Raw genomic sequence first — 113085 nt, 5'->3', positions numbered from 1 at the left:
ACTGCGGTACGTCTCACCGCGCGCCGGGTTGCCCCGCACGTGCAGCCGTCCGTTGCGCACGACGACCTCGCCGGCCGGCACTCCGTGCAGCGACGACTCTTCGTCCTCGACGGCCAGTTCGACCGCCTGACGCCGCACCTGGTTGCAGGCGTCGACGACGGCGGAGCCGACACTGGCCATGGTCGACGAGCCGCCGTGCGGGCCGGTCTGCGGATACAGGGAGTCGCCGAGCCGGAAGGTCACCGTACGCATGGTCAGACCGAGCGCGTCGGCGACCACCTGAGTCTGGGAGGTGTAGGTGCCCGGCCCCATGTCAGTGGTGGCCGCCTCGACCACGGCGGTGCCGTCGGCATGGAGGCGGGCACGGGCCTCCGCGGGGAAACGCCCGGGATCGTAGACGCCGGCCGCCATCCCCAGACCGACCAGCCAGTCCCCGTCACGCGTCGAACGGGGCCTGGGGTCACGGCGATCCCAGCCGAACTCCCGGGCACCGACCGTGTAGCACTCGCGCAGCCGCCGGGTCGAGAACGGCAGGTTCTTCGCCTCGTCCTCGGACGGCTCGTTGCGCCGGCGCAACTCGATCGGGTCCACGCCGAGCCTGTGGGCGAGCTCGTCCATCGCAGACTCGATGACGAACGACGCCGACGCGAAGCCGGGGCCGCGCATCCAGATCGGCGTGTTCACATCCAGCGGCACCTGCCGGTACGTCTGGCTGACGTGGGGCGTGCTGTAGAGCATCTGCCCGGGCGCCATGACCCCCTCGGCGAACGTCTCGTACGACGAGGTCTCCGCGTCGATCTCGTGGGTCGCGGCGGTCAGCCGGCCGCGCCGGTCGCTGCCCAGTCGCAGCCGGTACTCGTAGGAGGGCCGGAAACCGGTGCCGAAGTACATCTGACGACGGCCGAGCACGAGCTTGACCGGGCGCTTCGTCTCCCGCGCGGCCATAGCGGCGACGATCGTGTGCGGCCAGCAGCGCAGCCCGCTGCCGAAGCCGCCCCCGACGAAGGGGGAGACGACTCGCACCGCGTCCGCGGGCAGGTCGAACACGGCGGCGATCTCGTCGCGGGTGCCCATCACCCACTGGGTCTTGTTCCAGACGGTGAGCTTGTCGCCGTCCCAGCGGGCGATCGTGGCGTGTGGCTCCATCGGGTTGTGGTGGTTGCGCGCCAACTGGTACGTCACATCCAGGCGTACGGCCGCGTCGCGCAACCCGGCGTCCGCGTCGCCGCGCGCGTAAGTCGTCGGTTTGCCCGGCTCGGCCTCGCGCAGGTCGGTCGAGGGCTTTTCGGCGTCATACTCGACCTTGACCAGGCTCGCGCCGTGCTGTGCGGCCTCCAGAGTGGTGGCGACGACGACGGCGACCGGCTGGCCTTGGAAGAGCACCCGGTCGTCCTGGAACACCTGTCCACCGTCACAGTTCGCCGGGTGCCGTTCACCGTCAGGGACACAGGGCTGGAGGGCGACGTGTCGGCGGCGGCCGCCTCCTCCGGGCCGAGAAGATGTGTCCCCCCGATCACACCGCCTGCAACGACGGAACCGCCGACCACGCCAGTGGCGGCGATGAAGGTGCGCCGACTGGGGGCCGGCGAGGACTCACCGGCTCCGGCGGGGGCGGAACGGCAGACTCGTGGACTTCAGTGGACATGCGTAAGCCTTCGCATCGCGGACGGATCATGCCGCGCACAGCGGCACGGCAGGAGGCGGGACCGTCGTCGCCGCAGGACCTGGACGACCGTGCAGATCACCGCCGCGGCCGGTCCTGCCCGGCAGTCTGGCACCGCCAGTGACGCCCTGGCAGGGAGAGTTTTCCTCCCTCGATCCTTTTCTCCCCCCAAGGCCGAGCCGTGGAGAAGTCACGACGGCGGGGGTGGTGTTGGGGCGAGCAGGACGGGGCTTCGCCACCGAGGACACGCGCGTCACTGAACAGGAGATCTACGCGTCGCACGGCCTGACGAGCCGCGGCCCGCCTTGCGGACCGGGACCCTGGCGCTCTTCCAGTCTCACCCGGCCTTCGCCGCAGGATCCGCGACGTCCTCGCGGACTCGGTCAGGTGTCGGTCCCGGCGTTCGCGCGGTGGCCTGCCGGACGCGGGCCGCGCCAGTCCAGGCACAGCACGGTGGCGTCGTCTTCCGGGTGGCCGTTGCAGGCGTCGGTGACGGTGGTGGCCAGATTGCGCGCGACCTCGCGCGGGTGTTCGGCGGCGGTGTCACGGATCAGGCCGGGGAGGTCGACTTTTTGCGCTTGGCGCTCTTGCATGCCGTCGGTGTAGAGCACGAGGCGGTCACCGGGGCGCAGGTCGAGGTCCTGGACCTTGTAGGGGCCCTTGTACGCGGCGACGCCGAAGGGCAGGTCCACGGCGAGGCGCAGTTCCTCGACCGTGCCGTCGCGCAGTCGTAGGGGCCAGGGGTGGCCCGCGTTGACGAGCCGGGCGCCGGTCCCGTCCAGGGCGATGCGCAGCAGCTGGCCGGTGGCGAAAGTCCGTCTGCCGTGGTCGAGGAGGGCCTGGTGGGTCTGGCGGGCCTGTTCGGCGAGGTCGGTCCCGGCGCGGCGGGCGCCGCGGGAGGCATTGACCAGGAGGGTGGCCATGAGGGCGGCGTCGACGTCGTGCCCCATGGCATCGGTGATGGAAAGGTGCAGGGTGTCTTGGTCGACGGCGTAGTCGTAGGTGTCACCGGCGATGTCGGCGGCCGGGACGAGGGCGCCGGCGAGGGCGAACTCGGCGGCCTCGCACGAAGGCGCCGAAGGCAGCAGCTGACGCTGGATCTCCGCGGCCAGGCTGACCGAGGTGGTGCGGTTGCCCCAGTGGTAGAGGTCGGTGAAGCGGCGGTCGGTGACGATGATGTACGCCAGCGCGTGCGCGGCCTCTTCCACTTGCTCCAGCACATCCTGTGTGACCTGGGGAAGGAGCAGCTCCAGGACACCGACGGCGTCGCCGCGGTTGGTGACGGGGGCGAGCACCCGCTGCCCGCGCTCGCCCTCCGGAGCCTGCACCAGTTCCTGGGCGCGCAGGACCTCGTCGTAGATGCTGTCGTCGAAGGGAACCTGTTCGGCGCGGCGCTCCTGTCGCGTAGTCGTCTCCTCGCTGACCCGCAGCAGGCGCTGGCCGACGACGTCGACGCACAGGAACGACACGTGCCGCGCGCCGAACCGGTCGCGCAGGTTGCGCGCCACGACATCGAGGGAGGCCACCGGTGCGGCGTCCTCCGCCGTTGCCAACACCTCGGCCAGTCCGATCCGATCGCGTGCCACGTCAGCCTCCTTTTGGGTTGCCAACTCGTTTTCCCGCCGACGCGACAGGCACAGCACGGTTGTGACACATGCCTCAGCCTGTAGACGCCGGAACAGGAAGGACCTCAGAGACGTCACCTCTGACTGAGTCCCGACGCCTGATGTGAAGGTTCGGGGGTAAACGGGTCGCAGCACGTTTGGATGCAGGGGGTGGGCCGGCATGGAGCAGACGGCGGGCGGTGAGGGCGGGCAGGCTCGGGTGGAGAACCTCGTATCGGTGTCGGGGGCGTTCGAGGGCAGCGAGGACATTGCCGTCGCCCGCGATCTGGCCCGCCGCTTCCTCACCGATGTCCAGGCCGTACACGGGCTGCCGGTGTCAGGGCGCGCGATGGGCATGGTGCAGCTCGTGGTCAGCGAGCTGGTGACCAACGCCCGCAAGTACGCCCCCGGTCCTTGCCTGCTGACGCTGGAAGTCGACGGCGGCGCGGTGGAGGTGACCGTGTGGGACAGCAACCCGACGCCGCCGGCGATCCTCCCGCCCGACCCGATGCGGATCGGCCGGCACGGGCTGGAGATCGTCATGGCGGTCGGCCAGAGTTTCGCAGTCCACCGCGAACCCGTGGGAAAACGGATCACCACGGCCATCGCGCTGGCCGACGATCCGAACGGGGACGTCACCGGCCGACGACGAGTTGATACGGGGCGGTCGCCGGGTCGTCGGTGAACGCATCGATGCGCTGACCTACGTGGTACGCGGCCTTTGCCCGACCATGCGACTCGCCGTGGAGCGTGGATTGCGGGGCCCGACTCGCTGAAGCACCAAGTCAGGCCATGGAACGGAAGCCATGGAGCCTGGCGCGACAGGTCCTGCTCGCTTCGGATCGATCCCGTTCGCCCCCTTACTGGCTCCACTGCACATTCCTTTGGAAAATGCCAAAGCCTTCACCTGGGCCGAGCACGTTCCGTAGTGTCGTGCTCACGTTCGCGGGAACGACCGTGCAGGGGAGGGGATTCGGCGTGCCCGGAATCGACGAGAGTCTGCTGGAGGCCATGCGGCTGCCCGGTGCGCGAGGGGCGGCGGTGGTCGACTGGATCAGCGGTCTCGCCCTGGGCGCGGTGGGTGACGCACCGGGCGGCGACCTGGAGGCGGCGGCCGCGGAGACCGCCGAACTCGCCCGCCTCGCCACGGAGAGCGGCGTGCTCGCCCCGGCCGGCGGCGACGCGGGCGGAGCGTCCGGCAAGGAACCACCAGTACAGGACCTGATCATCACGAACACCGACGCGTACCACCTGCTCAGGTTCGTCACCACGACCTTCGACAGCACGGTGTTCCTGCATCTGTGGCTCGACCGCGGCGAGGGCAACCTCGCCCTGGCCCGCATCCGGCTGGCCGAGATGGCGGACAGACTGGTGCTCGGATGATCACGCCGACCCGGACCTCACGCACGGACGAACCGGCTTCGGCCCTGCTCGGCACCCTCGCCGCGCAGGGCGCGAGCGGCGCCCTGTCCACCGAGGCGGGGATCGTCTACCTGGCCGCGGGGCGCGTCGTCCATGTCGAGTCCGCCCTCACCCCCGACATCGGCGATCTGCTCACCCACAGCGGAGCGCTTCCCCCGGATGGCTGGTGGGAGGCCATCGACGAGGCCGGCCGCGATTGCCGCGTCGGCCGTCAGCTGGTGGACAGCGGCCACCTCGCCGCCGGCGCGCTCGAACTGTGCCACCTGGGTGCCCTCTTCGACGCGGCGTACTTCGTCCTCGCCCACGACGGACCGGCCCTCCGCTTCCGCCCCGGAGCCACGCACTGGCTCGGCGCGGTCCGTGCCGTGCCGGTGGACAGCGTCCTGCGCGAGTCGAGACGCCGTCGCGAACAGCTGCACCACATATGGCCCGAGCCCGCCATCGACCTCGCCCCGCTCGCCCGCGTGCCCGGCACCGACCCGGCGGACCTGCCGGCCCGCCGCAGCCGCATCCTCGCCCAGGTGGACGGTGTCCGCACCGCCGCCCAGATCGCCACCGCCCTCGCCTGCCGCACCTTCCACACCCTCGTCGAACTCCGCCGCCTGGCCGCCGCCGGGCTGATCGTCCCCGAAGTCCCCGTCCCCGCCCCCGCCCCTGCCTCTGCCCCCGCCCCCGCCCTTGCCCCCGCACCCGTGTCCGCCGAACCGGGCCCCGCCCTTCGTCCCACGGCACCGGACGAGCCCGACACCGCACTGCTGCGACGGCTCCTGCACGCCTTGGAGGCACTGTGATCCGCGCGCGACGACAGCGTGCCGAAAGGAGACTGCTCATGGCCGTCGAGACCGACGTCCTCGACGAACTGCGTCGGCTCCGCACCCGCATACCCCGCCTGACCGGTTCGCTCGCGGCCACCGTCGACGGACTCGTCCTGGCCCACGACGTCCCGGACACCGAACCGGAGGGACTCGCGGCGCTCACCGCCGCCGCCCTCGGCGTCGCCCACCGCATGACCGACACCGCGGCCCGCGGCGACTTCCGCGAACTGCTGGTACGCGGCTCCGGAGGCTATGTCGCCACCTACGCGGCCGGAACGACCGCCGTCCTCACCCTCCTCGCCGAGGACCGCGTCAACGTCGGCCGCCTCCACCTGGAGGGACGGCGCAGCGGCGCCCGGATCGCCGACCTGGTGGCCACGAACGTCGGGCCGGGCACCGGGCGCCACGCCGACCGGCCCGCGCCCGCCGAACACCTCGCGGCGGCGCCCCCGGTCACGGCCCGCCCCATCGGCACCCTCCCGGTACGCACCCCGCAGCGGCCCACCCACCAACCGCACCCGCAGACCGGCATCTGAGCCACCCAGGACCACCTGCCCACCAGAACCGCCTGACCCACTGAAGAACACCGAACGAAAGGAACCGCCCGCATGGCCAACACGGAGACCGCGCTGAAGGAATGCCTGAGCTCCATCGACGGAGCGACGGCCGTGGCACTCGTCGACTACACCAGCGGCATGGCGCTCGGCACCCTCGGCGGCACCAAGGACTTCAACCTGGAAGTCGCCGCCGCCGGCAACACCGATGTCGTACGGGCCAAGCTGCGCACCATGGAACTCCTGGGCCTGAAGGAGGAGATCGAGGACATCCTGATCACCCTGAACTCCCAGTACCACCTCATCCGCCTGCTCAAGGGGCGCGGCGGCAGCGGACTGTTCCTGTACCTCGTGCTCGACGCGAGCCGCGCGAACCTGGCGATGGCCCGCCACCAGCTGCGCCGGATCGAGAACGACCTGGAGGTCTGAGCCGGCACCACCGGACGGGAGCCCTCCGTCGAGGACACGCAGCGGAGGGCCCCGGCACGCCGCACGGCGGCGCCTACGGTTGGTCCCATGACCGCACCCCTGGACGTGCTCGTGGTGGGCGCGGGCCCGACCGGACTCGCACTCGCGACACAGCTCCGCGCGTACGACACCCTGTTCCGGATCGTCGACCGCTCACTGGACCGCGTCAGGGAGTCACGCGCCCCGGCCATCCAGCCCCGCACCCTGGAGATGCTGGCCGGGTTCGGCGTGACGGACGAACTGGTCGACCGGGGGAACGCGTCGGTCCGGCTGCACCTGCATCTGCCCCGCCGCACGCTGCACGTGCCGGTGTTCGACGTCGGCTGCGACGACACGCCGTACCCCTTCCTGCTCTTCCTCCCGCAGTCGGAGACGGAGGCGGTCCTCACGGCCGGCCTCGCCGCACGGGACGTCACCGTCGAGCGGGGCACGGAGCTGGTGAGCGCCGAGCCGGAGGGCGAGTACGTCACCTGCCGCCTGCGCCATGGGAAGGGCGGCGAGGAGACGGTGCGGGCCCGCTACGTCGTCGGCTGCGACGGAGCCCACAGCACCGTGCGCGACCGAGCGGGCATCGCTTTCGAGGGATACGCCTACCCCCAGACGTTCCTGCTGGCCGACCTGGAGGTCGACGGACTGGAGCCGGGCGCCGCGCACACCTACATGACCGCCTCCGGCCTGCTGTTCTTCTTCCCGCTCGGCACCCCGGCCACCTGGCGGATGATCGCCACGCACCCACCGGGCGCCCGGTCCGACGAGGTGACACCGGACCTCCTCCAGCAGATCGCCGACGACTGGACGACCGACCGGCTGACCCTGCGGGACCCGGTCTGGACGACGACCTTCCGCATCCACAACCGCGGCGCCGCCCACTACCGCAAGGGCCCGTTCTCTCCTCGCCGGAGACGCAGCGCACATCCACAGCCCGGCCGGGGGACAGGGCATGAACACCGGCATCCAGGACGCGCTCAACCTGGGCTGGAAACTCGCCCACGTCTGCCGCGGGGCAGCGCCGGAGGAGTTGCTGGAGACCTACGAGGCGGAGCGGGCCCCGGTCGGCCACCGCGTACGGCGCCTCACCGACCGCGCGTTCACCATCGGCACGAGCAGCCACCCGGCCCTGCGGCTGGCGCGGACACGCCTCGCCCCGCTCTTCGCCCCGCTGCTCCTGCGCGCGACCGGACCCCGCGCACGCCTCTTCCGCACGGTGTCCGAACTCGGCATCCACTACCGCCGCGGCCCCCTCTCCACCACCGGACCGGCCCGGCCGGCGCACGGCCCCCGGGCCGGAGACCGGCTCCCCGACGACCCACGCGGCCTCCAGCAGCGCACCGCCGGCCCGGGTCACCACCTCCTGCTCACCGGCTCCTGGCCCGAGATTCCGCCGCCGCACGACCTGGTCGACGTCCACCGCCTCGGCACGGAAAGTCCCTGGCCCGGCACCACCCACGCCCTCGTACGACCCGACGGATACGTGGGATACGTCGCCCGAGACACCGACCTGACCGGCCTGCGCACCTACCTCGACCACTGGCTGCCGAGCGCGAACAATTAGGCCGGGAGACCCTTCAGCCACTCGACCAGCAGCCGGTTGGTCTCGGCGGGACGCTCCTGCTGGAGGAAGTGACCGCAGCCGTCGAGGATGTGAGAGGCCGTCAGTCCGGGCAGGGTCGTCGGGTACGCCTCGATCGCGTCGGACAGCCAGGTCGCGGACGCGTCCAGCCCGCCGCCGATGAACAGCGACGGCTGCGTGACGGGGGCGCCGGCGAAGTCCGCCAGGTCCCGCCAGTCGCGGTCCATGGAGCGGTAGCGGTTCAGCGCGCCGGTCAGGCCCGTGCGTTCGAACTCCCCGGCGTAGACGTCGAGATCGCTCTCGCTCAGCCAGTGCGGCAGCCGGCCCACGGGGAAGCGGTCGCGCAACCGGCCCCCGCGCGCCACGAAATGCGGGTCGGCTTCGGGCATCGTGTCCGGGGACAGGGCCGCGTAGAAGCCCGCGAGCCAGCCGCGCACATCGGGCTCGATCTCCGCCTCGGCCCGGCCGGGCTCCTGGAAGTAGGAGACGTAGAACTCCTCGTCGCCGCCCATCCGCGCGAAGACCTCGCTGGGCCTGGGCCCGCCGGGCGGGGTGTAGGGCACGCTCAGCAGCGCGACCGCGCGGAACACGTCCGGCCGGACCAGCGCGGACGTCGCGGCGATGGTCGCGCCCCAGTCGTGCCCGACGAGCACCGCGGACCGCTCGCCCAGCGCCTCCACGACGGCCACGTTGTCCGTCACCAGTTCGAGCATCCGGTACGCGTCCACCTCCGCGGGCCGGGACGAGCGCCCGTAGCCGCGCACGTCGACGGCCACCGCGCGGTAGCCCGCGGCGGCCAGGGCCGGCAGCTGGTGGCGCCAGGCGTACCAGGACTCGGGGAATCCGTGCAGGAGCACGACCAGCGGGCCCTCACCCTGCTCGACGAGGTGAAGGCGGCCGGCCGGTGAAGGCACCAGGCGATGGGTGTGGTCGACGGCGGACGTCTGCGGCATGGATCCTCCCGCGTTCCGGAAAGCGGCGCTCGGTCCATCGATCATGCAGCGCCCGCCGCGACGCACACGAAGCCTGTTGCCGGTTCGGCAAAAGGCTCAGCCGTGGTACGTGATGTACCCGTTGCCGTCCGGGTCGGAACCGCTCTTGGTGTACGAGTGCACGTCGGCGCGGCTGCCGGACGGCTTGTACACGTAGATCGTGTCCTTGTCGTTGTTCCACATGAAGTTGCAGTTGTCGCGGTACACGACGTTGTTCGCGTCGGAGTCGGATCCGTTGCCGCCGCGCAGCTTCACGTAGTCACCCGGCTGGAGGGTGTGGCTCGCGGTGAAGGTGAACTTGTTCCCCGCGGCGTCCTTCACGACGTACCCCTTGAGGTTCACCGTCGTCGACCGCGAGTAGTTCTTGATGGTCAGGTACTCCTCGTCGGTGTTCCCCGTCGAGCAGCTGTTGGAGTCCCTCCCGGGCGCGTCGTACTGGATACCGCGGATCTTCAGCGCGGAGTCGTACTCGGCGGCCTGAGCCGGAACCGCCGCAAGCGCGGTGAGTGTTCCGGCAGCGACGGCCGTGGCCGCGACAAGGCGTATACGCATGGACGTTCGTCCCCCCCTGCATGGCCCTCTGGTGAAGGCGATGTGATGGTTCGGTGAAGCATCCGGATCGTACACGGTTCAAGCACGCATAAGGGCGGGTCCGGTGGCATTGCCACCGGACCCGCCCTCGGGGTGTCTGTGAGGTCAGGCGCCGCTGGCCCGCAGCATGTCCTCGCGCTCGACGAGCTTCACGCGCTCGCGCCCCTCGGGTGCGCCCAGCGCCTTCTCCGCGGCGTCCAGCTTGTACCAGCCGTCCCAGGTGGTGAAGCGGACGTTCCGCTCGGCGAGGAACGCGTCCACGGCCTCGGGGCCGGGGGTGGCGGGCGTGTGCAGCCGGCCGTTCGCGTAGTCGTCCAGCAGGTTCGCCACCGTCTCGTTCGCGTCGCCCTTGGTGTGACCGATGAGGCCCACCGGGCCGCGCCGGATCCAGCCGGTGACGTACGTGGACTGCAGGTGCTCGCCGGTCTCCTGCATGACCCGGCCGCCCTCGTCGGGGACGGTGCCGGAGTCGAGGTCCCAGGGCAGCTTGGGGAGCTTGTCGGACAGGTAGCCGACGGCACGGTAGACCGCGCCGACGTCCCAGGTCTTGAACGTGCTCGTGCCCTTGACGTTGCCGGTGCCGTCGAGTTCCGTGCGCTCGGTGCGCAGCCCGACGACCTTGCCGTCCTCGCCCAGGATCTCCACCGGCGACTCGAAGAAGTGCAGGAAGAGCTTGTGGGGCCGGTCGCCGACGTCGCGGATGGCCCAGTTCTCCAGGGTCTTGGCGACCATGTCGGCCTGCTTGTTGCCGCGCCGGGTCGCGATCGAGCCCTCGTCGTAGTCGATGTCCTCGGGGTCGACGATGACCTCGATGTTGGGGGAGTGGTCCAGCTCCCGCAGCTCCATCGGGCTGAACTTCGCCTGCGCCGGGCCGCGGCGGCCGAACACGTGGATCTCCTTGGCCCGGTTGGCCTTCAGGCCCTCGTAGACGTTCGGCGGGATCTCCGTCGGGAGCAGCTCGTCCGCGGTCTTGGCCAGGACGCGCGCGATGTCGAGCGCGACGTTGCCGACGCCGAGCACGGCGACCTTCTCCGCCTCCAGCGGCCAGGTGCGCGGCACGTCCGGGTGGCCGTCGTACCAGGACACGAAGTCCGCGGCGCCGTAGGAGCCGTCGAGGTCGATGCCCGGGAGGGACAGCGCCCGGTCGGCCATCGCGCCGGTGGCGAAGATCACGCCGTCGTAGAACGCGCGCAGGTCGTCCAGGCTGATGTCGGTGCCGTAGTCCACGTTGCCGAAGAGCCGGATCTGCGGCTTGTCGAGGACCTGGTGCAGGGCGGTGATGATGCCCTTGATCCGCGGGTGGTCGGGGGCGACGCCGTAACGGATCAGTCCGAACGGCGCCGGCATGCGCTCGAAGATGTCGATGGACACGCCGGGTTCGGCGGCCACCTGGGACTTGAGCAGGGCGTCGGCGGCGTAGATCCCGGCGGGGCCGGATCCGACGATGGCTACCCGCAGGGGGCGGGGCATGGTCAGGTTCCCTTCGAGCGGCGACAAGTGATCTCGCCGTGAAGCCTAAACTGAGGCATGCCTAAGTTGGTACGCGGGTCCGGTCTATGAGCTCATAAGGCGGTTTTATGACCGGTCGTAGGCGGCCTTATGGCCGCTCACGGCAACGGCTGCTCCGCCCAGATCACCTTCCCGGCGGGCAGATAGCGCGTCCCCCAGCGCTCGGCGAGCTGCGCGACCAGGAACAGCCCTCGCCCGCCCTCGTCCGTCATCGTCGCGTACCGCAGACGCGGCGACGTGCTGCTGCTGTCGGACACCTCGCAGATCAGGTTGCGGTCGCGCAGCACCCGCACGTGGATGGGGCCGCCGCCGTACCGGAGCGCGTTGGTGACCAGCTCGCTCAGGATCAGCTCCGTGGTGAACGTCAGCTCGTCCAGTCCCCACTGAGCCAGCTGCCGGGTGACCGCCGCCCGCACCTCGCCCACGGCCGCCGGGTCGGTCGGCACCGGCCACTCGGCGACCCGGTCGGGGGCGAGTGCCCGGGTGCGCGCGACGATCAGGGCGATGTCGTCGCTGGAGCGGGCCGTGAGCCGGGCGTCGAGGACGGTCCGGCAGGTGTCCTCGGGGGACTGACCGGCCCGGCCCAGCGCCTCGCGCAGCATGTCGAGACCGACGTCGATGTCCCGCTCCCGGTCCTCGACCAGCCCGTCGGTGTAGAGGACGAGCCGGCTGCCCTCCGCCAGCTCCAGCTCCGCCGTCTCGAACGGCAGACCGCCGAGCCCGAGCGGGGGACCGGCGGGCACGTCGGGGAACTCGACACTGCCGTCGGGGTGGATCAGCGCCGGCGGGGGGTGCCCGGCCCGGGCGACGGTGCAGCGCCGGGAGACCGGGTCGTACACGGCGTACAGACAGGTCGCGCCGATGACCGGGGCGCTGCCCTCCGCCTCCGTCTCGTCCTGGTCGATGCGGCCGACCAGCTCGTCCAGCAGGGCGATGAGCTCGTCGGGCGGGAGGTCGAGGGCGGAGAAGTTGTGCACGGCGGTGCGCAGCCGCCCCATGGTCGCCGCCGCGTGCAGCCCGTGGCCGACGACGTCCCCGACCACGAGCGCGACCCGGGCCCCCGACAGCGGCAGCACGTCGAACCAGTCGCCGCCCACCCCGGCCTGCGCGGGGAGATACCGGTAGGCGATCTCCAGGGCGTCCTGCTCGGGCAGGTTCCGCGGGAGCAGGCTGCGCTGGAGCGTCACCGCCATGCTGTGCTCGCGGGTGTAGCGGCGCGCGTTGTCGATGGAGACGGCGGCCCGCGCCACCAGCTCCTCCGCCAGGGCCAGCTCGTCCGTGTCGAAGGGCTCCGGCTTCTCGCAGCGCCAGAAGCTGACCACTCCGAGCAGCAGGGACCCGGCCCGCAGCGGCACGGTGATCAGGGAGTGGATGCCGTACTCCACGATCTGCGCGGAACGCTCGAGGTCCTGTGCCTGCCAGCCGGGGGCCTCGCCCAGCCGGGGTTCCAGGACGGGCCGGCCGGTGTCGAGGCTGCGGCCCTGCGGAGAGGACTCGACGAACCTGATGCGCTCGCCGACGGGGTAGAGGGGAGCGTCCTTGCGGACCCCGCTCAGCGCCGCACGGCTGAGCGCGGTCGCCGCGTCCGGCTGCCCGCCGCCCAGCACCGCGTCGAACAGGTCCACGGTGGCGAAGTCGGCGAACCGGGGCACCGCCAGCTCGGTCAGCTCCTCGGCCGTACGGGTCACGTCCAGGCTCGTCCCGATGCCCACCCCGGCGTCGTACAGCATGTTGAGCCGTTCCCGCGCGGTCTCGGCCCGGCCGGACAGGGCGCGCAGCTCGGTGGAGTCGCGGAGCGTGGCGACACTGCCGGGCGGTACGCCCGCACGGTCCGTGGTGCGCTGGTTCACGGCGAGGAGCCGGTCCCCGACGAGGTGCACCTCGTCCGTCGCGACGCGCCCGGAGGCCAGCAGCTCGGCGGTGCCGGGGTCGAGACCCAGGCTGAGCACGTGCCGGCCCTCGGCGTCGGCGGGCAGTCCCAGCAGCCGGTGCGCCTCGTCGTTGGCGAGCAGCAGGGTGCCCCCGTCGTCGACGATGAGCACGCCCTCCCGGACGGCGTGCAGCACGGCGTCGTGGTGTTCGTACATCCGGGTCATCTCGTGCGGCCCGAGCCCGTGCGTCTGGCGCAGCAGCCGTCGGCTCACCAGCGCGGCACCCGCCGTCGCCAGGGCGAGCGCCGCAGCGGCGGCGGACAGCACGAGCGGCAGCTGACGGTCGGCGGTCCCGCCGATGTTCTTGGTCGTGACCCCCGCGGACACCAGCCCCACGACCTGCCCGTCCGCGTCCTTCACCGGCACCACGGCCTGGACGAGGTGGCCGATGGTGCCCTCGATGTCCTCGGTCACCGCCTCTCCGGCCAGCGCGGGCGCGATCGTCCCCACGAACTTCTTCCCGATGCGGTCCGGCTTGGGATGGGTGTAGCGGATCCCGTCGGTGTTCATGACGACGATGAAGTCGACCTTCGACTGCTCACGGGCGGCCTCGGCACGCGGCTGGAGCACCGCCGTGGGGTCGGGGCTGTCCAGCGCCTCGATCGTGCCCGGCGCGTTGGCGAAGGTCTCCGCGACGGCGAGGGAACGGTTGCGGGCCTCCTGGGTCGTGTCGTGCCGCACTTGCAGGACCAGCGCCACGACGGCCGCCACCACCAGCAGCAGCACGATCACCACGACGAGCAGGAACACCTGTCCGGCGACGCTGCGTCCGCCCAGCACCGACCGCAGCCCCGCCATCGGATGCCACCGCGACGGGCTCGCCTCCCGCCGCTGCCGAGCGGACGGCGCAGCGCCGGGCCGCAGGGGCGATCGAGTCCCGGATCGACCCAAGAGTCGGACCATGTGCCATGTCTACACTGCCCGGCCGCGCGAGGCGAGGGGCATCACCCATGGTGACAGGGGGCCCTCACGGTTTCGTCACGACTCCCGGCGCCCGGGCACCGCATACCGTCAGGTGCTCAGGGAACGGGCGAGCTCGGTCGTGGCCCGGGCGATCTCCGTGTCCTCGTCCGCCATCAGCCGGCCGAGCTCGCCGCGCCGGGCCCGGACCGCCTGGCGGGCCGCGCGCTCCCACACCACCGGGTTCTCCCGGCGGTTCAGCAGCTTCGGGTAGGCGGCGGCGGTGCTCTCCCACTGCCGGGCGTCGGCGATGCTCTTGAGCAGCTGGATGATCTGGGCACGGCAGGTCACCTGCGGCAGTTTCGCCAGCTCCCACAGGAAGGGAACCGTGGCGGCCGTCGCCTGCTCCACGACGAAGCCGAACTGGCAGATCCGCCGCCGCAGGTCGGCGAGTGCGGAGCGGGCCGTGTCGGCGTCACCCCAGGCGATGCCGTTGAGCAGGAGGGGAATGGCCGCCGCCGAACCGGTGGAGTCCTGGATGTCGCCCCAGGGCACTCGGTCCAGGGCCGTGAGCGGCGTGGTCGTGGCGACCCCGGACGGGGCGCCGGGGCGCTGTGGGCGCTCGCTGCTCGGGTGTTCCGTCGAAGCGCTGCGCATGGCGAGGGGCCTTTCCGCGGCAGTCGTGTCAGATGGGTGGACAGGTCGACAACCTGGCCCAGACCGTCTTGCCCGCCGGAGGGCAGGGGGTCCAGCCCCACTCCTCGGACAGGGCATCGACGATGCCCAGGCCCCTGCCGTGCTCCGCCAGGGCGGAGCCGGTGGGGGCGTGCAAGGGCGGGTGGTCGTCGGGGTCGGAGACGGTGACCAGCAGGTGCGTGGAGTCCAGGAGGAACCCGAGCCGGATCTCCGGCGCGGCCGGCGCACCGGCCGTGCCCGCCGTCCCCGGCGCCGCGTGCGTCGCGGCGTTGGCGGCGAGTTCGGTGATGACGAGGGTCGTGTCGTCGCAGCGGTGGTCGAGTGACCAGAAGTGCAGCGTGTCGCGGGTGAACGACCGGGCGCGCGCGAACCCTTCCCCGCTGCACTCGACGCGCAGGGCGGCCGAGGCGGACAGGGTCCCGCAGGGCTGCGGCACCGTCTCCGGTATCGGGGGCGGGGTCCCGTACGGCATCGCCTCATGCGTGGTCACCGCGGGCGGGCCGGGCGGGAATCCGGTGCTCGTGGCGGGTGCGGCTGCTTGTGCCGCAGCCCCACTGGGCGGCCGGAGCACCTGGTGCGCAGCTGATGACACGGCATCTCCCCGATGCGAGGTCAGGACGCGGCGCCGACAAAGGGGTTGACGCCGCGGCTATTATCCACGCTGACGGCGGTCGCGTGCAATTGCACGCGAAATTGCGTGACAATCAAGCCGTGTTGGGTACGCAAGCCGGGGGACGTGAACCAGAGCAGCGAGGAGACCGCGGTGCCACCAGTGCAGAACGGAGTGCAGGCAAGCTCGTTGGACGCCTGCTGGATCAAGAGCCGGCACAGCAACGCCGAGGGCAACTGCGTCGAAGTCGCCCCTCTCGTCGACGGCGGGATCGCGATGCGCAACTCCCGTGACCCCGACGGGCCCGCGCTCGTCTACACGGCGGCGGAGGTGGCGGCGTTCCTGGCCGGAGCGAAGGACGGCGAGTTCGACCACTTGCTGTGAAGCCCGCCCGGTGAAGTGGAGCCCAACTCGCCACTTCTGTGGGGTGGCTCCGAGGGATGCGGGCGCGCCCGGCGGAGTGCGATAGTGTAAATCGCCCTTGTGCCGGTCTGCTGGGAGTCAGGATGTCCGCCGCGTCGCATCGCATCTCCCGTCTGGAACCCTACCTGGACAGGCCCGAGCCTGCGCCGACTCTGCTGAAGATGCTGGTCGGCGTACAGCTGGCAGGCTTCCGTGAGGACGCCGGGCTCGCCCAGGACCAGGCGGCGCGCGCTGTCGGCTTCAGTGCCGCGAAGCTGTCCCGCATCGAGTCCGGCAAGGGCCGCCGCCCGCCGACCGAGAACGACGTCCGGGCGCTGCTGCAGCTGTACGGCACCGACGACTACGAGGCCTCGGTGCTGCTCAAGCTGTTGCAGCGCGCCGGCGAGCCGGGCTGGTGGCAGCGGTACGACAAGCGTCTGATGCCCGAGTGGTTCGACCGGCTGGTCGGACTCCAGGAGGCCGCCGCCACCATCCGTACCTTCGAGATCCAGTACGTACCCGGCCTGTTGCAGACACCCGCCTACACCAAGGCCGTGGTGGAGCGGGGCCTGCCGAACGCACCGGCCGGTGAGGTGGAGCGGCGCGTCGAGCTCCGCCGGCACCGGGCGCGGTTGCTGTTCCGGCCGGACGCGCCGCAGCTGTGGGCGGTCATCGACGAGTCCGTGCTGCTGCGCGTCCTGGGCAGCACCGAGGTGATGCGGGAGCAGCTCGCGCACCTCGTCGAGATGGCCGAACGCCCCAACGTGACCTTGCAGATCGTCCCGCTGAACGTCACGAACGCCTCGGCACCGGCCATCCCGGTCACGTATCTGCGCTTCGGCGGCCTCGACCTGCCCGACGTGGTCTACCTGGAGCACATCAAGAGCGCGAACTTCCTCGAGGACCGCGACGAGACGGAGGAGTACCGGATCGCGCTCGACCGCCTCGCGGACGAGGCGCTCAAGCCCCGTGACTCCCTGGAACTGCTGCGCACGACGATGGAACAGCGCTACGCCTGACGCGTGAGTGCCGCGCGCGGGACGACCCGCGTCCCGCGCGCGGCACCTGCGTCACTTCTCCTGGGTCACTTCTCCAGGGGAATCCGCCCCACACCGCCGAACTCGATCCACTCGTGGGTGAGCTGACGGGGCGCCACTTCGGTGTCCGGACGCCACGTGGACACCTCCACCAGCCCCGGCTCCAGGATCTCCAGACCCTCGAAGTACGCGGCGACGTCCTTCTCCTCACGCACACGGCCCCAGTGCCCCTGGGTCGCCTGGTCCATGAAGTTCGTGACGAAGGCACGGACCTCGGGGTCCTCGCTGACCAGCTGGCACATCACCATGAAGCTGCCGGGCGCGAGCCGCTCCCGCACGCGGCGGGCCACCGCGAGCGGCCCGTCGGTGTCGCTGTCCGGGATGCAGTGGAACACCGAGTTGAACAGCACGCACACCGGCTGGGAGAAGTCGATCAACCGCTTGGTGTCGGGGTGGTCGAAGATCAGGTCGGTCTCGCGCATGTCCGCGTGGATGACGCTGGTGCGCTCGTCCTGCTCCAGCAGCGCCCGGCCGTGGACCAGCACCATCGGGTCGTTGTCGACGTACACCACGTGGGTCGTGGGGTCGATGCGCTGGGCGACCTGGTGCACGTTGTCCTGGGTCGGCAGGCCGGATCCGTGGTCGAGGTACTGCCGGATGCCGTAGTCCTCGGACAGGGTCCGCACGACCCGCTGGAGGAAGCGCCGGTTGTTCAGGGCCAGGCGGCGCGTGCTGGGCACGACCTTGTCGAGCTCCTCGCACGCGGCACGGTCGGCCGCGTAGTTGTCCTTGCCGCCCAGGTAGTGGTCGTACATGCGCGCTGCCGTCGGCACGTTCGCGTCGATCTCGGTGGACAACTGCTTCTCGGAGTGCATCGTTCCCCCTGCGTGGTGCCGCGCCAACGGACTGGCTGGACAGGAAGTACATCCTAGGGAGGGGGAGTTGGCCGCTGCCAGCCCAGTGGTGAAGGTACCCACGATCGAACGACCGGGTGATCGCCTCCCGCGACGCTGTGTGCCCTCTGTGGCACGCTTGTGCACTCAGCGTCACCGGAGTTCCCGGGGGCACGGCGGGGTACTCGTCACGGGACGTTCTCCCGTGGGAGGTGGGACCATGGACACCTCGGCCGACCGGATCGCGGATCCCTGGGGTGCGCGCACCCCCTACGCCCCCGGCACGCCCTGGCCGTCCCGGACGGACACGCACCTGCGGGCCGGGATCGCCGAGCAGGACGTGGAGCGGTGGGTGCAGTCCGCCTCGCTGCTGCACTCCAACGGCGACGCGATGGACATCGCGGTGCGCGAGGGCCGCATCGTGGGAGTGCGGGGCAGGACCGCGGACCGGGTGAACCGCGGACGCCTGGGCCCCAAGGACCTCTACGGCTGGCAGGCCAACGCCTCTCCGGACCGGCTCACCAGGCCCCTGGTCCGTGAGCACGGCCGGCTCGTGGAGTCCGACTGGGACACCGCCATGAACCGGATCACCGCCCGGACCCGGGACCTCCTGGACGACAAGGGCCCGGGGTCGATCGGCTTCTACACCACCGGACAGCTCTTCCTGGAGGAGTACTACACCCTGGCCGTCCTCGCCCGCGCCGGCATCCGCACCAACCACCTGGACGGCAACACCCGGCTGTGCACGGCGACCGCCGCCGAGGCGCTCAAGGAGACCTTCGGCTGCGACGGGCAGCCCGGCTCCTACGAGGACATCGACCACGCCGACACCATCGCGCTGTTCGGGCACAACATGGCGGAGACCCAGACCGTCCTCTGGATGCGGCTCCTGGACCGCCTGGAGGGAAGCGACCCGCCCCGGCTCGTGTGCGTGGATCCGCGGTACACGCAGGTCGCCCGGCGCGCCGACGTCCACCTGGCCCCCCGCGCGGGCACGAACGTCGCCCTGCTCAACGCGCTGCTGCACGAGATCATCCGCACCGGCCGCGTCGACCGGGCCTACGTCGACGCCCACACCGTCGGCTTCGAGGAACTCGCGGCCATGGTCGAGGAGTGCACCCCCAGGTGGGCGGCCGGGATCTGTGACGTGCCGGCCGCGCAGATCGAGCGGGCCGCGGAGATCCTCGGCACCGCCGAGCGGCTGCTGTCCACGGTCCTCCAGGGCGTCTACCAGTCCCACCAGGCCACCGCGGCCGCCGTCCAGGTCAACAACCTGCACCTGATCCGCGGCATGCTGGGCCGCCCCGGCCGCGGACTGCTCCAGATGAACGGGCAGCCCAGCGCCGAGAACACCCGCGAATGCGGCGCGGACGGTGACCTGCCGGGCTTCCGTAACTGGCAGAACGACGAGCACGTGGCCGAACTGGCCGCCGTGTGGAACGTGAAGCCCGAGACGATCCCGCACTACGCGCCGCCCACGCACGCCATGCAGATCTTCCGGTACGCCGAACAGGGCTCGGTCCGGATGCTGTGGATCACCGGCACCAACCCGGCCGTGTCCCTGCCCGAGCTGTCCCGCATCCGGTCGATCCTCGCCCAGGAACGGCTGTTCGTGGTCGCGCAGGACCTGTTCCTGACGGAGACCGCGCAGCTCGCCGACGTGGTGCTGCCCGCGGCGACCTGGGGCGAGAAGACCGGCACCCTCACCAACGCCGACCGCACCGTGCACCTGTCGGAGAAGGCGGTCGAACCGCCCGGCGAGGCCAGGGCCGACCTGGACATCTTCCTCGACTTCGCCGCCCGCATGGACTTCCGCGACAAGGACGACGGGCCGCTGATCAGCTGGCACGACCCCGAGTCGGCGTTCGCGGCCTGGCAGCGGTGCAGCGCCGGCCGCCCCTGCGACTACACGGGCCTGAGCTACCAGCGACTGCGCGGCGGCAGCGGCATCCAGTGGCCCTGCACCGAACAGGCCCCCGACGGCACCGCGCGCCTCTACACCGACGGCATCACCTACGCCCACCCCGACACCTGCGAGAGCTACGGCAGGGACATGGTCACCGGGGCGAGCGTGGAGCCCGTGGAGTACCGGTCCCTCAACCCGGACGGCAAGGCCGTCCTCAAGGCCGCGGAGTACCTGCCGCCCCACGAGGACACCTCCGCCGACTACCCCCTCCAGCTGATCACCGGCCGGACCGTGTACCACTTCCACACCCGCACGAAGACCGCGCGCGCCCCCGAGCTGAACGCCGCCGCGCCGGACGTCTGGGCGGAGATCTCGCCCGCCGAGGCGTCGGCCCAGGGGCTCGCCGACGGCGACCTGGTGCAGGTCACGACCCCGCGCGGAGCGGTACGGGCCCGGCTGCGTACCACCGCGATCCGCGACGGCATGGTGTTCCTGCCCTTCCACTACGGCTACTGGGACACCCCGGCCGGCCACCGCCCGCCCGACGACGTCCCGGGCCGCGCCGCCAACGAGACCACCGTCACCGACTGGGACCCGGTCTCCAAACAGCCACTGTTCAAGACCGGCGCAGCCCGGGTCACCCTCGTCGCGCGGCGCGCGAGCGGCACCGGCGCCCGGAACGAGACGGCGGGGAGCAGCACATGACCGGCATCGAAACCACCCTCCGACTCCTCCACGACGGCGAGCGCGACCTGGAGCAGGACCTGCTCGCCGCCGCCGCACGGCACCACACCGACCACGAGTTCCACCACGTCGCCCTCGACGTCGCCCGCTGGTCGCGCGAGCACGCGGCCCGCCTCGCGGACGCGGGCCGCGACCACGGCCTCGACCTGTCAGGACCGCGCGGGAACCCGTCGCCCGGGGCGCTCGCCGCGCTCCGGGAGAAGGCGTCGGAAGCCCTCGGCCGGCGGCCCGCGACCGGCCTGCTCCTCCTGCACGACCTGCGCGATCTGCACCTGGCCGCCGCGCGCAACTCCCTGCACTGGGAGATGCTCGCCCAGGCGGCGCAGGCCACCCGGGACGAGCGGCTCCTGGCGCTGGTCACCGACTGCCATCCGCAGACGCTCCGGCAGCTGCGCTGGACCAACACGCAGATCAAGATCCTCGCACCGCAGATCCTGACCAGCGTCTGACCGGGACCGTCCCAGGTGTCTTCCTGCCGCTCAACGATGCCCCGCTCATGTGGAAATACGAGAATTCATCGGTGATCGAGGGTGCGTCCGCAACCGCTATTCTCACGGCTCCCGGCCGATTTCCCAGGAGAAACCCATGGGCGACTATTACGACCTCGGCCCGCACAGCCGTCCCGTCACCACTTCCTCCGCCGAGGCCCAACTCTGGTTCGACCGCGGCCTGGTGTGGACATACGCCTTCCACCACGAGGAAGCCGTCGCCTGCTTCGAAAAGGCGGCCGAGGCTGATCCCGAGTGCCCGATGGCATATTGGGGCATCGCCTACGCGCTGGGCCCGAACTACAACAAGCCCTGGGAATTCTTCGACGGCGAGGAACTGGTGCGGACGGTGGGGCGTACGCACGCCGCAGTGGAACGGGCCCATGAGAAGGCCGTCCGGGCCACCCCGGTCGAGCAGGCTCTGATCGGCGCGCTGCGGGCCCGCTACCCGCAGCCGGAGGCCGTCGAGGACTGCTCGGTGTGGAACGAGCCGTACGCGGACGCGATGCGCGCGGTGTACGAACTGGCGCCCGACGACCCGGACATCGCCACCCTGTACGCCGACGCCCTGATGAACCTCACCCCCTGGCAGCTGTGGGACCTGACAACCGGTCAGCCCGCCGAGGGAGCACGGACCATGGAAGCCAAGGCCGTGCTGGACGGGGCGCTCGGGACCGACTCGGGTGCACGGCACCCCGGAGTGCTGCACCTCTACATCCATCTGATGGAGATGTCACCGGCACCGGAACAGGCCCTCACCGTCGCCGACCGGCTGCGCGGCCTCGTGCCCGACGCCGGGCACCTGCACCACATGCCCTCGCACCTCGACGTCCTGTGCGGCGACTACCGCCGGGTCGTCGCCGCCAACAGCGACGCGATCGCCGCCGACGAGAAGTACCACCGGCGGGCCGGCGCGATGAACTTCTACACCCTCTACCGGGCGCACAACTACCACTTCAAGATCTACGGGGCCATGTTCCTCGGCCAGGCACAGGTCGCCCTCGACACCGCCGCCCAGCTGGAAACCGCCATCCCGGAAGACCTGCTCCGCGTGCAGAGCCCTCCGATGGCCGACTGGCTCGAGGGCTTCCTCGCCATGCGCGTCCACGTACTGATCCGCTTCGGCCGCTGGGCGGACATCCTCGCCCTGCCCGCTCCCGCCGACCCGGAGCTCCACGCGGTGACCACCGCCATGCGCCACTACGCTCGCGGCGTCGCCCTCTCGGCCACCGGCGAGGTCGGCCGGGCGGAAGCCGAACGCGAGCTCTTCCGGGCGGCGGTGAGCCGGGTGCCCGAGTCGCGGATGCTGTTCAACAACACCTGCCGCGACATCCTCGCCGTCGCGGCGGCCATGCTCGACGGAGAGCTCGAATACCGCAGGGGCAACCACGACCTCGCCTTCGCGGCCCTGGAGCGGTCCATCGAGCTGGACGACGGCCTCCCCTACGACGAGCCCTGGGGCTGGATGCAGCCCACCCGCCACGCCTACGGCGCCCTGCTGCTGGAACAGGGCCGGGTGGCGGAGGCCGAGGCGGTCTACCGCGCGGACCTCGGCCTCGACGACACCCTGCCCCGGCCCCTCCAGCACCCTGGCAACGTCTGGTCCCTGCACGGCTTCCACGAGTGCCTGCTCCGGACGGGCAAGACCGCCGAGGCGGCCCTCGTGGCCCAGCAGCTCAAGATGGCGACCGCGCTGGCCGACGTCCCGATCCAGGCGTCGTGCTTCTGCCGCCTGGACACCGCGCCGCCCGGTCCTCAGCCGGCCGACGGGTGCTGCCACTGAAGGACGACGCCGTACACGACGATCCACGCCACCCGCATCAGCCACCCGGCGAGGCCGAGCAGACCGAGCGGGCCGGTGTGTTCGTGACCGCGCGCCCGTTCCAGCCCGGCCGCTGCGGTCAGAACCAGTGCAGGCAGTGCGGGGGACGTTCGGCGCGGAAGAGGGCGTCGGCGAGGGTGGCCGCATTCGGGTGGTGGGCCAGGACGTGCCCGGCACGCACGAGCGTGCTCGGGGCGGTGCCGCCGAGGTAGATCGAGCCCAGGTCGCGCACGTCCATGGACAGGTCGGGCTCCCGGTCTGTCGGGATGCAGTCGGCCTTGCCTTCCTGGACGGTCAGCAGGTAGCGGCCGGGTTCGCCGAGGAACGGGTCGTCGACGTCGAGGACGAGTTCGCCGTCCGTGAACCAGCCACGTGAGGTCAGGGCATGGGGGATGTCCAGGAGCCGTACGTAGAGCCAGTCCATCTCGTCGCTCACCTGGCCGGCGCGGAAGTCCGCAAGCTGCCAGCGCAGCGGGTGCTCGGGCGGGACGTGCTTGAACACGACCTGAGTGACCAGGTCGTGTCCGAGTGCGAACCGGGCCAGGGCCGTGAAGACGGCGTCGTCGGTGGCGATGGTCTCGTCGACCGTCAAGGTGTGGGGTTCGTCGATCGAGTAGCTGGCGTACCCGTCCGGGACGCCGTCGGCGTCCCGGTGGACGGCGACGTAGCGCGGAGCCGGCGAGATCGGGGGCTGCCCCGCGCGCAGGGCCCACCAGCGGTGCGGCCGGGACAGCGCGCCGGGCTGGGCGCGGCGATACCGCTCGTACACCTCTTCCAGGATCTCGCCGCACTCGGCACGCCGCAGTACCTCGACCGAGTCGTTGTCCGAGCCGGCCACTGGGGCGCCCGCCACGGTGCGGGCCCGGGGAACGGCGAGGGCGGCCCGGTGGCGCGGCACCGTCAGCTGCTGCGTGTAGGTCGCCGGTCCGTAGCCGAACCTGCCGTAGATCGGGGCCTCGGAGGCCAGCAGCACGGAGAGGAATTCTCCTCGGGCCCGCAACTCGGTGAGCTGGTGCCGCATCATCGTGCTGAGCACCCCTCGGCGCCGGTGGGAGGGCAGGACGCCGACGGCGGTCACCCCGGAGGCCGGGACGATGGCCTCACCGGGCAGGGTGAGTTCGAAAGGGTGCGCGGCGGCGGTGCCGACGGGCCGCCCGTCCGCCGTCAGGGCGAGCAGGCAGCGGTCCATTTCGAGCGCCGACCACCAGAGCCCGCCGCCCTCGACCGGGGTTTCCGGGAAGCGCCCGAACGCGGCATGGACTGTGTCGACGAAGACGTCGAGATCCTTGTCGGTCGTGGAACGGATCTCCATTGCTGCCGCTGCCTCCTCGGATACCGGCACCACGACTCGTGATGTCCCGCCACAGTGCAGCGTTGCCCCGAGGCCCGGTCAAACGAATTACGGCTCAGCCCGCGCCCACCGAGGGTGCAGGCAGGCCGGCCCGATCTCGTCGAAGCGGTGGATCACGTCACGGAGGATTGGCAGAATCCCGGATTGTCCAGCGTCCGGGGCGGGACGAGGATGGCCGGTCATGGGTAGAGAGGGTCCGTTACCGAGGGAGGCGCGCAACGCCTCCGAGTTCGTGGCGTGCATGCGCCGGCTGAAGGAACAGGCCGGCCTGACCTACCGCCAGTTGGAGGCGAGCGCGGAACGGCGCGGGGACGTGCTCGCGCGCAGTACCGTGGCCGACGCGCTGCGCCGGGACTCGCTGCCGCGTGCGGAGGTGGTCGCCGCGTTCGTCCGCGCGTGCGGGAGGGGCGAGGACACCGACACGTGGCTGGAGGCCAGAGACCGGCTGGCCGCCGCCGAACCGCCGCCGCGGGCGGAGAAGGGGCCGACTCCAGACGGTGAAGGGCCGAAGCCTGGCGGTGAAGGGCCGACGCCGTCCGGCGAAGGGCCGGCGCCCGAGGGGACGCCGGAACACTCCGCCCTGTCAACAGCCGAGGTCCTGGCCGCGAACCCGGCCCCGGTCGTCGGCCGGGTCCGAAGCCGACGAACTCTCGCCGCCACCGCCACCGCCGGGCTGCTGCTCGCCGCTGTGGGGACCTGGGCGCTGCTGCCCGGCGAGGAGGGCGGCCGGGACGCGGCGGCGCGTGGGGCCGGGATCGCCGCAGGCCTGGCTTCCTCCTCGGCCTCCACCCTGACCGCCGGCGTCGACGGCCCGGAACCAGGCCGATCCAGGATCCGGCCCGCCCTGGCCCCTACGCTGTGCGTCACCGAGGGCCACGACCGCAAGGGGCGCTACCGAAGCCAGGTCGCCGTCCAGCGTCCCTGTGCCGACGCCACACCACCGGACCTCTCACTCGTGTCGGTCGGCAACACGGGCTCGTACTACATCCAGTGGCGCCACCCGGTGTACGGCGACGGCTGTCTCACCGCGCTCGGCAGCGGTCATGTCGTCGAGGGACTGCTCGAACCCTGGCCCTGGGAAAGCTGCTCGGCGGACCGCACCAGCCAGCACTTCTTCTTCGAACCCCTTGACGGGTCCAAGGGTGCCAAGGGGAACGAATACCGGATTCACGTGGTGCAGAACGGGATGTGTCTCGGCGTCAACGGCGCCGACGATCGTGCGGCGGGTGCCGAGATCGCCCAGCAGCGCTGCACGGGGTCACGGGACCAGGAGTTCCTGGTGGGTGCCGTCGGCTGACGAGGGCACCGCCCTCACACAGTCGCCGGCGGTGTCTCCTCCAGAGGAAAGTGGCATGCCGCGCCCTGCACGGGCCCCGGGAGCGGCGGCGCCGGGACCTCCTCGGCGCACAGGTCCCGCACCCGCCGGCACCGGGTCCGGAACCGGCATCCGGACGGCGGGTCGGCCGGTGAGGGGATCTCGCCGGTGAGCAGGATGCGCTGCCGCTTGCGTCCGCCGCCGGCCGCGGGGGCGGGGGCCGCCGACAGCAGCGCCTCCGTGTACGGGTGGCGCGGCCGCTCGTAGACCTCCTCCGTCGGGCCCGTCTCCACGATCTTGCCGAGGTACATCACGGCGACCCGGTCGGCGAGGTGCCGCACCACCGACAGGTCGTGCGAGATGAACACGTAGGACAACCCCAGCTCGTCCCGCAGGTCGCACAGGAGGTTGAGCACCTGCGCCTGCACCGACAGGTCCAGCGCGGAGACGGGTTCGTCGCAGACGATCACCTCCGGCTCCAGCGCCAGGGCGCGGGCGATCCCGATCCGCTGCCGCTGTCCCCCGGAGAACTCGTGCGGATGACGGCTCGCGTCCGACGCGCGCAGGCCGACCATCTCCAGCAGCTCGGCCACGCGGGCCGCCCGCTTCGATGCGGGGACGAGACCGCGGTGGGTCAGCCAGGGCTCGCCGATCAGATCCGCCGCGCACAGACGGGGGTTGAGCGAACCGAACGGGTCCTGGAACACCATCTGCACCTTCCGGCGCCAGGCGAGCAGTTCCGCACCCGACAAGGCGAAGGGGTCGACTCCCGCGTACCGCACCGTGCCCGCGTCGGGCCGCTCCAGCCGCAGGAGGACTCTGGCCAGCGTGGACTTGCCGCAGCCGGACTCGCCGACCAGACCCAGGGTCTCCCCGCGTCCCAGTGTCAGGTCCACCCCGTCCAGGGCCCGCAGCCGGGTGCCGCCTCGTAGGGTTCGCCGGACCGTGAAGCTCTTGGCCAGACCGGTGGCCTCCAGCAGTGCCCCGTTATCAGGCATCGGCCAGTTCCTTCCCGAAGTGGCAGGCGGCGGCCCGGCCGTCACCGGTGCCGGTCAGCGCCGGACGGTGGGTGGCGCAGCGCTCCCGGGCCATGGGACAGCGCGTACGGAAGGCACAGCCGGGCGGCACCGCGCCCGGGTCCGGTGGGCTCCCCGGGATGGAAATCAGGCGGGAGCCCCGGTGCTGCTCGGCCGGTACGGACGCCAACAGGCCCTGTGTGTACGGGTGGTGGGGCTTGCCGAACACCTCGGCGACCGGCCCGGTCTCCACCACCGTCCCGGCGTACATGACGGCGACCCGGTCCGCGTGCTCGGCGGCGAGCCCGAGGTCGTGGGTGATGAGGACGAGCGCCGTCCGCTGTTCGCCGCGCAACTCGCCGAGGAGGTCCATGATCTGCGCCTGCACGGTGACGTCCAGTGCCGTCGTGGGCTCGTCGGCGATCAGGACCCTCGGCCGCAGGGCGACCGCCGTCGCGATCAGCAGGCGCTGACGCATGCCTCCCGAGAACTGGTGCGGATAGGCGTCCGCCCGGGAGCGGGCCTCCGGGATGCCGACGCGTTCCATCAGCTCCACCGCTCTGGCCTTCGCCGCGCGCCGGGACACGCCCTCGTGGATGCGGAACGGTTCGGCGAGCTGGGTGCCGACCGTGAGGACGGGGTTGAGCGCGCTGAGCGCGTCCTGGAAGACCATGGCCACACCGGGGCCGGCCAGCCGGCGCCTGGCCCGGGCGCCGAGCCCGAGCAGGTCCTCGCCGTCGAGGCGCACCTGCCCGCCCACCACCTCCGCGACCGGGTCGAGCAGGCCGGCGACGGCGTGTGCGGTCATGCTCTTGCCGCAGCCCGACTCGCCCAGCAGCGCCAGCGTCTCGCCCGATCGCACGGAGAAGCCGACCCGGCGGACGACGTGGACGGGCCCGGCCGGCGTGTGGACGTCGACCGACAGGCCGTCCACGACCAGGACGTCGGCCGCCGTGGCCTGTGCGGGGCCGATGGGACGGCTGCCGCCGGGGGAAGTGGTCGCGTCCGGCTGGGCGACGGCACTGTCACGAGGTGCCGGGTCAGCGCTCGCCCTGCGCGACCGGCGAGCACGCCACCCGCTCCGCCGTACCCCCTCCCGCCACCGCTGCCCCGGGTCGGTCGTCATCCGGGCCCAGGAGGCGAGAACGGTCGCCGAGACGGTCGTCAGGACGATCGCGAGCCCCGGGAAGAGCGCGATCCACCACGCGCTCTGCAGCTCCTGCCGCCCCTGGGCCACCATCAACCCCCAGCTGACGTCGGGTGGTTGGATGCCGATGCCCAGGAAGCTCAGGGACGACTCGGCCAGCATCACGAAGCAGAAGTCGAGCGCGGCGACGGTGAGCAGGGTCGGCAGCACACTCGGCGCGACATGCCGCCGGATGGCCGCCCAGCCGCCCGTGCCGAAGGTACGGGCCGCGTCCACGAACAGCCGGCTGCGCAACTCCGCCGCCTCGGCCCGGGCCGTGCGCAGGTACACGGGGATGCGGGCGACGGCCAGGACCAGCACGATGCTCGCCGCGCTCGGCGAGAAGACGTACAGCACCACCACGGCCAGCAGCAGGGAGGGGAAGCTGAGGATCACGTCGGCCACCCGCAGCGACACGTTCTCGCGCCAACCGCCGTGATACCCCGCCCACATGCCCCACACCGAGCCGATGACCAGCGAGCACAGCACGGCGGGCACCGCCACGGCCAGTGTCGTCCCGGCGGCGGTCAGCAGCCGCGCGGCGACGGGCCGGCCGAGGGAGTCGCTGCCGAGGACGAAGGCCCAGCCGTGGTCGAGGCTGAAGGGCGGCCGGCCTGGGGCGCGCAGGTTCTGACGGGTCGCCAGATCCTCGGCCAGCAGTGGTCCCAGGACGGCGCACAGCGCGACCATGAGCAGGACGAGGGCCGCCGCGCAGGCGAACCGGTCCCGGAGCAGCAGGGCGAACCACCGGCGGCGTACGGTCGTGCCGTCCGGCTCGGATGTGGCTTTCTGAAGCATGTCCCGTCCTTGGCTCATGCCGCCGCCCGCTGCCGTACCCGCGGGTCGAGAAGCGCGTGGCAGAGGTCCACCAGGATGTTGAGGGCGAAGATCGCCAGAGCGGTCAGGAGCACGGCCGCCTGGAGCACCGCGAAGTCGCGCTGGAGCACCGAGTCGATCATGAGCTTGCCGATGCCGGGCCAGCCGAAGATCGTCTCGACGACGACGGCCCCGTTGACCAGCCCCACGGCCAGATCGCCCGCGACGGTCAGCGCCGGTGCGGCCGCGTTGCGCAGGGCGTGCCCGAAGACCACCCGGGGCTCGGAGGCCCCCTTGGCGCGGGCCACCTTCACGTACGGGGCGGACAGCGCGGAGACCATGGCACCGCGCACCACCTGGACCAGCACGCCGAACGGCCGGATCAGCAGTGTGGCCACGGGCAGCACCCAGGCCGCCGCGCCGCTCGTGCCGGAGGTGGGCAGCCAGCCCAGCGTGACCGCGAAGACCAGCACGCCCATGATGGCGATCCAGAAGTCGGGGACGCTGGCGGCCGTGGAGGACAGGAAGCCGGCGATCCGGTCGGTCGCCGAGTCGGGGCGGTAGGCCGCCAGGCTGCCGATGACCACGGCGCCCACGATGGCGAGCAGCATCGTCCAGCCGGCGAGCTGGAGGGTGGCGGGGAAGGCCCGCAGGACGGCCTCGCCCGCCGGCTGGGCAGTGCGCAGCGACTCGCCGAAGTCGAGGTGGGCGACCTGGGCGAGGTAGTCGCCGAACTGGCTGATCAGCGGGTCGTCCAGGCCGTTGCGGGCGGCGAACTCGGCCCGCATCTCGGGTGTCGCGCTCAGCGGCAGGTACAGGTTGGCGGGGTCGCCGGTGAGGCGGGCCAGGAAGAACACGCCGAGCACCACCACGAGCAGCGGAACGACGCTCGAGACCGCGCGGCGGCGCAGCAGGGTCAGCACGTGAAGTCCTCCCTCAGTCCGCGCGCCGCATGTCGGCGAGCCGCATCTCGTCGTTGGTGGACGGATCGGGCCGGTAGCGGACCTTGGGGGAGAGCGCCAGCAGTCCGGTCATGTTGGCCATGACGGCGTCCCGTACGACCTCGTCGTTCTGGTAGGTGAACGCGTCCGCGAACGCCTTCTGCCGTTTCCCGCCCGAGGCGAGCTCGGCCTGTTCGATGAGCCTGTCGAGCGCCTCTGTGCCGTAGCTGCTCTGGGCGCCCTCGCTGCCGTAGATCTGCGCCATCGTGAACGCGGCGTCCCCCGCCTGGTTGCCGTGCTGTGCCTGGAGCAGGGTGGGGCCGGTGTCGCCGGCGGGGAAGGGGCGCAGCAGGTACTCCAGCCAGGCGTTGACGTCGAGCATCTTGATCCTCACCTTCAACCCGGCCTTGATCAGGCCGTCCTGGACGACCTCCATGGCTTCGGCGGCCTTGGGGTAGATGCCGTTGCGGCCCATGACGGTGAGCGTGGTGTCGGTGCGGACTCCGTCGGCGCGGGCCTCGGCGACGAGCTTCCGGGCGTGTTCCGGGTCGTAGGGCCACGGCCGCAGGCGCGGGTTGTGGCCGGTGACGCCCTTCGCCACGAGCTGCCCGGTGGGCCGGCCGGCGAAGACCGCCGTGACCAGACCCTCCCGGTCGATGGCGTAGTTGACGGCCTGCCGGATCCGGATGTCGTTCAAGGGCGCCTTGGTGGCGTCCATCCGCAGGTAGGAGACCTCGTTGGTGGCGAACTCCACGGCCCGGTCGCCCGCCCCGTCCTCCGGCGCCAGCCCGATCGCCACATCCGCCTCGTCGTTCGTCACCATCGCCGCGCGCACACTGCCCTCGGCGCGCCAGACATAGGTGGCGGCGGCGAAGTCGGGGGTCTTGCCCCAGTAGCCGGGGAAGCGCTTCAGCCGCAGATAGCGGCCCTGGTTCCACTCGTCGATCCGGTAGGGCCCGGTGCCGACCGGGTCGCGCACGCGGGAGTCCGGGTCGGTGCTCGTCGGCACGATCTCGACGAAGGACAGGCGCAGCGGCAGGATCGGGTCGGGCTTCGCCGTGGTGACCCGGAGCGTCGTGTCGTCGACGGGCGTGGCGGTGAGCTCGCTGTCCGCGAAGATGTAGCCGTCGACGTTGCAGTCGATCCCCGAGTCCGTGGCGCGCTTGACGGAGAACGCGGCCGCCGCCGCGGTGAACGGCGAACCGTCGTGGAAGGTGACACCCCTGCGGAGGGTGAAGGTCCACGAAGTGGCCGAATCGCGGGTCCACTTGGTGGCGAGGGCGGGTTCCAGGCGTCCGGTGGACGGTTCGCGCTCGGTGAGCGCTTCCGTGATGTTGGCGCGTGTCACCCGGCCCGTCGCGGTCAGCGAGGCGTCACAGGGTTCGAGCGTCGGCGGTTCCTCGGGCAGGACGATGCGCAGGGTGTCGGGGCCGCCGCCGATGGGGTCGGCACCGGCCACCGAGCAGCCGGAGGCGGCGAGCAGGACGGCGAGGGACGCGACGATCGGACGACTGCGGGATAAGCCTGAACCGGTCACTGCGCCTCCGCGTTCGCTCCCGTACACAACAGAGAACGTCGTTTAGATATGTGGACGATCCGTGGGCGATCATTATTGGGCTGGCGAGGCGGAGTGCGTCAAGGGGTGTGCGCGGGTCTCAACTCGCCGTACCTCTTGACGTGTTGATTGCCGTCCTAAAACATTCGGGAAACTCGATTGGTTCTGCGCGGTTCTGTTCGCTCCCGAAGGGAATTCATGTCCAGCAGACATCGCCTCGCCCGTGCATGGGCGGTCAGCGTCCCCCTGGCACTCGGCGCGGGACTCCTGACCGTGCCTCCTGCCGCTGCCGCTGAACCGCCCGGCAGCGCGGTCACGGTCCGGATCGACCCGTCCTACCGGCAGCAGGAGTTCGAAGGGTGGGGGACGAGCCTCGTCTGGTTCGCCAACATCACCGGCCGCTACCCGGAGCCCATCCGGCAGAAGCTCGCCGACATGCTGTTCGGTGAGGACGGCCTCCGCCTCAACATCGCGCGCTACAACATCGGCGGCGGCAACGCCCCGGACGTCCGCAAGGACTACATGAAGACCGGCGCGACGATGGACGGCTTCTGGAAGGCCCCCGAGGGCACCACCAGGGCGGACACCGACTGGTGGAACCCCGACAACCCCGACCACTGGGACTGGTCCGCCGACCCGGGCCAGCGCTGGTGGGTGGACCGCGTCAAGAAGAAAGTCACCCGCTGGGAGGCGTTCAGCAACTCCCCGCCGTGGTTCCAGACCGTCAGCGGCTACGTCTCGGGCGGCTTCGACGCGGGCACCGACCAGATACGGGCCGACCGCGTCGACGACTTCGCCACCTACCTGGTCAAGGTGACCGAGCAGCTGGAGAAGAAGCACCGCATCAGGTTCGACACCATCGCCCCGCTCAACGAGCCCAACACCAACTACTGGGGCACCCAGATCGGCCCCGACGGACAGCCCACCGGCGGCCGCCAGGAGGGCGCGCACGCCGGCCCGGAACTCCAGCAGAAGGTCGTCCTGGCCCTGCGCCGCGCACTGGAGAAGTCGGGAACCCGCGCGACGATCTCCGCGATGGACGAGACCAACCCCAGCACCTTCGTCCGCAACTGGAACGCCTACGACAGCTCCGCCCGCGCCGCCGTGGACCAGCTCAACGTGCACACGTACGGCACCGGCATGCGCACCAGCGCCCGGGACAGCGCCAAGGCCGCGGACAAGCCGTTCTGGATGAGCGAGATCGAGGGCACCTGGGGGACCGGCACCGACTTCACCGGCATGGAACCGGGGCTCGGCATCGCCACCCGGGTCGTCGAGGACATCCGTGAACTGGAGCCGTCCGCCTGGGTGTTGTGGCAGCCCGTCGAGGACTCCATCCCGCAGGCGCAGGCCGGCAAGAACTGGGGCAGCATCCACATCCCGTTCAACTGCACCGCGAAGGACACCCTGGAGACCTGCCCGATCCGGGCCAACACCAAGTTCCACACCCTGCGCAACTTCACCCATCACATCCGGCCCGGCGACCACTTCGTCAAGGCCGACGACCCCTCCAGCGTCGCCGCCGTCCGCAAGTCCGGCCGCGGGGCGACCGTCGTGCACGTCAACAACGGCACGACCCCGCGTGCCGTGACTCTGGACCTCTCGCGGTTCAAGCGCGTCGCCCCCGGCGCCACCGTCACGCCCGTGGTGACCAGCGCCGGCGGAGCGCTCGTCCGCGGCACACCGGTGCGGGTGAAGGACGACTCCGCCACGGTGACCGTCCCGGCGAAGTCGGTCACCACCCTCCTCGTCGACGGTGTGTCCGGCACCGCCGAGGACGCCGCGCTCGTCCAGCCCGGCCACGTCTACCGTCTCCAGGGAGCCCAGGGCGGCAAGTCCCTGGCCCCGTCCGCCGACGGCAAGGGCGTCGTCGTCCGTACGGCCGACCCCGGTGCCAAGTCCCAGCTGTGGTCGGTGAAGCAGCTGACCCGCGGGGACGGCAACCGGGAGCGCTACGCCCTCGTCAACGCGGAGACCGGCGATCGTCTCGCCGTACGGGACGACGAGGCCGTTCTCGAAGACGCCGACACCTCGGCCGGGCAGTGGATCATGTCGACCACCGGGGACGGCACCTGGACGTTCGTCAACGCCGCCACGGGCCGGCTGCTCGACGTCGTCGGGCAGTCGACGGCGGACGGCGCCCGCGTCTCGGCCCTCCTCCCCACCTCCACCGCGAACCAGCGCTGGGGCGTGACCGACGAGACGGTGCTGCGCACGCAGCCGGCCAAGGCGTTCACCGTCCCCGGCCGCGCGCCCGAGCTGCCCGGCACCGTGACGCCCGTCTTCCGGGACGGCGCCCGGGGCGCCCTCCCCGTGCGGTGGACGCTGCCCTCCGAGGCGCGCTGGAGCAAGCCCGGAACCGTGCGGGTCAAGGGCAAGGCGACCGACGCCCTCGGACGGACCGTCCGCGCCGAGGCGGTCGTCACCGTGGACACCATCGCCGCCACCCTCCCGGCCCGCGCCAAGACGTACACCGGCGGACGGCCCGACCTGCCCGCCACCGTCACCGGCGTCGGACGGCACGGCGGAACCGCCGGCCTCCCGGTCACCTGGGACCCCGCTCCGGACGGCGCGTTCGACAAGGCCGGAGTCGTGACCTTGCGCGGCACCGCCCACGTTCCCGGCGGCACCGAGGCGGCGGCGACCGTACGCGTCCAGGTCACCGCACCCCGGGAGCGGAACGCGGCGCCCGACGAGGGCGTGACGGTCGGCGCCACGTACACCGAGAGCGGCTATTCCGCCGAGGGCCTGCGCAACGGCAACACCACCGAGAAGGCCTGGTCGAACTGGAGGTCCGGCACGAAGAACCCGTCCGACACCATCACCTTCACCCTGCCCGAGGCGCGCGATCTGACCCGGGTCGTGACCCACTTCCACCGCGACGGCACCAACGTCAGCTTCGCGGAGTCCCTCAAGGTGCAGGTGCGCGGGGCCGACGGCACGTGGACCGACGCGAGCGAGACCGTGCCCGTCGGCACGGAGGGCACACCCGTCGTCGACGTCCCGGTGCGCGCCTCCGGCCCGGTGACCGGGGTACGCGTGGTCATGACGGCCCGCCCGGGCGGTTACATCACCCTCGGGGAGATCGAGCTCTTCGCCAGGACACCCGGCGCCTCCGCGGACGCCGCCGCCGCGTCGATCGAGGTGGACGGCGCGGCGATCGGCGGCTTCGACCCGGACCGGACGAGCTACCGCGTGACCACCGACCGCCCGGACCGGGCGAAGGTCACCGCCACGCCGCGCGACCCGTACGCGACCGTGACCGTCCGCGAGGAGACATCACGCGTGACGGTCGTGGACGTGAGCAGCGAGGACGGCTCGCGGACACGGCAGTACAGGATCGAGCTGACCCGCTCCTGACGCATGAGAACGCGGGGCGTGCCAGCCGGACACGCCCCGCGTGGTCCCCAGGGCTCAGACCGCCGGAGCCGGGTACGTCGGGTACTCCACCCCGGACACGTGCTGCACGACACGGATGACCTGGCAGGAGTAGCCGAACTCGTTGTCGTACCAGAGGTAGAGGATGGCGTTGTCGCCCTCGACCTTGGTGGCGCCGGCGTCGACGATCGAGGCGTGGCGCGAGCCGATGAAGTCGCTGGAGACCGCGTCGGGGGCGCTGATGAAGTCGATCTGGCGCTTCAGCGGCGAGGTCAGCGACACCTCGCGCAGGTAGTCGAGCACCTCCTGGCGGGTGGTCTCGCGGGCGAGCTGGAGGTTGAGGATCGCGATGGAGACGTCCGGCACCGGGACCCGGATGGAGCTGCCGGTGATCTTCGCCTTGAGGCCGGGCAGCGCCTTGGCGACGGCGGAGGCGGCACCCGTCTCGGTGATGACCATGTTGAGCGGCGCGCTGCGGCCCCGGCGCTCGGACTTGTGGTAGTTGTCCAGCAGGTTCTGGTCGTTGGTGAACGAGTGGACGGTCTCCACGTGGCCGCGCTGGACCCCGAACTCGTCGTCCATCGCCTTCAGCGGCGGCACGATCGCGTTCGTGGTGCAGGAGGCGCAGGACAGGATCTGCTCGTCCGGCTTGATGGTGTCGTGGTTGACGCCGTGCACGATGTTCGGGACGTCGCCCTTGCCGGGCGCGGTCAGCACGACCTTGTCGATGCCGGGGCGCAGGTGCGTGGACAGGCCCTCGCGGTCACGCCACTTGCCGGTGTTGTCGATGAGGATGGCGTCCTTGATGCCGTACGCCGTGTAGTCGACCTCGGACGGGTCGTTCGCGTAGATGACCTTGATCGCGTTGCCGTTGGCGACGATCGTGCTGGTCGCCTCGTCGACGGTGATCGTGCCCTGGAACTGGCCGTGGATGGAGTCACGGCGCAGCAGCGAGGCGCGCTTGACGATGTCCTGCTCGCCTCCGCCGCGTACGACGATGGCACGCAGCCGCAGACCATTGCCCGAGCCGGCCTTCTCGATCAGCAGCCGGGCCACGAGCCGGCCGATGCGGCCGAACCCGTAGAGGACGACGTCACGCCCCTCGCGGCGCTCGATCTTGTTGGCTCCGGTGGCACCGGCGACGGCCTCGGCGGTGAACTCCGCGACCGACAGACCGCGGTCGTCCTCGCGGTACGTCGCGGCGAGCATGCCGATGTCGATCTGGGACGGCCCGAGGTCGAGCTCGGCCAGGGTCTGCAGGAACGGCAGCGTCTCGGTGACCGAGAGCTCCGCGCCGGCGATCTGCCGGGCGAACCGGTGGGTCTTGAGGATGCTGACCACCGACTTGTTCACCAGGGAGCGGCTGTGCAGCAGGACGGTCACGTCCCGCTCCCGGTGCAGCTTCCCGATGATCGGGATCATCGACTCCGCGATCTCCTCGCGGTTCTTCCAGTTGGTGAACGAGTCGTCGTTGACAGTCACAGATCCATCTTTCGAGCTAGGCGGCGCTCATATGTTAAACCGTCCGATTTCTGGATCATGAACGGGGTACCTCAGGAGTGTTCCGCCCCGCCGGAACGCCGCGCTCCACGAGCCCCTCGCGGCCTCGCCTGGGATGATCGGAACAGAGCCCCACGCGAAAGGGACGCTCATGGACTTCGACGCTGTGGCCGACGAGCTGTACGCCCTGCGGCCGGAGGAGTTCACCGCCGCCCGCTCATCGGCCGTGGCCGCCGCCCGCACGGCCGGCGACCGGGAACTCGCCGAGCGGATCGGCACGTTGCGCAAACCCAGCCTCGCGGCCTGGGCCGGCAACCTCCTGGTCCGCAGCCGGCCCGGCGATGTCGAGCCCCTGCTCCGCCTGGGCGAAGGACTGCGGCAGGCCCACCACTCCCTGGACCGCACCCAACTGCGCGAACTGAGCCGGCAGCAGCACGCGCTCATCCGCGCCCTGTCGGCTCAGGCCCGGCAGCTCACCGCGGAGGCCGGGCATCCGATCGGCGAAGGCGTGCAGCGCGAGGTCGAGAACACCCTGCACGCGGTCCTGGCCGACCCCGAGGCCGCGGAGGCGTGGGCGAGCGGCCGGCTGGCCAAGCCGCTCAGTGCAGCCGTCGGCTTCCCGGCCGCTGAGGCGAGCGCCGTCAAGGAGAGGGCCGTTCCGGACAGCGCCACGACGCAGCGCCGCCCGTCCGCCGCGCCGGCCTCCTCCCGTCCGGACCGGAAGGCCGGCGAGCAACAGCGGCGACGGCTGGCGCAGGCCCGCCGGGAGGCCGAGGCCGCCGACCGGGAGCTGCGGGCGCTGAGGGACGAGGCGGCGGCCGCCGGCCAGGCCGTGGAGGAGGCGACACAGCAGATGGCCCGCCTCCAGCGGCGCGTCGGCGAGCTCACCGAGGAACTGGCCCGCACCAGGGATGAACACCAGCAGGCCCGCTTCGCCGAGCGGTCGGCCCGAGAACGGGCGCGCACGGCCGACCGCCGCGTCCGCGAGGCGGACCGCAAGGCAGCGACGGCCACCGCCCAGCTCGAACGCCTGACCTCGTCGGACGACCGGTAGGCGGGACGGTTCTCAGCCGGGTACCTGGACCGCACCGGACCGCACACGGATGCGGTCCCCGGGCGCGGGCGACGCCGAGAGGGGCGGCACATCGGCCCGGGTGAGCACCGGCGCGTGGCCGGGTTCGCCCCCGCGCGGCACGGTCCGTACGACCTGGCTGGGCGGCAGCGCGCGGCCCTCGGTGAGCCGGGCCCACATCAGGTCGAGTGCCTGCGGGAAGTAGAAGCCGAGCGGGACGTAGCGGTTGTCGTAGCCGGGCGCGGTGCTGTCGCTGTGGTGGGCGTTGGTGATCTCCACGTAGGACAGCGCGCTTCTGCCGTGCTCGGCACGGGAGTTGAGCCCGAGACAGGGCCGGGAGCTGTGGTTGACCGGGACCCGGGTGTCGTCGCGGCCGTGCACGATCAGGGCGGGTTTGCCGTGCAGGTCGCCGTTACGCCGGGTCGCGTCGAGGCCCCGGCCCACCCGGCGCGCCCACGCCCTCTCCCCGGAGTTCGCGGCCTTGCCGGGCAACGCCAGCCGGTAGGCGCACAGCTCGCCGTCGAGGTTGTAGTCGGGTGCGCCGTCCGGCAACGCGAGGTGACGGAACCGGCGAAGGACGGCAGGCCGCCGCCCCGGTCGGCCCGGGCGGCGGCCGCGGGCAGGGCGGAGGCGGCGAGCGACACGGCGAGCAGCGGCGGGAGGAACCGTGAGGGGTGGGCGGGCATGCCGATCCTCCGTCAGAGGGAGAGGGCGCCGGTGAGGACGGCACCGGCGGTCATCACGAGCGTGGTGGCGAAGGCCCAGCGGAAGATGAAGCGCTGGTGCTCGCCGAGCTGGACGCCGCTCATGCCGACCAGGATGAACGTGGCGGCGGTGAGCGGGCTGAGCGGGAAGCCCGTCGTCATCTGGCCGAGGACGGCGGCCCGGGCGACCTCCGCCGGGTCGGTGCCGAAGCCGTGGGCCGTCTCGGCGAGGACGGGCAGGACACCGAAGTAGTAGGCGTCCGGGGTGAAGACCAGACTCAGCGGCATGCCCGTGACGGCCACGAGGACCGGCAGATGGCCGCCGAGGGAGTCCGGTATCACGGACACGAGCGCCTCGGCCATGTCGTCGATCATCCCGGTCCCGGTGAGGACCCCGGTGAACACACCGGCCGCGAAGATCATGGTGGTCACGAGCACGACGTTCTTCGCGTGCCGGTCGAGCAGCGCCTGTTGCTGTTCCCACGTGGGGTGGTTGACCAGCAGAGCCACCGCGAACCCGAGGACGAACAGCACCGGCAGCGGCATGACCTCCAGGATCAGCGCCACGACGAGCACGACGGTCAGCAGCAGGTTGAAGAACGTCAGCCGGCGCGGCGCGGGCGCGGCGACCCGGACGGCACCCGGACCGTCACCGGGCGCGGGTGCTGTCGCGGGAACCGGGGTGTCACCGGATGCGGAGACTTTCGCGGGAACCGGCTCGTCACCGGGCGCGGAGGCCGTCACCGCAACCGGCTCGCCGGCGGCGGCATCCTCGCCCGGCCCGGTGAGAGCGCCGAGCCGCTGCCGCTCCCGACGGCCGATCAGCCAGGACGCCACCAGGACCCACGCGATCCCGAACCCCATCGCGGGCAGCACGGGCGTGAAGACGTCCGAACTCTCCAGCTTCAGCGCCGCCATGGCGCGCACCGTCGGCCCGCCCCAGGGAATCATGTTCATCACGCCCGCCCCCAGGCAGACGACACCGGACAGCACCAGCGGACTCATGCCCAGCTTCCGGTAGACGGGCAGCAGCGCGGAGACGGTGATGAGGAACGTGGACGCCCCGTCGCCGTCCAGGGCCACGCACAGCGTGAGGACGGCCGTGGCGACGGTGACGCGCATGGGATCACCCTTGGCCAGCCGCAGCAGACCGCGGATCAGCGGATCGAACAGACCCGCGTCGACCATGAGGCTGAAGTACAGCACGGCGAAGGCGATCATGATGCCGGTCGGCGCCACCTTCGACAGCCCGTCGAGCACCATGCCGCCCAGCTCGCCCGCGAACCCGCCCGCCAGCGCCGCGAGCACCGGAAGCACCACCAGCGCGACCAGCACCGAGACCCGTTTCGTCATGGTGAGCAACAGGAACAGGGCGATCGTGGCGAAGCCCAGGGCTGCCGGCATGGTGGCGCTCGCTTTCTCGGGTCGCGGTCCCCGTCGGCGGGAGAGCGGGGCGTACGGGGATAGCCGAGAGTGTCCGAGCGCCGGGTGATCCCTGTCCAGCATCAAACCGGCATCTCTCCATGCGATCCCCGCATCAATCGGCTCGCTCTGACGTACGCTTCCCGGCCATGGATGCCACCCTGCGTCAACTCACGGCGTACGCGGCCGTCGCCCGGGCGACGAGTTTCACCGCGGCGGCCGCCCAGTTGGGCGTCTCGCAGTCGTCCCTCAGCCGCGCGGTCGCCGACCTGGAGCGGCAGGTCGGCGCCCAGCTGCTCGAACGCGACACGCGCAACGTGCAGTTGACCGCCGCGGGTGCCGAGGCGCTGCGGATCGCCGAGCAGATCCTCAGTGCCCACCGGGCCGGGATGAGGGAACTGGACCGCTTCCTGCTCGGCGAGTCCGGCACCGTCGCCGTCGCTACCCTGCCCTCCGTCGCCGCGGTGCTGCTTCCGCAGGTCATCTCCGGTTTCCGCACCGACCGGCCGCGCGTGGCCGTACGCCTGCTCGACGGCCTGGAACGGGCCGTGCTGAACCGGGTCCTGTCCGGCGACGCGGACTTCGCGATCACCACGGTCGGCGTGCCGCCCGAGCGGCTGGAGCACCGCCCGCTGGTGCGCGACCGTTTCGTCGCGGTCCTGCGCGAGGACCATCCGCTCGCCGCCCGCGACGAGGTCGGCTGGGCGGACCTGGCCCGCGAGCCGTTCCTCGCCGTCGGACGGGACTCGAGCGTGCGGCGGCTGACGGACGCCGCGTTCGGCCAGGTCGACGCGCACACCGTACCGGCGGCGGAGGCCGGCAGTGTCGCCACCGTGGGCGGACTGGTCGCCGCCGGACTCGGCGTGAGCGCGCTGCCCGCCCTGGTGCTGCCCCTGCTGGGCACCGGGCCCTTCGTGTTCCGGCCGCTCGTCGCCCCCGTGGTCGACCGGCGCCTCGACATCGCCCTGCGGGCCCGCCGCACCCTCCCGCGCGTCACCGAGCGCTTCCTGGAGACGCTCGAGGACTTCCGCGCCCAGGGCAGGGACCTGCCGCCGGGAGTCTCCTGGGCCTGAGCCGCCGTCAAGAGCCTCGATTCATGCGTTGACCGCATGGATTGATGGTCTTCTTTTGCTGGACAGGCATTTCTGCACCTCGGCAGTCTGAAGAACCGATCAGCTGAACCGAGGGGACGCATCCGTGCCGGACAAGGACATGCCGAACGCCACCGGACAGGGGCAGTTGCGCGGACTGAAAGTGGTCGAGTTCGCTCATGTGGTGGCCGGGCCGCTCGCGGGTTCGATGCTCGCCGACCAGGGCGCGGACGTGGTCCACGTCGAACCCCCGGGCGCCGGCGACGCCGCCCGCGCGATGGGGCCCCGGCGCGACGGCGTGCCCTTGTGGTTCAAGGTGGCCGCCCGCAACAAGCGCTCCGTCACGCTCGACCTGCACCACGAGGCGGGCCGCGCGGTCGCCCACCGGCTCGTGGCCTGGGCGGACGTCGTCATCGTGACCCTGCGTGCCGGGCGCCTGCGCCGCTGGGGTCTCGACTGGGAGTCCGTGCACCGGATCAACCCGAAGGCCGTCCTGCTCCAGATCTCCGGCTTCGGCGCCACCTCCAGCCAGGCCGACGCCCCCGGCTTCGGCAAGATGGGAGAGGCCCGCAGCGGCGTCGTCCACCTGACCGGCTCCCCCGACGGGCCGCCCGTCCACACCGGCTTCTCGCACGGCGACGCCGTGACCGGCCTGATGGGTGCCTACGCCGTCCTCGCCGCCCTCCACCGGCGCGACCACGACCCCGGGTTCGACGGCGAGTGGATCGACCTCGCCCTGTTCGAGCCCCTGTTCCGGCTCGTCGAGTGGCAGGTCATCGTCCACGACCAGCTGGGAACCGTGCCGCAGCGCTCCGGCAACCAGCTGGCGGTCGCGCCCGCCGCCGTGATCAACACCTACCGCTCCCGCGACGAGCAGTGGATCACCGTCACCTCCGCGACCCTGCGCTCGGTGCGCAACGTGGCCCGGCTGCTGGGCCTGCCGGAGGAGGAATTCGCCACGTCGGAGCAACAGCACACGCGGCGCGGGGAGTTGGACGACGGACTGCGGGCATGGGTGGCCGACCGCACCGCCGCCGAGTGCCTGGAGGCCTTCGCCCGCGCCGAGGTGGTGGCCTCGCGGGTCTTCGACGCGGCCGACATCGCCGCCGACCCGGTCTACGCCGAGCGCGGCGACATCGTCACCGTGGCCGACCCCGACCTGGGCGATGTCCGCATGCAGGCGGTCATCCCGCACTTCCGGCAACGCCCCGGCCGCGTCTGGCGCACCGGGCCGGCGCTGGGCCAGGACAACGACCTCGTGTACCGGGACTGGCTCGGACTGAGCGACCAGGAACTGGCCGAACTGGAGAAGAATGATGTCGTCTGAGCCCCACAGCGCGACCAGAGCCCGCAGTGCAACGATGCCCCGAACCGCGACCACGCCTCACAGCGCGACCACGCCCGGCACCTCGATCGCCCCCCGGCCCCCGCTCCGCTCCCTCCTCTTCGTCCCCGGCCTCCGTACAGACTGGCTGCCCAAGGCGCGCGCGGCCGGTGCCGACGCCGTCGTGCTCGATCTGGAGGACGCGGTTCCGGCCCCCGAGAAGCCGCTCGCCCGCGCCCGGGTGGCCGAGGCCCTGGCGGAGGCCGCCGCGCAACCGGACGGCGGCATGGCCCTGTTCGTCCGGGTCAACCCGCTCGACGCCTGGGCCGCCGCCGAGGAACTGCGTGCCGTTGTACGCCCCGGACTGGCCGGGGTGGTCCTGCCCAAGGTGCACACCGCCGCCGACGTACGGCTCGCGGACCGTCTCATCGGCTGGTGCGAACACGAGCACGGCCTGCCCGCCGGCACGACGGCCCTCGTCCCGCTGCTGGAGTCGGCCCGCGCCCTGCGCGACGCCTACGACATCGCCGCCGCGGCCCCCCGGGTGGCACACGTCGGCGCCCTGACCGCACCCGGCGGCGACGTGGAACGCGCCGTCGGCTACCGCTGGAGTCCTCAGGGCACCGAGACCCTGGCCCTGCGCTCCCGCGTCCTGCTCGACGTCCGCGCCGCCGGAGCCCCCGGGCCGGTGACCGGGCTGTGGACGGACATCACCGACCTGACGGGCCTGCGCGCCTTCGCCGAGCAGAACCGCGCCCTCGGCTACGAGGGGATGATGGCCATCCACCCGGCCCACGTCCCCGTGATCAACGAGGTCTTCGCACCCACCCGCGAAGAGCTGGACCGCTGCGCGCGCCTCGTCGCAGCCGTGGAAGCGGCCCAGCGCGACGGCGTCGGCGCCCTCACCTTCGAGGGCCGGATGGTCGACGAGGCCATGGCCGAAACCGCACGGGCGGTGCTGGCGCGACACGGACACGGCTGACACCATCCCGCCACCGCACCGAAGCGCGATCATCGGTGCTGTGACCGAGCTCACAGGGTGCCAACTGGGGCGCCACGCCAAGCCGTACCCGCGTCACACCCGGCAGCACCCGCGCGACACCAAAATTGAACCGTTCGTTTTCTTGAATCATTCGTGTTTGTGCGGCTAGGTTGTTCGCCATGACCGCATCCCGGAACCCCACCGCCGCCGACGAACTGCGCGGCGCCGGCCTGAGGGTGACGGCCGCGCGCGTCGCACTGCTCCAGGCCGTGCGGGACGGCGACCATCTCGGCGCCGAGGCGATCGCCTCCGAGGTACGCGGCCGCGTCGGCCACATCTCCGTCCAAGCCGTGTACGAGGGGCTCCACGCACTCACCGCGGCGGGACTCATACGCCGCCTCGACCCACCCGGCAGCCCGGCCCTGTACGAGGGACGGGTCGGCGACAACCACCACCACCTCGTGTGCCGGTCCTGCGGGACCGTCGCCGACGTCGACTGCGCGGTAGGCCACGCCCCCTGCCTGACCGCGTCCGACGACCGCGGCTTCGCCGTCGACGAGGCCGAGGTCATCTACTGGGGCCTGTGCCCCGCCTGCTCCACCGCCCGCAGTTCCTGAGCGATGTGATCCACCCGAGCACCGTGATCCACCCCGTCCGGAAGGATTTCCATGACTGAGAACCACGACGCGATCGTCACCGACGCGAAGCAGGAGGAGACGAGCGGCGGCTGCCCCGTGGCGCACGGCCGCGCCCTGCACCCCACCCAGGGGGGCGGCAACCGTCAGTGGTGGCCGGAGCGCCTCAACCTGAAGATCCTTGCCAAGAACCCCGAGGTGGCCAACCCGCTCGGTGAGGAGTTCGACTACGCCGAGGCGTTCCAGGCCCTCGACCTCGCGGCCGTGAAGCAGGACATCGCCGAGGTGCTGAGCACCTCGCAGGACTGGTGGCCGGCCGACTTCGGCAACTACGGCCCCCTGATGGTCCGTATGGCCTGGCACAGCGCGGGCACCTACCGCATCAGCGACGGCCGCGGCGGCGCCGGCGCCGGCCAGCAGCGCTTCGCCCCGCTCAACAGCTGGCCGGACAACGGCAACCTGGACAAGGCCCGCCGTCTGCTGTGGCCGGTCAAGAAGAAGTACGGCCAGAGCATCTCCTGGGCCGACCTCATGATCCTCACCGGCAACGTCGCCCTGGAGCAGATGGGCTTCGAGACCTTCGGCTTCGCCGGCGGCCGCGAGGACGTCTGGGAGCCCGAGGAGGACGTGTACTGGGGCCCCGAGACCACCTGGCTCGACGACAAGCGCTACACCGGCGACCGCGAGCTGGAGAACCCGCTCGGCGCCGTCCAGATGGGCCTCATCTACGTCAACCCCGAGGGCCCGAACGGCAACCCGGACCCGCTCGCCGCGGCCCGCGACATCCGTGAGACGTTCCGCCGCATGGCGATGAACGACGAGGAGACCGTCGCCCTGATCGCCGGTGGCCACACCTTCGGCAAGACCCACGGCGCCGGCCCGGCCGACCACGTCGGTGCCGACCCCGAGGCCGCCTCCATGGAGGAGCAGGGCCTGGGCTGGCGGAGCACCTACGGCACGGGCAAGGGCGGGGACGCCATCACCTCCGGCCTGGAGGTCACCTGGACCTCGACGCCCACCCAGTGGAGCAACGGCTTCTTCAAGAACCTCTTCGAGTTCGAGTACGAGCTCGAGCAGAGCCCGGCCGGTGCCCACCAGTGGGTGGCGAAGGACGCCCCGGAGATCGTCCCGGACGCGCACGACTCCTCGAAGAAGCACCGCCCGAAGATGCTCACCACGGACCTGGCGCTGCGCTTCGACCCGATCTACGAGCCGATCTCCCGCCGGTTCTACGAGAACCCGGAGGAGTTCGCGGACGCCTTCGCCCGCGCCTGGTTCAAGCTGACCCACCGTGACATGGGCCCGAAGTCGCTGTACCTCGGCCCGGAGGTCCCGGAGGAGACCCTGATCTGGCAGGACCCGCTGCCCGAGGCCGAGGGCGAGCCCATCGACGCCGGGGACATCGCGACCCTCAAGACCAAGCTCCTCGAGTCGGGTCTGTCCGTCTCGCAGCTGGTCACCACCGCGTGGGCCTCTGCTTCCACCTTCCGCGGCAGCGACAAGCGCGGCGGTGCCAACGGCGCCCGCATCCGCCTGGAGCCGCAGCGCGGCTGGGAGGTCAACGAGCCCGACGAGCTGGCCCAGGTGCTGCGCGTCCTGGAGAACGTCCAGCAGGAGTTCAACGCCGGCGCCGGCGCCAAGAAGGTCTCCCTGGCCGACCTGATCGTCCTCGGCGGCACCGCCGCCGTCGAGAAGGCCGCCAAGGAAGCCGGCTTCCAGGTGGAGGTCCCCTTCACACCGGGCCGTGTGGACGCGACGGAGGAGCACACCGACGCCGAGTCCTTCGAGGCGCTCGAGCCGACCGCCGACGGGTTCCGCAACTACCACGGCAAGGGCAACCGCCTGCCGGCCGAGTACCTGCTGCTCGACAGGGCGAACCTGCTCACCCTGAGCGCCCCCGAGATGACCGCCCTGGTCGGCGGCCTGCGGGTGCTGGGCGCCAACTACCAGCAGTCCCAGCTCGGCGCCTTCACCACGACGCCCGGGTCGCTGACCAACGACTTCTTCGTCAACCTGCTCGACCTGGGCACGACGTGGAAGGCGACCTCCGAGGACCAGACCACGTTCGAGGGCCGCGACGCCGCCACCGGCGAGGTCAAGTGGGCCGGCAGCCGCGCCGACCTGGTCTTCGGCTCGAACTCCGAGCTGCGGGCGCTCGCCGAGGTCTACGCGAGCGACGACGCGAAGGAGAAGTTCGTGAAGGACTTCGTCGCCGCGTGGGTCAAGGTCATGAACCTGGACCGGTTCGACCTGGTCTGACTGGTCTGATCACCTCCGCATGACAGCACGCCCGGGCCGGGAGGCCCGGGCGTGCTGATGGTTGCCTGAGGGACCGTCAAAAAGACTTCAAGGTAAGAACATCACTTACCCAACTCTCACCATGAAACGGCAAGGGCCGCGGTCGCGCGCGCGGTCGGGCATACGTTCTGGCCGTGAACTCAACAGCCACCGCCCATAGAGGCACCGGCCCTGAACCGCACCCCTTCGCCGGTCCACGGCCGACCGCAGGCGGCACCGTCCGCCGCACTCTTCTGCGCACCGCGCTGACCGGGGCCGCGGCCCTCGGCGCGGGCCTCACAGCCGCCCGCCCGGCCGCCGCCGCCACGAGCGCGCCCGGCACCGGACCGCGGCCGAGCACCCCGCAGGAGGCCCTCGCGGAACTGGCCGCGGGCAACCGCCGCTGGCGCGCCTTCCGCGAACGCCACCCGCACGAAACCCCGGCGATCCGGCGGGAGTTGACCACCGCCCAGCACCCCTTCGCGGTCGTGCTCGGCTGCATCGACTCCCGCGTGCCCCCGGAGCTGGTCTTCGACCAGGGGCTGGGCGACCTGATGACCGTACGCACCGCCGGGGAGGTCCTGGACGAGGCCGTGCTCGGCAGCGTCGCCTACGGCGTCCTGGAACTGGGCATACCGCTGGTCGTGGTGCTCGGGCACCAGTCGTGCGGCGCGGTGCGTGCCGCGGTCGAGGCGGAGCAGTCCGGCGGGCACCTGCCCGCCCACATCCAGTACCTCGCCGACCAGATACGCCCGGCCATAGACCACAGCACGCAGGGGGACGCGCGGATCGACGCCACGGTCGACGCCAACGTCCGACTCGTCCGCTCCCGGCTGGCCGCCGAGCCCGACCTCGCCGCCAAGGTGAGCACCGGCAAGCTGGCGATCGTCGGCGCCCGTTACGAACTGAGCAACCAAGCGGTCCACCACGTCAGTTGAGAGCAGCCCGGCCCGCCGTACGCCACAGCGGGCCGGGCCCGGCCTGTCACGCCCGCAGCGGATTGAAGCGCGCCGCCGCCATCAGGTACCAGGCCGTCGCACCCGTGTGCCGGTACGGGTAGTAGCCGAAGCCGAACCCGGTGTCCAGCGGACTGCTCGCGGACACCACCCCGGCCCGCTCGGGCAGCGCCTCGCCGCCGACGGTCTGACCGCCGCCCAGCAGGTCCTGGGCCTGCTCGGCCGAGGCGAGCAGCCGCCGGGCGCGCGCTTCGTCACCCCGCTTCCCGCGGTCCCGCAGGGCGAGCGCGAGATGAGCCGTCCCCTCGAACCACACACCGTCGCGGTCGGGTCTGGGCCGGCCCTCCGCGATCGGCGCGTCCTCGTTCGCCACCAGGCTCGCGGAACTGAAGGTGACGCCCTCGTACGACTGCCCCTGGGGCACCGTGCTGTTCGTACGGCCCGCGTGATCCAGGACGGCCAGCTCCGCCACGGCCCAGTCCAGCGAACGGGCGAACGTGCCCGTGCGGGAGCCGAGCGCGAGATGGGTCCAGGTCTGGGTGTCCTCCGGGACCGGGGACTTGTTGACGGTCACTCCGTCGTTGGTGCCGGTGTAGAAGAAACCCCCGGCCGGCTCCCACATCCGGCGTACGAAGGCCTCGGCCCGCGCCCGCCGCCGCAGCCACACCCTCTCGCCGGTCAGCCGGGCGAGCCGGCCGAAGAGGCACACCAGGTCGGTGTTGTGCTCCGTCGACGTGAACGGCAGCCGCTGATTCGCCCCGTCGACCCCGAACTTGTAGCCGCCGAGCGGTTCGTCGGTGCGGCCGGTCCGCTCGATCCACTCGCCGATCCGTACGGCACCGGTGCGGAAACGACCCGCCCCCGTACGGAGGGCGAGGGCGCTCAGCGCGATGCCCGCCCAGGCCATGTCGCCCACCGCCGTGCCGGTGAAGCCGAACTGCGTACCGACGTTGGCGGCGCCGTCCGCCCGGACGAAGCCGTCGGGCTGCGGCGCGCCGTCGTAGAAGGTGTACGGCCCGACGTTGTAGGCCTGCCGGAGCCTGCCGTCGTCGTACGCCGGGTCATGCGTCTGCGCGTAGAGCAGGGCGTCGCCCAACGCCGTCGCCCTGGCCAGGCTTTCCTGCCTCCGGGCCGCGAGCAGGGCCAGGATCGCCAGGGCGTTGTCGTAGGTGAACGCGGTGCTGAAGAGGCCGGCCTGGTCGGTGTAGCTCTGGGCCAGGCGGATGCTGCCGTTGTCCGGATAGGCATCCATGGCGGCGGCGAGAAAGGCGCGCCCCCGGGCTGGGGCCGACAGCGGGCCGGCTCCGTCCGGAGCAGAAGCGGCGGCACCGTGCGGACCGGCCGCCAGGGCCTGCCCGGAGCCCGCCGCGGCCAACCCCGCGGCAGTGATGCCGAGGCCGGCACCGATGAGCGAACGCCGGCTCAGCGCCGGGCCTTGTCTGCCAGTCATGGATCTCCCTTGAGAGCGCTCTCAGCAGTGGGCGCTCATTGTGCTGGGGCCCTGGGGGCAGGTCAACGCCCCGGCGGAAAAGGAGAGTTCCAGGGGAAGGCGAACGGCGGGTGTCTCACTCGCACACGATCTCGTCACGCGGCGCGTAGTGCGTACGGAACGGCTCCCGCCGCACCTCCCGCCCGTCGTTGTAGAAGACCCGCTCCACGGTGACGTCGAACCCTTCGAGCGGTGTCTGCGGCACGCACTCCTTGTCGTGGCTCACCTTCTTCTCGGGCTGCTTCACCTCGGTGCGCGGGCCCTTGACCGACTTGACCTCGTCGTACTTCCGGGTGCCGAGGAAGGAGACGGTCACGGACGTGTCCGTGGACTCGGCCTGGATGTAGATCGCCTTGCCGGAGTCGTTGGCGAACCGCAGGTCCAGGCTGCCCCAGGCGACCGTCGCCTCGCGGCCCTCCGGGTAACGCTCGATGTAGAAGGAGTGCGCGCCGTGCTCCACGGGCTTGACCCCGGCGAAGAACAGCGCGTTGTACAGGGTCGTCGCCACGGACGAGACGCCGCCGCCCGACGCCTTCGTGAACTGGTTGTCGAGGATGATGATGCCCTCGACGAAGCCGTTGGCCTCGGTGCGCTCGCCGACGGTCCGGTTGAAGCTCCACGTCGCGCCCGGCCTGACCAGGGAGCCGTTGATCAGTTCCACGGCCCGGCCGATGTTCTTCGTGCGGTACTCCGCCGGTTCGAAGTGGACGGTGAAGGAGGACATCTTCTCCGTCAGCCCCAGTGCGGCGGCGTTCTCGCGGGTGATTTCGGGCTGGGTCCGCTTCACGGCCACCTCGCCGCTGCGGTCCGCGCCCGGCCTGGTGAGCAGCGGCAGGACCGCCTTGCCCAGCGCCTTGTCGGTGACCTTCTGGCCCACCCTGGCGTCCTGGGCCACCACGGCCTTGTCGCCTTCCGGCCGGAGCTTGGCGTTCTCGGCGGTCGTGGTGACGTCCTTCAGCGGGCCCGCCACGGCGGGATCAGCGCGCAGTCCCTCGGCGTCCAGCTCCGGTCTCAGTCTTCCGTCGCCGTCCGGCCGCATCTCCAGGTGCTCGCCCAGGACGGCCGGCCCGACCGTGAACCGCTTGCCGCCGGCGGTCAGCGTGACGGGCGCCGACATGGCCGGCTCGGCGAACGTGCGCACCGCCCGCCGTACCTCGTCTGCCGCGACCTTCGGGCGGGTCTCGCGGGCGGGCAGCGGCGTGACCGAGCGGGTGTCACCCCGCAGGCCCCGCAGGAAGGAGGAGCGCAGCGGGCCGACCGCGCCGGCCACGTCCAGCGAGTACCCCGTGCGCGGTGCGACCTCCTCGACCCGGCCGTCGTCGAAGGCGACGGCACCGTCCCGGACCTTCTGGTCGAGCCCCTTCGCCACCTGGCCGAGGGCGGCCCGGGCCTTGTCCTCGTCGAGGCGTAGGACCGGCTCGATGTCTCCGCCCGAGCGGAAGAAGCCGCCGATCACGCTGACCGGGCCGGCGCCGGTGCGTGCCGCCCGGTCGACGGTCTCCTCGGCGTCGAAGGAGAGCCCGGCGCGCCGCGGATCGACCGTGCCCGTGCGGTCACCGACCTTCACGCGCAGTTCCCGGGCCCCGGCCGCGTCCAGGTGCCGCTCCAGCTTGCGCACCGCCTCCGCACGGCTCAGGCCCCCGATCTCCACCCCGCGCACCGTCGTACCGGAGTCGATCTCCCCGCCCGTCAGCATCAGCCCGGCGAGATGCAGCCCGCCGACACCCACGGCCAGCGCGCCGCCGGCCAGGGCCAGGGGCGGGAGGGACGTGATGCGCGGGACGGAGGTGATGCGGGGGCGCATGGGTCTCCTGGAGATCGATGACGACGGTGCACCCGATGACGCGACGCTGCTGCGGGCAAACACATCAAGCTATGCATATTCGGGCGGCAGACCGGTATGGCCCAGACCACTTATGTCCGAGATCATTCCGGAACCGGCCGGTCCGCACCCGTATTCCCGCAGGGCCACAGAGTGATAACGGCGAACAACTGTCGGGTGGTTGGGGCCGTCTACGCCGACATGAAGATTTCTTTCCTGATTCACAACGCCTATGGAATCGGAGGCACGATCACCACCACGTTCAACCTCGCCGGGGCGCTCGCCGAGCGGCACGACGTGGAGATCGTTTCCGCGTTACGCCACCGCGAGCACCCCAACCTGGTCCTGGACCCCCGGGTGCGGCTGCGCGCGCTGGTGGACCTGCGCAAGGAGGCGGACCATCCGCTGCACCAGAGACCGGCGAAGGTGTTCCCGTCCGCCGAGTACCGCCACCACCAGTACAGCGAGCTGACCGACCAGCGGATCGGCGAGTGCCTGGAGGCGATCGACACCGACGTCGTCATCGGCACCCGCCCCGGCCTCAACGTGCACATCGCGCGGCAGGCCCCGCAGCGCGTCCTGCGCGTCGGCCAGGAGCACCTCACCCTGGACAACCACCCGCCCGCCCTGCGCACCGCACTGCGCCGCGCCTACCGCCGCCTCGACGTGATCACCACCGTCACGGAAGCGGACGCCGCGGCCTACCGGCGCAAGATGTGGCTGCCCGGCGTCCACGTCGAGGCCCTCCCGAACAGCGTCCCCGACCCCGCGCTGCCTCCCGCCGACGACACCGCCAAGATCGTCATCGCCGCCGGCCGGCTGGTCCCGGTGAAGCGTTACGACCTGCTCATCGAGGCGTTCGCCCAGGTCGCCGCCGCCCACCCGGACTGGCAGCTGCGCATCTACGGCAAGGGCGAACAGCAGCCCAGGCTGCGGGAACTCATCGAACGGCTCCGCCTGTGGAACAACGTGTTCCTGATGGGGGCCGCCACCCCCATGGAGGCCGAGTGGGCCAAGGGCTCGGTCGGCGCGGCCGCCTCCAACTTCGAGCCGTTCGGCATGACGATCGTCGAGGCGATGCGCTGCGGCCTGCCCGTCGTCAGCACCGACTGCCCCTACGGCCCCGGCGAGATCATCAAGGACGGCGCCGACGGCCGGCTGGTACCGGTCGGTGACGCCGACGCCCTCGCCTCGGCCCTGCTGGAACTCGTCGGCGACGACGAACGGCGCCGCCGCATGGGCCGTACCGCCCTGGAGAACGCGCGCCGGTTCGCCCCGGGCCCCGTCGTCGCCCAGGCCGAACGCATCCTGGAGGACGCCCTCACGGCCCGGACCACGGACCGACCGACCTCCACCCCCCAGAACCACCGGAGCAACAGCGCACTGATCGGCCGGAGCCACGCCGCCCGCGACGCGGCCCACGCCGCGGCCGCCGGCGCACTGCGCGCGATACGCAAGGGACGCCGATGACCACGCACCTCGACACCCACCTGCGCACCCACTGCGCGATCGACACGGACGGCCGCATCACCTTCCGCCTCCCGCAGGCCCCGGCCTCCCGTCCACAGCTGCTCCTCCGGCTGCGCCCCAAGAAGGGCCGCCCCGAGACGACGCTGCACCACCTCGACCTGGAGCCCGGCCGGACCGACGGCTACCTGCACGCCGTACTGGAGCCGCATCCGGCCCTCGACGAAGGCCGCTGGGACCTGTACCTGCTGCCCGAACCGGAAGCCGAACGCCAGCGGCTGCGCCCCGGCCTCAGCGACCTGCGCGCCCTCGTCGACGGCCACCTCCGCGACCGGCCCTCACCGGTCGCCGTCCGAATCCCGTACGTCACGAAGGACGGCTTCCTCGCGCTGAGGGCATGGCGGCGCACCGCCCACGCGGAGGCCCGCACCATCGACGTCACGCGGCAGGCCGTGACGGTCGAGGCCCGCCTGCACGGCGCCGAACTCCGCGAGGACGCCACCGTACGGCTGCGCCTGCGGGGGACCGGCACCGTACGGGACCTGCGCCCCCGGATCGACGACGACGGCAGGGACTTCTCCTTCACCGCCGGCCAGGAGGACCTGACGGGCGGCGCCGAAATCCCGGGCCGGATCTGGGACGCCTTCGTCCGGCCCACCGCCGACGCGCCGCCGGTCAGGATCGGCCGGCTCCTCGACGACGTGGCGGACCGCAAACACGTCTTCGTCTACCCGGCGCTCGCGGCGGGCGGATCGTCCGCACGCCCCTACTTCACCGTCGACAACGACCTCGCGATCGAGGTGACACCGACCGAATCGTCGATATGCCCGAAATGAAAATTCCTGGCCCCTCGGATGGTTATTTCGTCGGTACATCGCGACAGGCATGTGTGGATTCTGTGCAAAGCGGCGGCAAAAAGGTCAGGCGCCTGTCCACAACGGCCGTAAACGGGAAGGGGACTTGCGGCAATAACCAAACTCAAGTACCTAGATGAATCATGAACCTGTTCAACCGCGTCGTGCCGTCCCGCCGGCAAGCGCCGTCAGTCCCCCCACAGCGTCCCGCCGGCGCACCGGCTTCCCCCACCGCGGTCCTGCCCGACCCCGACCTGGCGAATCTCACCGGCGAATGGGTCGTCGACCCTGCTCACAGCAGGATCGGCTTCTCCGTCCGGCACGCCATGGTGACCACCGTGCGCGGTTGTTTCCTGGAGTACGAAAGCCTCCTCTACTTCGACGCCCGCAACCCCGCCCGATCGCGGGCCGACCTCACGCTGTTCACCGCCAGCGTCGACACCGGGGTGGAACAACGCGATGCCCACCTGGTCGGCCGGGACTTCCTGGATGCCGCGACGTATCCGCGTATGCGCTTCACCAGTACCGGGGTGGAACAGGCGGGCGCCGACCTCTTTCACATGTCCGGCGAGCTCACCATCAAGGGCATATCGCGGCCGGTCGTCCTGGAGATGACCTACATCGGGCACGTCACCGACCCCTTCGGTTACGAAAGAGTCGGATTCGACGGCACCACCACCATCAACCGCTCCGACTGGGGGCTGACGTACAACAGCAGGCTGGCCGAGGGAGGTGCGATGGTGAGCGAGAAGGTACGTCTGCAACTCGACATCGCCGCCATCCGCACGCCCCCGTCGGCCGGCTGACACCCCCTAGGGCCCGGCATCGCCGGGCCCGGCCACGACGCGGAACGTCGCCGGGCCCACCGTGATCACCCCGTCGCTCAGCGGCGTGCACCGCACACCGCCCCGCCCGCGCAGGGCGCGCTGGGCGCCGGGGCCGATGGTCACGTCCATCCAGGCGCACGGCCGGGCCGGCCGGTTCACGGCGAACAGCACCGGCCCGGTGCCGCAGTCGAGGGCGATCGTCGATCCGACGCAGGAGTCGATGTCGACGCCGCGGAGCAGGACGTTGCGGCGGGTCTGCCGCAGGTCGGCGTCAGCCGGGAGGTTCTCCGCGGCCATGAAGGTCACCGCCGCGTTCCGGTGGGCCGGCCTCGCGTAGTAACGGTCGCCGACCAGCCCCAGGCCGCGGCGCACCTCCACCCGGGGGACGCGCTCGTCGGACGGGCCGGGGGAGGGGCCGTCCGACGGCCGTCCGGCCAGCCGGTGAGCCGGCGACACCAGCAGTTGCAGCACCTCCACCTCGGTCATGGCGTCAACCCTATGCCGCGGTCGCCCCCACCCGGCGGGGCAACGGGAGGCGGACGGTCACTCGCGCTGCCTTCGCCCGACCCCGCCGTCCTCCAGAGGGGCCCGGGCGTCCGCCGTCTCGCCCGCGGTCAGGTGCTCCAGGACCTCGACCAGTTCATGGCACGCGCGCTCCACCGACCGCCGGGTGTGGATCTGCTCGGTGATCACGGCCGACAGGATCAGGGCCGTCAGGGCCATCGCCCCGTTGAACGCCTGGAGCTTGATCATCACCTCCACCCTGGTCAGCCGCTCGAACGGCCCGGCCCGGTCGGTCGCCGCCACCGTGGTCATGACCGACGCGAAGAGGGCGCACAGCATGCTGCCGGCCAGCTGGAAGCGCAGAGCCGCCCAGATCAGCAGGGGGTAGACGAGGAAGAGCAGACTGACCGAGCTGTGCGTGGTGAGCGGAACGGCACAGCAGACGATCAGCGCCAGGCCCGAGGCCTCCTTCCAGCGCGACAGGCGCAGCGGCGGGCGGACGCGGGACAGCAGGAGCAGCACCGGGGTGACGATCAGCACGCCCATCGCGTCACCCACCCACCAGGCCAGCCACACCGCCCAGAAGCCCGGCCATTCGAGTCTGCCCGTGGCGAGCAGGATGCCCGCGCCGGTGGTCGAGCTGATCAGCATGGCGGTGAGGGCGCCCAGGAAGACCAGGATGAGACCGTCCCGCAGTCGTGCCAGATCGGTGCGGAAACCCGTCCGGCGCAGCAGCAGGTACCCCACGACGGGGGCCACCGTGTTGCCCGCCAGCACGCCGAACGCCCAGGGGTCCAGGGATGTCAGGGACAGGATCACGAAGAAGGCGCCCAGGGCGATCCCCGGCCAGCAGCGCAGCCCGAAGATCAGCAGGAAGGCGACCGAGACGCCGGTCGGAGGCCAGATCGGCGTGACGACCGAGCCCTCTACGACCAGTTCCCGCAGCAGGCCGAGCTGCCCGGATGCGTAATAGCAGGCGGCGACGGCCGGCGTCAGCAGAGCGACGACGGCCGGCGTACGCGGATCCCGGCAACCCACCACAGCAGCCATGAGACACCGAGGCCGCCGCCGCGGCGAGGTGAGAGCGGGGCCCTGCGGCCCTATGGCTGAGCCTCCGGCCCGTCGAGGCCGACGACCAGCACGGCGGCGTCGTCATCGTGCCCCACCCGCTCCGCGCCCTTGATCAGGGCGGCCGCGAGCGCGTCCACGTCCATGCCCGCCACCGCCGCGATGCCCGCGAGCCGCATCACCTGGTCCAGGCCCTCCTCCAGCCGCAGGCAGGGCCCCTCCACGACACCGTCCGTGAGCAGCACGAACACCGCCCCCGTGGTCAGCTCGTACCGGCTCACCGGATAGGACACCCCCGCCTGGATCCCCAGCGGCGGCCCGCCCTCGTCCTCGGCGACGCCGGATTTCCCGTCGGCCGTGGCCCAGACACAGGGCAGGTGCCCGGCCCGCGCGCTCTCCAGCACACCGGCACACGGGTCGAGCCGCATGAACGTGCAGGTGGCGAACAGATCGGAGCTCAGCGACAGCAGCAGCTCGTTGGTCCGGGCCAGGACCTCGCCCGGCTCGCTGGTGACGGAGGCCAGGGCTCGCAGCCCGGCCCGCACCTGCCCCATGAAGGCGGCGGCTTCGATGTTGTGGCCCTGGACGTCACCGATGGACAGTCCGATCCGGCCGTCGCCCAGTGCGAAGGCGTCGTACCAGTCGCCGCCCACGTTGAGCCCCTGGCACGCGGGCTCGTACCGCACGGCGAGATGCAGCCGGCGGGCGACGGGCAGGTCGCGCGGGAGCATGCCGCGCTGCAGCGCGATGGCCAGCTCGACCCGCGATCGCTGCATCTCGGCTTGCGCACGCGCCTGGGCCGTCAGCGCCCCGAGCCTGGTCAGCAGCTCGTCGCCGTCGTCCGTCGTGCCGGTGCGGGCCATTGATCACTCCGGCGAGGATGGTCACGATCGGTGACGACCCTCGAAGGCGAATCACCTAATTTACGTCCATAGGATGATACTTGGCCGGAGCCCCGTCGACGACTCGCGCTCCCCGCGCCCGCCCGACCGCCGCAAGGACGAAGGTGACGCTGATCAGCAACGCCCAGGCGCCGAATTTCTCCACCCCGACCGGCTCCCAGCCGTGCTCCTGGTACGGATAGCGCCAGGCGCCGACGAGGGTGGCCAGGTTCTCCGCCACCCACAGGAAGAACCCGATCAGGACGAACGACAGCGCCAGCGGCATCCGCCGGCGCACACCCCGCACCGTGAAACACACCGACGTCCCCGCGGTGACGGCCAGCAGCAGCCCGGCCAGCACCCAGCGGGCGTCGGGCAGCCAGTGATGGCTGAAGAAGTTGACGTATATGGCCGCGGCCACCACCGCCGTCGCCCGCGGCCGGTAGCGCACGAGGCGGAGATCGAACAGATGCCAGGCCCGGCACACGTAGCTGCCCACGGCCGCGTACAGAAACCCGCCGTACAGCGGAACACCGGCGAACTTCAGCACGCCCGGCTCCGGGTAGCTCCACGAACCGAGCGACACCTTCACCAGCTCGAAGGCCAGACCGATGACGTGACAGACCGTGATGACGGCGACGTCCCGCCCGTTCTCCCAGCCCCGCAGCCAGAACACCAGCGTGAGCAGCACGCCGTAGACCACCAGCAGGTCGTAGCGCGCCACGGGAAGGTCGGGCAGCAGGGTGGACACGGCCACGCCGGACAGCAGCGCGATGGCGAACGCGCACGCCCGGGTCTGCGCCCAGGCGAAGTCGAGCAACTGCCGAACCGGCGCGGCCCAGGGGTCGGTGAGGCTTGGAAGGATCATGGTGCCCTGTAGGACGGGCTCGCGCGCCTACCGGTTGCAGTGACTCTCCCCGGCCGCCGGCACCCGCCCGCCCCGGGCCACGCCGTCCCCGGCCGCGCGATCCCGGGCTTCCGCCACGGCCTCCCGCAGCAGCCGGGCAAGGCGCAGGTCCGCGTCAGGCGCGGCGCACAGCACCCGGAGTGCGTGTTCCAGATGCCGCCGCCCCGGGCCACGCCACCACACCAGATCCGCGGCGCGGCCCGGCAGCCCGCCCGCCGGGACGTGAGCGAGCTTCTCGCTCAGCCGACGGCAGGCACGGCCGTGCCGGGCCAGACGCCGGGACGCGGGTCGCAGCACGCGCGCCGCATCCACGACCGAGCCGACGAGCAGCGACGCATACGCCCTGTCCGCGGGACGGGCGTCGGCGAGTTCGGCGGCCAGCGGCCACAGGGCGTGCCGGGTGGCGTCACCGACGCTGTCGTTGACCACACGGGCCAGAGCCGCGAGCGCCGGATGCGTACCGGGCGGGCTGTCGGTGAACCGCCCGCCGGCCAGCAACGCGGCGCTCTCCATCAGGCAGGCGCCGTCGTCGGGGTGCAGATGCGTGAAACGCCCGGGCGTCGGAAGGCCGTCCGGCGGGCGCGGCGCAAAGGCGACCAATGTGGGCCTCCCGGCTGGGATCACAGACCGGTGACGGCGTGCAGAACGAGGTAGATCGCGGCGGCGGGAATCCCGGCACCGAAGAACGTGAGCACCCAGGCCGTGACGATGGAGCGGGCCACTTGCCAGCGTACGTCCGAGGCGCGCCGGGTGGCACCGGCACCCAGAATGGCCGCGGTGATCGTCTGTGTGGTGGAGATCGGCGCCTTCAGCAGGAACGCGGTGGTGTAGAGGACGCTCGCGGCGGCGGTCTCGGCGGCGAACCCGCGCGGCGGATCGAGGTGCACGATGCGCCGGCCGACCGTGGTGATGATGCGACGCCCGCCGCTGTAGGTACCGGCGGCCATGGCGGCCGCCACGGCGGCGATCACCCACACCGGAACGGAGAAGTCGTCCTGCCGGCCCGCCGTGACGAGGGCGAGCACGATGACCCCCATGGTCTTCTGGGCGTCCTGCAACCCGTGCCCCAGCCCCATCGCGGCGGCGGAGACGGTCTGTGCCATACGGAAGCGGTGGGTGGTCCGGCGGGGCGTCGAACGACGGAACATCCACAGGATGGCCACGTGCAGCAGATAGCCGAGGGCCACGCCGACCAGCGGGGAGAGCAGCATCGGCAGGATGACCTTGTCCACGATCCCGGACCAGTGCACGGTGGCCGAAGCGGCGAGCGCGGCACCGACCAGCCCGCCGATCAGCGCGTGCGAGGACGAGGTCGGCAGCCCCCGCCGCCAGGTGAACACGTTCCAGCCGATGGCCCCGAGGAGCGCGCACAGCACCAGCAGCAGACCCGACTTGCCCTCAGGTGCGCCGATGATGCCGCTGCCGACGGTCTGGGCGACCTCGGTCCCGAGGAAGGCGCCGAAGAAGTTCATCACCGCGGCCATGGCCAGCGCCACGCGCGGCGTCAGGGCCCGGGTGGAGATCGAGGTGGCGATCGCGTTCGCGGCGTCGTGGAAGCCGTTGGTGAAGTCGAAGGTCAGTCCCACGATGATGATCAGCACCACCAGGGTGAGCTCCATGACCGATCACCTTTCCGCGGGCAGAGCGCCGGACCGTCACGGGCGCTGTCGGCGCACGGGTCCATCGTGCCGCGAAACCCACGGACGGACCCGCCCGGAGCAGCGGTAGTGGGACGAGAGGAGAGAGGGATCCGTTTTACGGTGTCCTAGTGCGATCTGTTCCGAAATGGGTCCTGTTGTCGTCGGCGTGTGCCCCTGCCGTGTTGATCATCGGCTGGATGGTGGCGGCGGCACTGCAGGGACCCGCCTACGACCCAGCCGCCCAGACCATCAGCGTCCTGGCGGCCCCCGGAGGCTCGGGCTACTGGGTGATGACAGGCGCGTTCATCACTCTGGGCGTCTGCCACCTGCTCACCGCCTGGGGACTGCGCCCGGCCGCGACGCCCGGCCGGCTGGCCCTGGCGGCCGGGGGAGTGGCCGCCCTGGCGGTGGCCATTGTCCCGGCGCCGAGCAGCGGCGGCTCCCTGGGGCATGGCTCGGTCGCCGCCGTCGGCTTCGCCGTCCTGGCGGCATGGCCCGTCCTGGCCATCCGAACCGGCGACAGCGTCCCCTGGGCCCTGCGCCCCTTACCGTCCCTCGGAGCCACCGCGGTGATGGCGGTGGGCGCGGCATGGTTCCTGGTCGAGACGCACCTCCACGGCGTCGCCGGTGTCGCCGAACGCGCGGTCACGACCCTCCAGTCGGTGTGGCCGTTCGTCGTGGCCCTGTCCTGCCTGCGCCACTGCACCCCGCGAGGTGTCCCAAGGTGACGGCCCGGGGTACTCCACCGCGGCCCGACCCACTCAACTGCGCGACCAGTCCCGGCCGCTCGATCTACTGCCCGACGGAGTCCCAGTCGGTTCACGGCAGGGACGTGAAGCCCTCGCGTCACGACCAAAAGAACGCCGTACGTACGCTCTTGGTACGCGAAACCTTCGCTCCACGCTAGGGTGGCGGAGCAGGAGGTGCCCGATGTCGGAGCTGTTCGACGCGGTCGACGCGCTGGTCGCGTCCCGCTCCCCGCTGCCGCCGCCGGCGGAACGCAAGCGGCTGCGCCAGGCGCACGGCCTGACGCTGGACGAGGTGGCCGCCGCGCTGCAAGTGCGGCGTGCGACGGTCAGCGGCTGGGAGGCCGGCAAGACCGAACCGCGCCCGCCCGAGCGCGACGCATACGCCCGCCTGCTGAAGCAGCTCGCCCAGCTCTACCCTGCCCCCGACGCCGCGGCGCCCCCGAAGGACACGACGGACACCTCGGTTACGGAGACGCCCGCCGCCCCTGCCGCACCGGCGCCGTCCGCGGCCGAACCGCCCCGGGCCCGTGCGGGATCCGCAGGCCCGGCTGCGGAGGATCCACCCGGGAACGCCGCACCTCGCGCCGCCGTACCGCGTCCGGCGGGCGCCACGACCAGGCCGACGCCGACGTCGCGCCGTCCCGGCACCAAGAAAGCCGCCCCGGCGAACACCCCGGTGACCGACGCCGACCCGCGGTTCGCGAACGGCCCGCTGCTCGTCATCGACGTCGACAACGGCTCCCGGGTGACCGGGTACGGCATCGGCGGCCTGGTCCTCGACGTGCCCGCCAAGTCGCTTCCCGCGCTGGTGGAGTGGACGCTGACGGAGGCTCAGCTCGGGGCGGGCAGGCTGCACGGCTCCGGCAGGGATGCCGACCCCCTGCTCGTGCTCACCGAGCGCGCGTGCGAGCGGTACGGGCTGCCGGTGGCGCTCTCGGACGCCGAGCGGCTCACCGGACGCCTCCCGGACGGCCACAAGATCCTCAAGCAACTCGACCGGGCCGACTGGCAGTTGACCAAGCGAGGGTTCGGGCCGTGGGCGCGGGTCTACCGCCCCGCCCAGGGCCGCCGGCGCCAGTGCGTGCAGCTGTGCATCCCCTCGTGGGACGCGCTCGACGCCCGCACCTGGGGCCACGCCGCGCAGCTCGAGCCGGCGGAACTCGCCCGCGTGCTCGGCACCTACGCGGCCCGCGTGATGACACCGCGCGGCTCGACGGCCGTCACCGGCCTGGAACTGATGACCGCGCTCAACCCGCCGACCCGGGCGAGCGAGGCGGACGAGACGGGGAAGCGGCACAAGGAGCACCGGCCCGGTTCGCTGGGCGAGCACCCGATGGACTGCGCCCCGTGCGAGGCCCCGGACGGGCACCCGCTGCTCGCCGGCCTGCCCCGCTTCCACCAACGGGGCCCGGACGAGATGCTGTTCGAGGAGGCGTACGACTGGGCACGTGAGCTCACCGACGCCGAGTGCATGCAGCGGTACCTGGTCGGCATCGACGTCAATCTCGCCTTCGGCGCCGCTGCCAACGGTGCCGTCGTCGGCCTGGCGACGCCGCCGGTGCACGTCACCGACCCCGTCTTCGACCCGACGCTGCCCGGGTCATGGCTGGTCGACCTCTCCCACGTCGACCTCTCCCGCGTCCTGGTCGGCAAGCAGTGGCGCCGGCTCGAGAGCGCGTTGCTGCCCAGCCCGTTCACACCGACCGGCGAGCGCCCGCAGGGCCCGGCCTGGTACGCGACTCCGACGGTGGCGTACGCCGTGGAACTCGGCTACGACGTCGCCCCGATCGAAGCCTGGGTGCGGGAGGACAAGGGCAGGTTCCTGGACGGCTGGTACAAGCGGCTGCGTGACGCGTACGTCGACACCATGGCCGACCTGGGTGTGGGCGAGAAGCTGCCCACCCGGGAGTTCCTGGAGGCCATGGACGGCTGCAAGCAGCGCGATCCGGAGATGGCGATCGTCCTCGACGCGGTGAAGTCCACGGTGAAGGGCGGCATCGGCAAGCTGCGGGAACGGGCGCGGGGCGGCGGCTGGAAGCCCGGACAGCCCTGGCCGGCCCTCTCCCGCCCGACGTGGCGGCCCGACATCCGCGCCACCGTCATCTCCCGGGCCCGGATCAACATGCACCGCAAGATGCTCAACCTGGCCGCGGCGACCGGCCGGTATCCGGTGGCGGTCCTGTCCGACTGCGCCGTCTACGCCGCCGACGGTCCCGGCCCGCTCCACGTCCTGCCGTACGACGCCGACGACAAGACGGTGCCCGGCAGCTTCCGGCTCGGGGTGTCACCGGGGATGGTCAAGCACGAGGGCACCCAGACCACCCTGTGGGCCGAAGCGGTGCGGGAGAAGTACGGGCAGGTCCTCAACCTCGCCCGCTACATCAAGACCGGTGAGGTCACAGCCAAGGACGACGGAGAGTAGGGGAGCGGGCCGATGGACACGGTCGGGGACGGTCTCGACGCCGCGCTGCGGAAGGCGTTCACACGCCCGATCCCCAAGAGCGCGGGCGCGCAGATGCGCTACCTGGTCAGACAGCTCAAGGGCACCAGGCCGGTCGCCGAGTTGCTCGGCATCACCCAGCGCACCGTCGAACGGTATGTGAAGGACCAGATCAGAAGACCCCGGCCCGACCTCGCGCGGCGCATGGAACGCGAGGTCACGCAGCGGTGGCAGCCCCAGATCCGGGCCAGGGCCAAAGACACCGCGGCCACCACCGGCGGCATCGTCATCGACACCCGCGCCCGGTTCGGCTACACGGCCGCCCCCGGCTCCACCGACGACGCCCGGCTGCGCCACCTCACCGTCGCGCTGCCCCCGCAGTACGCCGCCCGCCTCTTCGAGACGAAGGAAGCCGGCGGCACGGAACAGCAGCTGCGCGACATCGCGGCCGAGGCACTGGGCGAGGTGTACTTCCGCGACAACGGCCGCCGCGCCCAGGGCCTCGAAGTCGAGTTCACCGACGTGGAGCACCTGGAGTTCGACCTCTGACCGTCGATCAAAAGGAAGCGTATTCGGTCCGCCTAAGTCGGAGGTGTAACACGACGCTGCTCGCGCGGCGCAGAAGTAGGCAGAAACGAGCCAGTCCGAGGCTGAATCCCGCTGCCTGGGGCGCCCCCCTGCAAACCTCTCACGCGCGAGATGGGAATTTCCTGTGAACAACACCGACCCGGTTTCCGGCTACCAGACCTATGACCAGCCGCCGGGGCATGGCCGCCCCGCGCGCGACCAGGCCACGTCGCGGCGGATAGCCCTTGCCACCTGCACGATCGCCGACGTGGCGGCTGGTCTGCTGGGCCTGTGGATCGTGCTTTACCTGCTCGACGCGAACCAGGCGAATCCCTTTGTCGAGTTCGTTCACGGAACGGCGGACTGGCTGTCCGGATGGGCACAGGATATTTTCACGATGGACACCAAGGGGCTGCGTGTTGTCCTCAATTACGGCCTCCCGGCGGTCATCTATCTGCTGATCGGCCATGGAATCGCGGCCCGGCTCAACCGGGCCTGAGGGCATTACCGGGGGCCGAGCAGCGGAGTGTCCGGTGCCGGGGCGACAGCCCGCCCGCCCCGGCACCGGGGAGCCGTGTCACTCCTCGTCGCGCAGCCGGGCCGCCAAGGAAGTCAGCGGCTCGGTCTCGTCCGTGTGGCCCAGGGGAGTGAGGCGGGAGACCGCCGCGTCGAGGCGAGCGAGGGCGGGGGCCGGGCGCTCCAGGTAGAGGCCCTCCACCACGGCCGCGAGACGGACGCACTCGGCCCACTCCGCGGCGTGGTCCTGCTCCGCTCCCGGCTCGCCGAGCAGGGCGAGGGCCTTGTCCAGGGCGGCCAGGGCGTCCTCGTACTCACCGGTGTAGGCGTTGACCCGCCCGTACTCATAGGCCAGGGCGGTGTCCAGGGAACGGCCGCGGGCCTCGTACCCGGTGGCACGGGCCTCGTCCGCGACGCGGCCGGCGTCGGCGAGGAACGCGAGCGCGCCGGCCAGGCCGTCGGGGCCCTGCTGCTGGCCCTGGAGGCGGGCGAGTTCGCGCAGGCAGTTGCTGAGCTGCTCGTAGCGCGGATCCCGGGCGTGGGCGGCGAGTGCCTGCTCCGCCGCTTCGCGGGCCCGGCCGAACTCGCCGGACTCGCCGAGGAGTACGGCGGTCTCCGCGGCGATGACGGCGTGGCTCCCCGGGTCGTCGTCCCAGCCTGCCGACTCGGCCGCGAGGGCGACGAACTCCGCGGTGGCGGCCTTGAGATCGTCTCCCGCGTGCAGCGCGCGGGCGCGGGTCAGGCGCAGCTGCGCGACGAGCCGGTCGTCCAGTTCTCCGGCGGCGACGTCCGGTTCGGCCAGCAGGGAGTCGAGCAGCGCGATGCAGTCCTCGACGCGGCCCAGGTCGAGGCTGAGCTGAGCCGCGTTGCTGTAGGTGCAGAACGCGTCCGTCCGGCTGCCGCGGCGAAGCTCCATCTCCGCGGAGCGCGTCAGATGCCGCAGTGCCTCGTCGGGGCGGCCCAGGTGCATGCAGGCCTCGGCCAGATCACCGTGCAGGCGGCTGGTGTCGACGGCGTCGGCCGGCCATTCGGCGGCCAGTCGCAGCCCCTCGGCCAGGTCCGCGTACGCGGCCTGCGCGTCGCGGAGAACGAGCTGGAGCCTGCCCCGCAGTCCGAGCGTGCGGGGCAGGTGCCAGGCGGGGCCGTGCGCCCTCAGCCGGTCGAGGAGGGCGTCGATCTCCGTGACCGCGGCGGGCAGGTCGCCGGAGATGGCGTACGTAGTGGCCCGCAGCAGCAGGGCGCCGGAGATCTGCCCGACGACGTCGTGCCGGGTGGCGAACGCGTGCAGCAGGTCCACCTCGGCGAGCGCCGACGCGACGTGTTCCTCGCTCCTCGACGCCTGTAGCCGCAGACCGAGCGCGGTCGCCCGCAGCCGCAGCAGGCGGGCCTCCTGGTGCGGGGCCAGGCCGGGCGTCTCCTCGTGCAGGCGGACCATGGACGCGTGAGCGGCGGTCAGCGCGGTGGCCGTCGCCTCGGTCGCGTCGTCGCCCTGGGCCGGGATCTCGGCGGAGGTGAGCAGGGCACTGGCGCGGGCGACCGCCGCGTGCCCCGGCAGCCCGGCGTCGGCGTACAGGCCCGCGGCCTCCTCGTAGAGACCGGCGGCGACGGCGAACTCGTCCTTGTCGCTCGCCCGGCTCGCCTCGTCGGCCAGCAGGTCCGCGCGCAGTTGTACGAGCGGGCCCACGGCCGGGTCGTCGGGGTGCGTGTAGTCGCGGGCGGCGACGAGCGTCCGCAGCCGCGCCCAGCAGGCGTGTGCGTCCGGGTGCCCCCGCTCCTCCGACTTCCTTGCGTGGAGGATGAGTTCCGCCAGGTCATCGGGGACGGCGGCGGTCGTACGGCCGGCGGTCGCGGTGACGGCGGCGACGGGGGCGGCGGCCGGGGCCACGTCGTCGAGGCCGCGACTGCGCAGCGTCAGTTCCAGCGCGTCCACGAGCGGGGCACGGTCGAGGCGGGCCCTGCGCCGGTCGGTGTGCGCCGTGGTGCCGTTGCGGGCGTCGAAGCGGGCGGCGAGGTCGTCGGCACGGCCGCGCACCTCGGCGCGCAGGCCTGCCACCGTCCAGGTGCGGCCCGCGTATCCGGCGGCGGGCAGTTCGCCGTGGCCGAGGTGCTCGACGCGCTGGAGGAGGACCTCCACGCCGGTGAGGAAGCCGAGCAGGTCCAGCGGCGAGTCGATCTCGTCGAACAGGTTCCGGTTCTCGGAGAGCAGTTCCAGGCCGCGGGCCTCGTTGCCGGTCAGCGCGCAGAACTCCAGGTGCCGGCCGACCTCCTGCGCCATCGAGGGGTTGCGGCGGCAGCCGCGGTAGCCGGCGAGGTGCAGTTCACGGGCCCGGTCGGTGCGGCCGGTGCGCAGCAGCGGCAGCAGGGCGTACGACACGGAGCGGGCCGGCTCCTCCTGGCAGGACTCCTTCCCGGCCAGGACGGGCTCCCAGGTGCGCAGCGCCCGCTCGTCGTCCCCGGCCGTCAGGTGGTACAGGGCGCGCTCGCAGGTCTCACAGGCCTCGCAGTCGCTGAGCCGGGTGCGGGTGCGGGCCGCCCACAGTTCGTAGGCGGGGGTGGTGTCCTCGCCGACGTGGGCGGCGAGCTGATACGCCTGTCCGTAGTAGGGCTGCAGGCCGAGGCCGGCCTTCTCGTACCGGTCGCGCATCTCGGTGAGCCACTGGCGCAGGCTGGACAGGGGTATCTCGGGCAGCTGGCGCAGGGCGTGGGCCACCCACTTGAACCGCCAGAACAGCATGTGGCGCAGGCGCTCGTCGAAGACGTCGGGCTGCTCGTCGAAGAGGGTGAGCAGGCGGGCGAAGACCACGGGCGACTTGCGGGGTTCGGAGCCGTAGGTGTACGCCTCCTGGAGTTCGAGGAGCGCGTGGATGAGCGGGACGGGTTCCGCGAACTGCTCGGCGGCGTCGACGAGTTCCTCGGCGGTGACGGTGCGGGTGCGGCCGTAGGGGCGCCGGTCGTTCTCCCGGAGCGCCTCGTACAGCTCGTCCGTGCTCTGGGGATGGGGTGCGGTGGGCATCGTCAGCTGTCCTTGCGGAGGGCGTGGGCGAGGAGGTCGAGGAAGGAGCGGTTGATGAGGCTCGATTCGGCCGGCCTGAGCGGGCGCCGGGACAGCATCGCCGCCTGCCCGTAGAGGGCTTCGGCGCTGGTGCGGGCCAGTTCGGGCTCGTCGATGGTGACGGCGGTGCGGACCAGCGGGTTGAGCTGGTTGAGGATCAGCTGGGCCCGCGGGGCCTCCTGGCGCAGGGCGCCGAGGATGTCGCCCCACAGGCCGCCCTCCTGCTCACGGGCGAGCTGGGAGCGGGTGCGCTCGTGCCGGGCCTCGCGGCTGTCGACGAGCAGGGCGGGGGCCGAGGCGGGCTGGAAGGTGCGCAGCGCGACGTCGCAGTCGAACACGGCGAGGGCGTCCCGGGCCTGGGCGAGGTAGGCCGCCGCGGCGAGTTCCGTCTCCCGGTCGACGGGGTCGAGGTGGGCGGTGAGGGTCGCCGGGTCGAGGTCGGCGACACTGGCCTCGGGCCTGATCTCGGGCAGCCGGTGGACCAGTTCACGGTCGTAGGTGTAGCCGCCGTTGACGACGCCGAGCCCGGCGGCCGAGGCGATCGCGGCGACCTGCCGGAACTCCTCCACGGTCGACGTCACGAGGACGGTGCGGTGGGTGCGGGCGAACTCGTCGAGGGTGGTGTGGCCGTCGGTGGTCTCGAACGGCAACCAGGGCAGCAGCATCCGCAGGATCTCGTCGTCGTGCACGGCCAGCGACTTCACGGCCAGGTGATGGGCCTGGAGGAAGCGGCCGAGCAGGTCCGGGTCGCTGGCCGCGGCCCGGGCGATCCAGGCACGCAGCCGCTCGGCGAGGGCGTCGCGGACGGCGGCGAGCGTGTCGTCCTCGTACAGGGACTCGCGGGACGCCGTCGGGCGCAGGCTCTCGGCGTCGACGACGCAGCGCACGAAGAACGCCCAGTCGGGCAGGATCTCCTCGGCCTGCTCGGACAGCAGCATGCCCTTGACGTGCACGCGGTGGCCGTGGCGGCGCCCGGCCGGCACCGCCTCGGGCAGCACGCACGCGATGCCCTTCAGGCCCACGGCCGGCAGGTCCAGCTCGATGGTGTCCAGCGGCGTGAACCCGAAGACCTCCTCGCCGTACGCGGCCAGCGCCCGGGAACGGGCTCCCGGCGTGGGGTACGTACGCGTCCAGGGGGCGGGCTCGGGGTTGACGCGCACCCCCGGATCACCCGGGCCGCCTGTGCCGTCGTCGAAGGTGACCGGGTGGCGCAGCAGGGAGCCGAAGTGCCGGGCCAGCGCGTGCACCTGCGCCGGGCGGGTCCACTCGCCCGCGTCGGCGCGCGGCGTCAGCGTGACGGTCGTGCCGGGCCGGGGACGGGCGGAGGCGGCCAGGGTGCGGACGGTGTAGCTGCCGTCGCCGCGTCCCCGCCACTCCACGGCGGGCGCGTCGGGCGTGCGGGCGGAGCGGCTCAGGACGTGGATCTCGTCCGCGACCAGGAAGCAGGAGAGCAGGCCGATGCCGAACTGGCCGATGAAGTCCGCGCGTTGCTCGGCGACCTGCTCGGCACGCTTGCTGCTGCGGCCGATCGTGGCGAGGAAGGTGTGGACGTCGGCCTCGGTGAGGCCGACGCCGTCGTCCTCGACGCGGACCACCGAACCGTCGGCGTACAGGCGGATGCCGAGGGGACCGGCGGAGGCGGACGGTTCCAGGCCGTACCGGGCGGTCAGCGCGTCCACCGCGTTCTGCATCAGTTCGCGCAGGTAGACGCGGGGGCTGGAGTAGAGGTGATGGGAGAGGAGGTCGACGAGGCCGCGCAGATCCACCTGGAAGGTGCGGTCGGCGCCGGACGGGTTCGTGGCGGTGTCGGGCAGAGTCATCGGGCAGTCCGGAGGGGGAGGGAGGGCGAGTGGGATCGGGGCCGGCGTGCGCTCAGGCGCGGCGGTGGTGGCGGGCGAACTGCTTCTCCGGCTCCGCGAAATAGGTCCAGGGCCAGCTGGTGTAGGCGCCGTCGAGCGTCTGGAAGACCCGCCGGACCGTATGGCGCTCACCGGCCAGCGACAGGGCCATGGCGAACATGTTGAAGTCGTGCTGCCAGCCCGGGCGATACGCGTAGGCGGGGTGGAGGATGCTGTGGTCGGCCGCTTCCCGCAACTGCGCCTGGATCTCGGACGTGTGGAGGTAGTCCCCGCGCTCCGACTCGACCCACTCCTCGATGTAGGCCATGGCGATCACGCAGCCGAGGCGGTGCCCCTGCGGAGCGCGGGCGACCGCCTCCTGGGCGAACGCCAGGGCCTGGCCCGGCTTGCCGCCCCAGCGGGGCTGCAACTGCGACACCCACTCCAGGTGGGTCTCCAGGTCCAGCGGGTCGCGGCGCAGGGCGGCGTCGAGCCGGGTCTCGTTGATGGCGCGGCCCAGCGACATGCCTCGGCCGGAGGTGAGGAGACGGCGCCACGGAGTGACCCACTCCGGCCGCAGCTCGGCGGCCTCCAGCAGCTGCTCCTCGGCGATGTCGAGCCGCTCGTGGAAGACCCGCCACTGCTCCTGCGTGACGTTCACGGCACGCTCGGCGGTGCGCGCCTCCCAGCCCCAGATGATGTGGCGCGCCCCGGATATCAGCAGGGCCGTCGCCCGGTGCTCCTTGTCCTCCTCGACGGCCCGGCCGATCCAGTCCTGCACACCGTCCACATCGGCCAGCTCGCCGAGGACCTGGTGGTCGCGGCCGAGGTCGAAGGGAGCCAGTGCCGCCCTGACCGCCGTCCAGTCACCCGCCTCGGCCGCCTCCACCAGCGCGAGCACCCGCGTGTCACCGAGCGCGCGCAGCGTGTACATCCCGTTCTTCTGCCTGCGCGGGACGGGGAGGGCATGCGGATCCGCCGCCGGTCTCTCCGCACCCCTGCCGAACAACCTGCCGAACATGCCGTGCCCTCCCCTGATCCCACGTGATCGTCCGGTGCAGCATATGCGGCCTCACTGACACCGCTTCCACAGGGTTTTCACCGGGGTTTCACGGGGCTCGACCGGGGTCCGGCACGGTCCGGGTGACCCGCCACAGCCGTCGCGGCAGGTGGCTGTGGCGCCGTGCCCCAGATGTCGTCGCCGTGCCCGGTACCGTCCCGGTAGTAAGCGTCCCCGGTGTGCCGGACGGTGTGGAGGAAGGCACCACCCGGGCGCAGCACGCGGCGTACCTCTGCGACCAGTGCGCGGATCTCCCCGGTGGACAGCGCCATGCACAGCAGCATGTGAGCGGCGCAGTTGCTCCAGCCCGGCCGGACCGAGGTCGGTCAGTAAGCCGCGGCGGCGTGCACGGCGGCCTCGGACGGTTCCCCGCCGTACATCCCGGGGTACTCGCCGTAGGTCCGCTGCCAGTGCTCGCGCGGCGCTGGATGTTCGCAACGGCGCTGGATGTTCGAGCCCGGGTCTCGCGACAAGACCGGCGGCCGGCCGGTCGGCGTACCCCGTGCTCGGGCCCACGCCGACCGGCCGATCGTGTCAGCCGGCGAGATCGGCCCTGCCGAACAGGCCGGCGTAGCCGGAGGGAAGCTGGCTGAGGATCTGGTTCAGCTCGCCGCCGCTGACCGCCTCGGCCAGGGTGGTCAGGACGGCACTGGCGTCCCACTCGGCGGTGCGCGGCCGGGCGCCGATGCGCTCGGCGACCCTGCGGCAGAACTCCTCGATCCCGAAGTTCTCCACCCGCTGCGGCTTGGCAGCCGCGAGTGTCTGCCCGAGCGGTCCGGGCAGCTGGGAGGCGAGGTCATCGACCTCACCGGGGTTGATCCTCTGGGCCAGCACGCTCAACACGGCCTCGGTGACCTTCGCGGCCTCGTCCTGGCTGCCGTATTCGCCGAGCTCGCGTACGCGGGCCAAGTACTCGTGGTGCTGCATCGTTCGTCACCTCCGCTTGCTGGAGCGTCGACGGCATCTGTGCGATGCCCTCTTCCCCGGTATCCAGGTCTGCGACGGATGCGCCGGTCACCGCCGGCAACACGGCGCATCAGCTGCGCGCGATGGGGAAGGGCGGCGCACCACCTGCGGTGGAAGGGCGTACGCCCCGGTCACCCCCGTGCGGGCTCCTCGCCGGCGGAGCCGGCCCCGCGACCTCCACGTGGGCCGGGCGCAGCAGGTTCTCGCCCAGGCGGTAGCCGGGCCGCAGGACCGCCGAGCAGACCAGGCGGTCGCTGTCGGGGGCGGTGCGGTGCGCCACGGCGTCGTGGCAGGCGGGATCGAACGGATCACCCACCTCACCGAACGACGTGACGCCCAGGGAGCCGAGCTGCTCCTTCAGACGGTCGGCGATGTCCTCCAGGCCCGGCGTGAGCGGCTCGTGCGCACACGCCCGGTCCACGGCGTCCAGCACGGGCAGCAGCGCCCGGAGCACGTTGGCCACTGCGATCTCACGCACGGCCAGGCGATCCCGCCGGACGCGCTTGCGGTAGTTGTCGTACTCGGCCTTCACCCGCTGAAGGTCGGCGGTCCGCTCCTCCACCAGGCGCCGCAGCTCCGCCGGCTCGGGGTACTGCGGCCCGCTCCCGGTCATCGTCAGCCAGCCTCCGGCTTGTCGTCGTCGACGATCTTCGCGTCCACCACGTCGTCCTCGGACGAGCCGCCGGCCGCGCCCTCGCCCGCGGTCGCGGTCGCCCCGGCGGCACCCGCGGGCTGCTCGGCCCGCGACGACTCGTACAACGCCGTGCCGATCCGCTGCGGGGCCCGCGCCGTACGGTTGGTGATGACGGTGTGCTCGCCGCCTTCGAGGACCGAGACCACCGAGTCCGTCGTTCCGAGGTCGATACCGACCGCCCGTGCCATCTGGTTTCTCCCTCCTTGCCCGTCACTGTCTCCCCACGTGTTCTTCGGGGGCTTCGGGACGTCACCGGGACGACCGCTCCCACCGGACGGGACCGGCGCGCAGCGCGGGCTCGGGGCGGACGGCCCCGAGCAGGACGACGGAGCGCCGCGCGGGCCGTACGGGCGGAGCCGGGGCACGCCCGCGGTCGTACGCCCGCGCGCAGGACCGGTCGTAGGCCGCCCGCAGGACCGGGTCGCGCAAGGTCTCGTACGCCTCCCGCACCTCACCGAACCGTTCGGCGGTGGCCGCGTCGACACGGGTGTCGGGGCGCAGTTCACGCACCCGGGCGCGAAAGGCGGAGGTGATCAGCTCGGCCGCCGCCGAGGGCTCCACGCCCAGTTCGGCGTACAGGTCCGCTCCCCGTTCCCGCGCCTGCATCCCGGTCACCTCCTCGCCTCCGCGAGCTGACAGTACAGATAGTGTGATTTATGACATTGCCAGCAAAAGCGATGATCCTCCACTCTGAGTCCCGCAACGGACGTCAAGGAAAGCGGCTCGTCATGGGCGATCATGTGCACGTGCGACTCAGCCAGGGGCTGAGCGTGTCCGAAGAAGGCGAACTGATCGAGCACTCCCGCTGCCGCTGCGGGGCCACCTGGACCAAGGTGTTCGACGCCGACGGCGGACAGCCGGAACAGCCTTCCCGGTAGCGCGCACCCGCCCACCGGCCCCTCGCCCCCCAGGACCCCGGGCCGGTGCCCGAGGCCCTGGACGGCCCGGCTGGTCCGTCAGCCGCCGAGTTCCTTGCGGTCGCTGCCGCCGCTGACGGCGATCTTGCGGGGCTTGGCCTGCTCGGCCACCGGGATCCGCAGCTTCAGCACGCCCGCGTCGTACGAGGCTTCGACCTGCTCGACGTCGAGGGTGTCCCCGAGGAACAGCTGCCGGCTGAACGTCCCCGCGGGCCGCTCGGTGATCACCGTGTCGGTGTCGCCGCCGTACGCCGGCTTGCGTTCGGCCTTCACGGTCAGGACGTTGCGCTCGACATCGAGGTCGATTGACTCCGGGTTCACGCCGGGCAGATCCAGCTCCACGAAGAACGTGTCACCCTCGCGCCAGGCGTCCATCGGCATGCCGGCCGGGTGCGCTGCCGTGCCCCAGACCCGCTCGACAAGCCGGTCGAGCTCGCGGCTCTGCTCCTGATATATCACACCTCGGAGCGAACTTGAGTCAAGTGGCATCAACTTCATCCAGTCCATACTTGTCAATGACCTTGCGGGTCGGCTATATGGAGAAGCGGTTCCCGTTCGTCGAGTGAGGGGAGAAGCGGGAATGCTTGCGCGTACCGGCGCTCTGGGTGATCTCGATCGGCTCACGCATCAGCTCGCGCATGCCGCTGCGGCCGACGCCGTCATCCCGGCGGATGCCTGGCGCGACGATGAAGCCTTCTATGTGCAGTTCGATCTGCCGGGTATGGACCGCTCCAGCATCGACCTGACCGTGGAGAGGGGCACTCTCACCCTGACCGCCGAGCGCCGCTCCCCGGTCCCGGCCGGCGCCAAGGCCGTGCTGATCGAGCGCCCCACCGGCCGGTTCACCCGCCGGCTGACCCTGTCCGACGCCCTGGACTCCGAATCCGCCGAGGCGGCCTACGACAACGGCGTCCTCACCCTGCGCCTCCCGCTCGCCCCGCACGCGAAACCCCGCAAGATCGCGATCTCCGGCAGCACGCCCAGGCAGCTCACGGCCTGAGGCGTCCCTCCGTAGGTCCCATCGAAGGAGGTGGAAATCGTGAGCGCCGTGCTGTGGTTGCTCACCCCGCTGTCCGCGGGTATTGCCGCCAGTGCGTGGGCCTGGGGCACCGGACGCCGCAGCCCCGGCCCGCCCGACCTCGACACATGGGAGGACCTCGACCGCTATGAGCGGCTACGGACCGTCCTGGGCGCCGAGGAGCACTGCGAGGCGGCGTGAGAGGTGCCCGTACGCGAGCTGGCGGGTACTGCCCGCGCCCCGACGGCCGGGCGGACCAGGGGAGCAGGTCCGCCCGGCTTCGCTGACGGTGTTGGCGCCGGACATCGGGAACCTTCCAGTCGAGCCGCTGGAAAGGGCAGAAGCATCTGTTGCTGACGACCCCGTCCCATAACCTCGTGCCTGGACAGGTCAGATGCCGTGTGAACCGCATTCAGGAGGCGATGGTGTTCGGAAGGGGCATGCGGTTGCTCGCGGGTGCCATGGCCGTGGCCTGCTTGGTGCTCGTCGGGCCCAGCGCGCCGAGCGGTGCCGTCTCCGGCAGGGCACTGCCCGTCACCGCCGTCAGGGAGGCCGTACCGAACCGGGTCATGACCTGGAACATCTGCAATCCCTGCAATGTGAGCAACGTCGGCCGGGCGGCGGAGATCGCGGCGTATGCGCCCCAGGTCATCGGCTTCCAGGAAGCGTGCGTGCGCGACGTCGAGAGGATCAGGGAGTACCTGGAGCGACTTCACGGGCTCGTCTACCACGTCGAGTACGGGACGGTTCTGCAGAATTGGGGCCGTTGCGGGGGGCTGCCGTGGAGTCCGGGGGCCTTCGGCCAGGCGGTCCTCTCGGCGGCGCCGATGACCGACCGCGCCGGCGCGGAATACCCCGACGGCGGATCCGAGGACCGCGGGTACATGGCAGTCACCACCACGGTGGGCGGCCGGTCCGTCCGGGTCTTCAACACCCACCTCGCCCAACGGCGCCAAGAGGACGTCCGGGCGGACCAGGTGGGCGTACTCGCCGCAGAGGTCGCCCGGTACGACCGCGCGGTCGTTCTCGGTGACTTCAACGCGGTGCCGGATGCTCCCGAACTCGCCCCGATGTGGGAGCTGGCCGCGGATGCGGACCCCGGATGTCGTCCCTCGCCCGTCGGCGCCTGCGAGCCGACCACCGACTGGCAGAGCAAGTTCGACTACGTCTTCCTGCGGGGCATGACCCCGCTGGAGCACAGCGTGAAATCCACGTCGTACTCGGACCACCATCTGGTGCGGGCCGACCTGGACTTGACATAGAGCGTTCGGCCGACGGCCGGCCGTGACGTCCGTGACGCCGCCTCGCGCACCATCCGATCCGCACGTGCGGCGGTGAAGGCGGCGCGGCGCTTCGTCGCCGACCACATCGACTCGGTCTTCGGGCTGCCGGGCAGCGGCAAGCAGGTCGACGGCATCGACGGCCACTCCGAGGTGGAGACGGCCCTGGTGGAGCTCTACCGGGAGACCGGCGAACGCCGTTGCCTGGACCTCGCCGGCTACTTCGTCGACCGCTTCGGCCACGGTCTGCTGGGCGGCGAGGCGTACTGCCAGGACCGCGTCCCGCTGCGCGCGGCGACCGACGTCGAGGGGCACGCCGTACGGCAGTTGTACCTGCTGGCCGCCGCGGCCGATCTCGCCACCGAGACGTGCAATGGGCGGACAACGGCACCGCCGACCACCTTTGGAAGCTCACCTCACGCTGAGGCGGCACCAACGGCCCCGCGTCCGCGTCACGGCGGGCGCGGGGCAGCCGTCTCCTCCGGCCCGGAGGCTCAGCGGAGGCGGTCGTAGACCATGGCGACCTCGCCCAGCTCGCCCGTCTCGTGATGGGTGAGACTCCACTTCGAGCTCGGCAGGCCGTCGTCGAACAGCCGCTGCCCGCCCCCGGCGATCTCCGGGCAGACCAGGAGATACAGCCGGTCGAGCAGGTCTGCGGCGAGGAGCGCCTTGATGACGCTCGGGCAACTGTTGGCGAGGATGTCGCCCTCGCCGGTGGCCTTGAGGTCGGCGACGACGTCGGCGGTCGGGGCGTTCACCACGCGGGTGCGTTCCCACGGCGCTTCGGTCAAGGTCGTCGACAGGACCACCTTTTCCGTGTCGACCAGCCACTTCGCGTATCCGCGATCACGCGGGTCGGCGTTCTCGTCCTCGGCGACGGTCGGCCAGAACCCGAGGAACCCTTCGGCGTTGACCCGGCCGAGCAGCGCCGTCGTCGCACCTTCCCAGACGCGGGTGAGGTGGTTGCGCGCGACCTCGGTGGTCGCGTAGCGGACGATCGCGCCGGCGTCCCCGGGCCCGCCGGGGCCGTTGTAGCGCCCGTCGAGGGTGAGGCCGAGGTTCGCGGTCACCTTGCGGCCGGTCGAGTTGGTCATGGCTGTGTGTCCTGTCTCTTGGTGTGAACGGTGTCGTTCGCGTGCGCGTCGAGGGCCGCGGCGAGCTTGTCGAGGCTCTGGCCGAAGCCGATCTCGATGCCGGCGACGAAGTCCGCCGAGTCGACGGCGCTGTCGGTGATCCGCCAGTCGACGTCGAGGTCCGTGCCGGTGCCGGTGGGCCGCAGGACCGTCTCGACGTGTGCGGTGAAGGCGAGGCCACCGTCGGGAAGCAGCGGGGAGAGCCGGTAGGCAAGGCGCTCCCCGAGGCGTACGTCCTCGACGATTCCCTCCGCGCGTCCGGCGACGGCGTCGGAGTCATCGGCGTCCTCGGCATCGCGGTACTCGTGGACGATCCGCCCGCCCGGCCGTGCCTCGAAGACCAGCTCGGAGACGCGGAGGCCGTCCGGCGTCCACCAGTTGGCGAGGAGGGGAGCCTCGGTCAGGTGACGCCACACCAGGTCGGGGCGCGCCGTCAGCGACCGGAGGAACCTGAACGAGCGGCCGTCCGCCCACCCCGGCGCATCCGCGGCGAGCCGCTCCGCTTGGAGGTTGAGCCCGTAGCGCCCGTAGGTCGCGTACGGTCCATCGGCCTGGTCCGCGGCGTCGGCGAGCCGGCTGAGGGCAGCCGCCAGATCCCGCAGGGCGCTCGGACGCAGCGCGTAGACGCGGCGCTGGCCGGTGCGCTGGGAGGTGACGATCCCGGCGCGCTCAAGGGTCTGCAGGTGCTTGGTCGTCTGCGGCTGGCGAGCCTGTGCGAGCTGGGCGAGAACACCGACCGGGCGGGGCCGCTCGGCCAGCAGGCTCACAAGCCGCCAGCGGGCCGGATCGGCCAGTGCGCTGAGGAGTGGGTCCATGGAGAGAAGTATTCTCCTCGACGAATATTCGCGTCAAGGAATTAGCCAAATGTGACCCAGGTCACGAAGAAAGGGTGACAGGGTGTTGTCGCACGCAACTGCGACTGTCGACGGCATGACGCTCACAGATGAGGACTGCCTGCCCGAGACCCTGGCGTTCAACGAGCAGTTCGAGGCTGCCGCCGCGAGCCGTCCGGTTCGCGCGCAGGCGCCGAGCGCGGCCACGCTGGCGCTGCTGCGGCGCAACCGGCTCGGCGGTGACACGCCGCCGGTACGACTGCCGCACGGTCAGGACCGCGTCATGGACGGCGGAGTGAAGGTGCGGGTCTTCGTGCCGGACCGCGTCGACGGCGTGTACCTGCACTTCCACGGAGGTGGCTGGGTGTTCGGCTCCGCGGACGGACAGGACGAAAGACTCTGGCGGCTCGCCGAGCAGACACGGTTGGCGGTGGTGAGCGTGGACTACCGCCTCGCACCTGAACACCCGTTCCCCGCCGGGCCCGACGACTGCGAGGCGGCTGCCCGATGGCTGGTGGAACACGCCCCATCCGAATTCGGGACCGAACGGCTGCTGATCGGCGGTGAATCGGCCGGTGCCCACCTCGGCGTCCTGACCCTGCTGCGCCTTCGCGACCGGCACGGCATCACCGGCGCGTTCCGGGCAGCCCACCTGCTGTTCGGCCCCTATGACCTGTCGATGACACCGAGCCAGCGGAGTTTCGGCACCCGGCGGCTGCTGAGCAACACCGACACGATCCGGGGCAGCTACGAGCTGTTCACGCCGGGGATGGGGGAGGAACAGCGCCGCAGCCCGGAGGTGTCGCCCCTGTACGCTGAACTCGCCGGGCTGCCACCCGCCCGGATCGTCGTCGGCACCGAGGATCCGCTGCTGGACGACTCGCTGTTCCTGGCCGCACGGTGGCAGGCGGCGGGCGCGCCCGTGCGGCTCGATGTCGTCGCCGGCGCGATGCACGGCTTCACTCTGTTCCCTCTGACCGTCACCGAGCGCCACCTACGGCGGGAGCGGGATTTCCTGGCCTCCGCGTGCCGGTAGCGTCGGCGCCATGAACCGCACTGCCCGACTGTACGCGCTGGTGGAAGAGTTGCGTGCGGCGGCGCCGCGACCGCTGACGGTCGCCGCGCTGGCCACGCGGTTCGAGGTCGGCACCCGCACGGTGCAGCGCGACCTTCAGTCACTGATGCGCAGTGGTGTCCCCGTGCGCTCCCTGCCCGGGCGCGGCGGCGGCTGGTCGATAGACCGGCAGATGACCCTGCCCCCGATCCGCTTCACCGCCGATGAAGCCCTGGCACTGACCGCCGCGCTCGCCTCGGCCGACGCCTCCACCCCCTACGCCGGCGCGGCCCGCAGTGCGGCTCAGAAGATCATGGCTTCCATGGCCGGCCCCGCCTCGGCGGCGGCCCGGGAACTCGCCGCACGGATCGTCACCCTGCCGACCGACGGTGACTCGGCGATCCGTACGGCGGTGGAGCGGGCCGTCACCGACTCCATGGTGCTGCGGCTGTCCTACACCGACGCGGCAGGTCGCGTCAGCGACCGCGTCGTGGAACCGGCCGGTCTGCTCACCACGGAGGGCCGCTGGTACCTCATCGCCTGGTGCCGCACCCGCCGGGCCGGCCGGGGCTTCCGGCTGGACCGGATCGCGGTGGCGTGTCCCACCGGCGAACAGGCACGGCACCATGACCTGACCGCACTGCTGCTGGGATCGGCCGCCGCCGGTGCGGTGCAGCCCACCGCACTGGCCTCACTGTGGCGGGTGACCCGGTCTTGACGGTGGGGTGTTCGTCTGCGCGGGCGCGGCGGGGCGTTCTACGCTCACCCGCCTGGGCTGTCGGCGGAGAGGGGAAGACGCATGCGGCGGGGGACAGCGCGGTGGGGCGCCGGATCGAGCACCGCGCCGGACGGTGCGGCTCACGCCGCACCGTTACGGGACTGGCGCTACGCGGCGGAGATGGCGGCGTATCAGCGCAGCGTCGAGGCGATCCTGGCGGAACCGTCCGTCACCGACCGGCTGCTGAGCCGTCCGGAGGTGACCGCCGAGGCGGTGCGTGCGGCCATGCAGGCACCGGCTGCCGTCAACCGGGCCTTCTCGCTGAGCACGGAGACTCTCCTCGACACCCGCGAGAAGCTGGACCAGCGGACGAACACCCGCCGCAAGCTGGCCCGAGCAAGAGCCGAGGCCGGGCTGGAGCCCGCCTCACTGGCAGTCCTGCTGTGTCTGGGTGCTCTCATCGTCGCGGCCCCCGAGAGGCACACCTACTGGTCACGAACCCAGTCCGTCGTCGTCGAGGTGCTGGTCGCCGCGGCGCTGGGCGGATGGCTGTCGTTCCGTCCCCGCGCCCGGCGCCATCTGTGGTCTCTGTTCGTTCGCGTCGTGGGCCCAGTCGAGCTGTGGCTCGACAAGCAGGAGGCCGAAAGCGCTCTGAAGGCGCTGGAAGCGGAGTTCACCACGCACAGCGCCCGCCAAGTGCTGCTGGAGGTCATCACGGCACTGCTCGGTGACGACCCGCACTCCGTCCTGATGTACGACAGCTACCAGGGGTTACGAGCGCGCGCTGACGCTCAGTTCTTCGTACTGAGCAAGTGCGGAAGACAGTTGGCACGCAAGCTCTCACTGATCGACGGCGGGACCATCGCGCTCAGCGGTCCGAGGGGGTCCGGGAAGACCACTCTGCTGCGCGCCGCACCTGAGCTGCTGCGCACGGACACCCCCGCCGACCGAGGCGGAGCCGACCTGGTGGTCGCCGTAGATGTGCCCGCTGCCTATACCCCGTACGACTTCCTGTTGTCCTGCCTGGTGGGTGTCTGCCGGCAGTATCTGCGGCGCAGCGGCCAGGCGGTGCCCGACTTCACGCGGCTGTCGGGCATGGTGAGGCGGCGCCGTCAGGTGGCCGCTCTCGTCCGTCGTGGTGCCCGCTGGTCGCTGTTCGCCGTCCCGGCTGCCGCCCTGTTCGTCCTCGGTACCGCGGCGGCGGTCCGCGGCTGGTGGGACGGTCATCGCTCCCTCGTCCAGTCGTGGATCGCGGACGGGGTCCAGGAAGCGGTCCACGGCGTGAGCATGGTGTGGCAGGGGAAGTACACCCTCGTCTGTCTGGCGATCGTCTACGCGAGCGCGGTCGTGTGGACGCTGCGGGCGCCCGGCCGGCTCCGCCGGTTCCTGGGGGTGGGGCCGCGGGACCGGATCGGCTGGGTCATCGTGTGGATCGTCGGCTGGTGCCTGTTTCTCGTCCCGGTCGTCGACGTGCTCCTGGACTTCCTGGGCTTCCTGCTGGACTGGGACCCAAGCCTGCTGGATGAGCTGATTGCCACCAGCGAGGACGCCGCGCTGCCTGTGGCGCTGGCTCTCGTCGCGTTGGTCATGGTGTTCTTCGGTCTCCTCGCGTCCGAAAGACCGCGCAGCCTGACCCGTCAGGACCGGCTGCTGCTGGCCGTCATGGGCGCAGTCGCTGCCGCCGCCGGCGTCCTCAGTGCCTTCTCCATCAGCCGCCCCTACCTGTCGGAGCCCGAAAACCCGGCTCGCCTCGGCCTGTTGGTGCTCGGTACGAGTCTCGTCACCGCTTCCCGGTCCCGGCGGGGGCCTCGCCCGGCCCAGACGGAACTGGCCAGGCGGTGCGAGGACCAGCTCTACCGACTGCGCACGGCCCAGAGCACCTCCGCCTCGCTCAACCTCGCCCCGACAGCACTGTTCACCACCGCGCACAGCTCCTCGCTGTCCAGCGTGCCGCCGAACTTTCCGCAACTCGTGGCGGAGTTCCGGGAACTGCTCGGGGCGATCACCCAGGAGCTGCGCGCGACGGACGACGGCCATGTGTTCCTGTGCATCGACGAACTCGACCGCATGGGCACCGCGGACAAGGCCCGTGAGTTCCTCGGCGAGGTCAAGGCGGTCCTCGGCATACCCTGGGTCTTCTGTCTCGTCACCGTGGCCGAGGACGTCAGCGCGGCCTTCGTGCGGAGAGGTCTGCCGAACCGGGACGCCACCGACAGTTCCTTCGACGATGTCGTCCATGTGCGGCCCATGGCGCTGTCGGAGTCCGTGGCCATCCTGCAGCAGCGAGTCCGCCGGCTTCCGTACCCGTACGCCGTCCTCGCGCACGCCCTGTCCGGAGGCATCCCGCGCGACCTCATCCGCTACGCGCTCAGGCTGGTCGAACTGCGCGAGAGCACGCCGTACGTCGAACTGCGGGACATCTCGTACCAGATGCTGACCGAGGAACTCTCCGACACCCTCGCCGGATTCCGCACCCTGCTGGCGGGCCAGGCGTGGACGGCCGGCACGGCGCATGTCCTGACCGGTTACCGGATGCTCACCGAGCAGCTGGACGCCTCCTGCCCGCACCGCCGGGAAGCGCTCGTGCGGGCCTTGCAGGCGTTCGTCTGGCCGGCGGCGCCCGCCTCCGGTGAGCAGGGCTCCGCAGCCGACACCGAGGAGGCTCTGCCGGAGACCACCCGCCTGCTGATCGCGGAGGCCCGGGCCTACGCGGTGTACGGGCTCACCTTGCTTCAGGTCTTCACGCCCTCGGGTTTCGATCAGCGCAGTGCGGAGATCGACGCCCAGGAGCCGGACGGGGCAACCCAGCGCCTGGCCGACATGCGCCTTGAGCTGGCGGTTTCCCCGTACAGTGCGCGCGAGCTGATCCACCGGGTGCGGCGAGCCTGGGGCCTGCCGGACACCAGTGCTTCCTTCCCGCCTGCCGAGTCGGGCATCTGCACGCATCTGCCCTGTTCCCCAGCGCCCCGTACCGCCGCCGGAGACATCACCGGGGACTTTCCGGTCTGAGGACGAGCACGCTCCCACCTGCCCCGGCATTCCCTCACCGTCCGTGTTCACCGTGCGATTCGCTGATGTGGGCGAAGCGGCCCCCGGTGTTATTCAATGAGGTGTGCGGTCAGGGATCTCGGGGCCCGCCGCACGGGTCCGAGTACTGCCCCGGTACCGCGCCGGGGATTGCTGAGAGAGCCGCATGGACTCCACACCCTCGCCCTCGTCCTCTTCGGCGTTCGACCTGGTCAGCAGCGCCCTGGGGCGCTACATCCCGCGCGGTGGAGCGGCGGCGGCCGGCGGTCCTGCCGACGCGCAGGGCGAGCGCACCCCGCGCCGGCCCGTACCCGACCCCCCGGCGACCGGCCGTCAGGAGCAGATCCTCGGCGCGGTCAACCTGGACGGGGACCTGATCATCACCCGCTGCAATCTGGACGCACCCGTCTTCACGGGTCTGGACGCCGTGGCCGGGAAGCCGTTCGTCGACCTCCTGCCCCCCGGCGACGTACCGACGGTCACCCGGCGGTTGCGGCAGGTCCTGGAGACCGGTGAGGCGCACGTCGCCCGGATCCAGCGCCTGCGGCGCGGCGACGGGTCGGAGCTGGTGGTCTCGATGAGCATCCTGCCCGCCGCGGCGCCCGAGGAGGGCCTGACCGTCTCCGTGATCGCCATGGCGAGGAGACTGCACCTCTACGCCGCCGAGACCGCGATCGGAACCTCGCTGGACATCGGCGAGACCGCCCAGTCGCTGGCGGAGTCGCTGTTGGCCTGGGGAGACGTGGCCGCCGTCGACCTCGACTTCGCCGTGTGGACGGGGGAGGGAGTCACCGGGCAGACGAAGGGGCCCATCCGGCTGCGGCGGGCGGCCCTGGTGCCGGACCGGGCGTGGCCCGAGGGCTACGTGACTCCGGGCGACGACCTTCCCGGAGACGCCAGTCGCCTGCTGGCCCAGGCGGTACTGCGGGACGACGTCCCCCAGACCATCGTCATACCCGACCGGGAGGCGGTCGAGCGGGTGTTCGCCAGTCCACGCGTCGTGCGTGCCCTGGTGCCCGGTGAACGGTCGGCGGGTGTGGCGTGCATCCCCCTGGTCCTGGACGGCGAGCCGCCCGTCGTCCTGGGCGTGGCGGAGGTCTGGCGGCGGGCGGACTGCCCCTTCCGCGACAACGAGCTGTTCGACCTGCAGGAACTGGTGGCCAGGACCGCCCATCACGTCGACCTGGCGCGTCAGCACCAGCGCGAGCACAGGCAGGTGCTGGCGTTGCAGCGTCGCCTCCTGCCCCGGACCGGCGGCGGCACCGTCCAGATCGCCAGCGTCTACCAGCCGGCCACCCCCGACAGCGCGGGCGTCGGCGGGGACTGGGTGAACAGCTTTCCGCTGCCGGACGGCCGTACCGCGCTGGTGGTCGGCGACGTCGTCGGGCACGGCCTGGGAGCCGCGGCGACCATGGGCCAGCTGAGCATGGAGGCCCGCGCGCTGCTGTCCGCCGGGCTCGCGCCCGACGAGGTACTGGAGCACCTGGACGAGACCGTGACGCTGCTGGACGACGCGGAGTCCGGGCTGGCGGCCGGCTACAGCGCGCTTGGTTCGACGTGCTGCATCGCCCTCTACGACCCGGTCAGCCACCAGGTGGCGCTGTCCAGCGCCGGCCACCTCCCACCGGTGCTGGTCTCCCCGGACGGGCACGCGGGCCCGCTCGCGGTCCGACCGCACCCCGGCCTGGGCGCCGAGTTCGCTCTGCGGGAGCCATTCGACGTACACGTGTTCGACGCGCCCCCGGGCTCCCTGCTCGCCCTCTACACCGACGGCCTGGTGGAGGATCCGGCCGTGTCGATCGACGAGGGCATCGCCAGGCTGGCGGACGCCGTATCCACGGTGCACCCCTGGGACGCCCTGCAGCAGGCCGCACGGCACGTCGTCTCCGCGCTGGCGCCCGCGCCCCAGCGCGACGATGTGACCCTGCTGATCGCACGGATGATCGGCTACCGCAAGGGGGACACCGCGACCTGGCGGCTGCCCGCCCGCCAGGACGCCCCCGCCCGGGCCCGCGCGCAGGTCTCCGCGCTGCTGAGGCAATGGCGCACCAGGGACGACACCCGGGACAGCGTCGTGCTGCTGGTCAGCGAGCTGGTCACGAACGCGGTGCGGTTCGCCGCCGGTCCCCTCACGGTACGGCTGATCAGGACTGGTCACGGCCTGCTGTGCGAGGTGGGCGACACCGGCAACGGCAGGCCACGCCTGAGGCGGGGCGGCCTGCTCGACGACGGCGGTCGGGGCCTCGGCATCGTGCACAGGCTCACCACCCGGTGGGGGGTGCGGTGGACGGACACCGGGAAGGTGGTCTGGGCGGAAGTCGCTACAGCCACTCCCCTTCCAGGGCGGTGGCGGTGAGACCCGGGGCCGCCGCGTACAGAACGGCGCGGTCGCCGGGCTTCAGCCGCCCGGCGTCATGCGCCCGCCGCAGGATGTCGAAGACGGCGGCACCTCCGCGGTTGCCGCTGGTGTAGCTGTCCCGGCTGTAGTCCAGCAGCCCCGACGGCCACGCGTCGGGCATCGTCTGCTCCATGTACTCCAGCACCCGGGTCCCGCCGGGGTGCGCGAGCAGAACGTCGGGGTGCCAGGAGTCGGGCTCGTCCTGGTAACGGACGCGCAGCCACTCCCACATCGCGGTGACCGTCTCCTGCACGGCGCGCGGCCCGCGCCGGTCCATCACGAAGTGGGTGCCGTCCGCCCGCGTCTCCAGGCGGTGCAGGTCCTGGGTGCCGGGCAGGGTGTGGTGCCAGGCGGCGTCCAGCCGCAGTACCGACTCGGGCCTCGGGCGGCCCGTGACCACCGCGGCGACCGCGGTGTCCGCGAACAGCAACCGGACGATCAGCGACTCGAGGGTGTCGTCCGCGGGCTGGTAGGTCGTGCTCAGCGCCTCCGCGATGACGATCAGGACCACCCGGTCGGGATCGGCGGCCACGAGATCCGCCGCCAGCGCCAGGGAACGGGTGCCGGCGATACAGGCCCACTGCGTCGCCGGCAGCATCATCACGTCGCTGCGGAGCGGAAGCCTGTTGGCCAGGGCGATGTCCAGACCCGGCAGCGCCGGGGTGGTGGAGTGGCTGGTGATCACGCAGTCGACGTCCGCGGCGTCCAGCCCGGCACTCTGCAGGGCCCCGCGCGCCGCACGCTCCCCGTAGGACTGCACGGCCTCCCAGGCCGGCGCCGTGCGCTCCTGGACGGTCTGCGGCGCGGGTATGGTCTCGAGGGCGGCGATCACACGGTCCACGTCCTGCTGGGTGAACCCGCCGCGCGTCAGCGCCTGTTGGGCCGGCTCGACGCCGACAGCCCGCAGGCCGCCGCCGGTGCCGGGTGCGACGGCGGTCTCCAGCGGCAGCATCCACCCGCGGGTCTCGATGCCCGTACTGGCCGCGATGCCGTCGACCCGCGGCGCCCACGCCGCGTGCGGGTGCCGGTCGCTCACCTCTGCCACGATCTGGCTGGTCGTTACGGGGTGTTCGCCGTGTATCACGGTAGGAGGGCAGAGGTAAGCGGCCATATTGGGGCGCCTTTCAAGGGGGAAACAGGGGAACGTCGCTAGTGCTGTGTCTTGGGTCACTTTGGAACTCCGCGCCCAGAGAACATCGATGAGCTCTACTTGGGGCGTCGATGTCCGTTTCGAGCATGGAGGCTAAATGGACATTTCCGCTGTGATGGACGCAACTTAGGCGCCTTGAGTCGAGTGATACGGCACACACCGCCGCATCGAGCTGCAAGGCCCGGGGCGCAACTTTCGGGACACCTCGCGCATCAAACGTGTATGAGCCCTCAGCGCACGGTGTTCGGGGCAGTACTGGCTGCCTTGGTGCTCGCCCTGGTGCCCAGCGCGCCCAGTGCGGTCGCCGTAGGCGGCGATCCCTCTGTGACACCGTCCCCCTTGCCGACTCAGGCGTACGTGACGATCAGCGCCGACGAGCAGATCAACGTGGGGTCGTCGGGGGAGCGGTCGGTCACCGTCGGCTGGATGTTCTGGGACGGCGGGGCGCAGGTCCCCGTTCCCGCGAACGACTCTCTCGTCATCGACGCCCGTGACCTGGCGGGCATCGCGAGCGTCACGGCCGACGACCCGAGGTGCGCGGCAGAGGGGCGGGTCGTCACCTGCGTCAACAAGGAGGCCTCGCAGAGCCGTTCGGTCGAGTTCACCCTTCGAGCGGACGCGGGCGCCGCACCCGGCGGCAGCGGCACGATCACGTACACCCTCACCGCCGACCGTGCCACCGGCGCCACTGCGAAGGCGAAGGTGGTCGCAGGCACCCCGAACCTGGTCGTCGGCAGGGTGCCGGACGTGACGCACGCCGGCATCGGTTCCCGGATCAGTGTGCCGCTCCGGCTGCGCAACACCGGGGATCTGGCCACTGACCGGCGCATCATGCTGCGCTGGGAATCGGTGGGCGGTCTGGTCTTCGACCGCAAGTTCTCCAACTGTGCCTACGGCGAAGGCGATGAACCCGGCGAACCCGGCAGCCGGACATCCGTCACGTGCGTCTTCACGGCCTCCTCGGACTCCGTGCCCGCGGGAGGCACCGTGAAGCTGAGCAGCCCCCTGACGGCCACGGTCGGCAAGCGTGTCCTGACCGCCGTGACCGACTACTCGGTCAGGCTGCTGAAGCCGCGCGAACAACCCGGCGGCGGCAGTCACCAGGGCACCGGGCCGGCGCTCACCCTGGTACGGGCGTCCGGAGCGGGAGGCGGATTCGAGCACGGTGCCGAGGGCCGGTTCACCGTCGGGGCCGACAACTCCGCGGATCTCGCGGCCGATGCCACGGCACAGCGGGGCCGCAGGGCGGGCGAATGGATCCTGGACATCAACGCCGTGAACCACGGGCCGGCCTCCGCGTACGGGATCGACGACAAGCCCGTCGCCGTGGTCGACGTCGTCCTGCCCAAGGGTGTGGTCGCGACCGGAACCGCTCACACGGAGGAGGAGGACAGCCCGTACGGCCCCTGCCTTCTCCGGATCAGCAGCACCACGACCGCGCCTTTCGAGGCAGGCCACCGGCATTACGTGTGCACCGTGCCGTTCGGTGTCGCCGCCGGCAAGAGCCAGCTGTTCGAACTGTGGGTGAAGTCGGCCGAGGGCTACGACGACGCCAAGGGCAGGGCGACCGTGCGTCCCGGCCCGGCCGGCATCCCCCTGCACGACCCGGACGCCTCCAACGACAGCATCGCCTTCGCCATCGGCACGCCGGCCACACCGACGGCGGCGACACCGTCAGGCGACACTATGAACGCCACGGGCCGCACGCTCATCGCGACCGCAGCCGGGGCTGTTCTGCTGGGCGCCGCCGTCCTCGTCGTCCGCCGCCGCGGGCGTACCCGCTGAAACGCTGAGCCGGCTGATCTGCGGTGTCGGTGCCACGTCGGAGCGCTGTCGGGGGCTGTAGGTGGCCCGTCGGTGAGGGCTGGCACCTTTCGAGAGGCGGCCGGCCGGAGTTCACCGGGCGGCCCGATCCCGAAGGAGCCACCATGCACACCTCAGTCACGATCATCGGCGCCGGACTCGGCGGACTCACGCTGGCCCGCGTCTTACACGTCCACGGCATCCCGGTCACGGTCTACGAGGCGGAGTCCTCGCCGTCGGCACGCGCGCAGGGCGGATTGCTCGACATACACGACTACAACGGGCAGCTCGCACTCAAAGCGGCCGGTCTGATGGACGAGTTCCACGCCATCGTTCTGGAGGGCCGCCAGGCGATGCGGATCCTCGACCGGGACGGGACCGTCCTGGTCGACCAACCCGACGACGGCATGGGCGGACGCCCCGAGGTGCAGCGCGGCGACCTGCGACAGGTCCTGCTCGACTCGCTCCCGGCGGACACCGTGCGGTGGGGGCACAAGGTCAGTCGCACCCGGGCCCTGGGCGACGGGCGCCACGAGGTGACGTTCGCCGACGGCGCCACCGTCGTCACCCGCCTGCTGGTCGGCGCGGACGGCGCGTGGTCACGGGTCCGGCCCCTGCTGTCCACCGCCACACCCGAGTACATCGGCAAATCGGTCGTCGAGACCTATCTGTTCGACGCGGGCACGCGGCACCCGGCCGCCGCGAAAGCAGTCGGCGGCGGGATGCTGATGGCCCCTTCGCCGGGCAGGGAGATCTTCGCGCACCGGGAAAAGGACGACACTCTGCACGCCTACGTGGGGCTGTCCGAGCCGCAGGACTGGTTCGCCGCCATCGATTTCGCCGACGCCGACAAGGCCACCGCGCGGATCGCGCAGGAATTCGACGGCTGGGCGCCGGAGCTCACCGCGCTGATCACCGACAGCGACGTCGCGCCGGTCGTGCGCCCCCTCTACGCTCTGCCGGCCGGGCACCGGTGGGAGAGGGTGCCGGGGGTGACCCTGCTCGGCGACGCCGCCCACCTCGCGGCGCCCAACGGCGAGGGTGCCAACCTGGCCATGCTCGACGGCGCCGAACTCGGTGGAGCCCTCGCCGCGCACCCCGACGACATCGAGGCGGCGCTCACCGAGTACGAGCAGGCCATGTTCCCCCGCAGCGCCGAGACCGTCACCGACCAGATGCCCGAGGTCGACGCCCACGGCCTGATCGAATGGTTCGCTGAGAAGAGCCAATGAGCGGCTCGGGCCCTCAGCTCAGCGGGGAGTCAGTCCGCGCTCCTGGGCCGCCGCTCCGAAGTAGTCGCCACCCTTGCGCCTGGCGTCGTCGGTGCCCCAGGCCTGCTCGTCGTCGGCAGCGGAACGGTCCGCACTGGTGGTGTTCTGCCGCAGCGGCGCTCTGACCAGCCTCGGTATGTGCTTCGAGCAGTGGATGTACGCCTCTTCGACCTCGATCTCCACCCACATGTGCGGGCGGCGGCCGGGTACGGGATCGACCGGCAGGTCCGGAATCCTCTGGCGCATGCTGTCATCGGTGACCAACTGGGCCCGGCCGTTGACATGGAGGCCGATACGGTCCTGGGAAAAGTCGATCATCAGCATGCCGATGTGCGGGTTCTCCCGGATGTTGCCGAGCGAGGCCATGACGCCGTTCCCGCGGTACTCCGGGTAGGCCAGAGTCGCGTCGTCGAGTACCCGGAGAAACCCCGGTGGGCCCGCCCGGAAGGTGCTGTCGCACTCGCCGTGACGATCGGAGGTCGCGAGGAAGAACATCTCCTGGCGGGCCACGAACTCCTGCATCCGGGGGTTGAGCCGGTCCAGCACCTGCTCGTCGTAGAACCGGTCGGCGCGGCCGACCGTGCCCAACTCCTGCTGGATCTGGTGTTCGCCGTGGCTGCCGGGTCGGTCTGCCCGTTCATCGTGGTGCAACGGTCCTCCTCCAGGGATTTCGGCAGGGCGGGAGTTCGCCCTCGTGACTGATTTCGTCACCTGGCAGGCCGAAAATCGCCACCGGCCATGGCTGACAGACTAGGACCTGTTCCCCAGTGATCGACTTCGGGTCGTCGTGAGCCAGGCCGCCGCAGCGACGACGTCGCTGCGGCGGCCTGGCTCAGGGGGGCACTTGGGATGATCGCATCGACGGCGAGGTCACATCACGCGACGGCCGTTCCCTCGAGCTCGACCAGCTGGCCGGGGATCGCCAGGCGCGTCACCCCGAGCATCGTGGTGGTCGGCGCCACCCCGGCGGCGCCCAGCCGCCCCGCCAGCACGCCGTAGTGCTGGAAGAGCAGATCGACGTCGGTCGTGTAGACGTTGAGCCGGACGACGTTCGCGAGGGACATGCCGGCCTCGCCGAGCACGGCCTCCAGGTTGTCGATGCTCAGCGCCAACTGCGCCGCCATGTCACCGTCGTGCTGGGGCTTGCCCTCCTCGCTCATCGCGGTCTGTCCCGAGATGTACAGGGTCCGGGTGTGCCCGGAGACGACCTCCCCCTGGTTGAATCCCAAGTCCATGGACCAGGTCACCGGGTTGACCGCCGTTCGTTCCACTGCCACGTCAGCTCCGTTCGAATCATCGGAAGTACGTACGGCCATCGGCTCGGCAGCCGCCGGCGTCGCCGTCGTGTCAACGAGCCTCGCAGCGAATCACGACATCCTCAGTCATGTATTCCGATAGAGTTTTCGCATGCGTGCCGACCGGTTGGTCTCGCTGGTGCTGCTGCTGCGTCAGCGCGGTCGGCTGACCGCGGACACGCTGGCCCGCGAGCTGGAGGTGTCCACCCGCACCGTGCTGCGCGACATCGAGGCGCTGTCCGCCGCAGGCGTCCCGGTCTACGCCGAACGCGGCCGGCACGGCGGTTTCGCCCTGTCGCCCGGTTTCCGGACCGAGCTCACGGGTCTGAACCACGACGAGGCCCTTGCCCTGCTGACCGCCGGACCGGGGCGCGGCGAGCAGGTGTTCGGCCTCGGCTCGGCTCTCGCCTCGGCCATGCGGAAGGTGGTCGACGCGCTGCCCGAAGGCCACCGGGCCACCGCGAGCGACGCGGCCCGGCGTTTTCTCGTCGACCCGGAGACCGACCTGCTCGCACGTCGGCTGGTCACCGAAGAGGTACCCGACACCACCATGATCGAGGTCCGGCGCGCGGTGCTCGCCGGCCACAAGCTGCGCATCCACTACGCGGCCACGGGCCGGCCCCCGCAGTGGCGCACGGTGGATCCGATCGGCCTGGTCACCGTACGCGACCGGGTCTACCTGCTGGCCACGAGATCCGGCGCGGACCGCACCTACCGGCTGTCGCGGGTGCTGGCCGCCGAGGAACTCCCCGAACCGGCACAGCGGCCGGACCGGGTCGATCTGGACCGGATCTGGCGGGAACGCTCCGCGCGGTTTCTCTCCGGCCGCGACCACATCACCGTGCTGGCCCGGGTGGACCCGGCGCGACGGGAGGACCTGCTGGACACCGCAGTGGCCGTCCGCGCGGAAGAACCCGACGCAGACGGCTGGTTGCGGCTGGAGGTGACCTTCCAGGACGCACGACACGCCGAATGGGCGCTGTGGCAGCTCGGCACGGACGCGGAAGCCCTCACCCCGCAGTCGTTGCGCACCTCCCTGCGCGACCGCGCCGCCGCGATCGCCACCCGCTACGGAGATCCATCCTGAGCGCGAGATGCCCTATCGGCTGACCTAGGCTGTGGATCATGCCGGATGACTCCCCTCTGATACAGAGTCTGCGTACCGCCGTCGCCGCCGCTCCCGCCGATGTACCCCTGCGGTTGCATCTGGCCCAGCTCCTGCTGGAGGCGGGCCGGTCGGAGGCCGCCATCGCTGAGGCGGCCGTGGCCCTTCAGCACGCGCCGGGTGACGTTCAGGCCCGTGACCTGATGGCCCGGGCGATGGGCGCGCCGGCCCCGGCGCCGTCGCAACCCCCGGACCAGCGGGCGGGGTTCGACTGGCGAGCCGCCGAGGAGCAGGTCGGGGACGTGGTGCCGCCGCGGTTCGTCGAGGCGCCGGTCCGCGCGGACGGACAGGACGACCCCGGCGACGCCGACGCGTGGGACGTGGAGACGCCCGGTGCGGTGCGGCTGGCCGACGTCGGCGGTATGCAGGAGGTCAAGGACCGCCTGGAGGCCGCGTTCCTCGCGCCGCTGCGCAACCCCGAGCTGCGCAAGCTGTACGGCAAGAGCCTGCGCGGCGGGCTGTTGCTGTACGGGCCGCCCGGCTGCGGAAAGACGTTCATCGCCCGCGCGGTCGCCGGGGAACTCGGCGCCGCGTTCCTGTCGGTGTCGGTCAACGACGTGCTCGACATGTGGATCGGCAACTCCGAGCGCAACATGCACGAGGTCTTCGAGACCGCCCGCCGCCAGGCGCCCTGCGTGGTCTTCCTGGACGAGCTGGACGCGCTCGGCGCCAAGCGCAGCCGCACCGCGCACAGCGGCATGCGCAACACGGTCAACCAGCTGCTCACCGAGCTGGACGGCATCGACTCGGCGGCGAACGAGGGCGTGTTCGTCCTGGCCGCCACGAACGTGCCCTGGGACGTGGACAACGCCCTGCGCCGTCCCGGCCGGCTGGACCGGACGATCCTGGTCCTGCCGCCCGACGGGCCGGCCCGGGAGGCGATCCTCCGCTACCACCTGCGGGAGAGGCCCATCGAGAACGTCGACCTGGGCAAGCTGGTCAAGGCCACGGACGGCCTGTCGGGCGCGGACCTGGCCCATGTCTGCGAGGCGGCGGCCGAGCGGGCGCTGCTGGACTCGGCGCGCACCGGGACGGTCCGCTTGATCGGTATGAAGGACTTGCTGGCCGCCGCGAAGGAGGTCGTCCCGTCCGCCGAGCCGTGGTTCGCCTCCGCGCGGAACGTGGCGATGTTCGCCAACGAGGGCGGGATGTACGACGACCTGGTGGCGTACCTGAAGAAGAGGCGCAAGCTGTGACCGCGACCGTGCACCCCGCCGTGGAGCGGGCCGACCTGCTCATCGACCTGAAACGGTACGAGGAGGCCCGCGAGCTGCTGGCGCGGCGGCTCGCGGAGGACCCGGAGGACGTCCGGGCCTGGGTCAAACTCGCCCGCAGCCATCTCGGGGACGAGAAGGACGGGCCGAAGGCCCTGGAGGCGACGGAACGGGCGCTGGCGCTGGACTCCGCGGACACCGGGGCGCTCGTCATGCACGCGCACGCCCTGCGCGCCGCAGGCCGCTTTCTGGAGACCGAGGGCGTACTGCGCGAGGTGATCCGCCTCGCCCCCGACCACTGGTACGGGTACGCACTGCTCGCCAACTGGCTCTGGCGCATCCGGGCGATCCGCTCCGGGCAGGCCAACGGCGGCCAGGTCAGGCGCGAGGATCAGGACGCCGCCCTGCGGGAGGCCGGCGAACTCGCCCAGGAGGCCATCCGGCTGGGCCCCGAGGAGGTGTTCGCCTACGAGGTGGCCTGGCTGATCGCCGACATGGCGGGCAACCGGACCGTCGCCGATCAGCTCGACGAGGCCATCCTGCGGCTCGACCCGCAGCACGAGCAGGCCCTGGCCCGGCGGACGAAGAAGGCGGCGACCGCTCCCGGCGTCAACGCGGCGCAGGCGGCCACCCTGTACGCCGACGCACTGGCCGCCGCCCCCGACTCCGCGCCGATGCGCAGCGGCCTGGACGACGCCTCCTACCGTCTGCTGCGCGGCATCCGCTGGCTGGCCCTGCTCTGCCTCGCACTCGCCGGTGTCGGCATCGACCTGTTCGCGACGGAGGGCCAGACCGAGCGGGAGCTGCCGCTGCCACTGGGCCAGCGGCTCTGGGACCTCGTCCCCATGACCGTCGTCTGGACCCTGGGCGCACTGCAGAGGTACCGGCGGCTGCGCACCGGCGTCCGGGTCAATCTGCGCTCGCTGCTCCGCCGCCGCACCTGGCCCCGCATCGTCCTGGCCCAGGCATCCTGGGCCATGGCATGCGCCCTGCTCATCACCCAGTTCCCGTGGACGGACCGCACGGTCCCGCAGGTACTGTTCTGGGCCGGCCTGCTGCCGACGGTGGCGACGATCTGGTTCGACCGGCGCAAGAACGGCTGAACGGGCCTGGTCAGCCGTACATCGCGACACGGTGGAGAGTCGCGAGCGCGTCGTCGATGGGATGGGGCTGCGGCTTGCCCGACGAGTCGAGCCTGTTCCACCTCTGCAGGTTCACCGCGACGGACATCTGCCGCTTGCCGTCGGCTCGGATCATGGCCAGCGTTCCAGCGCCCCAGACCGTGCCGCCATGGCCCCAGAAGGTGTCCTGACCGGGAGCCTCCACCGGGTGCAGGCCGAGGCCGTAGTCGATCGTCTTCCCCTCTTGGGAGACGACCGGGACGGTGTGCTGCATCTGCGCCAGCGACGGCCGGCTGACGATCTCCCCGGCCAGCAGCATGGCGAAGAAGCGGTTGAGGTCCGCGACGGTCGATATCAGCGAGGCGGTCGGCCCCACCCATGACATGTCGTAGACGCTGTAGTCGCGCGGCGGGTCGATCATGCCGAACCACGCCTCGTAGATCCGAGAGTGCGGTCCTTCGACGTGCGGGTCGTCGGGGAACCCGGTGTCCCGGAGCCCGGCGCGCTCGATGACGTTCCGGGTGATGTACCGCTCGGCCGTCGTGCCGGTCACGTGTTCCAGGAGTTCGCCGAGGAGCAGGTAGTTGGTGTTGGAGTACACCCCCGGAGTGCCGCCCGGGGCGCCGACGGCAGGTGCGGTGACCCCCATCTCGATCAGTTCGGCGGGGTCGAACCGTGTGAACCGGTGGTCGTCCAGGCTCTCGGGCCCGGTGTCCGCGAGGGCGGGGAACGCCTTGAGGGAGGGGTAGGCGTACGGGAGGTACTCGGCGAGACCGCTGGTGTGGTTGATCAGCATCCGGACCGTGATCGCGTCACCGCGTCGCCCGGGAACCAGCTTCGGAAGGTACCGGCCGATCGGCTCGTCGAGGCCGATCCGACCGCTCTCGACCTGCTGCAGAATCGCCGCCGCGGTGAAGGTCTTGGTGATGCTGCCGACGCGGTGCCGCATGTCGGCGGTGACGGGTCGGCCGGTGGCGACATCGGCGACCCCGGCGGCGCCGCGCCAGACCTCGTCGCCGTCACGCACCTCGGCGAACAGGCCCGGCATGCCGGCGCTGTGGACGTCTTCCAAGGCGGCGTTCAGCTTCGCCGGATCCAGTGGGTTCCTCATGACATGCGTCCTTTCGTCTTCGCCGGGACGTCGCTCGGCAGGCTCATGTCCTCATTATGCACGCACCGCGTGCAACGGTGGGTGCATGAGTTAGGCTGAATCTCGACGAAAGAGGGTGAGATGGCAGGCCGAAGGCGCTGGTCGACCGATGAGATCCTGGACGCGGCGGCGGAGCTGCTGCGGACGAGCGACGCCGAGTCCTTCAGCGTGCGCAAGCTCGCCGCGGCGCTCGGGACCGACTCCTCCAGCCTCTACCGGCACTTCCGCAGCAAGACCGAACTGCTGCGCGCGGTCGCCGACCGGATCCTGATGGCCGCCATGGACGGCTACCGCCCCGAGGGTGACTGGAAGCAGCGCATCACCGCCCTGGCCCTGCGCGTGAGGGAGGCCTTCGGCCGGCAGCCCCAGCTCGCCGCGGTCTGGGGACGCTACGCGTCAAGCGGCGCCGGTTCCCGGCTGGTCATGGAAGAGGTGCTGCAGGCCCTGCGCGCGTCCGGCCTGCCCGACGAGGAGATCCCGGCGCGTTACCACCGGCTCGCGGTCCTCATCGCCGCCTTGATCGCCTCCGAGGCCGGCGGCAGCACCATCACTCCCGAGGAGCACGAACAGGGCATGGAGCTGTTCCGCGTCGCGGTACTCGGCGCCGACCCCGAACGCTTCCCCGCCCTGGCCCACTTCGCCCGCGACGTCCGCCCCCTCGGTGCGGACCGCCGCGCCGCGTTCGAGGAGATCCTCGCCGCCCAGCTCGCCGACATCGAGGCCGCAGGCCGGCGCAGTTAGCCCTTCGACACCGCCGCCATGGAGAGCACGCTATGTTCGAGAGGCTGTGCCGCCATCGGGCGGTGAGTTCGCGGACGAGGAGGCGGCGTGGCGGTCCTGCTGTATTACCCGCTGGTGAAGCCGCCGACTGAGATCCTGCACCAGGCGCTGCTGTACTGGGACGGCATCGCGTCCATCGTGCCGCAGGACCGCCGGGAGTACGACGTCGCCGTGCCCGCGGAGCTGCACGAGCTGCGGGAGCGGCGTCTGTACACGCCCCTCACCTTCGGCCGGGGCGATATGGAAGAGCTGGACGACCCCGAATGGCGCCAGGACCGCGGCCTGAGTTCCCGCGTTCTGCTGGAGGAACTGCGCAGGATGGCTGCCCCCCCGACGCGCCAGCAGCTGTCCTTCCCGGACGCGTACCTCTACGGTTCGAAAATGAGCCTCTGGCTGGAGCGGGAACTCCTCTCACTCCGCCTGGCCCGGCGGTACCGGCGGCACTTCTGGAGCCTCGTCGTCCCGCAGGAGGTTCAGCAACTGGTCATCGGCACGCTCGCCCGCGAGATCGCCGCCGACCGCCGGGTCTCGTACGTACCCTGTACCGACCGCGCGGACGCGCACGCCTGGGCCCTGCGCCCGGCCGGCGCGGACCGGCTGCCCGCCTGGGAACTGGAGCTCGGCAAGCTGCTGCCGGTGCCCGTCCCCGGCACCCCGACCGCCGACGTCGTCGCCTTCCGCGAGCGATACGCCGATGAGCGGCACCGCCTGATGCGGGCTCTGCACCGCATGCTCGGGGACCTCCGCCGCGACTACGAGCACCCCGCCGACGTCCTGGCCCAGTTGCGCCGGGAGATCGACGAGTCCGTCGAGAACTACCGGGCGGCGGCCAGGAGCAGCAGGATGGCGTGGGTCGAGCGCTCAGTGACGGTGACCCTGGCCCTCGCGGCCGCCGCCGGAAGCGTGGTGCAGCCTGGCCTCACCTGGGTGCTGGGAGCGGTGGGCGGCTACGCGCTGAATGTGGCCACCCGCGAGATCCGCCCGCTCAGCAGGGCCCGCCGGGAGCACGACTTCAGCTACCTGCACCGGGTCGGGGAAACGTTGCCCTGAGGCACGTACGGGCGCCGGCGTCACTCCGCACCGGCTCCGCTTCCAGGTCATGCCCGTTCCACCGGATGCCGGAACACCCCGTGTGAGCGGGTGGGCAATGTGGGAGCGATGCTGCATGCGCAACGTGATCACCGGTGACGGCGGGCCGTGGTCCCGGGCGACCGGAACCAGAGCGGGGGAGGGGCGTGGCGAAGGGACCGTGCCGCACCTACGCAGGGTGTCCAGCGCCCTCGGTGATGCGATCAGCCGGGCGCTGGACGCGGCGGGGCGATGCCCGTGACCGCCGGCACGGCCCCCGCGCGCCCCGCACCGGCGCGTGCGCGCGCGCTGCTCGCCGCCGCCCACGGCGGGCCCGCTCTGGCCGTCACCGCCGTCACGGGCCTGCTGGCACTCCGCGGCGGTCTGCGCCCGCCGGCCGCCGCCGCCGTCACCGCGGCGGTGTTCACCGGCCAGCTCACCATCGGCTGGGGCAACGACCTGCTCGACCTCTCGCGTGATCGCGCCGTGGGCCGCACCGACAAGCCGCTGGCCGTCGGTTCCCTCCCGGTCGGCTGGGTGGCACGCGCCCTCGTCGTGGCCGCTCTCGCCTCCCTCGTGCTGTCCGCGCTCGTCGGCTGGCGCAGCGCACTGGTCAACGTCGTCCTCGCCACCGGCGCGGGCCACGCCTACAACGCCGGGCTCAAGGCGACCCCCTGGTCATGGGTGCCGTACACCTGCGGCTTCGGGATGCTGCCCTCGGTCGTCACCCTCGCCGCCTCGCCCCCTCACTGGGCGCCCTGGTGGATGACCGCGGCCGGTGCCGCGCTCGGCGTCGGTGCGCATCTGCTGAACGTGCTGCCCGACCTCGCCGACGACGAAGCCACCGGGGTCCGCGGCCTGCCGCACCGGATCGGCGAACGCCCCTCGCGCGTTCTGGCCGCCGCGCTGCTCACCGCCGCCTCGGTCCTCGCCGTGACCGGTCCCGCCGGGTCCCCTCCAGCGTGGGCGTGGACCGCCCTGGCGCTGGTCACCGTCCTCGCGGTGCTCACCTGGTTCGGCCGCGGGCGCGCTCCCTTCCGTGCCGCGGTGGTCATCGCCCTGCTCGACGTCGTGCTGCTGACGGTCGCCTGATGGCACCGGCAAGCACCGCTCCGCCCGGCCCCGGCCCGTCTCGCGCCACGACCGCCCCGGCAGCCCCGCCCCAGCTCTTGCGCTCACCGTCACGGTTGAGCTCGCGCTCGGCCTCGGCCGGGTGCTCCCCGCCTCCCACCGCCCCGTTCCAGGAGCCAGCATGACCATGCGCGTCGTCAGCGTCCGCGGCACCCTGCCCGAGCACTGCCACCGGCAGCAGGAGATCACCGAGTCCTTCACCACCACCCTGGTCGGGAACACGGTCGATCGCGGCGTCGTCGAGCGGCTCCACCGCAACGTGTGCGTCGAGACCCGGCACACCGTGCTGCCGCTGGAGGAGTACGGCCGGATCGAGGACTTCGGCCAGTCGAACGACGTCTTCATCCGGGCCGGCGTCGAACTCGGTGGCCGGGCGGTCGTCGACGCGCTCAAGAGCGTCGACCTCACACCGGCCGACGTCGACTACATCGTCTCGTGCACGGTGACCGGCCTCGCCGTGCCCTCCCTGGAGGCCCGGGTCGCGGCGGAGATCGGACTGCGCCCCGACGTGGTGCGCCTGCCCCTCGTCGGCCTCGGCTGCGTCGCCGGCGCGGCCGGCATCGCCCGCCTGGGCGACCTGCTGCGCGGGCGCCCCGACGCCGTCGCGGTGCTGATGTCGGTCGAGTTGTGCTCGCTCACGCTCCAGCGCGACGACACCTCGGTCGCCAACGCCGTGGCGAGCGGCCTGTTCGGGGACGGCGCCGCCGCCGTGGTCGCCGTCGGGCGCGAGCACCCTCTCGCACAGACCGACGACCCCGCCGCTCCCGAAGTGCTCGCCTCGCGCAGCCGCCTCTACCCCGACTCGGAGCGCATGATGGGCTGGGACGTCGGCTCCGGCGGGTTCAGGGTCGTCCTGGACTCCGCGGTCCCCGACCTGGTGCGCCGGCATGTCGGCGACGATGTCCGCGGCTTCCTCGCCGATCACGGGCTGACCGGCAGCGACCTCGACTGGTACGTCGCGCACCCCGGCGGCCCCAAGGTCCTGGAGGCGTTGCAGGACGCCCTCGGCGTCGAGCGGGACGCGCTGGGCGTGACCTGGGACTCGCTGCGCCGGATCGGCAACCTGTCCTCCGCCTCGGTGCTGCACGTCCTGGCGGACACGCTCGCCGACCGACCGCCGCCCCCCGGCTCCTACGGGCTCATGCTCGCCATGGGCCCGGGGTTCTGCTCCGAACTCGTCCTCCTGCGCGCCCCGGGCGGTGGACAGTGAGCAGCGAGGCCTGGTTCACCGTCCTGGTGCTGGCCGTGGGCCTGGAGCGGGTCGCCGAGCTGGCCGTTTCCCGGCGCAACGCCGCCTGGAGCCTCGCGCGGGGCGGTGTGGAGTCCGGGCGGGGGCACTATCCGTTCATGGTGGTGCTGCACACCGGCCTGCTCGTCGGCGCGCTCGTCGAGGTGTGGGTGCGCCGGCCGGACGCCGTCCCGGTCCTGGCCTGGTCGATGCTCGCCCTCGTCGCGCTCGCGCAGGGGCTGCGCTGGTGGTGCATCGCCACGCTGGGCCGGCAGTGGAACACCCGGGTGATCGTCGTACCCGGCGCCGCGCGAGTGACCGGCGGACCCTACCGCTGGATCCCGCACCCGAACTACGTCGCCGTCGCCGTCGAGGGGCTCGCGCTTCCGCTCGTGCACGCGGCCTGGATCACGGCGGTCGTCTTCACCGCGCTCAACGGGCTCTTGCTCGCCACGCGTCTGCGCGCCGAGGACGCTGCCCTGACACGGCTGGCCTGAGGGGGCACGCATGGATCTGCTCGTCGTCGGCGGGGGCCCCGCGGGCCTGGCCACGGCCCTGCACGCGGCCCGGGCGGGGCTCGACGTCACCGTCTGGGAGCAGCGTGCCGGTGTCGTCGACAAGGCGTGCGGCGAGGGCCTGATGCCGGGCGCCGTCGCCGCGTTGGCGGCACTGGGCGTGCGTCCGCCGGGATACGACCTGCGGGGTATCCGGTACGTCGCCGGACCCCGCCGCGTCGACGCCGGCTTCGCCGCGGGCACGGGGCGCGGAGTGCGTCGTACGACGCTGCACGCGCTGCTGCGCGAGGCGGTGCTGGCAGCAGGCGTACGCGTCGACCAGCGCACCGCGCGGCACGTCGAGCAGGACCGGGACGGGGTGGTGGTCGACGGCACCCGCGCCGGCCACCTCGTAGCGGCCGACGGCCTGCACTCGCCGATCCGCCGCGCCCTCGGGCTGAACCGGCCGCGCCGGTCGCCCGCGCGCCACGGGCTGCGGCGCCATTACGCGCTCGCTCCCTGGAGCGACCACGTCGAGGTCCACTGGGCCCGCGAAGCGGAGGCCTACGTGACCCCGGTGGCCGACGACCTCGTGGGCGTCGCGGTGCTCACCTCCGCCCGCCGGCCGTTCGACGACCACCTCATCGCCTTCCCCGAGTTGCGGGAGCGGCTGGCCGGAGCCGGACTCACAGGGCCGGTACGGGGAGCAGGCCCGCTCCGCCAGGTCGCGAGCGCACGCACCGCCGGCCGGGTGCTGCTCGTGGGCGACGCCGCCGGGTACGTCGACGCGCTCACCGGCGAGGGCATCGCGCTGGCCCTCGCGCAGGCGCCTGCCGCGGTGTCGGCCATCACCAGTGGCGACCTGGCTGCCTACGAGCGGGAGTGGCGACGGCTCACCCGACGCTACCGCTGGCTGACGCACGCGCTGCTCGGCGCGACGCGGAAACCCCCGGCCCGAGCAGCGCTGGTGCCCGTGGCGCAACGGCTGCCGTGGCTGTTCTCCGCCACCGTCGCCATGCTGGCGCGCCCGGTCGGCACGCAGGAGTGACACCGGCGGCACGGCACCTCGACTCATCGCACCAGGGATGGCACCGTAAACCACCATGAAGCGGACCGAGTCAGGGCAAACAGTGCGATCGGTGCGCTGGAGGCTCGTACTGGCCAGCACCACCATGCTCTTCGTCGAGCTGGCGCTGATCAGATGGGCGGGTGCCAACGTCGTCCACCTCAGCTACTTCTCGAACTTCATCCTGCTGGGATCGTTCCTTGGCATCGGCATCGGGTTCCTGATCCCCGCCGCGCGCGGACAGTGGCTCAAGCGCTGGACGCCCGTTCCGCTCGCACTCCTGGTCATTCTGGTGCGCGAGTACCCGGTGCAGGTGCGCCAGAGCAGCAGCGAGATCCTCTACTTCACCGCCGTGAAGACCACCGGCCTTCCCGAATGGGTGACGCTGCCGGCCATCTTCCTGCTGACCGCGGTGATCATGGCGGGGATCGGGAAGATCACCGCGGATCTCTTCCGCCGGCTGCCCTCGCTCGACGCCTACCGCTACGACCTGCTCGGCAGCATCACCGGCTCGCTGTCCTTCGCCGTGATGTCCTGGCTGCGCGCTCCCTCGGTCGTGTGGGGCGTACTCGCCGCAGCCGCCCTGCTGGTCCTCGGAGGACGGCGCAACACCCTGCGGTACGGCATTCCCCTCACGGCGATGGTCGCCGCCCTGTTCCTGGAGACGACGACGAGCGGCATCTCCTGGTCGCCCTACTACAAGATCGAGCTCAAACCCTCGCCGACCACCACCCGGACCTGGTACATCTCCGCCAACGGCGTCCCGCACCAGAGCACTGCCCCCCGAGAGGTGCTCCTGCGGAAGGACTCGCCCTACCGTCAGGCGTACGAGCAGACGCCCCGCAACCCGCACAAGCGCGTGCTGATCATCGGCGCCGGGAACGGCAACGACGTCGCGGTGGCGCTCGCGTACGGAGCGCAGCGCGTGGACGCGGTCGAGATCGATCCCCGGCTGCAGGAGATCGGCTCGGACCTGCACCCCGCGAGGCCGTACGACGACCCGAGGGTGCACGTGCACATCGACGACGGGCGCGCCTTCCTGGAGCGGACGAAGACCGAGTACGACCTGATCGTCCTCGCCCTGCCGGACTCGCTGACGCTGGTCGCCGGTGCGAGCAACCTGCGCCTGGAGAGCTACCTGTTCACCCGGCAGGCCTTCGAGGCCGCGCGCGATCACCTGGCGCCGAACGGCGCGTTCGCCATGTACAACTACTACCGCGAGAGCTGGCTGGTCGACCGCTTCGCGGGGAGCCTCGACCACGTCTACGGTCACGCCCCCTGCATGACGACGTTCAAGCGGAACGCGGCCGTGCTGGTGGCCGGGATGACGCCCGACGACCAGTCCTGCGCGAAGACCTGGCAGCCCAGCGGCGCGGTCCCGGCGGCCGCGAGCGACGACCACCCCTTCCCGTACCTGCTGCACCGCAGCATCCCCACGCTCTACCTGGGCGCCCTGGGCGCGATCCTGCTGGTGACGCTCCTGTCGGTACGCCTGACCGGGGTGCGCGTGCGCAGCACGCTCCGCTACACCGACATGTTCCTGCTGGGTGCGGCCTTCCTGCTGCTCGAAACGAAGAACGTGATCGGCTTCGCCCTCTACTTCGGTACGACCTGGCTGGTCAACGCCCTCGTCTTCTTCGGAGTCCTCGTCGCCGTCCTCGCGGCGGTGGAGGTCAGGCGCAGGCTGCGGAAGGTCAACCAACTGCTGCTGCAAGTGCTGCTCTTCGGCTCCCTCGCGGTGGTCTGGCTCGTCCCCACGGGCGCGGTGCTGTCCCTGCCCTTCGCCGCCCGGCTCGCCGCCGCCATCGCCCTGGCCTTCACCCCGATCTTCTGCGCCAACCTCATCTTCTCGGACCGACTCGCCCTCGCCCCGGACCCGACCTCCGCGTTCGGCGCGAACCTGCTGGGCGCGATGACCGGGGGCGCGATCGAATACCTCGCCCTGGTGACGGGCTATCAGGCACTGCTCCTGGTCGTCGCCGCCCTGTACCTCGGGGCGTTCGCCGCCATGCGCTTCGCGGGGCGGGAACAGACGGTTGTCACCTTCGCACCGCCGCCTGTGAGCCGACGGTGATGCCCAGCCGCTCCGCCACGGTGGTGAGTGCTGCTCCCAGCGGGAGCGAGACCCGCGTGAAGGCGTGCCGGTCGCCCCTGGTCGGCTCCCGGTTGACGATCAGCACCGGCTTGCTGTCCTGAGCCGCCTGGCGGACGAAGCGGAGCCCCGACATCACCGTCAGTGAGGAGCCGAGGACCAGCAGCGAGGCCGACGCACGGACCAGTTCGCGGCAGTGCTCGACCCGTCGGGGCGGAACGTTCTCACCGAAGAACACCACGTCCGGTTTGAGGATGCCGCCGCAGCTCGCGCAGGGCACCACGCGGAAGTCCGCGACCTGCGCGTCGGTGAGGTCGGCGTCACCGTCCGGGTTGATTCCGGCGGCCACGGGCGCGAAGCCCGGATTGGCCTCCTCCAGCCGCTCGGCGAGTTCGCGGCGCGGGCTGAAGGCGCCACAGGCCAGGCAGACGACCCGGGCCAGGCTTCCGTGGAGTTCCACCACGTCCTCGCTGCCGGCGGCCTGGTGCAGGCCGTCGACGTTCTGGGTGATGACCCCCGAGAGCAGGCCGTGCCGCCCGAAAGCTGCCACGGCCCGGTGCCCGGCGTTGGCGCGGGCGCGGCCGAAGGTGCGCCAGCCGAGATGGCTGCGCGCCCAGTACCGGCGCCGGGCCCGGGCACTGGCGGTGAAGTCCTGGTAGGTCATCGGAGTGTGCCGGCTGAGGCTCCCGCCCTCGCCCCGGTAGTCGGGAATGCCCGACTCCGTGGAGATGCCCGCTCCGCTGAGCACCAGCACACCGCCGGTGCTCAGCGCATCGGCGACCGGCTCCGGATCCGTGGTGGCCGGCGGCAGGTCCTCGGTAGGCGTCCAGCTCAGAGTCGGGCGCATGCGCATGCCGTCAGGGTACGGCGTGAGCTGAACGGCAGTTGGCGGGCAATCGTCTTTTCTGTGATCACGTGGACAGACCACAGTCTCCTGCGCGCAAGGTTCTCCCCGCACGATCGGCAAGTCCTCGTCATCAACCAAGGAAGTGGTTGTGAGAACGCACCGCACTCCGCGCAGGACCGCCGCCCTCGCCCTGGGCACCGCCCTGCTCGCCCTCCATACCCCCGCGCCGGCCGGGGCCGACGACGGGGGACTGCCGACGGTCACGCCCGTCAGCGAGACCCCCGCCCTCTACGACGACGAGGCGGGCGGCAACTCCGACGCGGACGACCCGGCGATCTGGCGCAACCCGGCCGACCCCGCCCGCAGCCTCGTCATCGCGACCGCCAAGGAGGGCGGCCTGCGGGTGTACGACCTGGGCGCCCGCCTGGTGCAGTCGCTGCCCGCGCCCCGTCCGCCCGCCGAGGACGACGCCCCGGGCCGGTACAACAACGTCGACCTCGTCACGGGACTGCGCACCTCCACCGGCCGGGCCGACGTCGCCGTGGTCAGCGACCGCGGCAACGACCGGCTGCGGATCTACCGCATCGACCCGTCGCGGCCCGGCGGCCCGCTGACCGACATCACCGACCCGGCGGCCGCCCCGGTCTTCTCCACCGACCAGGCCGAGATCAACGACCAGCGCACCGCCTACGGCCTCGCGACCTGGCAGGACAAGTCCACCGGGCGTTCCTACGCCCTGGTGAGCCGACGGGAGCGAACCCGCCTCGCGCTGGTCGAGCTGAAGCCGACCGCGAGCGGGACCGTCACGTACCAGAACGTCCGCACACTCGACCTGCCCGCGTCCTTCCGCCTCCCGAACGGCACCACCTGGTCCCCCTGCGCGGAGCCCGGCGAGCTCCCGCAGGTCGAGGGCATGGTGGTGGACCCCGCCACCGGCACGCTCTACGCCGGCCAGGAGGACATCGGCATCTGGCGCATCCGCGCCGACCTCACCGGCAGGCCGGTCCTGGTGGACAAGGTCCGCGAGTTCGGCGTCCCCGGCGTCTACGACGAGGAGACCGAGGAGTGCGCGGCGGGGGCCGACCCCGGCTACGGCGGTGACCGGCTGTCCGCCGATGTCGAGGGCCTGACCCTGCTCCAGGAGCCCGACGGGGACGGCTACCTGCTCGCCTCCAGCCAGGGCGACGACACCTTCGCCCTGTACGACCGCGAGGTGAGCGAGGACAACGAGTACGAAGGCGGCTTCCGCGTCAAAGCGGCCTCGGCGACCCTCGACGGGGCGCAGGAGTGCGACGGCGCGGCCGTCCTGAACGCCCCGCTCGGCAGCCGCTACCCGAACGGCCTCCTGGTCGTCCAGGACGGTCACGAGACACCCGAGGCCCCCGACGGCGAGGGCGGCACGCGCACCGCGACCGGCTTCAAGTTCGTCGACCTGGGCGAGGTGGTGGACGCCACCGACCTCTGAGCCCCAGAGGTGCGAAGACCCCGTGGTGTCCGTGCGGCGCCACCACGCGACTCATGGCGTGCGGAACTGCTCGACCAGCGCCGCGTATCCGCTGGCGCCGTGACCGGCCGTCACCGCTCGCTCGGCCAGCGCCTTGACGAGCCTCGGCAGCTGGGTGTTGACGCCGAGCGACTCGCTCTCCTCGACCACGTGCGCCATCGCCGCCAGGTGGGTGTCGACCGTGCCGTCGTCGGCCGGGTAGCTGCCGTCGTCGGCCTGCCGCGCGTAGTCCGGCAGCCAGCCGGCCACCGTGCCGACCGCCCTCCGCGCGATGGGGAGGTATGCCGTGGCGGACACACCGGCGGTGCCGAGGATCGCGACGCCGTTGAGGAAGCCGTCGAGCATGCCCCACATGAGGACCAGCGTGGCCATCTCGTACGTGGCCGACAGCCCGGGGTCGTCGCCGAGGTGTAAACCCGTGCCGAGACCGCCCAACGTGGCCTCGTGGGCGTCGTACAGGGGTCGCGGCCCGCTGTAGACGAGCACCGCGTCGGCCGTCCCCACCGCATCCGGGACGGCCATGATCCCGCCGTCGAGGTAGCCGCCGCCGCGGCGCGCCACCTCCTCGGCGAGCGCTCGGGCACGCGAGGGCGTGCCCGAGGTCAGGTTCACCACGATCCGGCCGTCGAGCGGTCCGTCGAGGACGTCCGTCACGGCGTCGTAGTCCGAGACGCAGACCACCACGAGCGGAGCGGCCGCGATCGCGGCGGCCGGTGACCCGGCGAGCGTCGCGCCCCGGGCCACGAGGTCGTCTGCCTTGGCCGTCGTGCGGTTCCACACGGTCGTCGGGTGTCCTGCGCGCAGGAACGCCCCGGCGAGAGCGCCGCCCATCAGTCCGAGGCCCAGAACCGTGACGGGTGTGCCGGTGTGCATCATGTGCTCCCTCTCTGGTCGGTGGCACAATCGTCAACGTTCACACCGGTATGAAGGTCAAGGGGCGATGCGCATGCTGATCGGGGAGCTGAGCCGGCGGACCGGGGTGAACCCGCACCAACTGCGGTACTACGAGGCGCAGGGCCTGCTGGTGCCGGACCGCGGCGGCAACGGCTACCGCGTGTACGGCGACGACGCCGTGCTGACCGTGGCCCAGATCAGGAAACTGCTCGACGCCGGGCTGTCGACCGAGGAGATCGGGTACCTCCAGCCGTGCGTCGCCGGCGCGGCCCCCGATCTGACGCCCTGTCCGGAGACCCTGGACCTGCTGCGGGCGCGCATCGCCGGACTGGACGAGCAGATCGACACGCTCGTCGAGTCCCGCCGGACACTGCGGGAGTACCTGGCGGCCACGGAACGGCGCCTGCCGGGACACTAGTCGCGGGCCGCCTGGCGGGGGAGCCGGGTGGCCAGGGCCGTGGCGCTGCGTGCCAGGGGCGTGGTCGTGATCCCCGCGACGGTGGTGCGGCCGGCGATGTAGGCGTCGAGACGGCGCCAGGCCGGAGCCAGGCGGGTCAGGGCGGTGTGGACGAGGCCGGGGTTGCGGGCGAAGAGGTTCATCAGCGTGCCACTGGCTCGCATTTCGGTGCCGAGGATGTCATCGACCTCTCGTCCGTAGCGGTCGGCGATGGCGCCGGCCTCCGCGTCGTCGGCGGCGGTGACGAGACGGGCGGCGGCATGACCCGCCAGGTCTCCTGAACACAGTGCGTAGGAGATGCCTTCCCGGGACCAGTGGTCGACGAGAGCGGCGGCGTCACCGGCGACGAGCACGCGGCCGCGGGCCGAGCAGTCCGTGGCGGGTGAGGAAGTCCTCCTTGTAGGCGAGGAGGGCGGCGGGGTTGCCACGGGCGGCCACCACTCCGGCGGTGCAGACGTCCCTTTTTGGGGAAGACCCACCCGAAGGAACCCGGCAGAGGCCCCCACTCCATCAGCACACGGCCGCGCCATCGGCCGGCCGTCCGTTCGTCGACCGGCACTTCGACCTCCAGGGCGAGGTCGACCTGGGCGCACCGCACCCCGACGTACCGGGCGACTCTGCTGGCGCTGCCGTCGGCGCCGACGACGGCCCGGGCGCGGAGCGTGTCACCGTGGTTGGTCCTCACGGTGACGGTGCCGCCCTGCTGCTCCAGGGCGGTCAGCGCGGTGCTGTCCCGGACCTCCGCTCCCGCCGCCGCGGCGACCTCGGTCAGCGCCGCGTCGAGTTCGCTGCGGTAGACCATGGCGATGGTCGGGGAACCGGTCGGCCCAGTCCAGCGGGTGGCCCGCGCAGTGCAGCGCCGCCACGTGGGTGTGGGACGCCAGCGTGTGGTCCGTGTCCCGCAGCAGGGAGGGCACGACCGCCGTGTCGGTGTGGCCGTGCGCGGTGAGCGTGGCCTGCACCGGGTGGGACAGCACGCACCTGTGACCCCTCTCCCGCCAGCCACCGGGCCAGACGGCCGGCCGCGGACCGCAGGGCCACGGGCGTGCCGACGGACAGCGGGAACAGCCGCAGCACTTCCTCACCCCTGGCCGGCGCTTCGAGGATTATCGGCGTCGAGACCGCGAAGGCGGGGTGGTGTCGCGACCCCGGTTCGCGCTCCCACCGCCGTGTCGGCAGGATGGGACGATGACCGAGATCCGCACACCCCGTCTCCTCCTGCGCCGATGGCTTGACGACGACCTCGTCCCCCTGTCCGAGATCCAGGCCGATCCGGTGGTGATGCGGGGCGTCGGCGACGGCAGGCCGCGCTCGTTGGAACAGACGGCCGAGGACATCGAGGCGTGGGAAGAGGAGTGGGACGAGGAAGGCTTCGGGGTGTTCGCGGTCGAGCTCCTGGGCTCCGGTGAGTTGGCGGGAGCCGTCGGACTGTCCGTGGCCGTCACTCCGGCCGAGGTCGCCGGCCAGGTGACGATCAGCTGGCGGCTCGGGCGGGTGTTCTGGGGGCAGGGCTACGCCTCCGAAGCGGCGCACGCCACCCTGGAGTTCGCGCTGCAGGACCGCGGCCTCGACCGCGTGGCCGCCGTGTGCCGGACGGGCGACAGGGCCTCCGCGAACGTCCTCGGCAAACTCGGCATGCAGGCGGAAGGCACCGCGCAAGACCCGGTCCACGGCCACGACCTGGCGGTCTACGGCATCGACCTCACGCAGTACCAGGAGTAACACCCGGTCTCGGGTCGGGCCGAGATCTCAGTTGCGGTCCGTGGCCGTCGGTCAGTCCTCAGCGCTCAGTCCCCGTGCCGGCCCGGCGGCCAGGATCCTGGTGGCGAAGTTCGCCAACTGGGCCCGCGCTGTTTCCCGCGGCACGCGCTCTTGTCCGGCCAGGTGCTCGACGAGGTCGGCTCGGGTGGCGGCGAGCAGGGCGTGGGCGGTGAAGCCGCTGTCGGTGAGGCCGGGGACCTGTTCCAGTACGGCTCGGAGCAAGCTGTGCCACCACTCGTAATGCTCCGCCTGGTACGGGCTGCCGTTCCCGCTTTCCTCCAGGGCCAGCGCCAGGCGCCGGTTGTCGAGCTTGAAGCACAGGATGGCATCGAGCAGGGCGGACACGCGCTGCCGCGGTGGGGTGCCGGGCCCCAGAGGCGGCGGGCCGGCTTCGGCGGCCTCTCGGATCGGTTCCAGCCGTGCCTCGTACAGCGCGCGGAGCAGCCCCGCGCGATCACCGAAGGCTCGGAAGAGCGTGCCCTTGCCGACCCCGGCCGCTGCCGCGACGTCGGCCATGGTGACGTCCTCGGGGCGCTCGCAGCGGGCGAAGAGGGCGTCGGCGGCCGCCAGCACGGCCTCCCGGTTACGAACGGCGTCCTTGCGCGACTTGCGCTCGGGCATGCTGCTCCTCCACTTGAAAAACGGACCGCCGGTCCGTATCTTCAAAACGGACCCGAGGTCCGGATTCTATGAGATGGAGGATACCCATGCCCGAGCCGACTTCTCCGGCGGATCTCTACCGCCACAGCCTGCGGCTGCTGCTGGACAAGGACATCGCCGGCTGGGTCGGCCTGTGGGCCGAGGACGGCGTGATGGAGTTCCCCTTCGCCCCTGAGGGCCGGCCCCGGCGTCTGGAGGGCAAGGAGGCCGTCGCCGCCTACATGCGTCACTATCCCGACCACATCGACCTGCACGACTTCCCCGCCCTGCGGATCCACCAGACCACCGATCCGCAGACCATCGTGGTCGAGATGCGCGGCGTCGGCCGCCTGGTGGAGACCGACGCTCCGTTCGACATGACCTACATCGCCGTCGTGACCGTTCGAGACGGGCACATCACCTCCTACCGCGACTACTGGAACCCCCTCGCCGTCCTCGAACCCGGCACCGACTTCGCTGGGAGCCGCCGATGACCACCGCCGGCACCACGTTGGTCATCGGCGCCACCGGCACCACCGGCAGCCGCACCGCAGCGCAACTGACGACCGCCGGCCACCGCGTCAAGGCCGCCGGCCGTCAGGCCGGCCCGGTGGCCGGTGCCGAGCCGGTCCGCTTCGACTGGTATGACCCCGCCACCCACGCCGACGCCCTCGACGGAGTCGACCGCGTCTACCTCATACCGCCCCTGGGCGACCCCGACCCCGCGGCGATCATGCTGCCGTTCCTCCATCGGGCCCGCACCGCAGGCGTGCACCGCGCGGTGCTGCTGAGCTCCTCGGCCATCCCCGAGGGCGGGCCGGCGGTGGGAACGGTGCACCAGGCCCTGCCCGATCTGTTCGACCAGTGGGCGGTACTGCGGCCCTCGTGGTTCATGCAGAACTTCACCGGCACGCACGCGCACGCCCGCAGCATCCGCGACGACGGCATCATCCGGACCGCCACCGAGAGCGGCCGGGTCGGCTTCGTCGACGCCGAGGACATCGCGGCCGTCGCCGCCCGCGCCCTGACCGACGAGCAGGCCCCCAACACCGATCTGGTCATCACCGGACCCGAGGCACTCAGCCACGACGACATCGCCGCGATCATCACCGAGGTCACCGGCCGGCCCGTGGTCCACCGCCGTCTGTCCTACGAGCAGATGCGCGATCGCCTCGCGGCGGAGGTCCCGGTGGAGTTCGCCGCGATGCTGGCCGGCATGGACCGTGCCATCGCCAAAGGGGCGGAGGACCGCGTCACCGACACCGTCCAGCGCCTCACCGATCGGCCCCCGCGCACCTTCCGTGCGTTCCTCGAAAGGGAGATGCGAGGGAAGAGCATCCCCGGCTCAGGCCCGTGCGCCGCCGTCCACCCGTAGGACCGCGCCGGTCACGTAGGAGGAGCGGTCGCTGAGGAGCCAGGCGGCGGCCTGCGCGATCTCCTGCGGGTCGGCCGCGCGGCGCAACGGGGTGTGCGCCGTGAGCCGCTCTCGCAGACCGGGTGATGCCTCCTCCCACGTGCGGATCATCTCGGTCGGCGTCTGGCCGGGGGCGATGGCGTTGACGCGGATGCCTTCCGGGCCGTAGGTGACGGCGGCCGACTCGGTGAGGCTGTTGACCGCCCGTTTCATCGCGCCGTAGGCGGGCAGCTCGGGGTTTCCCATCAGGCTGCCGACGGAGGAGTTGTTGACGATCGCGCCCGTCCCGGCGGTGGTGCGGATGGCGGCGATCTCGGCGACCATGGCGAGCCAGACGCCCTTGAGGTTCACGTCGTAGACGCGGTCGAAGTCGGCCTCCGGCATCCGGTCCATCGGACCGGGCCGCTGGATCGTCGCGCCGTTGTTGAAGGCGATGTCGAGCCGGCCGTACCGGTTCACCGCGCGGTCCACGGCGGCGCGCACACTGGTCGCGTCGGCCAGGTCGCACACCACGTACTCCGCGGTGCCGCCCGCCGCCCGGATCTCCTCGGTCACCGTCTTCAGCTGGGCCTGCGTCCGGGCCGCCAGAAGCACTCGTGCGCCCTCGCTCGCGAAGAGCCGGGCCGCGGCGGCTCCGATGCCGCGTCCGGCACCGGTGATGAAGGCGACCTTGTCGGCCAGCAGGCCCAGGGTGGCAGGGGCGGTGGATGCGCCGGTGGCAGGTGTGTTGTCCATGGCAGCGAGCCTGCGCCCGTCCGTGCGGCCGAGCCAGGCACCGACGGTACCTGGCTCGGCCGGCCGACGGCCGTACACACTGGCCCTGTGGATCGAAGAGAACTGGCGAACTTCCTGCGCAGCCGGCGGGAGCGGATCACCCCTGCCGAGGTCGGTCTGCCCATCGGCCCACGCCGCCGCACCCCGGGACTGCGCCGCGAGGAGGTGGCGCAACTGGCGTTCATCTCGACCGAGTACTACACGCGGCTGGAGCAGGCACGGGCACCGCACCCGTCGTACGAGGTGCTGGCCGGACTGGCACGGGCCCTGCGCCTGTCGGACGCCGAGCGTGACCACCTCCACCACCTCGCCGGTGCCCCGCCGCTCCCGTCGGCCGGGCCCTCGCGCGCGGTGCGGCAGAGCATCCTCGACCTGCTGCACCGACTGCCGCAGGCCGCGGCGACCGTGACGTCCGCGACGTTCGAGGTACTCGCCTGGAACGATCTGGCGGCCGCCCTGATGGAGGACTTCTCCGCCGTGCCGCGACGCGACCGCAATCTCGTCCGCCGTGTCTTTCTCGGGCCGCACACGCACGGGCAGCGGCTGTACGGAGTGTCGGACGCGGACGCGTTCGCCCGCAGATCGACGCAACGGCTGCGCGCCGCCGCCGCCCGCTACCCCGACGATGCGGAGGTGGCCGAGCTGGTAGCCGAACTCCTCGACGGAAGCGAAGAGTTCACCCGCCTGTGGGAGTCCCACGACGTGTCCGCCGAGCCCACCCTGCGCAAGACCTTCCAGCACCCGCTGGTCGGCCCGGTCACCGTCAACTGCGACGTCCTCGACATCACCGACCGCGACCAGCAGGTCGTGATCTACACAGCGGTCCCGGGCTCGCCCTCCGAAGAGGCGCTCCGGCTGCTGTCGGTCATCGGTACACAGCGCATGGACGTCACCCACTGAGCCACGCGACCGCCCTGGTCATGGCTGCTGTTTCGGGCGGGCGGCCGAGGCTTGCCGGGTGTCCGCGCCGGAGCTGACGTGCCGCTGGGTCTCCTGGACGCCGTGCCAGTCCAGGCACATGCAGGTGGCGTCGTCGTCGAGCCGGCCGTCGGCGGCGTCGCGCACCGCGGATGTCAGTGCCAGTGCGGTTTCCCGCGGGTGCAGGTCCCGGGTGCCCTTGAGCAGGGCGGGCAGGTCGACCTTCTCCCCATGGCGCTCGAGCATGCCGTCGGTGACCATGAGCAGACGGTCACCGGGACGCAGATCGAGGTCCTGAACGCGGTAGGAGTGCGGTGTGAGCTCGGACAGTCCGAAGGGATGGTCCACCTCGCAGCTGATCACCTCAACGGTCCCGTCGCGCATGCGCAGCGGCCAGGGATGGCCGGCGTTGACGAGTTGGGCCTGTCCGGTGCGGAGATTGATGCGCAGCAGCTGCCCGGTGGCGTGACCGCGGCCGTGGTCGCTCAGTGCCCGGTCGGCCCGGTGGGCCTGCTCGGCCAGGCCGGCTCCCGCGCGGCGGGCGCCACGCAGGGCGCTGACCAGGACGGTGGCGGCCAGGGCGGCGTCGATGTCGTGGCCCATGGGGTCGGTCATCGACACATGGAGGGTGTCGCGGTCCAGCGTGTAGTCGAACGTGTCGCCGCTGAGGTCTTCGGAGGGCTCCAGGTTCCCGCTCAGGGTGAACTGTGCGGCCTCGCAGGACAGTGACGGGGGCAGCAACTGGTATTGGATCTCTGCTGCCAGGGTGGGGGGCCTGGAGCGTTTGCCCCACGTGTAGAGGTCGGTGAAGCGCCCGTTGGCGATCACGATGTAGGCCAGGAGGTGGGCGGCTTCCCCGACCGCGTCGAGGACGTCGTCGCCGGGGTCGGCCGGCAGGAGCAGTTCCAGCAGCCCGATGGCGTCCCCCCGGTTGGTGACCGGCATGATCACCCGATGTCCTCGGCCGGTCTCCTCCTGATACAGACGCTGGGTACGGATCACTTCCTCGTAGACGCTGCCGAACATCGGGATCCGCTCCGCCTCCCGGCCCCCGCCCCCGGGGGCGGTGGACAGCCGCGCTACCGCCTTCCCCGTCAGGTCCACGATGAGGAAGGAGACCTTCGTGGCCTCGAAACGCCGCCGCAGGTACTCCGCGACCACGTCGACGGCCTCCACCGGCGCCGCAGTCTCCGCGGCCGTCAACACCCGCGGGAGACCACTCTGCCCACCACGCACGACCGCGGTCCCTTCCACCAGCCCCTCTTACCAGCATGGGAGCCGCCGGAGTGAGCGTCAATCCGTGAGCACTCACGGCTAGCCCTCGCGCTTGGGACGGGCAGAACGTCGTCCAGTGGGGATCTGTACTTCAGCCGGACCCAGGGCGCCCGCCTCTACCACTCCATGACCGTCGCACGGCGGCTTGATATGCAAGTGAACGGTTGCCTATTGTGGGGTCGTGGCCGATGACCTTTTCAAAGCTTTGGCCGACTCCACCCGCCGCACCATCCTCGACGAGCTCACGGAGAAGTCCGGACAGACGCTGTTCGAGATCTGCTCCCGGCTGAGCATGAAGCACCAGCTCGGCATCTCGCGCCAAGCGGTCTCCCAGCACCTCGCCGTGCTGGAGGCCGCCGGGCTCGTCGAGACCCGGCGGGAGGGCCGCTACAAGTTCCACGAGCTGAACACAGCCCCGTTGCGGCAGATCGCCGAGCGATGGCTGGTGGCCGATACGTCCGGACCGGAGAAGAGCACTCCATGAAGATCCATCTGACCAGTGTTTTCGTCGACGACCAGGCCAAGGCCGAGCGCTTCTACACCGAGGTCCTCGGCTTCGTGAAGAAGCACGACGTCCCGGTGGGTGAGAAGGACCGGTGGCTGACCGTCGTCTCGCCCGACGAGCCCGACGGCACCGAACTCCTCCTGGAGCCCGCCGGCCACCCGGCCGTCAAGACCTTCCGCGACGCACTCGTCGAGGAGGGCATCCCTCTCGCCCAGTTCGCCGTCGACGACGTGAAGGCGGAGTACCGGCGCCTGCACGGCCTCGGAGTCCGCTTCACCCAGGAACCCCTGGAGATGGGCCCCGTCACCACCGCCGTCTTCGACGACAGCTGCGGCAACCTGATCCAGATCGCCACCAAGCCGCGGTAGCCAGTTCCCCGCGTGCCCGGCTCGATGGCGAGGGGCATCCTCCCGGTGGTCGGCCTGGTGGCCGCTTCCTACGATCGAAGGAGGACCCGACCTGGCCCGGGAAGACGGAGCAGGGGTATGGACACCACCGAGATGCGGCGCCTCTTCGAGGCCCACCGCGAGGCGGAGACGGCACGGGACATCGACGGCATCCTCAGGACGTTCGTCGAGGACTGCTTCCTCGAGACGAAGGCGCTCGGGCTGCGCAGCCGGGGCAGGGACGCGGTGCGCGCCGCGTATCAGCAGCAGTACTTCACCGCGTTCCCGGACCTCACTCCCGAAGACGAGGGCATCACCTTCGGCGATGGCGTCGTCGCCGTATGGGGGACTTTGCGCGGCACCAGCCGCGGTGAGTGGCTCGGGGTACCGCCCGGAGGGGGCGCCTTCGAGGTGCCGTTCGCCAACGTCGTCCCCTTCCAGGACGGGCTGATGGCGGGCGAGGCGATCTACTTCGACCTGGCCACCCTGTGCGAACAGGCCGGTATCCCGCTCGACCGGATCCGGGCCGCCGCGGCGGCGCGCCGGGCGGGTACGGCCGTACCCACGGAGTGACCCGCCCGGCCTGCGAGCCGTAAGGCACCTGCGGACGCACCGGCCGACGGCACGGGCCCCGGGCGGTGACCCGGAGCCGGTCGGTCGCTTGGCGGGACGCGAACAGACAGCCGCCCGAGGCCGCTGGTTCGTTACTCCTGGTGCAGAGAGGTGAGCCAGCGGTCGTCCTGGAACTCGGCGGGCACCTCGTCCTCCCAAGGATCGATCCCGCGGCGCTCCAGCTCGTCGAACCATCGGTCGCGCTGCGACTCGGGAAGGCGCCGTCCGCACCAGGGGCAGAAGTCGATCGTGATGCTCGACGCGCCGCCGTCATGGATGATCAGCCCGTACTCCTGGAACTCGGCGCGGAAGTCAACCAGCGTGTCCGGGCAGGTGACGGGGTCATCGTGCTGGTCGCAGTCCACGTTCACGCGGCTGGTCATCGTCTCGCAGCAGTGATGGGTCGTGACCTCGACGCGGCGCGTGACCGGACCACCCCTTTCGCCGACACCTTCTCGGCGTCTCATCGGACGGGCCGTTCGGCGATGGTCGGAAGAACCTTCTCAGCGATGTCGAGGAGAACGCTGTCGTCCGGGAGGGTTCCCGACTGGCTCCACACGGTGATTTCGTAGTAGCCGCCCCGGTCGCCACGGTCGAGGGCCACGGACAGCGTCCTGGCCAGAGGGCCTTGTTCGACCGGTCCGCCGGATCCGCCACCCCCGAGGTTGATCTCGATCTTCATGGTGTGATCCGAGGAGAAGACCGCGGGCCGTCCGAGAACTCTCAGCGTCTTGACGTCCTCCTCGTCCCCGAACTTCATCAGCTTCACGTACTGGTCGGTCGACAACTCGTTGTACGTGGCCGAGACATTCACGGTGTACGTGTCGAACGCGACCTCGGCCTCGGGCTGGGCGACCTTCCCGTCAGTCAGGGGAGCGGTGTTGCTGGTGCCGGAAGCAGTGGTCGCGGTTTCTCCAGGCGTTCCGAGGAGCTTGGCCAGGTCTGGCCGGTTGAGCGCCTTGCACAGCTCTTCACCGGTGGGAGGGTGAGGCGTCCGCTTGTAGGCCTTCGGCAGCTCCTCGTGTTCCCCGCCTGAACACGAGGCGGGCTGAGGGGTGGTGTCCTCGGACGGCATCATGCGCGGGGCCACCCACACCGCGGCCGCGAGTGCCCCGAACACGGCGACGGCGGCGATGGCCTGGCCCCATGCGTTGGGTTCCTTCTCCGGAGTGCCCGGGCCGGGACGCGGCCCAGCTGCGGCCTGGACCTGGGCC

The 113085-nt window shown here is 71.6% G+C and carries 101 protein-coding genes and 6 pseudogenes (2 of these 107 cut by a window edge); 58 read left to right on the top strand and 49 right to left on the bottom strand.

Annotation, left to right across the window (positions count from 1 at the left end; genetic code table 11):
• Positions 1-1404 (bottom strand): annotated as a pseudogene (locus QF034_RS01835) (xanthine dehydrogenase family protein molybdopterin-binding subunit); its annotated part reaches 511 nt to the left of the window's first position; the annotation flags it as partial.
• Positions 1405-2046: 642 nt separating this feature from the next.
• The gene (locus QF034_RS01830) at positions 2047-3249 is read right to left on the bottom strand and encodes a PP2C family protein-serine/threonine phosphatase (RefSeq protein WP_307173223.1); all 1203 of its coding nucleotides are present in this window, start codon (positions 3247-3249) and stop codon (positions 2047-2049) included.
• 199 nt (positions 3250-3448) lie between these two features.
• Between QF034_RS01830 and QF034_RS01825 the strand changes: the two genes are divergently transcribed.
• The 7 genes and pseudogenes from QF034_RS01825 to QF034_RS01795 all read left to right on the top strand — a co-directional run bounded on the left by QF034_RS01825 (position 3449) and on the right by QF034_RS01795 (position 8078).
• Entirely contained in the window at positions 3449-3952 is a 504-nt protein-coding gene (locus QF034_RS01825) for an ATP-binding protein (protein ID WP_307173222.1), read from the top strand.
• Between the two features lie 293 nt (positions 3953-4245).
• Complete coding sequence (locus QF034_RS01820; protein ID WP_307173221.1) at positions 4246-4650, top strand: hypothetical protein; 405 nt, start codon at positions 4246-4248, stop codon at positions 4648-4650.
• Positions 4647-5480 (top strand): hypothetical protein, encoded by an 834-nt coding sequence (locus QF034_RS01815; protein WP_307173220.1) that lies wholly within the window; start codon positions 4647-4649, stop codon positions 5478-5480. The genes QF034_RS01820 and QF034_RS01815 overlap by 4 nt, the downstream gene beginning before the upstream one ends.
• A 38-nt stretch (positions 5481-5518) precedes the next feature.
• The gene (locus tag QF034_RS01810; RefSeq protein WP_307173219.1) at positions 5519-6040 is read left to right on the top strand and encodes a roadblock/LC7 domain-containing protein; all 522 of its coding nucleotides are present in this window, start codon (positions 5519-5521) and stop codon (positions 6038-6040) included.
• Positions 6041-6112: 72 nt separating this feature from the next.
• Positions 6113-6487: a hypothetical protein gene (locus tag QF034_RS01805; RefSeq protein ID WP_307173218.1), complete on the top strand. Its 375-nt coding sequence runs from the start codon at positions 6113-6115 to the stop codon at positions 6485-6487.
• Positions 6488-6574: 87 nt separating this feature from the next.
• A pseudogene (locus QF034_RS01800) lies at positions 6575-7351 on the top strand (FAD-dependent monooxygenase); the annotation flags it as partial.
• 115 nt (positions 7352-7466) lie between these two features.
• Complete coding sequence (locus QF034_RS01795; RefSeq protein WP_307173217.1) at positions 7467-8078, top strand: FAD-dependent monooxygenase; 612 nt, start codon at positions 7467-7469, stop codon at positions 8076-8078.
• Here QF034_RS01795 and QF034_RS01790 read toward each other — a convergent pair.
• From QF034_RS01790 to QF034_RS01765, 6 genes are all read right to left on the bottom strand, one after another.
• Complete coding sequence (locus QF034_RS01790) at positions 8075-9049, bottom strand: alpha/beta fold hydrolase (RefSeq protein ID WP_307173216.1); 975 nt, start codon at positions 9047-9049, stop codon at positions 8075-8077. The genes QF034_RS01795 and QF034_RS01790 overlap by 4 nt on opposite strands.
• A 96-nt stretch (positions 9050-9145) precedes the next feature.
• A complete protein-coding gene (locus tag QF034_RS01785; protein ID WP_307173215.1) occupies positions 9146-9640 on the bottom strand; it encodes a lamin tail domain-containing protein in 495 nt (164 codons plus the stop codon).
• Between the two features lie 144 nt (positions 9641-9784).
• Positions 9785-11149: an FAD-dependent oxidoreductase gene (locus tag QF034_RS01780; protein ID WP_307173214.1), complete on the bottom strand. Its 1365-nt coding sequence runs from the start codon at positions 11147-11149 to the stop codon at positions 9785-9787.
• 137 nt (positions 11150-11286) lie between these two features.
• On the bottom strand, positions 11287-13917 hold the full coding sequence (locus tag QF034_RS01775; RefSeq protein ID WP_307173213.1) for a SpoIIE family protein phosphatase: 2631 nt from the start codon (positions 13915-13917) through the stop codon (positions 11287-11289).
• 213 nt (positions 13918-14130) lie between these two features.
• Positions 14131-14676 (bottom strand): hypothetical protein, encoded by a 546-nt coding sequence (locus QF034_RS01770; protein WP_086562394.1) that lies wholly within the window; start codon positions 14674-14676, stop codon positions 14131-14133.
• Positions 14677-14704: 28 nt separating this feature from the next.
• Positions 14705-15187, bottom strand: coding sequence for an ATP-binding protein (locus tag QF034_RS01765; protein ID WP_307173212.1), 483 nt, complete (start codon positions 15185-15187; stop codon positions 14705-14707).
• A gap of 291 nt (positions 15188-15478) precedes the next feature.
• Between QF034_RS01765 and QF034_RS01760 the strand changes: the two genes are divergently transcribed.
• Positions 15479-15709 carry a DUF397 domain-containing protein gene (locus tag QF034_RS01760; RefSeq protein WP_037673508.1) on the top strand — a complete coding sequence of 77 codons (231 nt, stop codon included), beginning with the start codon at positions 15479-15481 and terminating at the stop codon, positions 15707-15709.
• A 122-nt stretch (positions 15710-15831) separates the two neighbouring features.
• Positions 15832-16746, top strand: a complete 915-nt coding sequence (locus QF034_RS01755; RefSeq protein WP_307173211.1) for a helix-turn-helix domain-containing protein — start codon at positions 15832-15834, stop codon at positions 16744-16746.
• A 65-nt stretch (positions 16747-16811) separates the two neighbouring features.
• Here the strand turns inward: QF034_RS01755 and QF034_RS01750 are convergent, their stop codons facing one another.
• Positions 16812-17639 carry an SAM-dependent methyltransferase gene (locus QF034_RS01750; protein WP_307173210.1) on the bottom strand — a complete coding sequence of 276 codons (828 nt, stop codon included), beginning with the start codon at positions 17637-17639 and terminating at the stop codon, positions 16812-16814.
• Positions 17640-17877: 238 nt separating this feature from the next.
• On the opposite strand from QF034_RS01750, the gene QF034_RS01745 reads away from it, so the two are divergent.
• The 3 genes from QF034_RS01745 (at position 17878) to QF034_RS01735 (ending at position 22578) form a co-directional block, all read left to right on the top strand.
• The gene (locus QF034_RS01745) at positions 17878-20268 is read left to right on the top strand and encodes a molybdopterin oxidoreductase family protein (protein WP_307173209.1); all 2391 of its coding nucleotides are present in this window, start codon (positions 17878-17880) and stop codon (positions 20266-20268) included.
• Entirely contained in the window at positions 20265-20756 is a 492-nt protein-coding gene (locus QF034_RS01740) for a hypothetical protein (protein WP_307173208.1), read from the top strand. The genes QF034_RS01745 and QF034_RS01740 overlap by 4 nt, the downstream gene beginning before the upstream one ends.
• Positions 20757-20892: 136 nt before the next feature.
• The gene (locus tag QF034_RS01735) at positions 20893-22578 is read left to right on the top strand and encodes a hypothetical protein (protein ID WP_307173207.1); all 1686 of its coding nucleotides are present in this window, start codon (positions 20893-20895) and stop codon (positions 22576-22578) included.
• A gap of 118 nt (positions 22579-22696) precedes the next feature.
• Here QF034_RS01735 and QF034_RS01730 read toward each other — a convergent pair whose 3' ends face one another.
• Positions 22697-23929 (bottom strand): GNAT family N-acetyltransferase, encoded by a 1233-nt coding sequence (locus tag QF034_RS01730; protein WP_307173206.1) that lies wholly within the window; start codon positions 23927-23929, stop codon positions 22697-22699.
• A 220-nt stretch (positions 23930-24149) separates the two neighbouring features.
• On the opposite strand from QF034_RS01730, the gene QF034_RS01725 reads away from it, so the two are divergent.
• On the top strand, positions 24150-25265 hold the full coding sequence (locus QF034_RS01725; protein WP_307173205.1) for an XRE family transcriptional regulator: 1116 nt from the start codon (positions 24150-24152) through the stop codon (positions 25263-25265).
• Positions 25266-25279: 14 nt separating this feature from the next.
• Here the strand turns inward: QF034_RS01725 and QF034_RS01720 are convergent, their stop codons facing one another.
• The 4 genes from QF034_RS01720 to QF034_RS01705 are packed head-to-tail and all read right to left on the bottom strand — an operon-like array spanning position 25280 to position 30779.
• Positions 25280-26281, bottom strand: coding sequence for an ABC transporter ATP-binding protein (locus QF034_RS01720; RefSeq protein ID WP_307173204.1), 1002 nt, complete (start codon positions 26279-26281; stop codon positions 25280-25282).
• Entirely contained in the window at positions 26274-28283 is a 2010-nt protein-coding gene (locus QF034_RS01715; RefSeq protein ID WP_307173203.1) for a dipeptide/oligopeptide/nickel ABC transporter permease/ATP-binding protein, read from the bottom strand. The genes QF034_RS01720 and QF034_RS01715 overlap by 8 nt, the downstream gene beginning before the upstream one ends.
• A gap of 14 nt (positions 28284-28297) precedes the next feature.
• Positions 28298-29224 (bottom strand): ABC transporter permease, encoded by a 927-nt coding sequence (locus tag QF034_RS01710; protein WP_307173202.1) that lies wholly within the window; start codon positions 29222-29224, stop codon positions 28298-28300.
• Between the two features lie 13 nt (positions 29225-29237).
• A complete protein-coding gene (locus tag QF034_RS01705) occupies positions 29238-30779 on the bottom strand; it encodes an ABC transporter substrate-binding protein (RefSeq protein ID WP_307173201.1) in 1542 nt (513 codons plus the stop codon).
• Between the two features lie 216 nt (positions 30780-30995).
• On the opposite strand from QF034_RS01705, the gene QF034_RS01700 reads away from it, so the two are divergent.
• On the top strand, positions 30996-34157 hold the full coding sequence (locus tag QF034_RS01700; protein ID WP_307173200.1) for a glycoside hydrolase: 3162 nt from the start codon (positions 30996-30998) through the stop codon (positions 34155-34157).
• 54 nt (positions 34158-34211) lie between these two features.
• Here QF034_RS01700 and QF034_RS01695 read toward each other — a convergent pair whose 3' ends face one another.
• Positions 34212-35657 carry a glyceraldehyde-3-phosphate dehydrogenase gene (locus tag QF034_RS01695; protein WP_307173199.1) on the bottom strand — a complete coding sequence of 482 codons (1446 nt, stop codon included), beginning with the start codon at positions 35655-35657 and terminating at the stop codon, positions 34212-34214.
• 169 nt (positions 35658-35826) lie between these two features.
• Here QF034_RS01695 and QF034_RS01690 point away from each other — a divergent pair, with 169 nt between their 5' ends.
• Complete coding sequence (locus tag QF034_RS01690) at positions 35827-36729, top strand: coiled-coil domain-containing protein (RefSeq protein ID WP_307173198.1); 903 nt, start codon at positions 35827-35829, stop codon at positions 36727-36729.
• 12 nt (positions 36730-36741) lie between these two features.
• On the opposite strand, the gene QF034_RS01685 is transcribed toward QF034_RS01690, so the two are convergent.
• Both QF034_RS01685 and QF034_RS01680 read right to left on the bottom strand, forming a co-directional pair.
• Positions 36742-37299: a 3-hydroxybutyrate oligomer hydrolase family protein gene (locus tag QF034_RS01685; RefSeq protein ID WP_307173197.1), complete on the bottom strand. Its 558-nt coding sequence runs from the start codon at positions 37297-37299 to the stop codon at positions 36742-36744.
• Between the two features lie 146 nt (positions 37300-37445).
• On the bottom strand, positions 37446-38855 hold the full coding sequence (locus QF034_RS01680) for a CitMHS family transporter (protein ID WP_307173196.1): 1410 nt from the start codon (positions 38853-38855) through the stop codon (positions 37446-37448).
• A gap of 167 nt (positions 38856-39022) precedes the next feature.
• Between QF034_RS01680 and QF034_RS01675 the strand changes: the two genes are divergently transcribed.
• The 6 genes from QF034_RS01675 (at position 39023) to QF034_RS01650 (ending at position 46120) form a co-directional block, all read left to right on the top strand.
• A complete protein-coding gene (locus QF034_RS01675; RefSeq protein ID WP_307173195.1) occupies positions 39023-39946 on the top strand; it encodes a LysR family transcriptional regulator in 924 nt (307 codons plus the stop codon).
• A 139-nt stretch (positions 39947-40085) separates the two neighbouring features.
• Positions 40086-41291, top strand: coding sequence for a CaiB/BaiF CoA transferase family protein (locus tag QF034_RS01670; RefSeq protein ID WP_370880929.1), 1206 nt, complete (start codon positions 40086-40088; stop codon positions 41289-41291).
• 34 nt (positions 41292-41325) lie between these two features.
• Positions 41326-42270, top strand: a complete 945-nt coding sequence (locus QF034_RS01665; RefSeq protein ID WP_307173193.1) for an HpcH/HpaI aldolase/citrate lyase family protein — start codon at positions 41326-41328, stop codon at positions 42268-42270.
• 179 nt (positions 42271-42449) lie between these two features.
• The gene (locus QF034_RS01660) at positions 42450-42887 is read left to right on the top strand and encodes a Fur family transcriptional regulator (protein ID WP_307173192.1); all 438 of its coding nucleotides are present in this window, start codon (positions 42450-42452) and stop codon (positions 42885-42887) included.
• Positions 42888-42938: 51 nt separating this feature from the next.
• Positions 42939-45164 (top strand): catalase/peroxidase HPI, encoded by a 2226-nt coding sequence (gene katG / locus QF034_RS01655; protein ID WP_307173191.1) that lies wholly within the window; start codon positions 42939-42941, stop codon positions 45162-45164.
• Between the two features lie 173 nt (positions 45165-45337).
• Positions 45338-46120 carry a carbonic anhydrase gene (locus QF034_RS01650; RefSeq protein WP_370880758.1) on the top strand — a complete coding sequence of 261 codons (783 nt, stop codon included), beginning with the start codon at positions 45338-45340 and terminating at the stop codon, positions 46118-46120.
• 46 nt (positions 46121-46166) lie between these two features.
• Here QF034_RS01650 and QF034_RS01645 read toward each other — a convergent pair whose 3' ends face one another.
• Positions 46167-47588, bottom strand: a complete 1422-nt coding sequence (locus tag QF034_RS01645; protein WP_307173190.1) for a Tat pathway signal sequence domain protein — start codon at positions 47586-47588, stop codon at positions 46167-46169.
• 115 nt (positions 47589-47703) lie between these two features.
• The gene (locus QF034_RS01640; RefSeq protein ID WP_307173189.1) at positions 47704-49431 is read right to left on the bottom strand and encodes a VanW family protein; all 1728 of its coding nucleotides are present in this window, start codon (positions 49429-49431) and stop codon (positions 47704-47706) included.
• Positions 49432-49650: 219 nt separating this feature from the next.
• On the opposite strand from QF034_RS01640, the gene QF034_RS01635 reads away from it, so the two are divergent.
• From QF034_RS01635 to QF034_RS01625, 3 genes are all read left to right on the top strand, one after another.
• Positions 49651-50919, top strand: a complete 1269-nt coding sequence (locus tag QF034_RS01635; protein WP_307173187.1) for a glycosyltransferase family 4 protein — start codon at positions 49651-49653, stop codon at positions 50917-50919.
• A complete protein-coding gene (locus QF034_RS01630) occupies positions 50916-51752 on the top strand; it encodes a transferase (protein ID WP_307173186.1) in 837 nt (278 codons plus the stop codon). The genes QF034_RS01635 and QF034_RS01630 overlap by 4 nt, the downstream gene beginning before the upstream one ends.
• 161 nt (positions 51753-51913) lie before the next feature.
• The gene (locus QF034_RS01625; protein WP_307173185.1) at positions 51914-52576 is read left to right on the top strand and encodes a YceI family protein; all 663 of its coding nucleotides are present in this window, start codon (positions 51914-51916) and stop codon (positions 52574-52576) included.
• A gap of 6 nt (positions 52577-52582) precedes the next feature.
• Here the strand turns inward: QF034_RS01625 and QF034_RS01620 are convergent, their stop codons facing one another.
• The 6 genes from QF034_RS01620 to QF034_RS01595 are packed head-to-tail and all read right to left on the bottom strand — an operon-like array spanning position 52583 to position 57576.
• Entirely contained in the window at positions 52583-53083 is a 501-nt protein-coding gene (locus QF034_RS01620; protein ID WP_307173184.1) for a molybdenum cofactor biosysynthesis protein, read from the bottom strand.
• 57 nt (positions 53084-53140) lie between these two features.
• Entirely contained in the window at positions 53141-54151 is a 1011-nt protein-coding gene (locus QF034_RS01615; RefSeq protein ID WP_307173183.1) for an MASE1 domain-containing protein, read from the bottom strand.
• A 50-nt stretch (positions 54152-54201) separates the two neighbouring features.
• Positions 54202-55032 (bottom strand): PP2C family protein-serine/threonine phosphatase, encoded by an 831-nt coding sequence (locus QF034_RS01610; protein ID WP_307173182.1) that lies wholly within the window; start codon positions 55030-55032, stop codon positions 54202-54204.
• Positions 55033-55087: 55 nt separating this feature from the next.
• Entirely contained in the window at positions 55088-55918 is an 831-nt protein-coding gene (locus tag QF034_RS01605) for a DUF817 domain-containing protein (protein WP_307173181.1), read from the bottom strand.
• Between the two features lie 27 nt (positions 55919-55945).
• Complete coding sequence (locus QF034_RS01600; RefSeq protein WP_307173180.1) at positions 55946-56557, bottom strand: hypothetical protein; 612 nt, start codon at positions 56555-56557, stop codon at positions 55946-55948.
• A gap of 20 nt (positions 56558-56577) precedes the next feature.
• Positions 56578-57576 (bottom strand): inorganic phosphate transporter, encoded by a 999-nt coding sequence (locus QF034_RS01595; protein ID WP_307173179.1) that lies wholly within the window; start codon positions 57574-57576, stop codon positions 56578-56580.
• 149 nt (positions 57577-57725) lie between these two features.
• On the opposite strand from QF034_RS01595, the gene QF034_RS01590 reads away from it, so the two are divergent.
• The 4 genes from QF034_RS01590 (at position 57726) to QF034_RS01575 (ending at position 61852) form a co-directional block, all read left to right on the top strand.
• The gene (locus QF034_RS01590; protein WP_307173178.1) at positions 57726-58325 is read left to right on the top strand and encodes a DUF998 domain-containing protein; all 600 of its coding nucleotides are present in this window, start codon (positions 57726-57728) and stop codon (positions 58323-58325) included.
• Between the two features lie 202 nt (positions 58326-58527).
• Positions 58528-60768 carry a telomere-associated protein Tap gene (gene tap / locus QF034_RS01585; protein ID WP_307173177.1) on the top strand — a complete coding sequence of 747 codons (2241 nt, stop codon included), beginning with the start codon at positions 58528-58530 and terminating at the stop codon, positions 60766-60768.
• 12 nt (positions 60769-60780) lie between these two features.
• Positions 60781-61335, top strand: coding sequence for a telomere-protecting terminal protein Tpg (gene tpg / locus QF034_RS01580; RefSeq protein WP_307173176.1), 555 nt, complete (start codon positions 60781-60783; stop codon positions 61333-61335).
• A gap of 163 nt (positions 61336-61498) precedes the next feature.
• A complete protein-coding gene (locus QF034_RS01575; protein WP_307173175.1) occupies positions 61499-61852 on the top strand; it encodes a hypothetical protein in 354 nt (117 codons plus the stop codon).
• A 78-nt stretch (positions 61853-61930) separates the two neighbouring features.
• Here the strand turns inward: QF034_RS01575 and QF034_RS01570 are convergent, their stop codons facing one another.
• The 8 genes and pseudogenes from QF034_RS01570 to QF034_RS01535 form a co-directional block, all read right to left on the bottom strand.
• Positions 61931-64882 carry a hypothetical protein gene (locus QF034_RS01570; protein ID WP_307173174.1) on the bottom strand — a complete coding sequence of 984 codons (2952 nt, stop codon included), beginning with the start codon at positions 64880-64882 and terminating at the stop codon, positions 61931-61933.
• A 2-nt stretch (positions 64883-64884) separates the two neighbouring features.
• The gene (locus tag QF034_RS01565; protein WP_307173173.1) at positions 64885-66741 is read right to left on the bottom strand and encodes an HSP90 family protein; all 1857 of its coding nucleotides are present in this window, start codon (positions 66739-66741) and stop codon (positions 64885-64887) included.
• A 52-nt stretch (positions 66742-66793) separates the two neighbouring features.
• Positions 66794-67780, bottom strand: a complete 987-nt coding sequence (locus QF034_RS01560) for a hypothetical protein (protein WP_307173172.1) — start codon at positions 67778-67780, stop codon at positions 66794-66796.
• 77 nt (positions 67781-67857) lie between these two features.
• Complete coding sequence (locus QF034_RS01555; protein WP_307173171.1) at positions 67858-68091, bottom strand: class I SAM-dependent methyltransferase; 234 nt, start codon at positions 68089-68091, stop codon at positions 67858-67860.
• Positions 68092-68353: 262 nt separating this feature from the next.
• On the bottom strand, positions 68354-68746 hold the full coding sequence (locus QF034_RS01550) for a DUF2267 domain-containing protein (RefSeq protein ID WP_307173170.1): 393 nt from the start codon (positions 68744-68746) through the stop codon (positions 68354-68356).
• A gap of 109 nt (positions 68747-68855) precedes the next feature.
• The gene (gene grpE / locus QF034_RS01545; RefSeq protein WP_307173169.1) at positions 68856-69398 is read right to left on the bottom strand and encodes a nucleotide exchange factor GrpE; all 543 of its coding nucleotides are present in this window, start codon (positions 69396-69398) and stop codon (positions 68856-68858) included.
• Positions 69399-69580: 182 nt separating this feature from the next.
• A pseudogene (locus QF034_RS41410) lies at positions 69581-69667 on the bottom strand (Hsp70 family protein); the annotation flags it as partial.
• A 61-nt stretch (positions 69668-69728) separates the two neighbouring features.
• Positions 69729-70085, bottom strand: a complete 357-nt coding sequence (locus QF034_RS01535; RefSeq protein WP_307179772.1) for a J domain-containing protein — start codon at positions 70083-70085, stop codon at positions 69729-69731.
• 122 nt (positions 70086-70207) lie between these two features.
• Between QF034_RS01535 and QF034_RS01530 the strand changes: the two genes are divergently transcribed.
• Positions 70208-70357 (top strand): hypothetical protein, encoded by a 150-nt coding sequence (locus QF034_RS01530; RefSeq protein ID WP_307173167.1) that lies wholly within the window; start codon positions 70208-70210, stop codon positions 70355-70357.
• Between the two features lie 78 nt (positions 70358-70435).
• Here QF034_RS01530 and QF034_RS01525 read toward each other — a convergent pair whose 3' ends face one another.
• Positions 70436-70855, bottom strand: a complete 420-nt coding sequence (locus QF034_RS01525; RefSeq protein ID WP_307173166.1) for an Hsp20/alpha crystallin family protein — start codon at positions 70853-70855, stop codon at positions 70436-70438.
• A 121-nt stretch (positions 70856-70976) separates the two neighbouring features.
• Between QF034_RS01525 and QF034_RS01520 the strand changes: the two genes are divergently transcribed.
• The 4 genes and pseudogenes from QF034_RS01520 to QF034_RS01505 form a co-directional block, all read left to right on the top strand.
• The gene (locus tag QF034_RS01520; protein WP_307173165.1) at positions 70977-71396 is read left to right on the top strand and encodes an Hsp20/alpha crystallin family protein; all 420 of its coding nucleotides are present in this window, start codon (positions 70977-70979) and stop codon (positions 71394-71396) included.
• A gap of 39 nt (positions 71397-71435) precedes the next feature.
• Complete coding sequence (locus QF034_RS01515) at positions 71436-71615, top strand: hypothetical protein (protein ID WP_307173164.1); 180 nt, start codon at positions 71436-71438, stop codon at positions 71613-71615.
• A gap of 221 nt (positions 71616-71836) precedes the next feature.
• Positions 71837-72676 (top strand): endonuclease/exonuclease/phosphatase family protein, encoded by an 840-nt coding sequence (locus tag QF034_RS01510; RefSeq protein ID WP_307173163.1) that lies wholly within the window; start codon positions 71837-71839, stop codon positions 72674-72676.
• 87 nt (positions 72677-72763) lie between these two features.
• A pseudogene (locus QF034_RS01505) lies at positions 72764-73072 on the top strand (beta-L-arabinofuranosidase domain-containing protein); the annotation flags it as partial.
• A 116-nt stretch (positions 73073-73188) separates the two neighbouring features.
• Here the strand turns inward: QF034_RS01505 and QF034_RS01500 are convergent.
• Positions 73189-73788 carry a dihydrofolate reductase family protein gene (locus QF034_RS01500; RefSeq protein ID WP_307173162.1) on the bottom strand — a complete coding sequence of 200 codons (600 nt, stop codon included), beginning with the start codon at positions 73786-73788 and terminating at the stop codon, positions 73189-73191.
• Positions 73785-74642 (bottom strand): metalloregulator ArsR/SmtB family transcription factor, encoded by an 858-nt coding sequence (locus tag QF034_RS01495; protein WP_307173161.1) that lies wholly within the window; start codon positions 74640-74642, stop codon positions 73785-73787. The genes QF034_RS01500 and QF034_RS01495 overlap by 4 nt, the downstream gene beginning before the upstream one ends.
• Before the next feature lie 115 nt (positions 74643-74757).
• Between QF034_RS01495 and QF034_RS01490 the strand changes: the two genes are divergently transcribed.
• From QF034_RS01490 to QF034_RS01475, 4 genes are all read left to right on the top strand, one after another.
• On the top strand, positions 74758-75696 hold the full coding sequence (locus QF034_RS01490; protein WP_307173160.1) for an alpha/beta hydrolase: 939 nt from the start codon (positions 74758-74760) through the stop codon (positions 75694-75696).
• Positions 75697-75706: 10 nt separating this feature from the next.
• Positions 75707-76432, top strand: a complete 726-nt coding sequence (locus QF034_RS01485) for a helix-turn-helix transcriptional regulator (protein ID WP_307173159.1) — start codon at positions 75707-75709, stop codon at positions 76430-76432.
• An 81-nt stretch (positions 76433-76513) separates the two neighbouring features.
• Positions 76514-79441 (top strand): ATP-binding protein, encoded by a 2928-nt coding sequence (locus QF034_RS01480; protein ID WP_307173158.1) that lies wholly within the window; start codon positions 76514-76516, stop codon positions 79439-79441.
• Between the two features lie 184 nt (positions 79442-79625).
• A complete protein-coding gene (locus QF034_RS01475; protein ID WP_307173157.1) occupies positions 79626-81815 on the top strand; it encodes an ATP-binding SpoIIE family protein phosphatase in 2190 nt (729 codons plus the stop codon).
• Here QF034_RS01475 and QF034_RS01470 read toward each other — a convergent pair.
• On the bottom strand, positions 81781-82968 hold the full coding sequence (locus QF034_RS01470; protein ID WP_307173156.1) for a beta-ketoacyl-[acyl-carrier-protein] synthase family protein: 1188 nt from the start codon (positions 82966-82968) through the stop codon (positions 81781-81783). The genes QF034_RS01475 and QF034_RS01470 overlap by 35 nt on opposite strands.
• A 396-nt stretch (positions 82969-83364) precedes the next feature.
• Here QF034_RS01470 and QF034_RS01465 point away from each other — a divergent pair, with 396 nt between their 5' ends.
• Together QF034_RS01465 and QF034_RS01460 are read left to right on the top strand one after the other, a co-directional pair.
• Positions 83365-84792, top strand: coding sequence for a COG1361 family protein (locus QF034_RS01465; protein WP_307173155.1), 1428 nt, complete (start codon positions 83365-83367; stop codon positions 84790-84792).
• A 143-nt stretch (positions 84793-84935) separates the two neighbouring features.
• A complete protein-coding gene (locus QF034_RS01460; protein ID WP_307173154.1) occupies positions 84936-86042 on the top strand; it encodes an FAD-dependent oxidoreductase in 1107 nt (368 codons plus the stop codon).
• Between the two features lie 18 nt (positions 86043-86060).
• Here QF034_RS01460 and QF034_RS01455 read toward each other — a convergent pair whose 3' ends face one another.
• Together QF034_RS01455 and QF034_RS01450 are read right to left on the bottom strand one after the other, a co-directional pair.
• A complete protein-coding gene (locus tag QF034_RS01455) occupies positions 86061-86732 on the bottom strand; it encodes a pyridoxamine 5'-phosphate oxidase family protein (RefSeq protein WP_307173153.1) in 672 nt (223 codons plus the stop codon).
• A gap of 224 nt (positions 86733-86956) precedes the next feature.
• Positions 86957-87352 carry a RidA family protein gene (locus tag QF034_RS01450; RefSeq protein ID WP_307179771.1) on the bottom strand — a complete coding sequence of 132 codons (396 nt, stop codon included), beginning with the start codon at positions 87350-87352 and terminating at the stop codon, positions 86957-86959.
• A gap of 136 nt (positions 87353-87488) precedes the next feature.
• Here QF034_RS01450 and QF034_RS01445 point away from each other — a divergent pair, with 136 nt between their 5' ends.
• Genes QF034_RS01445 through QF034_RS01435 form a run of 3 tightly spaced genes read left to right on the top strand, consistent with a single transcriptional unit; the run spans position 87489 to position 90858 of the window.
• Positions 87489-88463 (top strand): helix-turn-helix transcriptional regulator, encoded by a 975-nt coding sequence (locus QF034_RS01445; protein WP_307173152.1) that lies wholly within the window; start codon positions 87489-87491, stop codon positions 88461-88463.
• A 38-nt stretch (positions 88464-88501) separates the two neighbouring features.
• Positions 88502-89737, top strand: a complete 1236-nt coding sequence (locus tag QF034_RS01440; RefSeq protein ID WP_307173151.1) for an ATP-binding protein — start codon at positions 88502-88504, stop codon at positions 89735-89737.
• Entirely contained in the window at positions 89734-90858 is a 1125-nt protein-coding gene (locus QF034_RS01435; RefSeq protein ID WP_307173150.1) for a tetratricopeptide repeat protein, read from the top strand. Before QF034_RS01440 ends, QF034_RS01435 begins: the two co-directional genes overlap by 4 nt.
• Before the next feature lie 10 nt (positions 90859-90868).
• Here the strand turns inward: QF034_RS01435 and QF034_RS01430 are convergent, their stop codons facing one another.
• Positions 90869-91987: a serine hydrolase domain-containing protein gene (locus QF034_RS01430; protein WP_307173149.1), complete on the bottom strand. Its 1119-nt coding sequence runs from the start codon at positions 91985-91987 to the stop codon at positions 90869-90871.
• A 120-nt stretch (positions 91988-92107) separates the two neighbouring features.
• Between QF034_RS01430 and QF034_RS01425 the strand changes: the two genes are divergently transcribed.
• The 7 genes from QF034_RS01425 (at position 92108) to QF034_RS01395 (ending at position 99867) form a co-directional block, all read left to right on the top strand.
• Complete coding sequence (locus QF034_RS01425; protein ID WP_307173148.1) at positions 92108-92767, top strand: TetR/AcrR family transcriptional regulator; 660 nt, start codon at positions 92108-92110, stop codon at positions 92765-92767.
• An 87-nt stretch (positions 92768-92854) separates the two neighbouring features.
• The gene (locus QF034_RS01420) at positions 92855-93856 is read left to right on the top strand and encodes a DUF6236 family protein (RefSeq protein WP_307173147.1); all 1002 of its coding nucleotides are present in this window, start codon (positions 92855-92857) and stop codon (positions 93854-93856) included.
• Between the two features lie 270 nt (positions 93857-94126).
• Positions 94127-94966: a UbiA family prenyltransferase gene (locus QF034_RS01415; protein ID WP_307173146.1), complete on the top strand. Its 840-nt coding sequence runs from the start codon at positions 94127-94129 to the stop codon at positions 94964-94966.
• 160 nt (positions 94967-95126) lie between these two features.
• The gene (locus tag QF034_RS01410; RefSeq protein WP_307173145.1) at positions 95127-96215 is read left to right on the top strand and encodes a type III polyketide synthase; all 1089 of its coding nucleotides are present in this window, start codon (positions 95127-95129) and stop codon (positions 96213-96215) included.
• Entirely contained in the window at positions 96212-96730 is a 519-nt protein-coding gene (locus QF034_RS01405) for an isoprenylcysteine carboxyl methyltransferase family protein (RefSeq protein WP_307173144.1), read from the top strand. Before QF034_RS01410 ends, QF034_RS01405 begins: the two co-directional genes overlap by 4 nt.
• A 10-nt stretch (positions 96731-96740) precedes the next feature.
• On the top strand, positions 96741-97775 hold the full coding sequence (locus tag QF034_RS01400; protein ID WP_307173143.1) for an NAD(P)/FAD-dependent oxidoreductase: 1035 nt from the start codon (positions 96741-96743) through the stop codon (positions 97773-97775).
• Positions 97776-97866: 91 nt separating this feature from the next.
• Positions 97867-99867, top strand: coding sequence for a spermidine synthase (locus QF034_RS01395; RefSeq protein WP_307173142.1), 2001 nt, complete (start codon positions 97867-97869; stop codon positions 99865-99867).
• Here QF034_RS01395 and QF034_RS01390 read toward each other — a convergent pair.
• Complete coding sequence (locus QF034_RS01390; RefSeq protein WP_307173141.1) at positions 99833-100738, bottom strand: NAD-dependent protein deacetylase; 906 nt, start codon at positions 100736-100738, stop codon at positions 99833-99835. The two genes, QF034_RS01395 and QF034_RS01390, sit on opposite strands and share 35 nt — an antisense overlap.
• Positions 100739-100880: 142 nt before the next feature.
• Here QF034_RS01390 and QF034_RS01385 point away from each other — a divergent pair, with 142 nt between their 5' ends.
• Positions 100881-102197, top strand: a complete 1317-nt coding sequence (locus tag QF034_RS01385; RefSeq protein ID WP_307173140.1) for a phytase — start codon at positions 100881-100883, stop codon at positions 102195-102197.
• Between the two features lie 51 nt (positions 102198-102248).
• Here QF034_RS01385 and QF034_RS01380 read toward each other — a convergent pair whose 3' ends face one another.
• Positions 102249-103109, bottom strand: a complete 861-nt coding sequence (locus QF034_RS01380) for an NAD(P)-dependent oxidoreductase (RefSeq protein ID WP_370880757.1) — start codon at positions 103107-103109, stop codon at positions 102249-102251.
• A 73-nt stretch (positions 103110-103182) separates the two neighbouring features.
• Between QF034_RS01380 and QF034_RS01375 the strand changes: the two genes are divergently transcribed.
• Entirely contained in the window at positions 103183-103548 is a 366-nt protein-coding gene (locus QF034_RS01375; RefSeq protein WP_307179770.1) for a MerR family transcriptional regulator, read from the top strand.
• On the opposite strand, the gene QF034_RS01370 is transcribed toward QF034_RS01375, so the two are convergent.
• On the bottom strand, positions 103545-104015 hold the full coding sequence (locus QF034_RS01370; RefSeq protein WP_307173138.1) for a hypothetical protein: 471 nt from the start codon (positions 104013-104015) through the stop codon (positions 103545-103547). The two genes, QF034_RS01375 and QF034_RS01370, sit on opposite strands and share 4 nt — an antisense overlap.
• Positions 104016-104155: 140 nt before the next feature.
• Positions 104156-104407: pseudogene (locus QF034_RS41405) on the bottom strand (NAD(P)/FAD-dependent oxidoreductase); the annotation flags it as partial.
• A gap of 368 nt (positions 104408-104775) precedes the next feature.
• Here QF034_RS41405 and QF034_RS01365 point away from each other — a divergent pair.
• A complete protein-coding gene (locus QF034_RS01365) occupies positions 104776-105309 on the top strand; it encodes a GNAT family N-acetyltransferase (RefSeq protein ID WP_307173137.1) in 534 nt (177 codons plus the stop codon).
• Positions 105310-105360: 51 nt separating this feature from the next.
• Here the strand turns inward: QF034_RS01365 and QF034_RS01360 are convergent, their stop codons facing one another.
• The gene (locus QF034_RS01360; RefSeq protein ID WP_307173136.1) at positions 105361-105969 is read right to left on the bottom strand and encodes a TetR/AcrR family transcriptional regulator; all 609 of its coding nucleotides are present in this window, start codon (positions 105967-105969) and stop codon (positions 105361-105363) included.
• Between the two features lie 86 nt (positions 105970-106055).
• Between QF034_RS01360 and QF034_RS01355 the strand changes: the two genes are divergently transcribed.
• Both QF034_RS01355 and QF034_RS01350 read left to right on the top strand, forming a co-directional pair.
• The gene (locus QF034_RS01355) at positions 106056-106481 is read left to right on the top strand and encodes a nuclear transport factor 2 family protein (protein ID WP_307173135.1); all 426 of its coding nucleotides are present in this window, start codon (positions 106056-106058) and stop codon (positions 106479-106481) included.
• Positions 106478-107362: an NmrA family NAD(P)-binding protein gene (locus QF034_RS01350; protein ID WP_307173134.1), complete on the top strand. Its 885-nt coding sequence runs from the start codon at positions 106478-106480 to the stop codon at positions 107360-107362. The genes QF034_RS01355 and QF034_RS01350 overlap by 4 nt, the downstream gene beginning before the upstream one ends.
• Here the strand turns inward: QF034_RS01350 and QF034_RS01345 are convergent.
• Entirely contained in the window at positions 107333-108136 is an 804-nt protein-coding gene (locus tag QF034_RS01345; RefSeq protein ID WP_307173133.1) for an SDR family NAD(P)-dependent oxidoreductase, read from the bottom strand. The genes QF034_RS01350 and QF034_RS01345 overlap by 30 nt on opposite strands.
• Positions 108137-108223: 87 nt before the next feature.
• Between QF034_RS01345 and QF034_RS01340 the strand changes: the two genes are divergently transcribed.
• Positions 108224-109075, top strand: a complete 852-nt coding sequence (locus QF034_RS01340; protein ID WP_307173132.1) for a helix-turn-helix transcriptional regulator — start codon at positions 108224-108226, stop codon at positions 109073-109075.
• An 18-nt stretch (positions 109076-109093) separates the two neighbouring features.
• Here QF034_RS01340 and QF034_RS01335 read toward each other — a convergent pair whose 3' ends face one another.
• Entirely contained in the window at positions 109094-110269 is a 1176-nt protein-coding gene (locus QF034_RS01335; protein ID WP_307179769.1) for a PP2C family protein-serine/threonine phosphatase, read from the bottom strand.
• A 280-nt stretch (positions 110270-110549) separates the two neighbouring features.
• Between QF034_RS01335 and QF034_RS01330 the strand changes: the two genes are divergently transcribed.
• From QF034_RS01330 to QF034_RS01320, 3 genes are all read left to right on the top strand, one after another.
• The gene (locus QF034_RS01330) at positions 110550-110852 is read left to right on the top strand and encodes an ArsR/SmtB family transcription factor (RefSeq protein ID WP_307173131.1); all 303 of its coding nucleotides are present in this window, start codon (positions 110550-110552) and stop codon (positions 110850-110852) included.
• The gene (locus QF034_RS01325; protein ID WP_086561313.1) at positions 110849-111241 is read left to right on the top strand and encodes a VOC family protein; all 393 of its coding nucleotides are present in this window, start codon (positions 110849-110851) and stop codon (positions 111239-111241) included. Before QF034_RS01330 ends, QF034_RS01325 begins: the two co-directional genes overlap by 4 nt.
• 117 nt (positions 111242-111358) lie before the next feature.
• Positions 111359-111832, top strand: coding sequence for an ester cyclase (locus tag QF034_RS01320; protein ID WP_307173130.1), 474 nt, complete (start codon positions 111359-111361; stop codon positions 111830-111832).
• 131 nt (positions 111833-111963) lie between these two features.
• On the opposite strand, the pseudogene QF034_RS01315 reads toward QF034_RS01320, so the two are convergent.
• Together QF034_RS01315 and QF034_RS01310 are read right to left on the bottom strand one after the other, a co-directional pair.
• A pseudogene (locus tag QF034_RS01315) lies at positions 111964-112275 on the bottom strand (DUF6980 family protein); the annotation flags it as partial.
• Positions 112276-112334: 59 nt separating this feature from the next.
• On the bottom strand, positions 112335-113085 hold the 3' portion of the coding sequence (locus QF034_RS01310) for a DUF6215 domain-containing protein (protein WP_307173128.1). The gene runs 278 nt beyond the window's last position; only the last 751 of its 1029 coding nucleotides appear in the window; its start codon lies off the right edge, out of view; it ends in the stop codon at positions 112335-112337.

This window comes from Streptomyces africanus (genome assembly GCF_030816955.1).
GTDB classification, from domain to species: domain Bacteria; phylum Actinomycetota; class Actinomycetes; order Streptomycetales; family Streptomycetaceae; genus Streptomyces; species Streptomyces africanus.
Note: the sequence above shows the minus strand (reverse complement) of the source record. Positions and strands in the feature narration are given on the sequence as shown.

Excerpts from the sequence above, each read along its gene's own strand:
- QF034_RS01510 (WP_307173163.1), top strand. The coding sequence starts at position 71,837 with ATGGTGTTCGGAAGGGGCATGCGGTTGCTCGCGGGTGCCATGGCCGTG.
- QF034_RS01755 (WP_307173211.1), top strand. The coding sequence starts at position 15,832 with ATGTCCGCCGCGTCGCATCGCATCTCCCGTCTGGAACCCTACCTGGAC.
- QF034_RS01785 (WP_307173215.1), bottom strand. The coding sequence starts at position 9,640 with ATGCGTATACGCCTTGTCGCGGCCACGGCCGTCGCTGCCGGAACACTC.
- QF034_RS01665 (WP_307173193.1), top strand. The coding sequence starts at position 41,326 with ATGCCCCGAACCGCGACCACGCCTCACAGCGCGACCACGCCCGGCACC.
- QF034_RS01410 (WP_307173145.1), top strand. The coding sequence starts at position 95,127 with ATGACCATGCGCGTCGTCAGCGTCCGCGGCACCCTGCCCGAGCACTGC.
- QF034_RS01425 (WP_307173148.1), top strand. The coding sequence starts at position 92,108 with ATGGCAGGCCGAAGGCGCTGGTCGACCGATGAGATCCTGGACGCGGCG.
- QF034_RS01490 (WP_307173160.1), top strand. The coding sequence starts at position 74,758 with ATGACGCTCACAGATGAGGACTGCCTGCCCGAGACCCTGGCGTTCAAC.
- QF034_RS01365 (WP_307173137.1), top strand. The coding sequence starts at position 104,776 with ATGACCGAGATCCGCACACCCCGTCTCCTCCTGCGCCGATGGCTTGAC.
- QF034_RS01630 (WP_307173186.1), top strand. The coding sequence starts at position 50,916 with ATGACCACGCACCTCGACACCCACCTGCGCACCCACTGCGCGATCGAC.
- QF034_RS01795 (WP_307173217.1), top strand. The coding sequence starts at position 7,467 with ATGAACACCGGCATCCAGGACGCGCTCAACCTGGGCTGGAAACTCGCC.
- QF034_RS01325 (WP_086561313.1), top strand. The coding sequence starts at position 110,849 with ATGAAGATCCATCTGACCAGTGTTTTCGTCGACGACCAGGCCAAGGCC.
- QF034_RS01690 (WP_307173198.1), top strand. The coding sequence starts at position 35,827 with ATGGACTTCGACGCTGTGGCCGACGAGCTGTACGCCCTGCGGCCGGAG.
- QF034_RS01765 (WP_307173212.1), bottom strand. The coding sequence starts at position 15,187 with ATGCCGTACGGGACCCCGCCCCCGATACCGGAGACGGTGCCGCAGCCC.
- tap (WP_307173177.1), top strand. The coding sequence starts at position 58,528 with ATGTCGGAGCTGTTCGACGCGGTCGACGCGCTGGTCGCGTCCCGCTCC.
- QF034_RS01550 (WP_307173170.1), bottom strand. The coding sequence starts at position 68,746 with ATGCAGCACCACGAGTACTTGGCCCGCGTACGCGAGCTCGGCGAATAC.
- QF034_RS01535 (WP_307179772.1), bottom strand. The coding sequence starts at position 70,085 with ATGCAGGCGCGGGAACGGGGAGCGGACCTGTACGCCGAACTGGGCGTG.
- QF034_RS01595 (WP_307173179.1), bottom strand. The coding sequence starts at position 57,576 with ATGGAGCTCACCCTGGTGGTGCTGATCATCATCGTGGGACTGACCTTC.
- QF034_RS01355 (WP_307173135.1), top strand. The coding sequence starts at position 106,056 with ATGCCCGAGCCGACTTCTCCGGCGGATCTCTACCGCCACAGCCTGCGG.
- QF034_RS01460 (WP_307173154.1), top strand. The coding sequence starts at position 84,936 with ATGCACACCTCAGTCACGATCATCGGCGCCGGACTCGGCGGACTCACG.
- QF034_RS01700 (WP_307173200.1), top strand. The coding sequence starts at position 30,996 with ATGTCCAGCAGACATCGCCTCGCCCGTGCATGGGCGGTCAGCGTCCCC.
- QF034_RS01805 (WP_307173218.1), top strand. The coding sequence starts at position 6,113 with ATGGCCAACACGGAGACCGCGCTGAAGGAATGCCTGAGCTCCATCGAC.
- QF034_RS01770 (WP_086562394.1), bottom strand. The coding sequence starts at position 14,676 with ATGCGCAGCGCTTCGACGGAACACCCGAGCAGCGAGCGCCCACAGCGC.
- QF034_RS01640 (WP_307173189.1), bottom strand. The coding sequence starts at position 49,431 with ATGCGCCCCCGCATCACCTCCGTCCCGCGCATCACGTCCCTCCCGCCC.
- QF034_RS01470 (WP_307173156.1), bottom strand. The coding sequence starts at position 82,968 with ATGGCCGCTTACCTCTGCCCTCCTACCGTGATACACGGCGAACACCCC.
- katG (WP_307173191.1), top strand. The coding sequence starts at position 42,939 with ATGACTGAGAACCACGACGCGATCGTCACCGACGCGAAGCAGGAGGAG.
- QF034_RS01645 (WP_307173190.1), bottom strand. The coding sequence starts at position 47,588 with ATGACTGGCAGACAAGGCCCGGCGCTGAGCCGGCGTTCGCTCATCGGT.
- QF034_RS01730 (WP_307173206.1), bottom strand. The coding sequence starts at position 23,929 with ATGGAGATCCGTTCCACGACCGACAAGGATCTCGACGTCTTCGTCGAC.
- QF034_RS01430 (WP_307173149.1), bottom strand. The coding sequence starts at position 91,987 with ATGAGGAACCCACTGGATCCGGCGAAGCTGAACGCCGCCTTGGAAGAC.
- QF034_RS01660 (WP_307173192.1), top strand. The coding sequence starts at position 42,450 with ATGACCGCATCCCGGAACCCCACCGCCGCCGACGAACTGCGCGGCGCC.
- QF034_RS01375 (WP_307179770.1), top strand. The coding sequence starts at position 103,183 with ATGCTGATCGGGGAGCTGAGCCGGCGGACCGGGGTGAACCCGCACCAA.
- QF034_RS01350 (WP_307173134.1), top strand. The coding sequence starts at position 106,478 with ATGACCACCGCCGGCACCACGTTGGTCATCGGCGCCACCGGCACCACC.
- QF034_RS01610 (WP_307173182.1), bottom strand. The coding sequence starts at position 55,032 with ATGGCCCGCACCGGCACGACGGACGACGGCGACGAGCTGCTGACCAGG.
- QF034_RS01520 (WP_307173165.1), top strand. The coding sequence starts at position 70,977 with ATGCTTGCGCGTACCGGCGCTCTGGGTGATCTCGATCGGCTCACGCAT.
- QF034_RS01815 (WP_307173220.1), top strand. The coding sequence starts at position 4,647 with ATGATCACGCCGACCCGGACCTCACGCACGGACGAACCGGCTTCGGCC.
- QF034_RS01680 (WP_307173196.1), bottom strand. The coding sequence starts at position 38,855 with ATGCCGGCAGCCCTGGGCTTCGCCACGATCGCCCTGTTCCTGTTGCTC.
- QF034_RS01495 (WP_307173161.1), bottom strand. The coding sequence starts at position 74,642 with ATGGACCCACTCCTCAGCGCACTGGCCGATCCGGCCCGCTGGCGGCTT.
- QF034_RS01745 (WP_307173209.1), top strand. The coding sequence starts at position 17,878 with ATGGACACCTCGGCCGACCGGATCGCGGATCCCTGGGGTGCGCGCACC.
- QF034_RS01390 (WP_307173141.1), bottom strand. The coding sequence starts at position 100,738 with ATGCGCATGCGCCCGACTCTGAGCTGGACGCCTACCGAGGACCTGCCG.
- QF034_RS01485 (WP_307173159.1), top strand. The coding sequence starts at position 75,707 with ATGAACCGCACTGCCCGACTGTACGCGCTGGTGGAAGAGTTGCGTGCG.
- QF034_RS01605 (WP_307173181.1), bottom strand. The coding sequence starts at position 55,918 with ATGATCCTTCCAAGCCTCACCGACCCCTGGGCCGCGCCGGTTCGGCAG.
- QF034_RS01725 (WP_307173205.1), top strand. The coding sequence starts at position 24,150 with ATGGGTAGAGAGGGTCCGTTACCGAGGGAGGCGCGCAACGCCTCCGAG.
- QF034_RS01555 (WP_307173171.1), bottom strand. The coding sequence starts at position 68,091 with ATGGCGCTGTCCACCGGGGAGATCCGCGCACTGGTCGCAGAGGTACGC.
- QF034_RS01530 (WP_307173167.1), top strand. The coding sequence starts at position 70,208 with ATGGGCGATCATGTGCACGTGCGACTCAGCCAGGGGCTGAGCGTGTCC.
- QF034_RS01560 (WP_307173172.1), bottom strand. The coding sequence starts at position 67,780 with ATGTTCGGCAGGTTGTTCGGCAGGGGTGCGGAGAGACCGGCGGCGGAT.
- QF034_RS01750 (WP_307173210.1), bottom strand. The coding sequence starts at position 17,639 with ATGCACTCCGAGAAGCAGTTGTCCACCGAGATCGACGCGAACGTGCCG.
- QF034_RS01675 (WP_307173195.1), top strand. The coding sequence starts at position 39,023 with ATGGATGCCACCCTGCGTCAACTCACGGCGTACGCGGCCGTCGCCCGG.
- QF034_RS01500 (WP_307173162.1), bottom strand. The coding sequence starts at position 73,788 with ATGACCAACTCGACCGGCCGCAAGGTGACCGCGAACCTCGGCCTCACC.
- QF034_RS01320 (WP_307173130.1), top strand. The coding sequence starts at position 111,359 with ATGGACACCACCGAGATGCGGCGCCTCTTCGAGGCCCACCGCGAGGCG.
- tpg (WP_307173176.1), top strand. The coding sequence starts at position 60,781 with ATGGACACGGTCGGGGACGGTCTCGACGCCGCGCTGCGGAAGGCGTTC.
- QF034_RS01625 (WP_307173185.1), top strand. The coding sequence starts at position 51,914 with ATGAACCTGTTCAACCGCGTCGTGCCGTCCCGCCGGCAAGCGCCGTCA.
- QF034_RS01825 (WP_307173222.1), top strand. The coding sequence starts at position 3,449 with ATGGAGCAGACGGCGGGCGGTGAGGGCGGGCAGGCTCGGGTGGAGAAC.
- QF034_RS01570 (WP_307173174.1), bottom strand. The coding sequence starts at position 64,882 with ATGCCCACCGCACCCCATCCCCAGAGCACGGACGAGCTGTACGAGGCG.
- QF034_RS01790 (WP_307173216.1), bottom strand. The coding sequence starts at position 9,049 with ATGCCGCAGACGTCCGCCGTCGACCACACCCATCGCCTGGTGCCTTCA.
- QF034_RS01740 (WP_307173208.1), top strand. The coding sequence starts at position 20,265 with ATGACCGGCATCGAAACCACCCTCCGACTCCTCCACGACGGCGAGCGC.
- QF034_RS01715 (WP_307173203.1), bottom strand. The coding sequence starts at position 28,283 with ATGCTTCAGAAAGCCACATCCGAGCCGGACGGCACGACCGTACGCCGC.
- QF034_RS01445 (WP_307173152.1), top strand. The coding sequence starts at position 87,489 with ATGCGTGCCGACCGGTTGGTCTCGCTGGTGCTGCTGCTGCGTCAGCGC.
- QF034_RS01635 (WP_307173187.1), top strand. The coding sequence starts at position 49,651 with ATGAAGATTTCTTTCCTGATTCACAACGCCTATGGAATCGGAGGCACG.
- QF034_RS01415 (WP_307173146.1), top strand. The coding sequence starts at position 94,127 with ATGCCCGTGACCGCCGGCACGGCCCCCGCGCGCCCCGCACCGGCGCGT.
- QF034_RS01810 (WP_307173219.1), top strand. The coding sequence starts at position 5,519 with ATGGCCGTCGAGACCGACGTCCTCGACGAACTGCGTCGGCTCCGCACC.
- QF034_RS01720 (WP_307173204.1), bottom strand. The coding sequence starts at position 26,281 with ATGCCTGATAACGGGGCACTGCTGGAGGCCACCGGTCTGGCCAAGAGC.
- QF034_RS01475 (WP_307173157.1), top strand. The coding sequence starts at position 79,626 with ATGGACTCCACACCCTCGCCCTCGTCCTCTTCGGCGTTCGACCTGGTC.
- QF034_RS01620 (WP_307173184.1), bottom strand. The coding sequence starts at position 53,083 with ATGACCGAGGTGGAGGTGCTGCAACTGCTGGTGTCGCCGGCTCACCGG.
- QF034_RS01775 (WP_307173213.1), bottom strand. The coding sequence starts at position 13,917 with ATGGCGGGGCTGCGGTCGGTGCTGGGCGGACGCAGCGTCGCCGGACAG.
- QF034_RS01380 (WP_370880757.1), bottom strand. The coding sequence starts at position 103,109 with ATGCACACCGGCACACCCGTCACGGTTCTGGGCCTCGGACTGATGGGC.
- QF034_RS01565 (WP_307173173.1), bottom strand. The coding sequence starts at position 66,741 with ATGACTCTGCCCGACACCGCCACGAACCCGTCCGGCGCCGACCGCACC.
- QF034_RS01440 (WP_307173151.1), top strand. The coding sequence starts at position 88,502 with ATGCCGGATGACTCCCCTCTGATACAGAGTCTGCGTACCGCCGTCGCC.
- grpE (WP_307173169.1), bottom strand. The coding sequence starts at position 69,398 with ATGACCGGGAGCGGGCCGCAGTACCCCGAGCCGGCGGAGCTGCGGCGC.
- QF034_RS01480 (WP_307173158.1), top strand. The coding sequence starts at position 76,514 with ATGCGGCGGGGGACAGCGCGGTGGGGCGCCGGATCGAGCACCGCGCCG.
- QF034_RS01735 (WP_307173207.1), top strand. The coding sequence starts at position 20,893 with ATGGGCGACTATTACGACCTCGGCCCGCACAGCCGTCCCGTCACCACT.
- QF034_RS01780 (WP_307173214.1), bottom strand. The coding sequence starts at position 11,149 with ATGCCCCGCCCCCTGCGGGTAGCCATCGTCGGATCCGGCCCCGCCGGG.
- QF034_RS01360 (WP_307173136.1), bottom strand. The coding sequence starts at position 105,969 with ATGCCCGAGCGCAAGTCGCGCAAGGACGCCGTTCGTAACCGGGAGGCC.
- QF034_RS01400 (WP_307173143.1), top strand. The coding sequence starts at position 96,741 with ATGGATCTGCTCGTCGTCGGCGGGGGCCCCGCGGGCCTGGCCACGGCC.
- QF034_RS01670 (WP_370880929.1), top strand. The coding sequence starts at position 40,086 with ATGCCGAACGCCACCGGACAGGGGCAGTTGCGCGGACTGAAAGTGGTC.
- QF034_RS01345 (WP_307173133.1), bottom strand. The coding sequence starts at position 108,136 with ATGGACAACACACCTGCCACCGGCGCATCCACCGCCCCTGCCACCCTG.
- QF034_RS01615 (WP_307173183.1), bottom strand. The coding sequence starts at position 54,151 with ATGGCTGCTGTGGTGGGTTGCCGGGATCCGCGTACGCCGGCCGTCGTC.